Below are 115,343 nucleotides of genomic sequence, written 5' to 3' on the forward strand. Positions count from 1 at the left end.
GGGGAGCTCGGACGCGGACGGCTCGGTGGTCTCCTACGCGTGGGCGTTCGGCGACGGGGCGACGGCGACGGGCGTCGGGGCGTCGCACGAGTACGCGGCGGCGGGTTCGTACGAGGTGGGTCTGGTCGTGACCGACGACCGCGGGGCGACGGCGCGCTCGACGCGCGCGGTGGTCGTCACGGCGCCGGCCCCGGAGGAGACGCCGACGTCGTCGGACATCGCTCGCGACGCCTTCTCGCGCACGGTCCAGGGCGGGCTCGGGACCGCGGACGCCGGTGGCGCCTGGACCACGTCGGGGACGGCGAGCAGCTTCTCGGTGACGGGTGGTGCTGGGCGCATCTCCTCCGAGCGCGTCGGCGTCAACCGCAGCGCCGTGCTCGCGGGCGCGTCCTCGAGCAGCACGGACCTCCAGGCGACGCTGTCGCTCGACACGGCGCCGACCGGCGGCGGCACCTACGTCTCCGTCCTCGGCCGTCGGGTCTCCTCCTCGAGCGACTACCGCGCGAAGGTGCGGTACCTGGCGGACGGTCGCGTCATCGTCTACCTCGTGCGCGTGGTCGGCGGCGCGGAGACGACCCTGACGTCGACCGTGGTGCCGGGCGTCACCGCGGCCGCGGGCGAGAAGCTCGGCGTGCGCCTGCAGGTCGCGGGCACGGGGTCGACCGACCTCGCGGTCAAGGCCTGGGACGCCTCGGCGACCGAGCCGAGCGCCTGGCTCGCCCGGACGACGGACTCGACGTCCTCGCTCCAGGTGCCGGGCGCCGTGGGCCTGCTGCTCTACGTGTCGGGCTCCGGCACCCCGGCGTCCCTGCTCGTCGACGACCTCCTCGCGGTGCCGGTCGCCGGCTGAGGCGGTCGGACGAGCCGGCGACGCCCCCGCGGGACGTCGCCGGCTCGTCCGTCTCCCCTCCTCGCGCGCCGGACCGACGCCGTCGCGCCCGGTGAGGTGGCGGGGGAGCGTCCGGGAGGCCAGGATCCGGGGACAGAACCCCAGATCAGGGACTTCTCCCCTCGCGGCCGCACGTCGGCCGGCCGGGACGAGGACGTCCGACGTCGGCCGGGCGCCGCCGGTCACCCGCACGACCGGATCGGTCGTCGACTCCCGCGAGGTCACGACGCCATGCTGCGCAAGCCCCCTCCCTTCGCCCGTCGTGCCACCGCGCCGGCGGTCGCCCTCGCGGTCCTGACCGCGGCCGTCCTGCCCGTGGGACCCGCTCAGCGGGCGTCCGCGGCGTCCACCACCACCGCGACGACGGCCTCCGCGGCGCCCGGCGGGAGCACGTGCCGGGCGGCGCAGGACCAGGTCTTCGCGGGGGTGGACGAGCAGAGCGGAGACGCCTTCTACACGACCGACCGCGCAGCGGCGCAGTCGGAGAACCCGAGCGCTCGGGGGCCGGCCGTCGCCTTCCTCGCGTCGAGCACGCCGCGCCCCGGCAGCCGGCTGGTCCGGCAGATGACCGATCCGCGCACCGGGCTGCACGCCTACGCCATGTCGTGGCGGGAGCGGGCGGCGCTCGTCGCCCAGGGGTTCTCCAGGGCCGGCGGGGTCGCGTTCCACGCCGCGACGGCGCCCGCCGAGTGCCTCGCGCCCGTCCACCGGTGGGTGGGTCCGCAGGGGCAGCACCGCTTCGCCGCGAGCGAGGACGAGGGGGAGCGGCTGGCGTCGCAGGGCTGGCGCGACGCGGGCGCGGCCTTCTACGCCGCCCAGGACACCCGCTTCTCGATCGCCGTGCTCCCCGACACGCAGGAGGAGGTGATCGGCGCGACGGGGCGCTTCGAGCAGCGGACCCGCTGGCTCGTGGAGAACCGCGACCACTGGGACCTGCGCTACGTGACCCACGTCGGTGACGTGGTCAACTGGGACACGCCGGACCACCGCCAGTTCGAGGTGGCTGACGCCGCAGCGGACGAGCTCGACGCGGCGCGGATCCCCTTCTCGTTCGGCATCGGCAACCACGACACGCGGGCCACCTGCCCCGGTGGCAGCGCCTGCCCCGGTGACGTCGCGGCCAACCAGCGCGACACGAGGACCTTCAACGCCTACTTCCCGCCGAGCCGCTCGACGGCCGTCGCCGGCCTGCACGAGGCGGGGAAGGTCGACAACTCGTTCCACACCTTCGAGGCCGGCGGCCAGGAGTGGATGGTCCTCCACCTCGAGCTCTGGCCCCGGGCCGGTGCCGTCGACTGGGCGAGGAGCGTCGTCGCCGCCCACCCGCACCACAACGTGGTGGTCGTCACGCACTCCTACCTCAACGCCGACGGGAGCATCAAGCAGGACAACGGCGGGTACGGCTCGACGAGCCCGCAGCACCTCTACGACCGCCTCGTCAGCCAGTACGCCAACATCCGCCTCGTCTTCTCGGGCCACGTGGGCACCACCGCGCACCGCGTCGACACCGGGGTGCACGGGAACCGGGTCGACTCGGTCCTCACCGCCTACCACGACCGCCGGGGCAACCCGACGCGGCTGGTGGAGATCGACACCGCCGAGGGGTGGTTCAGCACGGGCGTCCACTCCCCGGGCGCCGGGGAGGCGAGGTCGGACGGCTCGAGCTTCACGGTGCGGGACGTCCGCTGGGTGCGCTGACCACCGCGTCCCGGGCGACCGGGTGCCGGCGGGCGTGGCGGGCGGGTGACAGCCCCAGCCGTCTGCCGCGCTGTCGCCTACCGTGAGGTGCTCGACGGGTGCACCTCCGGAGGATTCCTCAGGCGAGCGGGCGGGGCGCCTGCGCCTGCGGCGCGGACGACGGCGCCGTCAACCGTGCCGTCTCCCGGGCCGAGGGAACCGAGCGGGCGCCCTCGAGCAGGGCCATCCGTCGCAGGAGCTTGGCCGTCCGCAGCTGGACGCCGTAGAGGTGGACCGCCCCCAGCGCGGCCACGAGGGCGCTGAGCAGCCGCACGAGCGGCCGGCGCGCCGACGCGACCTGGGAGAGGCGGACGAGCGCCCGGGCCGGCCCAGGGAGGCCGGACAGCAGCGACCGCTCCGACCAGGGGCCCAGGACACCGGGGTGCAGGGCGTGCATGAGCACCCGGTCCGCCCCCTGGCGCCGGGACTGGTCGAGGAAGGCCTCGAGCGACCGCTCATGGATGTGGTCGGCGTGCAGCTCGCGGACGAAGACCCCGTGCAGACCGGCGTCGAGGGCGCAGATGCCCAGGTGCTTGTCCTGGTGGTAGCGCAGGGCGGGAGCGCTCTCGTGCGCCGCGAGCGCGAGGTAGTCCTCGCGCCGGAACGAGACGTTGCCCATCCAGAGGTCCTTCAGCACGCAGCGCCGGTCCCGCTCCCAGCGCGCCACCACGCCGGCGTACTCCTCGGCGTACAGGTGCGTGGTGAAGGTGCGCGGGCCCGGTCGGGCGGGCGGGGCGGTGGGCATGTGCCCGGCCACGACGCGGTGCGGGCCCTCGGCGTGGGCCCGCGCGTGGCCCTCGACCAGGCCGGGGTGCACGAGCACGTCGTCGTCGACGAAGAGGACGACGTCGCCGCGGGCCTGCTGGGCCCCGAACCACTGGGCTCGCGTCAGGCCGAGGTTCTCCAGGAAGAACAGCCTGACCCTGGGGTCGTCCCGGGTCAGGTCCTCGAGCAGCTCCGTCGACCCGTCGCGCGAGCCGTTCACGATCAGGACGTAGTCGTCCGCCGCCTGCGCGAGGAGGGGCGGGAGGACCCACTCCAGGTTGGCGCGGCGCCCGTACGTGCTGAGGACGACGGTCGTGCTGGGCAGGCCCAGCTCGGTCGTCGTCGATGACTCGGCGTGCACGATGTCCCCCGACGGTGCGTGGATGCTGACCCTGGAACGGTACACAGAGCGACCACTCACCGATGCTCCGTCCGTGGTCGACCACACCGTGGTGGCGTTGCTCCACCTGCTTGAGCGTCGTACGGGGTGGTCGGTCGCCTTCACTCGGCTGCTCGACCCGGGGGGGTGACGGGAGCCCCACGAGGCCGCGGCTCGCCGCTCGGATCTCCATGCGGAGCGGGTGCGTGACGAGAGACCGGCTACCAACCGACCCCTCGCAGAACGGCCTCTCACCATGCGCGTCCATCCCGTCCTCGGCGCTGCCGCCACCGCCCTCGTCGCGGCGGCGTGCCTGGCGCCCGCCGCCTCGGCGGCGAGCGATCCGGTCCCGGTCCTCGCCGTCAACGCCGGTGGCGCCGCCCTCACCTCCAGCGGCGTGGCCTACTCCGCCGACCGCTACTCGACGGGCGGCACGGCCTCGACGTCGAAGCTGACGAGCGGGCCCTACCAGTCGCTCCGGTTCGGCGTGAGCGCCTACGACCTGCCGGTCGCCAACGGCACCTACGAGGTGACCCTGCAGTTCGTCGAGAACTACTGGACGAGCGCGGGCAAGCGCGTCTTCGACGTCACCGCCGAGGGCAAGCGCGTGGTCACCGCCCTCGACCCCTACGCCGCCGCAGGAGGCAAGGACCGGGCCGTGACGCGCACCGTGCCCGTGACGGTGGCCGACGGCACGCTGGACCTCGGGTTCACGGCGAGCAAGGACAAGCCCTCGATCGCGGGGATCGTCGTCCGCCGCACGGCGACGGCGACCCCCACCCCGACGCCCACGCCCACGCCCACCCCGACGCCCACGCCCACCCCCACGCCCACGCCCACGCCGACGCCCACGCCGACGACGACGTCCCCGGCACCCGCCCTCCAGCGCGCCTCCTGGACGGCGCCCAAGCTCGTCGACCCGCTCGTCTGGGACGTCAGCGCCAGCAAGACGACCTTCACCGCGCCGGCGAACCGCGACGTGCTGATCAGGTGGCCCTCCGCGCCGCTCGACGTCGTGGGCGGCATCAAGCTGAACGGTGGCCGCAACGTCGTCAGCCAGGGCGGTGAGGTCAAGTTCTCCAAGCGGCACTTCCCGCTCCTGAAGGACGGCGGAGCCTCTGACCCGGGCTCGAACAACAACCGCTGCCTCTACATCACCGGCAACTCGGCCGCGCAGGCGCCCCGCACCGTCCACATCGAGGGCTTCCGCTGCGCCGGGCCGTACATCTGGGAGGGCATCAACGTCGACTCCCGCGGCGAGCGGGGCAACCTCACCGTCCAGCTCCGGGACATCAAGGTCGACGGCGTCAACGTCGACCTGCCCGGCGGCACCGGCAAGCACTACGGCGGCGACGCGCTCCAGGCCTGGAACGGCCCCCACCGTCTGCGCGTCGACGGCTTCACCGCCAAGAACCTCTCCTACCAGGGCTTCTTCCTGCAGCCCTACCAGTTCGGCACCGGCAAGCTCGGCGCCTGGGACATCCGCAACGTCAACCTCGAGGGCGCGGCCAAGGGCTCGGCCTACCTGCTCTGGCTCGCCGGCTCGCGCAACCCCGCGGCCTCCGACGGCGTGGACCTGACCGTCCAGGACGTCTACGTCCAGCCGGGCGGCACGCGCACCCGTGCGCAGACGCTCTGGGACGCCGCCAACGACTGGTCCGAGGTGAAGATCGGCAAGCCGGTCTGCGACTTCGTCCCCTGATCCGACAGCACGCGCTCGCCGGACCAGCAGCGCCCGTCGCCACCCCTCGCGGGGTGGGGACGGGCGCTCTCCGTCGGGCGGGGCGACCGGTCAGCGCGCCGAGGAGCTGGGCGCCGAGCGGTCAGGGCGCCGAGGCGTACCCGGGGGTGACGTACCCCACGCCGGGCTCCCCGGCGGGCATGCCCCCGGAGAGCTCGTCCACGACGTCGACGCCGTCCCACTCCTCCTCGGGCATGAAGGCCAGGCTCCGGCCGCGGTCGCGCTCGAGGGTCACCTCGCTGTCGCTGACCTCGAGGTAGTCGGCGTCCTCCGGCCCCCAGAGCATGTAGCCGTGGCGGTCCACGCCGGCGACGCGGAGGCGGCGCAGGTCGAACTCCTCCGGCTCCTCGTCGCTGAAGTCCATCGGGTCCAGGAAGACGCCCTGGTAGTCCGTGCTCCCGCTCAGGCCGTCGACCCGCAGCCGTTCGGGGCCCGCCCACGTCTGCAGCAGGTCCGCGTGGTGCCCGTCGCGCTCGCCCGTGACGTGCTCGACGACGATGTTCTGCAGCTGCACCGTCGCGCCGTCCGGCTGGCCCAGGTTGATGCCCTCGCTCAGGGGGCCCGACATCCGCACGCCCTCGACGTGCACCGTGCCCGTCTGCTCCTTGAGGTACAGGGCCCGCCGGTCGAGGCCGTCGTCGTAGCCGTCCGGGACGCGGATCTCGCCGCCCACGAGGACGACGTTCCTCCCGCCGTCGACGGTCAGGCCCCCCGCGACGACGAGGGGCTCGTCCTCCGGGAGCACCAGGAGGTAGTCCTGGTCGTCCTCGAGCGTCAGCGAGCTGTCGTCCTCGGTGATCCGGATGACCTCAGGGTCCTCCAGCTCGGGGGGCGCCCAGCTCAGGCGCTCCTCGGGCGAGACGCCCGGGAGCGTCGCCCTCGGCGTCGTCGCGCGAGGCGGCGCGTCCTCCGGCGGCCGGTCCTGGTCGGTCAGCGCGAGGACGCCCGCGCCCCCCGCCGCGACCACCCCGAGCGCCACGACGACGAGGACCGCCCCTCGCGACCGGCGCGAGCCCCGCGGGTGGGAGGAGGTCGGCGAGCTCACCGGCCACCCCCCGCGCCGTCGCGGACGCCGGCCGCCGCGGGCAGGTCCAGGAGCGCCCGGAGCCGGCCCACCTGCTCCTCCCACCGCTGCTGCTGCAGCACGAGGGCCTCGTCGCGCTCGGCGTCCGTGCGCTGCGAGGCCTCCACGACGGCGTCCGCCAGGGAGCGGGCCGTGTTGTCGCTGAAGGCCGCGCCGGGGAAGGTCTGGCGCAGGGCCGGCCAGTCGGAGACGACGAGGCTGCGGCTGGCGTAGACCGCCTCGTAGGCGGCCCGCATGATCGACGTCGGCTCGGTCGTGAGCGCGATGACGACGTCGCACCCGGCGAGGAGCTCGGCGTAGGCGTCCCCGCCGAGGAAGCCCACGAAGTCCACGTTCGACGTCGCCCGCTCGCGCAGGCCCTCGGGGCAGCGGGCCGGGTCGCCGGTCACGGCGACGTCCACCTCCGGCAGGAGGGCCGCGGCCTCGACGACCGCCTCGACGGGCTCGTCGTCGGAGAAGACGCAGACGAAGACGGCGCGGACGCGGGCCCCGGGCGGTGCGTCGGCCCGCGACGGCAGCGCCGCTCGCGTGGGCGGCGCCTCGTGGACGATGACGCCCCGCCCGCCCCAGGAGCCGACCACCTCGACCCACTCGTCGGTCGTCACCATCACGCCCGCGGCGCGGCGGGCCAGCCACCGGTGGAGGGGCAGCAGCCGGCGAGCCACCTCGTTCCCCTTCACGCCGAAGGACGACGTGTGGCTGTCGAGGACGAAGGGGCGGCGCGCGAGGGCGCTCCACGCCGCGGCCAGGAGGCCCGGCACCAGGGGCGGGTTGGTGACCACGACGGCCCGGGGCCTGCGGCGGGCGAGCGCCCACGCCGTCGTCGCGGTGCTCAGCGCGTAGCGGGTGAGCGCCGCGCGACGGCGGCTTCCCCGGGTGGCGGGGTGCACGTGCAGCGGCTCACCGCCGAGCGCGGCGCTGATCTCCGCGGCGCGGCCGCCGTGCCGCTGCCAGGTGACGTGGAGGACGGTCGGTCGTGCGCTCATCGTTCCCACTGCTCCTCGTCCGCCTCCCGGCGGGGGGCCGGCCGGCCGCGCGTCGAGCTCGCTCCGCTCGTCCGTGCTCGGCTGGTCGGTGCTCTGGTCGTCTGGTCCGGCGCGTCCCACGAGAGGGGGCAACGCCCCCCGGGGCCACCGCGTTCCGCGGCGACGTCCCGGCACCTCAGCTCGGAGCCCCCGCCGGAGCCGCGCGTCGGGTCGGTGCGCTCTGCGCCCCGCCGCTGCGCCCCGGTGGTGCGGACTCCCGCGCACGGCCCCCGAGGACGGCGCCCCCCGCGGCGAACAGCATCGCCGGCAGGCCCGCGTTCGACAGGTACGGCCACAGCATGGCGGTGGCGGGGAGGAAGGCGAGCACGCCGGCGATCGCGGCCGCCGCGAGCGCCTCGGGCCCTGCGCCCGACCGGGCGACGGCGAGCGATCGCACCAGCACCGCGACGACGGCCGCGATCGCGGCCGCGAGCAGGACCACCCCGCCCCGCAGGACGTAGGTGAGGTACTGGTTCTCCGTCGAGGGGAAGAAGACCGAGTCGGGGAGGTCGTTGCCCAGCCCGTAGGCGGCGCCCCGGGCGAGCAGGGGCAGGTAGTCCCGCTGCCAGACCAGGACGCGGTAGGCCACGGTCTGCGGGAGCAGGCCCTCGGACGTGCCCGAGGCCGCCGTCGACTGGTCCTCGATCCGGTCGACGAGGATCGACTGGAAGGCGAGCGCCGCGACGAGGACGAGACCGGCCAGGAGCAGCAGGGCTCGACCCGTGCGGTGCACGAGGACCGCCGCGACGAGGAAGGCGACGGGCACCCACACGATCACCGTCACGGTGACCGAGAGCACGACGGCGGCCAGGTCGAGCGCCACCACGACCCCCAGCGCCCACGGCCGCAGGACGGTCCGGTCGCCCACGAGGACGAGGATCATCGCGAGGACGGTCGGGATGAGCAGGTAGCCGCCCAGGGAGTGCCAGATGGGGAAGGGGCCCGTCACGCGGGAGAAGTCGCTGCCCGCGTCGGGCACCACGTCACCGGCGGTCACGGCGAGGACGAGGTCCCGGACCCCGAGGACGTCCAGGTACTGGAGGACCGCCAGCGCGGACGGCACGGCGCTCACGAGCAGGGTCCACCGGAGCACGACCACCAGGTCGGCCCGGTCGGCCACGCCTCGACGCGCCGTCCACCAGGTGAGCAGGAGGAGGGCGGGCTGCAGGCCGACGCGCAGGAGGCTGTCCACCGTGGACCCCGTCACGGCGGCGTGGTAGACGCTGAGCGCGGCGGCGGTCACCGCGAAGACGAGGAGCAGGTGCTCCCGCGAGGACCAACGCCCCCACGGCTGGGGGCTGCGGAGCACGAGGACGCCGGCGCAGAGCGCCAGCAGCAGCTCGGAGGCCTTGAGGCCGGGGGCGCCCACGCCGCGGTCCAGGCCGGCGACCGCGGGCACGACCGCGACGACGACGACGGCCGCGACCAGGGGCCTGCGCCAGACGGCGACCGCGAGCGCCGCGACGACCGCCACGCCGAGGGGCGCGAGGGGGGAGAGGGCGGACGACGCGCCGGCCGCGGCGGCCAGGGCGAGCAGGGCGGCGATCCCGCGGCGCACCCCCGGAGCGCGGAGCTGGGGCGTCGGGCGCGTCCGGGACCCGGGGGTGCGGCGCCGGTCGTCGACCGACGTGGTCACCGCTCGCCCGAGCGGGTCCCGTGGGGGGGCGTGGCGTCGGCGGTCGTGCTGGCGTGCGCACCGTGCCCCGGCGCACCGGTCGAGGGCTGCTCGACGTCGCTCTCCGCGCTCGTCGAGGCGGTGGCTGCGGTCACCGGGTCGTGCAGCAGGACGGCGACGTCCTGCACGCCCGTGTCCGCCACGCCGCGCAGCGCGTCCTCGACGAGGCGGGTGCGCGTCGACGAGGAGACGACGACCAGCGCCGCCCCGCTCTCGAGCACGGCCTGCTCGGCGTACCCGTCCGTCTGCAGCTGGCCGGAGGCGACCCACGCCGGCGCCGCGACGGCCCCGAAGGAGTCCCGCGGCATCTGCCGGAGGTGGTCGGCGACCGCGTCCGCGAGCGGACCGGGGGAGGAGGCGGGGGTGACGACCGCCACCGACCCGTGGCCGGAGCGGGCCAGGCGCAGCGCCGCCGTCTCCAGGCGGGAGTCGCCGCGGCGGTCCCGGACGTCGAAGACGGGCCAGGCGGTGAGGTCGCGGAGGTCGCCGGGTCCCTGGACCCGGCGGTCCGCCCGCTCGAGGAGCACGGCTCCGGCCAGCCCGACGAGCAGCCCGGTCAGCAGCGCCACGACCGGGGCGACCGGCGCCAGGCCGGCCTGCTCCTCGACCTGGCTCGGGGCCAGCGCCCGCAGGTTCCCCGCCGGGAGGCCCGTGGACCCCGTGGTGGTCACCACCGCGTCCAGCCCGCTGAAGTAGTCCCGGACCTCGGCCTCGGTGTCTCCCGAGTACGACACGCGGATGGCGGGGGTGCTCGGGACCTTCTCCGAGACCGCGCGGTCCCGCAGCTCCTCGACCGGCTGGCCGGTGACGTCGGAGAGGGCGCCGAGCAGCTCGGCGTCGTCCACGAGCAGCAGCGTGTAGGTCTGCGCGAGGCCCTCGGCCTCGTACGGGGACTCCGGCAGGGTGCTGCCCGCCAGCGTCTGGGCGGCCGAGGCGGTGGGGACGATGTAGAGGCCCGTCCCCGTGTACGCGGCGGAGGTGAGGTTGGTGGTCGCCCACCACGCGGCCAGGCCGGCGAGGAGCCCCGCGGCGATCGCGACAGCCCAGAACCGCCGCAGCGCTCGGGCGAGCACGCCCTTACGACCTTCCACCCGAACCGCCCCTCGCTCTGCTCTGCTGACTCCAGGAGTGTGGCACGGCGGCGCGCGCCGCCCCCTGCGTCGCTGGGCCGTCTCGGGGGTGCTCGGCCCGAGTTCCTCCGATCGAGGTGCCTGCGGGACCGCGCGGGGCCCGATCAGGTGGCGGCGGCGGGCAGCCGGCGCACGAGCGAGGCGGGGGAGAGGGGTCCAGCGCCTACGATCCCCGAGGTCCGGCGGCGGTCGGGCCGGACGCGGTGCCCTTCCCCACCACGAGAGAGCGAGGACGCGGTGCGCGCCCACTACTTCACCTGGTTCGACGAGGAGCGCACCCCCGAGCCCGAGCCGTGGGACGTGCAGAGCGGCGGCGGGCCCCTGGCCAACGGGGAGTACTTCGCCGCGGTCTTCCGGCACCTCGAGGAGCTCCTGGAGGCCCGCGGGCCACGGGTGGCCGCCGACCTGTCCCGCCTGCGGGTCGTCGCGACGCCGAACCACGGCTCGCTGCCGATGACCGGGCCGGACGTCGTCGCGCTCCTGGTCCTCGACAACTGGAGCAGGACCCCCCGCTGGTCCGACGACGTCGGGCTCGTCCTGGCCACCAACCGCGGGCGCCGCTGGCGCGAGGCGGCGACGATGCTGCCCCGGCCGCTCGGGCTGCTGGACGTCGTCGACGAGGCGCGGGTCCGCGTCGAGCGGTCGCTGTGGGCGCGGAAGGGGCGGCGGCCCGCGCACGCCCGCGTGGTCTCGGTGCCGCTGGGGTACGCCCACCAGGTGGAGCAGCCCCTCGTCCCCTGGGAGGAGCGGGACGTCGACGTCTTCTTCGCGGGCAGCACCTCGCACGCGCCGGGGCGCGGCGGCCCCGTCCGGCGGGCGGTGCGACGGTCCGTGGGCAACGTCAAGACGCTGCACCGCGAGCGGATGATGACGGCCGTCGAGGAGGTGCGGCGCCGGCGCCCCGACCTGGCCGTCGCCGTGGACGTCGTCGACGGGGCGGCCGTGGCGCAGCGGGCCGGCAGCTACAGCGAGGACCTCGCGCGCTCCCGCTTCGCCCTGGACCCGCGGGGCACCAGCCGCGAGACGTACCGCTACTACGAGTGCGTCCGCAGCGGCAGCGTCCCGGTCGTGACGTCCCTGCCGCGGCACGGGCTGTACGCCGGGGCCCCCGCCCTGCGCCTGCGCCACTGGTCGGACCTCCCGCAGGCGCTGGACCACTTCCGCGACCACCCCGAGGAGGCCCGCCGGCTCCACGAGGAGTGCCTCGCCTGGTACCGGGACGTGGGCAGCCCCGAGGCGACCGCCCGCCGCCTCGCCCCGCTCGTCGAGGCGACGCTGCGGTCCTCCGGCGGCGGTCCCGGCGCCTGAGCGCCCGCCGCACCGACGCACCCGGCGACCCGTCGCCCCTTCGAGAGAGAGAGGACCCGCCGTGCTGCGAGCGGCCCGACGAGCTGCCCACCTGCTGCGGCTGACGGCGACCTGCTGGGGGACGAACCTCGTCTCGCGCGAGCGCGTCACCGGCAGCGCCCCCGTGGTGGTCTCCCTGGCGTCCTTCGGGCGTCGCACGAAGACGGCGCACCTGGCGGTCGAGTCCGTCGCCGCCGGGTCGGCGAGGCCCTCGCGGATCGTCGTCTGGCTGGACGAGTCCGACGAGGGAGCGCCGCTGCCGCGGCCCCTGCGCCGCCTGGTCTCCCGCGGGCTGGAGGTGCGCTACGCGCCCGCCGCCTGGGGCCCGCACAAGAAGTACTACCCCCTGGCCGCCGAGCGGACGGGCGTCCCGGTGATCACGGCCGACGACGACATCTTCTACCCGCCCACGTGGCTCGCCGACCTCGAGAGGGCCACGTCCGGCTTCCGCAGCGCGGACGTGGTCGCCCACCGGGTGCACGTGCTGCAGCTCGAGCAGGGGCGGGTGGCGCCCTACGCGACGTGGCCCTCGTGCGCGACGACGGAGCCCTCGCTCCTCCACTTCCCCACGGGGACGTCCGGTCGCTACATCCCCGTCGCCCTCCTGGAGGAGCTGGCCGAGCGGGGGACGGCGTTCCTGGAGACGTGCCCCCGGGCCGACGACGTCTGGCTCCACGCGGTGTCGGTCCGGGCGTCCGTCGCGACGCGGCAGGTGGAGGCCCGCGGGCACCACTTCCCCCAGGTGCCCGGCAGCCAGCTGGAGGGCCTCTACCGGCACAACGTCGAGCGGTCGGGCAACGACGAGCAGGTCCGCGCCACCTACGAGCCGCAGGACCTGGCCGTCCTCGCCGCCGCTGCCGGGGCGGTCAGGACGTCGGAGCCCCGGCCCGGGACCGCCGACCCCTCAGACGGGCGCTGACCGGCGCCCACATCTGGCGCAGCAGGGGCCGCGACAGCAGCGCCACGCCGGCCGCGTACACGGCGAGGCCGGCCGCCCCGGCCAGCAGCGTCGCGACGAAGCCGTCGTCGTCGAGGAGCCACCACGCGCCGGCCGTCGTCGCCACGCCCAGCACCGCCGCGAGCAGGACCCGGCTCGTCGCGGCGTAGGTGGCGAGGGGCACGCCCGCCACCCTGCGCAGCACCAGCGCCTGGACGGGCCAGGAGAGCGCCGTCCACGCCGCCAGCCACCAGGCCAGGGCCACGAGGCCCTGCGACGTCACGAGCACGATGATCGTGGCCTGTCCCACGACCAGGGCGAGGGTGACGACGAGGTCGACGCCGGGGCGCCCCACGCCGAGGAACGCGGACCGCTGGAACTCGCTGAGCGAGGCCGCGATGCTCCGCAGCGCCAGCACCGAGGCGATCGCCGCCGCCGGCCCCCACTGGTCGCCGAACAGCAGCGGGACGGCGAAGGAGCTCACCAGGGCGACGCCGCCCAGGGCTGGCGCCAGCAGCAGCGCGGCCGCCGCCGAGCTGGTGCCGATGGCGCGGGCGAGCCGGGCCGGGTCGCCCTTGACGCGGGCGAAGACGGGGCGCGCGACGACGTTGATGACGGAGGAGAAGAGGTCGACGGCGACCCCGACGAAGCGCCGGGCGACCGCCCAGTAGCCGAGGGCGCTGACGCCGGCGAGCGCGCCGATGAGCATCCCCTCGGCCTGCTCCCGGACCTGGACCACGAGCTGGCCCAGCAGGGCGCTGCTCCCGAAGCTCGTCATCCGGCGCGCCTCGGGCCTCGAGAAGGCCAGGGCCGGCCGGAACGGCGTGCTGGACCAGAGCATCACGAGGGCGACGACGCTCCGGACCAGGTGCTGGGCGACCAGCGCCCAGACCCCGGCGCCGGCGAGGGCCAGGGCGATCGCCACCACGACGGACGACAGGGTCGCGACGAGCTGCCGGAGGGCGAGCTCGCGGAAGCGCAGCTCGCGGGACAGCAGCGCGGCCGGGACGCTCGAGAGCCCCGCGACGAAGACGGTGACGGCGACCGCCGGCAGCACCTGGGCCAGCGCCGGCGCGTCGAAGGCGCCCGCGAGCAGGCCCGCCGACAGCGCCAGCGAGCCGCTGATCAGCACGCCCAGGGCGACCGAGATGTAGAAGGCCGTGCTGGTGACGACGCGGTCGACCCGGTCCGCCTGCAGGAGGTAGGTCGTGAAGCCGGCGTCCACCACGACGGTGAGCAGCGTGATGAAGACCATCGCGAGCGCGACGACGCCGAACTCCTCGGGCCCCAGGAGGCGGCCGAGGATGACGAAGGCGGCGAAGGTCCCGAGGCGGACCGACCACTTCTCGAGGGAGGTCCACAGGACCCCGCGCATCGCCTGCTCGCGCAGGGTGGGAGGCGCGGCTCCGGCCGTGGGCTCGGCGGGCTCGGGGGGGCCGGCGGCCCCGCCCTGCGCCGCGGCGGAGGTCGCGAGCGTCCCCGCCTCCTGGTCCGGGGCGCCGGGACGCCGCGGAGCACGCATGGGTCCGACAGTACGGGGCGCCGCCGTCCTCGCCGGTGCGCACGGGTGACGTGCGCCACCGTCGGGGGCACGACCCCTCGTCAGGACGGGTGGGTCGGGAAGCGACGGGCATACTCGGCCGCGGGAGACGTCCGTCCCCGGAGTCGGATGAGGAGGCGCCGCCCATGCGGGTGCTGCACGTGGTCGAGGCGCACGGAGGCGGCGTCGTCAGCGCTCTGCGGGAGTACGTCTCCTCGACGTCGGACGAGGTCGAGCACCTGCTCGTGAGCCGGGACCGGGAGGCCCACGACACGGGGGAGGGGGTCGGGGCCACCCCGGTGGGCGAGCTCCCCTCGGTGGCCAAGCCCGTCGAGGTCGTGCGCCGCCTGCGGACCGCCTCGCGCAGGACCAAGGCCGACGTCCTGCACGCCCACTCCTCCTTCGCCGGTCTCTTCGCGCGCATCGGACCGGCCGCCGAGCTGCCGCCGGTCGTCTACACCCCGCACTGCTACGCCTTCGAGCGCACCGACATCGCCCGGCCCGTGCGGCGCGCGCTCTGGTCGGTCGAGAAGCGGCTCGCCCCGCGGACGGCGGTCGTCGCCGGCGTGAGCCCCCGGGAGGTCGAGCTCGCGCACCGCCTCGGCGTCCAGAGGGCGGTCCACGTGCCGCAGGTGGTCTCCCTCGGCCAGGTGGCGCCGGCCGAGCCCCGGGAGCCGGGCTCGCCGACGCACTACGTGACCGCGGGCCGGGTCTCCGCGCAGAAGGACCCCGGCTTCTTCTGCCGGGCGGTCGCCGACATCCTCGCCGCCGAGCCGGACGCCCGGGTCACGTGGCTCGGCGGTGGCGAGAGCGCGGACGAGGCGGCGCTCACCCGCCTCGGCGTCGAGATCACCGGGTGGCTCCCGCGGCACGAGCTCATCGCCCGGATGGCGCAGGCCGACGTCTACCTGCACACGGCAGCCTGGGAGGGCAGCCCCATGACGATCCTCGAGGCGCAGGCGCTGGGGCTGCCCGTGGTGGCCCGTCGCATCCCCGCCCTGGTGTCCCTGGGCCTGAAGGGCCTGGCCGGCACGCCGGCGGACATGGCCGTCGCGGCGCGGGTCGCGCGCGGTCGAGGGGGGCCACGGGCCTCGGCGTCCTCCGTCGAGGCCGAGGGGCGCGCGACCCAGCGCCACGCGCTCCTGAGCGCCTACGCCCTCGTCGAGCAGCGGGTCGGCCGGTGACCGCGCTCCTCGTCGCCAACAACGGCGGCCACGTCAAGCAGCTGCACTCGCTCGCCCCGCGACTCGGGCTGGACGAGGACAGGGTCTGGGTGACCGTGGCGTCGCCGCAGACGAAGGCGCTGCTCGAGGGCGAGGAGGTGCTGCTCGTCGACTACCCCGACTCCCGGGACACCCGGGCCCTGGTGCGCCACGCCCGGGAGGCGAGCGCGCTCTTCCGCCGCCGCCGGTTCTCCAAGGTCGTCAGCACCGGCTCCAGCCTGGCGCTGTCCGTGCTGCCCCAGGCCGCGCTGCGCGGCCTGGACACCGCCTTCATCGAGAGCGCGACGCGCTTCGAGGGCCCGTCCATGTCCGGTCGGCTCCTCGCCGCCCTCCCGGGCGTGGACGTGTACACCCAGTACGAGCGGCGCGTGACGCGCCGCTGGCGCTACGGCGGCTCGGTCTTCGACGGCTTCGAGGCGTCGGAGACCGAGCCCTGGGACGGCAGCAGGCCCCTGCGCGTGGTGGTGACGGTCGGCAGCACCGGCGCCTACGGGTTCCGCCGGCTCGTCGAGCGGATGATCGCGGTGCTCCCCGAGGACGCCGAGGTGCTGTGGCAGACCGGTTCCACCGACGTCTCGGGCCTGCCGATCACCGCCCGGCCGTCGGTCCCCGGGGACGAGCTCGACGCCGCGGTCCGGCGGGCCGACGCCGTCGTGGCGCACGCCGGCACGGGCACCGCCCTCGGCGCCGTGGAGGCGGGCAAGCTCCCGCTCATCGTGCCCAGGCGGCGCGCGCACGGCGAGCACGTCGACGACCACCAGAGCGAGATCGCCACCGCGCTGGGGAACCGGGGGATCGCCCTGGTCCGGGAGGCGGACGCCCTCGAGATGGCGGACGTCCTGCAGGTGGCGCGCACGGTGGTCGCGCGGCGCGACGACCCGCCCCCCTTCCGCTGGTAGCGCCGGTCCCGGCGCGCGGGCTCAGCCCTCGTGCCGGGCCGTCGCCCCGGCGAGGAAGTCCCGCTCCCCGCGCCGGGTCTCCAGGCGCCGCAGGAGGCGCGCCCCCGTGCTGAGCCCCCGGGCCGACCCGAGCGCGAGCGAGCTGCGGGAGAGCACGAGGAGCGCCGCCGAGAGGGGGCGCCGGACGACCTCGTGGTGGTCGAGGGAGACCACCAGGCGCAGGGGGGCCGGCAGGCCCCGCAGCGTCCCGCTCGGGTCGAGCTCTCCCACGAGGTCCGGGTGGTGGTGGTGGATCTGCGCGCGCCCGGCGCCCTGGCGGTAGGCGTCGCGCAGGAACTGGGGCAGGGGACGGGTGTGGACGTGCTGCGCGCGCAGCTCGCGCAGGAACACCCCGCGGGCCCCGCGCCGCAGGCACCGCAGGCCGAAGTCCCGGTCGGAGTGGTTGGTCGTGGTGAAGTCGGCCGACTCGTAGGGGACCTGCTCCAGGAGGTGGCGGGGCACGGAGATGTTGCCTCCCCACAGCTTCCGCAGGACCTCCGCCTCGTCGCGCTCGTAGGTGCGGCACATCGCCTCGTACTCCGCGGCGTACAGGTCGGTGGCGAAGCGCTCGAGGCCGCCCTCGCCGGTGGCGGTGGGCATGTAGCCGACGACGACGAGCTCCTCGCCCTCGGTGGCGCCCGCGTGCGCCGCCGCGTGGCCCGTGGCGAGCCCCGGCCCGGGGACGACGTCGTCGTCGAGGAAGAGCACGACGTCCCCGGTGCTGCACGAGGCGCCGTGCTGCCGGGCGGCGGCCCCGCCGCGGCGGGGGGAGGCGAGGCGCTGGAGCCGGCTGTCGCCGGCGGCCATGGCGTCCAGCACCTCGGCGGCCCCGTCGTCCTCGCCGTCCACGACGACGAGGACCTCCCGGACCGCCGGGTCCTCCAGCAGGGGCGTGATGACCTGCCGGAGCAGGTGGCTGCGCCGGTGGGTGGGCAGGACGACCGAGACGGGAGCGGCTGAGGACACGCCCGATGGTCTCACCGCCGCGTCCTGGACGGCTCGTCGTGGACGACCACCGGGGAGCGGACGGGGGCGCTCGCGAAAGACGCCCGACTCGAGGCCACCCGGAGCAACGCGTCGTGACTCTCAGTCACTAATGCCGTTGTGCCGTGAGTGCCGGTGTCGTGCGGGGCGACCGAGGGCTCCCGGTGCTGCTCTTCCGGGACAGGGCGCACGTCCCGCTGCTACGTTCCGTCGGCTACCGGTCGCGGGTGGTCGTGGCGGTGGCGAGAACGGGGGTTGTCGTGGGGGCGAGCGCGATCGCTGGGACGACGAGGGCGTCGTCGGTCATGACCGCCGGTGGGGACCGGCGGCCCTCCCGCGCGCACGTGGTCGTCGCGCACGACTACCTGACGCAGCGCGGCGGGGCGGAGCGCGTCGCCCTGGCGCTGCACGACGCCTTCCCCGGGGCGCCCCTGCGCACGAGCATCGTCAACGCCCGCACCACCTTCCACGAGGTCGCGGGCCGCCCGGTGCAGCAGACATGGCTCGGGCGGGTTCCCTTCTTCCGCGAGGACCCCCGCCGCGCGTTCCTCCTGCTCGCCCCCGTGCACTCGCTGGGTCAGCGGGTCAGGGCCGACGTCGTCGTGTGCTCGTCCTCGGGCTGGGCGCACGGGGTGCGCACGGACGCCCCGAAGGTCATCTACTGCCACAACCCCCCGCGCTGGCTCTACCAGCCCGACGACTACCTGCGGGGCGTGCCCTCCGCGATGCGCCCCGTGATCCGGGCGCTGTCCCCCGCGCTGCGGGCCTGGGACCGCCGCCAGGCGCGGTCCGCCGCGTGCTACCTGGCCAACTCCAGCGCCGTGCGCGAGCGCATCCGCGCCGCCTACGGCCTCGAGGCCACCGTCGTCCACCCGCCGCGCGGGCTGGACCCGGAGGGGCCCGACGAGCCGGTGCCGGGCGTGCAGCCCGGCTTCCTCCTCCACGTCGGCCGTCCGCGCCCCTACAAGAACGCTGACGCGGTGTGCCGGGCCGTCGCCGCGGTGCCGGGGGCCCGGCTCGTGTGCGTCGGCGGCACGCCCGACCCGCCGCGGGGGGAGCGGTGGCCGGAGCGGATCACCTCGCTCACCGACCTCACGGACGCCCAGCTGCGCTGGCTGTACCGCAGCTGCTCGGCGCTCGTGGCGCTCAGCCACGAGGACTTCGGGCTGACGCCGGTCGAGGCCTACGCCTTCGGCAAGCCCGCGCTGGTGCTGCGGGCGGGGGGCTACCTGGACAGCACCGTCGAGGGCGTCACGGGGGTCTTCGTCGACGACCTCGACGTGGCCACGGTCGTGGAGGGGCTGCACCGGCTGCAGCGGACCCGCTTCGACCCCGAGGTGATCCGCCGCCACGGCGAGCGGTTCAGCCCCCTCGCCTTCAAGGCAGCCGTCGAGGCGGTCGTGGCGGACGTGCTCGCACCGTCCTAGGCCACCCGTGGCCCGGGCGTCCGTGGCTCCGCGCCGACCCCTGCGCGGGCCCTCGAGCCCGCTCGCCAGCCCGACGCGCAGGCCCGCGCGAGCGCGGTGGCCGCCCGAACCCGGCTCGAGCCCGGCCACCCGGTCACCAGCACGCGCACCGGGCCGGGGGAGGCCCGGTGACCGACCATCAGCAGGTAGCCGAGCCGGACGGCCCGCTGCGTCGTCGCCGGCGTGTGCTTGGCGAGGACGAGGGCCACGTTGGAGGCGCGGTCCGCAGCACCCCGGAGGGCGGAGACCCCGCGCGTCGTCCCGTCCGCGTCCGAGCCGGGGCGGGGACTGACGAGGTGGTCGACGACGAGCGCGGGGTCGTAGCGGACGCGGCCGCGGAGGCCGGCGGCGAGGCACATGTCCGCCTCGTTGGCCGTGCCGTCGCCGCGGAGCCCTGCGTCCGGGAGCGGGGCGGGCGCGCGGAAGGCCATGTTGGCGCCGCGCAGGTGCGCGACGTCGGTGGGCTCGGGCCAGCTCTCCTCGTGCCTGCCCACCATCCGTCCCCACCAGCTGAGAGAGCCCACGTCGCCGCCGTGCCGGTAGGACGTCGGCGCCTGCGGCCGGGCGTCGCGCCCGCCGAGGGCGGCGAGGTCGGGGTCTTCCCGGAAGCCGGCCGCGATCCGGGCCAGCCAGTCCGGGCGGGGGCGGGCGTCGTCGTCGGTGCACGCGACGACGTCGGTCGTGGCCGCCGCGAGCCCCGCCCGCAGCGCGGGCACGAAGCCGGGCGCTGCGGGCGCGACCACGCGCAGCGGCAGGTCCCGACCGGCGCTCGCGGCGGCGCGGCGACCGGCGTCGTCGTCCTCGCGCAGGACGACGACCACCTCGTCGGCGGCGCGCTGCTGCGCGGCCAGGGTCGCCAGGCACGCGGCGAGGTCGTCGGGACGCCGGTAGCTGGGGACGACGACACCGACGCGCAGCGCGGCCGCGGAGGTCGTCACGGCCTCCCCGTCCGGGGCCGGGCTCGCGGCGCGCGCTCGCGCACGGTCGGCTCGCCCGCCGTCACGACCGCTCCCGCGGGCACGTCCCGGGTCACGACGGCGTTGGGCCCGATCTTCGCCCACGCACCGATGGTGACCGGACCGACGACGATCGCCCCGACCGCCAGCTCCACTCCGCGCTCGAGGACGGGGGCGACCCTGCTGCCGGGGTGGGCGTAGCCGTCCCGGGCGCCGAGGGTGACGTTGTGGCGCAGCACCACGTCGTCGCCGAGGACGACCTCCGGGTGGAGGACGAGCCCGTTCTGGTGGGCGATCACGACCCGGCGCCCCACCTCGACGGTGACGGGCAGCTCGATGCCGTAGACGTTGCGCACGACGAGCTGCAGGCTCTTGTGCACGACCGACAGCACGCCCCGCGCCGGTCGCGGCGCCGAGCGGGCCCAACGGCCGAAGCGGTGGACGGCGAGGGCGTGGAAGCCGGGGGCGAACCGGTGCCCGTGGTTGGTGCGCAGGTCCTCGGCGACGAGCTCGCGCAGGGAGAGCGCCGAGCTGACGGCGGACTCCTGGGCCGCCTCCTCGGCGGCGGTCTCGACCAGCTCGGACGCGAGCGGCTCTCCCCGCGCCGCGCGGCGGACGACGTCGAGGGTCTGCTCGGCGGCGCGGTCCACGTCGAGCTCCCGCCGCGCCCACGCGGCGCCGGCGGCTGCCGCCCGGCGCAGCGGCTCCGGGTCGCGCAGGTGGTCGGCGACGGCGTCGGCGAGCGCGTCGACGTCCTCGACGGGCACGAGGCGGCCGTGGGCGCCGTCGCGGAGCAGCTCCCGCGGGCCGGACACGCAGTCGGTGCTCACGACGGGGGTGCCGACGAGGAGGGACTCCGCGACGGTCTGGCTGAACCCCTCCCAGCGGGAGGACAGGACGTAGAGGTCCGCCGCCGCCAGCACGGGGAGCGGGCTCGCGGCGAAGCCGGGCAGGGAGGCGGTGGAGCGGACGCCGAGCTCGTCGACGAGGGCCTCGAGCTCCTCGCGCTGCTCGCCCTCGCCCAGCACGAGCAGCCGGTGGGGCAGGCCCCGGTCGAGCACCGCCCGGTGCGCGCGCAGGAGCACGTCGAAGCCCTTCTGCCGGCTCAGCCGGCCGAGCGCGACGACCAGGGGCCCCTCGCCGGCGGGCAGCAGCGAGGGGTCCGCCTCCTCGCGGGCGGCGGCGCGCACGGCGTCCACCTCGACACCTCCCAGGACCACCGCCACGCCGCGGGCGCGCGCTCCCGTGGCGAGGACGTCGGGGACCAGACCTCCGCTGATGCAGACGAGGGCGTCGGCCCCGCGCAGCGCTCGCCGTCCGACCGCACCCATCCAGGTGGGTCCGTGCGACCCGAGGGACCGGGTGGGGGAGGAGCGGACCATGACGACGAGCGGGACCCGGGCGAGCCGGGCCAGGCCCCAGGCGAGGACGAGGCCCAGCCCCATCTCGCGCCCCGCGACGACCACGTCGGCGGACCGGGCAGCGGGCAGGAGGCGTCGCAGGACCGGCAGGAGCGAGCGGCGCAGCGGGGCCTCGCCCGTGGTGGCGACCGTCCACGCCACGTCGTCCGGGATCTCCACGTGCCCCTCGGGCAGCACGGGCGAGCCGTCGAAGGCCAGCAGCAGCGTCGGGCACCCGGCGGCCGTCCACCGCTGCGCGAGGCGGACGTTCGAGCGCACGGCGCCGTTGTCACGGAGGCTCGGCTCGACGATCAGGACGCGCGTCCCGCGAGGCCCTGGCGTCATGGCTGTCTCCTTCCCAGGGCGGGGAGCGACCGCACCCCCGTAGGTTGCCCTCGGCGTCCCCGCGGCGCCGACCCCTCGGACCTCGACGGCGGGAGAGGCATGCGCCAGGACATCCGGTCCTTCGACGTGTTCGACACGGTGCTGACGCGCACTCTAGGGGAGCCCGAGGCCGTGATCGACGTGGTCGCGGGGAGGGCCCCCGACCAGGTGCCCGGCGCCTCCGAGGTGGCGCCCGCCGTGCTCGCTGGGTCGCGCGTCGCCGCGGAGCGGGCGCTGCTCGAGCTGCGGGGTAGGCAGCCCGCGCTCCACGAGATCTGGGACGAGGTCGTCGGCGCGCTGGCGCTCGAGGCCGCCGCCGCCGACGCCCTCGCGCGCCTCGAGCTGGACGTGGAGCGCGAGGTCAGCCGCGCCGTGCCGGGTGCGCGGGACCTCGTGCAGCGCGCCCGGCGGGAGGGTGACCGGGTCGTCTTCGTCTCCGACAGCCCGCTGGCGGGGGAGGACCTGGGGGGCCTCCTCGCCGAGGCCGGCCTGCGGCACCCCGACGACCTCGTCGTGACCTCCGCCGACCGGGGGGAGCGCAAGGGCGGCGACGGGGCGCTGTTCTCCCTCGTCGCGGCCGAGCTCGGCGTCGAGCCCGCGGCGATCACGCACACGGGGGACAACCTCGCCTCCGACGTCGCCGCGGCGCGCCAGCGCGGCTGGCGCGCGTCCCACCGCTCGGCCGGCCTGCTCAACCGCTACGAGCGCCTGCTCGGACGGCGCGCCGAGGCCGGCGGCGGGGTGCCGTCCCGCCTCGCCGGTGCGTCGCGGCTCGCGAGGCTGCGCGCCGTGGAGGACGGCGTCGACCCCGAGCGCGCCGCCGTCGCCACCGGCGTCGTCGCGCCCCTGCTGGTCGGGTACGCGCTGTGGCTCCTGCGCCAGGCGCAGCAGCGCGACCTGCGGCGCCTGTACTTCCTCTCGCGCGACGGCGAGGTCGTCCAGGAGGTCGTGCAGGCGCTCGCGAGCGCGCTCGGGCAGGAGGTCGAGTGCCGCTACCTCTACGGCTCGCGCGCGGCCTGGCGACCGGCGAGCCTGCACCACCGCGACCCCGAGGACCTCGCCGACTGGCTGGCGGGAGACCCCAGCTCGACCCCGAGGACCGTGCTGCACCGCGTCGGGCTGTCGCCGGAGCAGGCGGTGGGCCTCGTCCAGGACCCGCTGCTGCGGGCGCCCCGCTGCGACCAGCCCCTCGACGCGGCGGGGCTCGCCCGCCTCACCGCCCTGGTGGAGACCGGTCCGCTGCGCGAGGAGCTGCGGCGGGTCGCGGCGCGGGCCCAGGCGCTCGCCGCCGACTACCTGCGGCAGGAGGGGCTCGACGACGGGACCCGGTCGGCGGTCGTGGACGTCGGGTGGCTCGGCCGCACCGGCGGCGCCCTGGTGGACGTGCTCGACGGTGCCGGCATCCCGCTGCCGGAGGCCTTCTTCCTCATCGGCGTGCGCCGCGGTGCGCGCCGGTGGTCACCACCCCGGCTGGCGGAGCGGCAGGTCGCCTGGCTCTTCGACCACGAGGCCGGGCACGGGCTGCCCGGGGAGCCCAGCGGCAGGGTCACGCTGGTCGAGAGCTTCTGCAGCGGGCGCGAGGGCTCCACGCTGGGGTACGAGCGCCGCGACGGGCGGGTCGAGCCGGTGCTCGTGCGGCCCCGCAACGACGCCGCGCTGGACTGGGGGCTGGACCAGGTGCGGACGTCCGTGCGCCTCGTCGTGGAGGAGCTGGCCTCCGGGGACCCGGCGCCCCTGCGCCGCCCCGTCGACCTGCGCGGCGCCGTCGACGCGGTGCTCCGGGAGTTCTGGGAGCGCCCGACGCCGGCCGAGGTGGCGGTGTGGGGCTCCTTCCCGTTCGAGGCCGACGACGCGCACCGCAGGTCCATCCCCCTCGCGGCCCCGGTCCGGTGGGAGGACGTCGCCCGCGAGGCGCGCCTCGGCCGGCTCAAGCTGCGCCCCGCCGGCTCGTGGCGGGCGGGGACGGCGCAGGTGTCACCGCCGCCGTGGCGCCAGGTGATCGCCCTCGCCGCGGCGGCGCAGCGCCACCGGTCGCTGCCGGCGCGGCTGCGCCGACGCGCGCTGCGCGAGAGGGCGCTGCGCCGGGGCTGAGGGCCGGCGCCGCCCTCTCAGGAGAGGCGCTGCCCCTCGCCGGTCCGCCTCACGACGCCCACGGCGACGAGCGCCAGCACGAGGAGCAGGCTCATGGACGCCAGCTCGCCGACGGACTCCAGGGAGCCGAGCAGGAGCCCGACCACCGACCCGGGCGGGGCGAGGGCCGAGTGCAGCATGTCGAGCCCGGCGCCCGCCGCCCCGAGGGGGACGAACCCCGCCGCCAGCCACCACGAGGCCCGGCGCACCCGCGAAGGGCTGCGCAGGTGCAGCACGAGGACGACGAGCCCCAGCGGAAGGCCGTACGCGGCCCAGACCGCCATCTCCCCCAGGTCGTCGGGACGCAGGCCCAGGAGGGCGGGGAGGTCGAGGGCGTCGACGAGGGCGAGGCCCCCGCGCTCGTGGAGGCCCGCGGCGTCGTCGACGACCACGACGGCGAGCAGCGCAGCCCACCCGGCGAGCAGCGCGGCCCGGTGGCGCAGGGCCCCGACGAGCAGGACGAGAGCGGCAGCCCCCAGCTGCGCGTAGCCGAGGACCTCCGCGTACGAGCGGTCGGCCTGGCTGTTCCACCGCGCGGAGGCGAAGGCGGCGAAGCGCTCGTCGTCGTCGCCGAGGTGGAAGCCCACGTCGCCGGCCAGGACGAGGGCGTCGACGAGGAGCAGGACGGCGAGCAGCCCGAGGAGCCGGTACCCGCTCCACCCGTCGACGCCCCGTCGGCGGGTCGCAGCCGGAGAGGGCCCGTGGTGCGTCGTCTCGGGTGCGCTGCTCATCGCGGTGACCTCCAGCACGGCGCTCGGTTGCGGTGGCCGCGCTGGCCGGTCCGATGCTGCACGGCGAGTCACCGCGGTCGCGGACCGGTCACCCGGTCGTCACCGTCCGTTCACCGTAGCGGGGTGGGACCTCCCGAGGCGGCTGTCCGGAGCCGGCACGACGGCGAGCTCACTCCTGGGCGGAGGACTCGATCCGCACGAGGACGGGTTCACCGGCCACCTCGACGTCGAGCGCGCGGACGTCGACAGCGGTGCGCACCGGCTCGACGCCGTCGACCGGCTGGTGGACCGCTAGGTCTGCCTCGTCCTGGAGCACGACCTCGACGGGCAGGGCCTCCACCTCCAGGCGCCGCCGGTCCCGCTCCTCGTAGACGGGCACCTCGCGCCACAGCGCCAGCCAGAAGCCCTCGTCGTCGTTGAGCAGCAGCGTGCGCAGGTCGTCCGCCTCCCCCGACCGCACGGCGACGGCGAGGTCGCGGGTCTCGGTCGAGGGCCTGCTGCCCAGCAGGTCGAGCAGGCGCTGGACCGACCCGGCCGCCGGTTTCGGCGTCCAGTCCCGCCGGTACAGCCCGAAGGACGCCTGGTCGTCGTCGTCGTCGGGGAACTCGTCGACGAGCTCGTACAGGTACGTCCGGGTCACCCCGCGGGCGAAGGAGTCGAGGAGGAGGCGCGGGAGGTAGACCGCCTCGACGTCCTCGGGCACGCCGGGCTGCGAGGCGTCGTCGACCACGGCGTCGTGGTAGCCGGTCTCGGTCACGACGACGGGCGCGTCGGCCGCGGCGGCCTCACCGGCCCGGCGGTGCGGCGCGACGGCTCCCTCGGGCGCGCGGCCCCCCGGGTACGGGTGCAGGTTGGAGAGGTCGAGCAGCGCGGAGAGGTCGCCCAGCTCCGAGAAGGCGTCGGGTCGGCCGACGCTCGGGCCCGCCAGGGGGAGGCCGCGGAGGCGGACGTCCGCCAGCAGCGAGTCGTGCAGCAGCGTCTGCTGGGCCACGGCGAGGTCCGCCCAGTCGGGCAGGTCGGACAGGTCGAGCTCGTTGGGGCCCTCGACGCCGGTCACGACGCCCGGCACGGACTCGAGGACGCCCACGGCGTCGTCGACCTGGCCGAGCTCCACCCGGTCGCCTCCGACGATGAGCTGGGCGCAGCCGCCCTGCGCCTCCAGCCGATGCAGGAACTCGACCTGCTCGTCTTCCCGGCCGGGGATGAGCCCGTCCCGGATGTGCCGGATGCCCGTGGCGTCGAGAACCTCGAGCACCGCGTCGTGGTCCGCGTACGGCGTGTCCGTGTAGGTCATGTGCGTGTTGACGCCCACGGACCCGAGGAAGGCCCCGACCGTGCGGGCCGAGACCGGCGAGGGGGCCGCGTCCTCGCCGACCGCGACGGGCTCCGTCGCGACGGCCTCCTCGACAGCCCGCTGCAGGGAGGCCCGGCAGTCGAGCGAGCGGTGAGCGTCGTCGGCTGCCGCGTCTTCGCGCGCCTCGGCGAGCCCGGCCCCGTCGCGCACGGGCGCGGGGCCCGTGGTCGTCGGTGCCTCGACCTCCTCCGCCGGCCCCGTGCACGCCGCGAGCACGGCCGTCGCGGCCGCCGCGGCGGCCGTGCGTCGCTTCCACCGGGTCGAAGAGACCGCCATCTCGCTCCCGTCCCGTCGCGGACTGTCGAGGGCACCAACGTCCGTGGCAGCCCGTCCGTGCCCCGGTCGGTGACCGGCGCCCCCGTGCGGGCGGGCGCTCGGTCATCCTGCAGTGCTCGTCACCGTTTCAACCAGCTGGGGCGGTCTGCCCGGACGGAGCAGCAAGGTCGCGGCTGCGCCCGCCGAAGAGGGAGGACCAGCCGGCTGCGTCCGGCACCCGACGACGAGGAGCTCTTACGTGTCCGCACACACGACGACCAGGCGGTTGGCCCCAGCAGGCCGGCTGCATCGGGCCGCCGCAACTGCTGCGGCGGCGGCCGTGCTCGCCACCGGCCTGGTGGCCGCGCAGCCGGGCGCGGAGCGCGCCGAGGCGGCGACGACCTGGACGACGCTCACCGCGACGCCGGCAGACGCCTTCGTGGGCACGGTCGGCGTCAACGTCCACACCAACTACACCGACACGGTCTACAAGGACCAGGACCGGACACTCAGACTGCTGCGCGAGCTCGGTGCGCGGCACGTCCGCGACGCGGTCAAGCACGACAACAAGCCGATGCACACCGCGCTCCGCCGTCTGCGCGACCACGGCATCAAGACCTCGCTCATCGTCGACCCGGCGGGGCGGTACGGCGCGGGGACGCTGCAGCAGCAGATCGCCGCGCTCAAGGACCCGGCCAGGCTGGCCGGGGTGGCCGACCTCGTCGAGGGCCCGAACGAGCTCGACTGCGGCACCGGCTGGGAGACGAGGACGCGCGACCAGCAGAAGCAGCTCAGCGCCGCCCTGGAGAAGGAGCCGACGCTCCGGGACCTGCCCCTGCTCGGCCCCTCGTGGTGCCGCGGCGTGCGCTCGGTGAAGGCGTACGGCCCCGACGGCAGCGCCAGCGACGCGTGGAACCTGCACCCCTACCCCGGCGGCTGGATGCCCGAGGCGGAGGTCGGCGGCCAGCTCGGTCCTGAGCAGGGCATCCGTGGTCAGGTCGCCGTGGCGACGTCGGTGGAGAAGCAGCCCGTCTACGCGACGGAGACCGGGTACCACAACGCGGTCAAGGGCGACGGCCGCGGGCACAACCCCACGAGCGAGAAGGCCAGCGGTCCCTACGCCGCTCGCCTCGCGCTCGAGTACGCCCGGCTCGGCGTCAAGCGCGGCTACTTCTACGAGCTGAGCGACGAGCGCCCGGAGACGGCGCTCGTCGACCGCGAGCAGCACTTCGGGCTCGCCCGCTACGACGGCAGCCTCAAGCCGTCCTACACGCACCTGCAGTCCCTGCTGCGCACGCTCGCCGACCCGGGCGCCACCGTGCCGTCCCGCCAGGTCCAGGTGGGCCTCGAGGGGGCGCCGTCGGACGTGCGCACCATGGCCTTCGCCCGGCGCGACGGCTCGACGGACCTGGTCATGTGGCGCGCGAAGAGCCTCTGGGACGTCACGGCGAAGAAGGACCTGGTGGTACCCGCCGTGGACGTGCGCGTCTCGACGCGCTCCGCGACCACGGCGAGCGCCGTCCGCACCAGCACCGGCCTGGGCCGCACCTCGCTCGGAAGCGGCACGAGCTTCGGCGTCCGGGTGGACGGCAGCCCGGTCATCGTGCGCCTCGGCAGCGCGGGCACCGCCACGACCCCGGCCCCCACGCCCACCCCCACGCCCACCCCCACCCCCACCCCGACGCCCACCCCGGCCCCCGCGCCCGTGACCACGGCCGTGAGCTTCGGGGCGGGGACCCAGGTCGTGGACGGGGCCCTGTGCTGGTTCACCGACGCCGGCACCACCGGTGGTACGGCGGCGACGCCGCGCGTGGCCGTCGCGGGCGGCTCCGCGGCTCACCGGGAGGCCTACAAGACGCTGCGCTGGGGCATGACCTCGTACTCCAGGGCCCTGCCGTCCGGGACGTACGACATCACCGTCCTGACCTCGGAGGACACCTTCACCGCGAGCGGTAAGCGCGTCTTCAGCGTCACCGCGGAGGGGCGCCCCGTCGTCACCGACCTGGACGTCTTCGCCGCGGTCGGTCGGGGCAGGGCGCTGGAGCGCACCGCCCGGGTGACCGTCACCGACGGCCGCCTCGACCTCGGCTTCTCGGCGAAGGTCGACAACCCGGCGCTCAACGGTGTGACCATCACGCGCGTCGGCTGACCGCACCGGCCCCGCCCGCTCCTCGGAGTCGGGCGGGGCCCGGTGGTGCGCTCGTCCGGCCCTCGGCCGGAGGAGCTGCGGCTCCGCTACCGTGACGCAGGCTCGGCCCCCGCACCGCGTCCGCGGCCTCCACCGGTCCGGCTGCGCACGTCCCGGAGCTGGAGGTCCCGCGGTGTCCACCGGTCGCGCCATCTTCCGCAACGCCGCGGCCAACTTCGCGCTCCCGGCGGCTGCGCTGCTGACCGGGCCGCTCCTCGCCCGCGCCCTCGGGGTCGAGGACAGGGGCGCGGTCGCGGCCGTCCTCGCCGGCCTGACGCTCGCGACGTTCCTGGCCCCGCTGGGCATCCAGGAGGCGATCGTCTTCCACCTCGGCCGCCGCACGGTCGACGTCCGGCGAGCCCGCCGCGTCTCCTTCGAGGCCGCGCTCGTCCTCGGCACCGCGGGCGCTGCCGTCCTCGCCCTCCTGGCCCCGCTCATCCTCCGCGACGCGCCCGAGCACGTGGACCTGCTGCGCATGGTCGCCCTCACCATCCCGCCCGCCGTCCTCATCGCCTGCTGGCGGGGCATGGCGGCGGCGCAGCAGCGGTTCGACCTGACGGCGACGGAGAGGTGGCTCCTCGGGGCGGGGCGGATCCTGCTCATCCTCCCGCTGTTCCTCGCCGGTGCCCTGACCGTCGAGACGGCGGTGTGGGCGGGGGCGCTGCTGCCAGTGCTGGCGATGCTCGCGCTCGTGCCCGCGTTGCGGGCGCCGAAGGGGCGTTCGGACGTCGGCGTGCGGGAGTCGCGTCGACGTCTGCTGGCGTACAGCGCGCGCAGCGCGCCGGGGACGCTGCTGACCACCCTCAGCACGCGCCTGGACCAGATCCTCCTGGCGTCGCTGGCGGGCGTGGGCCCCCTCGGCCTCTACGCCGTGGCCGCCTCGCTGGCCGAGATCCCCCTCCAGGGCGCGAACGCGGTCCGGGACGTCGTCTTCGCGACGTCCTCCTCGCGCGACGACCCCACGCTCATCGCCCGCTCGGCCCGGCTCATGGTCGTCGTGGTCCTGCCGGTCGCCGGCGCCGGCATCCTCCTCGCCCCGGTCGTGCTGCCGCTGCTGTTCGGCGAGGACTTCGCCGGCGCCGTCCCCCTCGCGCAGGTGCTCCTCGTCGCGCTCGTGCCGCAGGTGCTGGGCTCCCTGTTCATCGTGGGGCTCCTGGGCCTCGGGCGGCCGGGGCTGCGCTCGTGGCTGCAGGTGGGGTCGAACCTCGTCCAGGTGGTGCTGCTCCTGGTGCTCATCGGCACCGGCGGCGCGCTCGGGGCGGCCGTGGCGGTCCTCGTGGCCAGGATCCTCACGACCTCCACGTTCGCGGTGGCCTTCGCCCTGAGCAGCCGCATCCGCCTCCGGGACTGCCTCGTCCCCCGGCCTGGCGACGTCCGTGCGCTCGTGCGCGCGGTGCTCCGCCGCGGGGGTGCCAGCGAGACGTGACGTCGTCGCGCGGTGCTCCCCTAGGGTGCTGCCGTGCCGTCCTCGCCCCCTCCGCCGTCCTCGCCGACGAGGGTGTGCCTGCTCGGGATGGGCTGGTTCTCCGTGCAGGCGGGCGGTCTGAACCGGTATCTCGAGGAGCTGCACAAGGCGCTGCGCGAGCAGGGGGTCGCGGCGACGGCGGTCGTCACGGGCCCCCTCCCCGAGCCCGTGCCGGGCGTGGTCGCCGCCGGCTCGGCGGCGGGCCCGCTCCTGCCGAGGCTCTGGGCGCTGCGACGCGCGACCGGGGGACTGGTGCGCCGCAGCGACGTCGTCGACGCGCACTTCGCCCTGCACGCCCTGCCGGCCCTGCTCGGACGTCCGCGGGGCGTCCCCGTCGTGGTGCACTTCCACGGCCCCTGGGCCGAGGAGAGCGCCACCGCGGGGGACTCCCGCCGAACTGTCCGCGCCAAGCGAGGGGTGGAGCGACTGGTCTACCGGCGCGCAGACCGCCTCGTCGTGCTCTCCGAGGCCTTCCGCCGCATCCTCGTCGACCGCTATGGCGTCCCGGCCGAGAAGGTCCGCCTCGTACGTCCGGGCGTGGACGTCGAGCGGTTCGCGGGCGTCCCCGACCGCGGCTCCGCCCGGCGGGCGCTCGGTCTGCCGGACGGGCCGCTGGTCCTCTGCGTGCGCCGTCTCGTCCCGCGCATGGGGCTGGACGTGCTCCTCGAGGCGTGGCGCCGGGCGGACACCGGCGCAGCCACGCTCGCCATCGCCGGGGACGGGCCGTCGCGCGCCGACCTGCACCGGCAGGTCGACGCCGCGGACCTCGGCGGGTCGGTGCGCCTGCTCGGCCGGGTGTCCGACGACGACCTGGTCGCGTTGTACGCGGCCGCCGACGTCTCGGTGGTCCCGAGCACGTCGCTCGAGGGCTTCGGACTCATCGTCCTGGAGTCGCTGGCCGCGGGGACCCCGGTCATCGCCTCCGACCTGGGGGGCATGGCCGAGGTGCTGCCCGCCCTCGACCCGAGCCTCGTCGTGCCCCCCGGTGACGTCGCCGCCCTCGCCGCCCGCCTCGAGCGCGCCCTGTCCGCCCCCGGAGGGCTCCCGGAGCGGGAGGACTGCCGCAGGCTCGCCGAGGAGCACACCTGGGCCCTGACCGCGCGGCAGGTGCGGGGCGTCTACGACGAGGCGGCAGCGGCTCGACGGTCTCCGTCCACCGCCTCGCCGACCGCGGTGGCGGGTCGTCGCGGCGGACGTCGCCCGCGCGTGGTCGTCGTCGGGCACAGCGCCGCCCTCTCCGGCGGGGAGCTCGCCCTGCTCACCCTCCTCCCGGCTCTGGAGGCGGTGGACGTCCACGTGGTCCTCGCCGAGGACGGACCGCTGGTCGGCCGCCTGGAGGCCGCCGGCGTCAGCGTCGAGGTCCTGGCGCTGCCCGAGCGCACCGCACGCCTGCGCAAGGGCGCCGTGCGGCCGGGGACCGTCCCGGTCGGCGCAATGTGGGACACGGCCGACTACGTGCGCCGGCTCGCGCGGCGTCTGCGCGAGCTGCAGGCGGACGTCGTCCACACCAACACGCTCAAGGCGCACCTCTACGGCGGCCTCGCCGCGCGGTGGGCCCGCACGCCCCAGGTCTGGCACGCGCGCGACCGCATCGCGGCCGACTACCTCCCTCGACCCGCCGTCGCGGTGGTGCGCGCCGCGGTCCGGCTGCTCCCCGCCGCAGTGGTGGCCAACTCGAGCTCCACGCTGGCGACGCTGGGGAGCACCGGGCGTCGCCCTGTGATCGTCCTCCCCAGCGCGGTCCCCGCCGATCCCGCGCCCGCCGGTCGGTCGCGGGGCGACGGCGACGAGCTCGTCATCGGCTGCGTCGGCCGCCTGACGCCGTGGAAGGGGCAGGACGTCCTGCTCCGTGCGGTCGCGGCGGCCTTCCCCGACGGCGGGGCGCGCGTCCGCGTGGTGGGGTCCGCCCTCTTCGGCGAGGACGACTACGCCGCCGAGCTCGAGCGCCTCGTCCGCGAGCTGGGCCTCGAGGGGAGGGTCGACATGACCGGCTTCGTGGACGACGTGCCGGCGCAGCTCGCCGAGATGGACGTCCTGGTCCACTGCTCGCGGACGCCGGAGCCCTTCGGTCAGGTGGTGGTGCAGGGGATGGCGGCGGGCCTGCCCGTGGTGGCGGCGGACGCCGGCGGCCCCGCGGAGGTGGTGGAGGCCGAGGTCACCGGACTGCTCACCCCGCCCGGGGACGAGGACGCGCTCTCGAGGGCGCTGCTGCGCCTCGCCGCGGAGCCCGACCTGCGGCGCCGCCTCGGCGAGGCCGGTCGGCGGGCGGCCGTCGCCTACGAGCCGCACCGCCTGGCGCCCCGGCTCGAGTCCCTCTACGACGAGGTCCTCGCCCGGCGCTGACCCGCGGGACCGCTCGTCCGGGGCGAGTCACTCGCGCGTCCGGTGCACGCCGCCCCGGACGGGGCCGGCCACGGGGGGTCGGCGTGCCAGGATCCGCGCGGACCGTCCGCAGAGAGCGAGAGAGGGGTCGCGGTGCGCGCCACGAGGTGGGTCCGAGACGTCCTGCGGGATCGTGAGCAGGGGATCGTCGTGACCGGCGCCGCCACCGCCGGCGCCTGCGTCGTCGGTGCGGCGCTCGTCGCCGCCGGTCCCCGGTGGGCCGTGGTGCTCGCCGTGGTGGGGGCCGCGCTGCTGGCGACCTGGGAGCGCGACACCGCCGCGCGCCTGGCGCTCGTGCTGGTGCCTCTCGTCGCGCTCGTGCGGCGCCTGACCGGGGGCCCGAACGCCTACGTCGAGAACGACCCCCTCGTCCTGCTCGTGCCGCTGCTGATCGCCCCGGCGCTCGCGGGCCTCCTGCGCCTGGAGGGTGACCGCCGGCTCGCGCGGGGGCGGTGGCTGTGGATCGGCCTGATCGGGTACTGGGCCGGCATCACGCTGGTCCAGCCCGGCGGCAGCCTGGTGGTGCGCCTCTTCGGCATCGTCAGCGTGCTGCTGCCCGCCGCCCTCGGCTACGCGGTCTTCGAGGGGCTGCACCAGCGCCTGCCCCGCTTCGCCCTGCTCTCGGTGCTCCTGCTGGCGCCCCTGGCCGCGATCTACGGCGTCCTCCAGTACTTCGTCAACCCCCCCTGGGACCTGGCCTGGCTGGCCGACCGCCAGGGGGACCTCATCAGCGTCGGGATGCCCGAGCCTGGCGCCTACCGCGTCTTCGGCAGCCTCGAGGCGCCGCTGCCCTTCGCGCTCTACCTCGGGCTGGGCCTCGTCGCCCTCGCCGCGTGGGCGCTGTGGGCGCGGCCGGGCGCCAGGGCGCTGCCGCTCGCCGTCCCGGCCGCGGTCGTCGTGGTGGTGGCGCTGGTGCTCACCGCTACCCGGTCCGTCCTTTTCGGACTGCCGCTGGTGGCCGCCCTGGCGGTCCTGGCCCTCCCCGGACGGCGCCGGGTCGCGGCCCTTGCGCTCACCGCCGTCGTCGCCGTGGCCACCCTCGTGGTCCCGGCCGTCGTCGCCGACCAGCTCTACGCGGGCGACGAGCGGCAGGCCGACCGGCTCCGCGTCGACCAGGTGGGGGAGGACACCTCCCTGCTGGCGCGCCTGGACCTGCTCGACGAGTTCACCGACGTCCTCGCCGCACCCCTCGGCTCCGGCCTGGGCACATCCGGGCAGGCGACGAGACTCGCGGGGGAGGAGGGCGCGGACAACGTCGACAACGGCTACCTGTCGATCGCGCAGGAGACCGGTGTCGTCGGCGCGGGGCTCTTCGTGGCCCTGGGGCTCACCGCGGCGGTGCGGGGGCGCCGGCTGCTGCAGGAGCGCATGACTCCCGCGCGGGGCTTCGCCACGGGCGGCAGCTACCTCGTCGTCGTGTACTTCCTGGTGCTGCTGCTCACGGGCGCCGTCCTCTCCAGCTCCTCGGCGGTGCTCTTCTGGGTGGCCCTGGGGCTGGTCACCCGCGAGACGTCCCTGCGCGCTGACGAGGCGTCGCAGACCGTGCGGCTGGCCGAAGCGCGGGCCACCGCCACGACGAGGCGCTCCGACGGCGGCCCCTCGCCCCGTCGCTGATCCCGCAGGCCGCACGGCCCCACCCGTCTCGCGGCGTCGGGGCCGGGCGATCGGGGGGGAGGGGCCGCGGAGCAGGGAGGACGCCAGCGGCCAGGCAGACGGGTGCGGCGTCGGGGCCCTCGGGCAGCAGCCCGTCGTGCGGGTGCCGCCCGACCAGAGCGAGGGCGACCGCCTCGTGGGGCCCTCGCCGCGGGCTGCCGGTCGTCCCGGACCCGGCGACCGGCCAACCCCTGACCAGAGCACGCGAGGCGGGGGGCGAGGGCCTCCGCGAGGGGCGGTCAGCGGCGGCCGCGCTCCGGTGCGCGCTCTCCGAACACCTGGTCGGCGGCGGAGGCGCCGCGCGCCGTCCTGGTCCGGTCCTCCTGACGAGGGGCGGAGGAGCCGTTCCCGTACCCGGAGGACAGGTCCGCCAGGTCGCGCTCCCCGACGCCGTTGACGACGACGCCGGCGATCGCCGCGCCAGCTCGCTCGAGCGTGTGGTGGAGGCGGTCGACGTGCTCCAGGCGAACCTGCCGCAAGCGGTGGACCACGACCGTGGTGTCCGTCATCGTCGCGAGCAGGGCAGGGTCGGCCACCGGGAGGGCTGCGGGGGAGTCGACCACGACGAGGTCGTACTCCTGGGTCAGGTGGTGCAGCAGGCGTTCCATCTCCGGGCTCCGGAGCACCCGCAGCGGGTTCTCCACGGCTCGTCCGGCGGTGAGCACCTCGAGGTTCTGCACGGCAGTGGGCTCGACGGCCGAGTCGAGCGGTGCGCCGTCGAGGACGACGTCGGACAGGCCCGCGCCCTCGGGCAGCGAGAGCAGGGCGGCGACGGACGGACGGCGCAGGTCCGCGCCGACCAGGAGGACGCGCTGGCCGCCCTGGGCGGCCGCCACCGCGAGGCCCGTCGCCACGGTCGTCTTGCCCTCCCCGATCAGGGCGCTGGTCACGAGCACCGACCGGGGGGAGGCCTCGTGGGCGTAGGAGAGGCGCCCGGCGATCGTGCCGAAGACGTCGTCCTCCCGGTGGACGACGTCGTCGCCCTTGCGCGCCCGACCCACCAGACCGAGGACGGCGGGCGGGGTGTGCGTGCGGGAGAGGTCGCCGACGCGTCGCACGACGCCGTCCTTGCGCGCCAGCAGCACCGCGCCTGCCACGCCCAGGAGCGCGCCCAGCAGGAGGCCACCCGCCAGCGACACCGCCGTCGAGGGACCGTCGGCGTCCACCGGCAGCACGGGCTGCTCGACGACGCGCATCTCGATCGGCGAGACGCCGCCCTGGATCGGCGGCGGGTCGAGCTGGACGACCAGCTCCTCGAGGAGGGCAGTGGTCACCCGCGCCGCTCGCAGGGCGCGCTGGGCGTCGGTGTCGCTGACCGTCGTGGTGAGCAGGACGGTGTCCTGGCGGACGGCGGCCTCGACGACCGGGTAGGTGCTGTCCGGCTCGACCGTCGGCAGCTGGTCCAGCACCTGGGAGCGGAAGGTGGAGCCGTTGACGATGGCGGCGTAGGACTCGGCGCGGGCGTCGACGTAGTCGCTCGCGCCCGTCGAGAAGCGGTTGGCCGCCTCTCCGGGGGCCACCAGGGCCAAGGAGTAGGTGGTGCTCGTCTCGTACACGCGGTCGCTGACGCTCACGAGAGCCAGCGCGCCGAGGAGACCGGCCACGGCCGCCAGCACGACCAGCCACCAGCGATCGCGCACCGCCGCCGTCGTCACAGTGGTGTCCAGCGTCTGCTCCCGTCCCTCCGGCGGTCCCCGGCCGCCGCCGCGGGACGGCGGCGGGGTGGGCGAGACCGGTTCCTGATGGCACAGCCTGGCACAGGGGCGGGTGCCCACGGCCGGGATCCGGGCCGGTCCGGCGCCTGGGACCGGCGAGCCACCCGAGCGGGGGAGAGGCGACGGGCCGTCGTGACCCGGAGGGGTCAGCCCCGGTCCCGTCGCTGCCACGGCCGGAGGGCGGGCACCCCCGGGGTGGCAGGCGGTACCCTCCGGCGGGCTCGAGCGGGGAGGGCTCGTGAGGCGTCCGGGCGCTGGGGTGCGCCGGTCCAGGACGCCCGCGTCCCGGCGAGCGCACGAATCCGACGAGCGGCATCGCGAGGGGGCGCACGTGGAGCACGGACCCCGGGTCAGCATGGGGCTGCCCGTCTACAACGGCGAGAACTTCCTCGAGCGGCAGCTCGAGTCGCTGCTGTCGCAGACCTTCACCGACTTCGAGCTCGTCATCTCGGACAACGCCTCCGAGGACCGCACGGAGGAGATCTGCCGCCGCTTCGCCGAGCGCGACCCGCGGATCCGCTACCACCGCAGCGACGTGAACCACGGTCTCGCGTGGAACTGGAACCGCGTCTTCGAGCTGTCCCGCGCGCCCTACTTCAAGTGGGTGGCCCACGACGACGAGCACGCCGAGACCTTCGTCGAGCGGTGCGTGGAGGTCCTCGACGCGGACCCCACGGTGGTGTGCTGCCACAGCGCGACGGTGGACGTCGACCCCGAGGGCCGGGAGATCCGGCAGTGGCCGGCCCGGACGCTGCCCGCGTCCGAGCGCCCCTCCGTGCGCCTGGCCGACATGCTCAAGCCCTACCCGGCCTTCCAGGTCTACGGGCTCATGCGGCGGTCGGTGCTCGCCGAGACCGGCCTGCACCGGCCCATCCCCGAGATCGACCACGCCCTCCTCGCCGAGGTGGCCCTCCGGGGGCGGATCGTGGAGCTGCCCGAACCCCTGTTCCGCCGGCGTGAGCACCCCGCCCGCTCGGTGCGGGCCTTCACGACGGCGCGGGCCCGACGTGAGCTCTACCGGGACCCGACGGCGGGGAGGGCCCGCGTGGCGGACTGGCCGGGCGTCCAGCTCAGCACCGAGATGGTGCGCGCCGTCCGTGAGGCCCCCGTCCGGGGCCGCGAGCGGGTCCTGTGCTGGCTCGCGCTGCGCCACTGGCTCGCCCGCGACGTCCGCAGGCTCGGGGCGCACCTCGTGCGGGAGGCGCTGGCGCGCGCCGGCCGTGAGGACCTGCTGGTGGACACGGGTCTCGCCGCCCACTTGCGCGCGCGGCTGCCGCGCCGCGGGCGCAGCGGCGGGGACAGCGCCTCCGCCTGAGCTCGAGCCGACGCGTCCCGACGTCACTCAGGGTGGTGTCGCTACGTCGTTCGGGGGGTCCTTCGGGCATGTGGGGGACGTTGCGCGAGATCTGGTGCGCCGGGGCTACGGCATCTCCTACCGTCTGTGACGGAAGAGGCCGCAGTACCGACGGAGGGACACCGATGCCAGGCGCGCAGCAGCAGCGCCCGCGCGGCGAGCGCGGGACGCCCGCCCGCCGTGCCGGGGGGACGTCGTGCTGAGGGTGCTGGAGGACCAGCGGGCTCGCGCGGTCGACGCTCTGCCGGAGGGCGTGGCGTACTACTACGCCTCCGGGTCCGGGGACGAGGTGGCGCTCGGGGAGGCCGAGGCGGCGTGGCGGTCCTTCCGCCTGCGCCCCCGCCCGCTGCGCGACGTCTCGACCGTCGACCTTTCCACGCGCCTGCTGGGCGCGCCGCTGGGGAGCCCGCTGGGCGTGGCCCCCTCGGCCTTCCACCGGCTGGCGCACGAGGACGCCGAGGCGGCCACCGCCCGTGCGACCGGCGACGCCGGCGGGCTGTTCGTCCTCTCGACGCGCAGCTCGCTGCCGCTGGAGGACGTCGCCGCGGCGGCCACCGGGCCGTGGTGGTTCCAGGTCTACGTGATGCGCGACCGCGACCTCACCGCCCGCGTGGTGGAGCGCGCCGTCGCGGCGGGCGCCGGCGCGCTCGTCCTGACCGGTGACACGCCCTACGTCGGGATCAAGAAGGGTCTGCAGGGCACCCGCATCGACCTGCCCGAGGACCACTTCCTCGTCAACCTGCGCCAGCACCTCGCGCCGGGGGCCGACAGCGCGCGGGCCGCCTCCCAGGACCCGTCGATCACGCTCGAGACCATCGCCTGGCTGCGGGAGATCAGCGGCCTGCCCGTCCTGGTCAAGGGGGTCCTGCGGGGGGACTCCGCCGTGGAGTGCCTGGACGCCGGCGCCGCCGGCGTCCTGGTCTCCACGCACGGCGGGCGCCAGCTCGACCGGGCCGTGCCCAGCGCGCTCGCGCTCGCCGAGGTCGTCGACGCCGTCGACGGCCGGGGGCTCGTCCTCGTCGACGGGGGGATCCGCTCCGGCGTCGACGTCCTGACCGCCCTGGCCCTCGGCGCCGACGCCGCGCTGCTGGGCCGCCCCGCGCTGTGGGCCCTGGCCGCGGGCGGCGAGGACGGCGTCCGCCGCTGCCTCGAGGCCGTCCGCGACGACCTGGCCCACGCCGCGGCGCTGGCGGGGTGCGCCGACCTGTCCGACGTGGACCGGTCCCTCGTCGCGCCTGCTCCGAACCCCTCGGGACGCCTGCCGTGAGCGCCCCGAGCTCCGACCACCCGGACGACCAGAAGACCAGCAGGGGGAACCCCATGACCGCCGCACCAGAGAGCCAGCACCGCCCGGAGACCGCCGACATCCCCGTCGTCATCCTGTGCGGCGGCATGGGCACCCGCCTGCGCGAGGCCAGCGAGAAGCTGCCGAAGCCGCTCGTCGACATCGGCGGCGTGCCGATCCTGTGGCACATCATGAAGATCTACAGCGAGCACGGGTACCGGAAGTTCGTGCTCGCCCTCGGCTACAAGAGCGAGCTCATCAAGCGCCACTTCCTCGACCTGCGCGAGCAGGCCAGCGACTTCACGCTCCACCTCGCGGGCGACCACGTGCCGCAGTTCCACGACGGCGACGGCACGCACGAGGACTGGGAGGTGACCTTCGTCGAGACCGGGCTCACCTCCGGCACCGGGGCGCGCATCGCCCGCCTCGCCGACCACCTGCAGGGGGAGACCTTCGCCCTCACCTACGGCGACGGCGTCAGCGACGTCGACCTCACCGCGCAGCTGGCCCACCACCGCGAGTCCGGCCGGGTGGCCACGGTGACCGGCGTCCACCCCACCAGCCGCTTCGGCGAGATGCGCCTGGACGAGAGCGGCTCCGCGGTCGAGGAGTTCAACGAGAAGCCCACCGTGGCCACCGGCTGGGTCAGCGGCGGGTTCTTCCTGTTCGAGCGCGCCTTCCTCACCGACTACCTCGGCGACGACCCGGACCTCATGCTGGAGAAGCAGCCCCTGCAGCGGCTCGCCCGCGACGGGCAGCTCGGCCTGTTCGCCCACGAGGGCTTCTGGGGCAGCATGGACACCTACCGGGACTGGCTCGACCTCAACGGTCGCTGGGACTCCGGCGAGGCCGCCTGGAAGACCTGGAAGGACTGACGGCCGCGCCGATACCCGCCCGGACCCCCGCACCACCCGCACCCCCACCTCAGGAGCACCAGTGCGCGTACTCGTCACCGGCAGCGAGGGCTACCTCGGCTGCCTGCTCGGCCCCGCGCTCGCGCAGCGCGGGCACGACGTCGTCGGTCTCGACACCGGCTTCTTCACGAACGGCTGGCTCTACAACGGCGTCGAGCGCACCACCTCGACGCTGCTCAAGGACGTCCGCGACGTCACGGTGGAGGACCTGCGCGGGTTCGACGCCGTCGTCCACATGGCCGAGCTGTCCAACGACCCGCTCGGGGACCTGCTGGGCGAGGTGACCTACGCGGTCAACCACCACGGCTCGGTGCGCCTGGCGACCCTGGCCAAGGAGGCCGGCGTCAGCCGCTTCGTGCACATGTCCTCGTGCAGCGTGTACGGCGTGGCCGACGGGGTCGTCGACGAGACGTCCCCGACGAACCCGCAGACCGCCTACGCGGTGTGCAAGGAGCTGGTGGAGAAGGACGTCTCGGCGCTGGCCGACGACACCTTCTCGCCGACCTTCCTGCGCAACGCCACGGCCTTCGGCGCCTCGCCGCGCATGCGCTTCGACATCGTCCTCAACAACCTCTCCGGGCTGGCGTGGACGACGGGCGAGATCGCGATGACGAGCGACGGCAGCCCGTGGCGCCCGCTCGTGCACGCCCTCGACATCGGCAAGGCCATCCGCTGCGTGCTCGAGGCGCCCCGCGAGGCCGTCCACGCCGAGGTGTTCAACGTCGGCAGCGACGAGCAGAACTACCGCGTGCGCGACATCGCGGAGAAGGTCGCCGCCGCCTTCCCCGGCTGCACCACGAGCTTCGGCGAGCCCGGGGCCGACAACCGCAGCTACCGGGTGAGCTTCGCCAAGATCCACTCCCAGCTCCCCGGCTTCTCCTGCGACTGGGACGCCGACAGCGGCGCCCGCCAGCTGCAGGAGGTGTTCTCCCGCACCGCGATGGACGCCTCCACCTTCACCGGCCGCGGGCACACCCGCCTCAAGCAGCTCGAGCACCTGCTGACGACCGAGCAGCTCGACCCCGAGCTCTTCTGGAGGACCCGATGAGGCTGACCCGCACCGCCCTCGACGGGCCGGTGGTCGTCGAGCTGGAGCACCGCGCCGACGACCGCGGCTTCTTCGCCCGCAGCTTCGACCGCGCCACCTTCGCCGAGGCCGGCCTGGAGGCGGTCGTCGAGCAGGCCAACGTCTCGTTCAACCACCGCGCGGGCACGCTGCGGGGCATGCACTACCAGCTGCCCCCGGCCACCGAGGCCAAGCTGGTGCGCTGCACCGCCGGCGCGATCCTCGACGTCGTCGTGGACGTGCGCCCGGGCTCCCCGACGCGCCTGCAGCACGTCGCGGTCGAGCTCACGGCGGATAACCGCCGCGCGCTCTACGTGCCGCCGATGTTCGCCCACGGCTACCTCACGCTCACCGACGGCGCGGAGGTCGTCTACCAGGTGAGCGAGGCCTACACCCCGGGCGTCGAGCGGGGCCTGCGCCACGACGACCCCGTGCTGGGCATCGACTGGCCGCTTCCGGTCGCCGTCATCAGCGACAAGGACGCCGCCTGGCCCCTCCTGGAGGCCGGCGCGTGATCCTCGTCGACACGGCGCTGGCGCGGCGCGAGGCCGAGGGTCGCCCGGTCCGCGTGGCGATGGTCGGCGCCGGGTTCATGGGGCGCGGCGTCGCCAACCAGATCATCGGCAGCACGCCGGGCATGCGCCTCGTCGGCGTCTCCAACCGCCACCTCGACGGCGCCGTGCGCGCCTACCGCGAGGCGGGCGTGGAGGACGTCGACGTCGTGCACGACGCCGCGTCGGCGTCCGCGTCGATCGCCGCGGGCCGGCCCGTCGTCACCGAGGACGCGCTCGCGCTGGTGACGGCCGACGGCGTCGACGTCGTCTGCGACGTCACCGGCGCGGTCGAGTTCGGCGCCGAGGTGACGCTGGCGGCCTTCGCGGCCGGCAAGCACGTCGTCACCATGAACGCCGAGCTTGACGGCACGGTGGGGCCGCTGCTGTCGGTCCTGGCCGAGCGCGCGGGGGTCGTGTTCTCCGGCGTGGACGGCGACCAGCCCGGCGTGGAGGTCAACCTCCACCGCTTCGTCACCGGCCGCGGGCTCACCCCGCTCGTCCTGGGCAACATCAAGGGACTGCAGGACACCCAGCGCACGCCCACCACGCAGGCCGGCTTCGCGGCCAAGTGGGGGCAGGACCCGGCCATGGTCACCAGCTTCGCCGACGGGACGAAGGTCTCCTTCGAGCAGGCGATCGTGGCCAACGCCACGGGCATGACCGTGGAGCGCCGGGGCATGGGCGGTCGCGACCACCGGGGCCACGTCGACGAGCTGACCGGCGCCTACGACGTCGAGCAGCTGCGCGCGCTCGGCGGCGTCGTGGACTACGTGGTCGGTGCCCAGCCGGGCCCGGGCGTCTTCTGCCTGGCGACCGTGGAGGACCCCAAGCAGCGCCACTACCTCGACCTCTACAAGCTGGGGCCGGGGCCGCTGTACAGCTTCTACACGCCCTACCACCTGTGCCACTTCGAGGTGCCGGCGTCGCTGGCCCGCGCGGTGCTGTTCGACGACGCCGTCATCCGGGCCTCCGGTGCCCCCCGCGTCGAGGTGGTCGCCACGGCCAAGCGCGACCTGGCGCCCGGCGAGGTGCTCGACGGCCTCGGGGGCTACGACACCTACGGCGAGGCGGAGACCGCGGCGGCGACGGCGGCCGATCGGCTGCTGCCGATGGGCGTCGCCGAGGGCTGCCGCGTCCTGCGCCCGGTGCGCCAGGGCGCCACGCTCACCGAGGACGACGTCGAGCTGCCCGCGGGGCGGCTGGTGGACGACCTGCGCCGCCAGCAGGCGGAGCTCTTCGCCGGGGACGCCGCTCCGCTCGGCTGACCGGCTCCCGCGCGCAGCGCGCCGCCGACCGGCCCGTCACGGGCCGGTCGGCGGCGCGCTCTCGTGCTCCAGGGCCAGCGCGGCCACGTGCCCGGGCACGGCCAGGCCCCACGTGCGCAGGCCCACGGGCGCCGGCTCCTCGCCCCGCACCGGGGCGCCCGCGCCCTCGGGGTCGACGACGAAGCTCGCCAGGTCCCGGGCGAGCCCCTCGCCGGTCGCCTTCACGACGGCCTCCTTGCGCACCCACACCGCCAGGAAGCGCCCGGGCAGGTGGTCGCCGCCGGCGAGGACCCAGTCCCGCTCGGCGGGCGGCAGCAGCGCGAGCGCCACGTCTCGGGCGTCGGGCGGGCCGGGGAGGCGCTCCAGGTCGACCCCGACGGGCCGCTCGGCCAGGGCCAGCAGGCCCTCCTCGCCGCTCGAGGCGGCGGAGGTGAAGAGCACCCGCCCGTCCGGGGCGGCCACCCGGCGCGGTCCCGCCCCCGGCAGCGGTCTCACCTCGGCGGGGTCCCCGCCGCACGCGGCGGCGACCGCGGCGCGCAGCAGCACCCTGCGCGCGACGAGCCGCCGTGCGGCGTCACCGGGCAGGTCCGCGAGGCGGCGGCGGTCGTCGGCGTCCAGCAGCGCGCCCGCGGCGTCCCCGGGCGCCGGGGCCAGGCGGGTGCGCCAGACCGCGGCGCCCCCCGCCCCCGGCAGCCGGACCAGCCGCTCGTCACCCGAGGGCGCCGGGGCAGGACCGGACGGGGCGCCCCCGCCCGGCCCTGGCGCGGTCACCACCTGGCGACCACCCCGGCCACCACCCGGGCGGTCTCGTCCACCAGCGGCGCCAGCAGCATCGCGTGGTGGTCGCCGGCGAGGGGCACCACCTCCAGGTCACGGCAGCGGGACGCCCACCCGAGGTCGTCCCCGCGCACGTCGCGGGCCTCCTCGGACGTGAGCACGACGACCGGGAAGTCCACGGACCGGACCCGCGTCCGCAGCACCGCCTGCCCGTCCTGGTGGTTGCGCACCCGGGAGCGCGTGCTCCCCGCGTCCGGGAGGTCGGCGCCCGGGGCCGGCCAGCTGCGCTCCTCCCGCCGCATCCGGGCCCGCCGCACGACGCCGCGCGCCACGTCCTCGGCCCGCGCGAGCGGCGTGTCCCAGGAGCTGGGCGCGATGGTGTCCAGGAGCACGGCGGCCCCGCGACGGTCCCCGAGCGCGCGCGCCACCTCGAGGGCCACGACGCCGGAGGCCGAGTGCCCGAGCACGTGCACCGGTCCCTCGGGCAGGCGCCCGGCGATGAGCTCGGCCGCGCGGCGGCCGTCCGCCACGAGGTCGGGGATCTCGGCGCCCTCGGCGGGCAGCGAGCGCATCAGGGTCCAGAGCGAGGTGTCGGGCAGGGCCCGCGCCAGCGCGTGCTGCAGGACCAGGGCCTCGGCGCCGTCCCGGGCCACGAGGACGACGGGCGGCCCGCTCGTGCCGCGCCGGACCGGGAGGAGCCTGGCCGGCACCGGTCCCGCGGGGGCCGTCGTCGCGTCCTCGGCCCCGAGCGCGGCGATGCCCCGGGCGCTCGGGGCGCGCACGAGCTCGTGGAGGGGGACCACGAGGTCCAGCTCCGCGCGCAGGCGCCCGACGAGGCGCGCGGCGAGCAGCGAGCTGCCGCCCGCGGCGAAGAAGTCGTCGTCGGTCCCGAGCCCGTCCTCGCTGAGCACCTCCCGCAGGACCCCCAGCACCGCGAGCTCGCGGGAGGACGCGGCCGTGCCGGCCCCGTCCGCCGGGTGCGCGCTGCCGGCGGAGCCGGGCGCGGCCGCGCGCACGTGCTCGGCCGCGCGGCGCCGCAGGGCGGCGCGGTCGAGCTTGCCGCTCGCCACCCGGGGGAGGGCGTCGAGCACGGCCACCGCGTCGGGCACCCAGGCGGGCGGCAGCACCCCGGCCAGCGCCTCCCGCAGGCCGGTGGCGTCGAGCTCCCGCGGCGCCACGAGGCCGACCAGGCGCGGGCGGCCCTCGTGGACCACCTCGACGGCGGCCTCCCGCACGCCCGGCAGGCGCCGCAGGGCGGTCTCGACCTCGCCGAGCTCGACCCGCTGGCCCCGCAGCTTGACCTGCCGGTCCCGGCGGCCGCGGTACTCCAGCTGGCCGTCGGGGCGCCAGCTGACGAGGTCGCCGGTGGCGTACCAGCGGACCTCCCGGCCCCCGGCCTCCTCGACCGAGAACGCGGCGGCGGCCGGGTCGCCGGCGGGCACCCCCTCGTACCCGGCGGCCACGCAGGGACCGCCGATGCGGAGCTCGCCGACCGCGCCGGGCGGCAGCCGGCGGCCGGCGGCGTCCACCACCCGCACGGTCGTCCCGGGGTGGGGCCGGCCGATGGGCAGGGGGCGCCCCGACGCGGCGTCGGCGGCCGTGACCTCCGAGGCCGTGGCCGTGACGACGGTCTCGGTGGGGCCGTAGGAGTCGAGCAGCCGCGTGCCCGGCAGGAGCCGGTGGTGAGCCGCGGCGAGCGCCGGCGGCACGACGTCGCCGCCGGCGAGCACGCGCCGCAGGGAGACCAGCGAGCCCGGCCCGGCGGCGCCCAGGAGCGCCTCCAGCACCCCGGGCACGACGAACACGTCCGTGACGTCGTGGTCGTGCACCAGGCGGGCGAGCGCGAGGGGGTCGGCCACCTCCTCGTCGCGCGGCAGCACCAGGCAGCCGCCCGTGGCGAGCACCCAGAACAGGTACACGGAGGCGTCGAAGGCGAGCGTCGACTGCAAGAGGAAGCGCACGTCGCGGGTCGCCAGCACCTCGCGGTAGGACAGCGAGCGGGCCACCACGGCGCCGTCGGGGACGCGCACCGCTTTCGGCTCGCCCGTCGAGCCCGACGTCGGCATGAGGTAGGCCAGGTCCTGCGGGGTGCGCGCCGGCCAGGAGGGCGGTGCGGGCGCCGGCCGGTGCGGGGCGCCGGCGTCGTCGACGGCCACGGCGGTGGCGCCCGTCGCGGCCGCGAGGGCGTCGGCCCACGCGGGGGCGCCCACGACGGCGGAGGCGCCGGCGCGGCGGGCGACCAGCGCCTGGCGCTCCGCGGGGTGCCCGACGTCGACCGGCACGAACGCCGCGCCGGCGCGCAGCACGGCCAGCAGGCTGACGAGCAGGCCCGGCACCCGGCGGCTGGGGACGGCCACGCGGTCGCCGGGGCGCACCCCCGCGCCCAGCAGCGCCGCCGCGAGGGCGTCGGCCCGCGCCACCAGCTCCTCGCCGGTGACCGCGCCGTCGTCGGTGACCAGCACGGGGAGCGCGCGCTCCATCCCCGCCAGCACGTGGGTGAGCAGGTCCTCGGCCGGCTCCGGCCCCGCCGCGCCCTCCCAGGCGGCGAGCCGCTCGCGCTCCTCCTCGTCGAGGACCTCGAGCTCGCCCAGGGGCGTCGCGGGCTCCGCCAGCGCCGCGTCGAGCAGCCGCAGCACCGTCTCCAGCAGCGCGTCGGCCGACGCGCGGTCGAGCACGGAGGGGTCGTGCTCCAGCCGCAGCCCGACCCGGTCGCCCCGCAGGCGCACCGTCCAGGACTGCTCGGCCTTGGGCGAGCCGAGCGGCAGGTCGACGTGCGCGACCGCCGGTCCACCGGTCCCCAGGGCGTCGCGCTCGTCGCCGGAGAGCAGGTTGACGTAGACGCGGGGCAGGACGGCGGCGGGGTCGGCCCCGCGGCGCCGCAGCTCCTCGACGACCTGGTCGAGCGGCGCCGGCACCGCGATGGCGGCGGCCACGGCGTCGCGCACCGCCCCGGCCGCCTCCAGCAGCGAGCGGTCGAGCACGTCGTCGACGACGAGCGCCGCGGTCTCCACGAGGAGGGCGACGACGTCCTCGCTGCCGGGGTCCTGCCAGCGCAGGTCCACCGGGGCGCCGAGGGCGGGGCTCCGCGGTCCGGCGAGCCCGTCGGGCCCGGAGCGGGACAGGGCCGCGGCGACCACCGCCGTCACCACGGCGAAGGGCGTGAGCCCGCGGGTGTCGGCGACGCGCGCGAGGCGGGAGGAGACCGCCCGCGGCAGCTCGCGCACGCGCACGTCCGTGCGGGCGGCGCTCGTCCGCGACGGCTCGGCGTCCTCGCCGGCGGCGCGCAGGAGCGCCTCGGCGCGCGCGACGGCGGCCTCGCGGGCGGCCGGCGAGGCGGCCGCCCCGCGCAGCGCGCGCGCCACGTCGCGGGGCGAGCGCGAGGTCGGCAGGACGGGCTCGCCGCCCGTCGTGGCCGCCTCGTAGCGCTCGCCCAGCTCGTCGAGCAGCACCGAGAGGGACGTGGCGTCGCACGCCACGTGGTGGACGACGAGCACTAGCACGTGGTCGTCCTCGGCCAGGCGGGCGAGGCCCGCGCGCCACAGCGGGCCCTCCAGCAGGTCCAGCGGCTCCTCGGCGAGGGCCGTGACCCACGCGGCGGCGGCGGCGGGCAGGCGTCGCCCGCCGGCCGCAGCGGGGGCGTCGCCGTCGAGCGCGGCCCGGCGCACGTCCGGGTCCGCGTCGTCGACCAGCACCTGCACGACGCCGTCGGCGTCGGCGCGCACCCGGCTGCGCAGCCACTCGTGGCGCTCGGGCAGCGCCCGCAGCGCCGCGAGCAGCGCGGTCTCGTCGAGGGCGCCCGCGAGGCGCAGCACGACCGCCTCGCTGTAGGCGGTCGAGCCCGGGTCCAGCAGCTGCAGGACGGCGAGGCGCTCGGCGTTCGGCGCCAGGCGGCCCGGTGCCCGTCGCCGGGCCCGCAGCGCCTCCGCGAGCCGGGCGCGGTTCAGGGCGGCGGCGTCCTGCGCGGGGCGCTCGTCCTGCCGCGGCCGCTCGTCCTGCTCGGTCGTGCCCGACGTGGTCATCGCTCCTCCACCTGCGCGAGGAGGCGCGCCACCTCGTCGTCGTCCAGCTCGTCCAGGCGGGCCAGCAGCGCCTCGACGTCCTCGACGCCGAGGTCGCCCGCCCCGTCCGGGGTGTTCGGCGCCGCCGGGACCCCGGATGGCACGGCCGGCTCGCCGTCCGTCGTCGTGCTGCCCGCGCCGTCGTCCTCCGCGGCCAGGCGGTCGAGCAGGCTCGCGACGTCACGCGCCCGGGGGGCCGCGAGCACGTCGCGCAGGTCCACGTCGAGCCCCGTCTCGGCGCGCAGCCGCACGACCATGCGCGCGGCCAGCAGGGACTGGCCCCCGAGCGCGGCGAAGGTGCGGTCGACCCCCACGGGCCGTCCGAGCAGCTCCTCCCACACCGCGGCCACGAGGTGCTCGGTGGGCGTCGCGGGTGGAGCCCCGCCCGAGGGCGGCGCGGGGCGGGGCAGGCGGGCGCGGTCGACCTTGCCGGCCGTGGTCTCGGGGAGGTCGTCGACGACGACGAGGACGCCGGGGACGGCCCACTCGGGGAGGCGGGCGAGCAGCACGTCGCGCAGGTGCTCGACGTCGGGCTCGCGCCCCGCGACCGGCTGCACCCACCCGACGAGCGCGGGCTCTCCCTGGACGAGCTCGAGCACGCCGGCGACGCCGCGCGCCACCGAGGGCAGAGCGGTGAGGGCGGCGTCCACCTCCTCCAGCTCGACGCGGAAGCCGCGCACCTTGACCTGCGCGTCGTCGCGGCCGAGGAAGTCCAGCTCCCCGTCCTCCCGGCTGCGCACCCGGTCACCCGTCCGGTACCACCGGCGGCCGTCGCGCTCGACGAACCGCTCGGCGGTGCGCGCGGGGTCGTCGAGGTAGCCCTCGGCGAGCAGCTGCCCGCCGAGGAGCAGCTCGCCCTCGGCGCCGGGCGGCCGCCGCCGGCCCCGCGCGTCGGCCACGCGGGCCACCACGCCCAGCACGGGCCGCCCCACCGGCACGCGCACGCCCTCGCCGTCCTCGGCCCGGCACGTGTGCGCGAGCGACCAGACGGTCGACTCCGTGGGCCCGTACTCGTTGACGAGCGCGGCGCCCGGCAGCACCGCCCGGTGGGCGCGCACGAGCGAGGGCGTGCACGCCTCGCCGCCGAGCGTCACGAGCTCGAGCGAGCGCAGGTCCTCGGGCGCGGCCAGGTCCAGCAGCAGCCGGTGGTGGGAGGGGACGACGTCGAGCTGGCCGACGCCGTGGCGGCGCACGAGCTCCGCGAGCCGCGCAGGGTCCAGCCGGTCGGTGCGCTCGGCCAGCACGAGCTCACCACCGGTCCACAGGTACCAGGCGATGATGCCGAGGGCGGCGTCGAAGGCCAGGTCGTGGGCCACCAGCGCGGTCGCCGGGCGCTGCGGGTAGGCGTGCAGCCGGGCCCGGGTGGAGGCGGCGAGCGCGGCGTGGCTCACCACCACGCCCTTGGGCTCGCCCGTGGTGCCCGAGGTGAACAGGACGTAGGCCGCCTCCTGCGGGGCGGGCGCCGCGTCGGGGGCGGCCGCGACGTCGCCGGTCTCGTCCAGCTCCTCCAGGGCGTCGCGGTCGAGCACCGCGACGGCGTCGCAGAGGGACACGAGGCGCCGCAGCCGCGCCGGCGGCTGCTCCTCCCCGACGGGGACGGCGACCGCGCCGGCCCGCCAGCAGCCGACCAGCGCGGCGACGGCGTCGGCGCACCCGTCCAGCGCGAGGACCACGCGGTCCCCGGGACGGGCGCCGCGCGCGGCCAGCAGCGCGGCGACCGCCCCGGCGCGCTCCCACAGCGCGGCGCGCGACCAGCCGGCGTCGCCGTCGCGGACCGCGACGGCGCGCGGGTCCTCCGCGAGCCGTGCCCGCACCTGATCGAGCAGCACGCCGGCGGCCGCCGGGGCGGGCTCGCGCTCGAGCTCGGCGAGCGCCCGGTCCTCCTCGGCGGTGGTGAGCGGCAGGTCGGCGGCGGGCGCCTGCGGGTCGGCGACGGCGCGGCGCAGCAGGCGCTCCCAGCGGTCGAGGAGCTGCTCGACGGTGCGCCCGGCCAGCCGGTCGAGGCGGTGCACCGCCGCGACGGCCAGCCCGCCGTCGCGGTGCTGCAGGTACAGGTCCAGCTCGGCGTAGGCCATCGCGCCCGGCCGGCTGAGCCGCTGCACGAGGCGCTCCGGGGCCGCGCCCGAGGAGATGCCGGGGGCCGCCCCCTGGGGCGCCTCGAGGAGGTTGAGGAGCACCGGGACGGCGGCGGCGCGCTCGCCCTCCGCCAGGGTGCGCAGCGGCACCTCCAGGGGCAGCCACGCGTGCTCGGCGGCGGCTGCGGCGCCCGCCGCCGTCCGGCGCACCACCTCGGCGAACGAGGGGTCGCCCGAGACGTCGACGGGCACGAGGCCGGTGCCGATGAGGCAGCCGACCAGGCGGTCGAGCTCGGCCGCCCCGCGCCCGGAGGTCGGCGTGCCGAGCAGCACCTCGGGCTGGTCGCCGGTGCCGGCCAGCAGGGCGCCCAGGGAGGCGGCGAGCACCGTGAACGTCGTGGTGCCCGCGGCGGCGGCGAGCTCGCGCGCGCCGTCGACGAGGTCGGCGGGCAGGTGCCGCACGACGACGCCGGGGTCGAGGACCTCCGTGCGGCCGGGACCGTCGAAGGGCAGCGCCCGCTCCCCGGTGCTCGCGCCGCGCCGCAGGACGTCCGCCAGGGCGGCGCTCGCGGCCTCGCGCTCGGCCGCCGGCCGGTCGGTCTCCGGGGCGGCGACGTCCACCGGCGTCAGGGGGGACGGCGCGGGCAGCGCGGACGCGTTCCCTCCGGAGCGCACGAGCGCGTCGACCTCCTCCACGAGCAGGTCCAGGCTCCAGCCGTCCGCGACGGCGTGGTGGACGGCGAGCACGAGCGCCGGGCCGTCGGGCGTCGGGGCCACGGCGGCCGCCAGGAGGGGGGCGCGGCCGAGGTCGAAGGGGCGCGCGCCCCACCGGTCGGCCGCGGCGAGCAGCGCCGGCCGGTCCTCGGCGGGGTCGAGGTCCTCCACCGCGAGCTCGACCCGCGGCTCCACGACCTGCCCCAGCCCCTCGGGTCCCAGCTCGAAGCGGGTGCGCAGGGCGGGGTGGCGGTCGACGAGGGCGCGGGCCGCCGCGCGCAGGACGTCGGGGGAGGTCCCGGGCGGGGGCAGGAGCACCTCGACGAGGTTGGAGCGGCCCGCGCCGCCCGGGGCGTGCTCGAGGAACCAGAACGACTCCTGGCGCGAGGAGGCCGGCCCGCGCTGCGCCCCCGCGCGGCGGGCGGGGGCCGCGACGGGCGCCCGGCCGCGCAGGCGCGCCGCGAGCTCGGCGGGCGTGCCGGCGCCCGCGAGGTCGCCGGGGGTGACCGGTCGACCGGTGGCGCTGCGCACCCGCGCCACCACCCGGGCGGCGGCGAGGCTCTGCCCGCCCGCCCGGTGGAAGTCGGTGCCGCGGTGCACGGGGACGCCGAGGACGTCGGCCATCGCGTCGGCGACGGCGCGCTCGAGGTCGTCGCGCGGCGCCTCGCCGGGCTCGTCCGCGCGGTCCGGCGCGGGCAGGGCGCGACGGTCGACCTTGCCGCCCGGCGTCAGGGGAAGGGCCTCGAGCACGACGACGGCGCCCGGGCGCAGGTGGGTCGGCAGGCGCTCGGCCAGGGCGGCGGCCACGGCGCCGGCCGTGAGCGCGGCGCCGGGCACGGGTGCGGCGTAGGCGACCAGCCGGGCGGCGTCCCCGGACCCGTCGACCTCGACGGCGGCCGTCGCGACCCCGGGCAGCCCGCCGAGCACGGCCTCCACCTCCTCGGGCTCCACGCGCTGCCCGCGGACCTTGACCTGCCGGTCGCGGCGCCCGCAGAAGGCGAGCTGGCCGTCCTCGCGCCAGCGCACGAGGTCCCCGGTGCGGTAGCGCGGGACGTCCGTGCCGGGGACCAGGCCGAACGCCGGGTCCCCGGGGCGGCCCAGGTAGCCCGCGGCCACGCACGGCCCGGCGACCCACAGCTCCCCGACCTCGCCGGGCGCCACGGGGCTGCCGGCGTCGTCCAGCACGGCGACGGCCGTCGCCGGGTGCGGGCGGCCGATGGGGAGGGCTCCGCCGTCCCAGGCCGGGGGGACGACGAAGGCGGTGGCGGCCACGGTGACCTCGGTGGGGCCGTAGTCGTCCACGAGCACCGCCTGCGGCAGCGCGCGCTGCGAGGTCGCCACGAGCTCGGGCGGCACCACCTCGCCGCCGAGCACGACGGCGCGCACCGAGTCCAGGTCGCCCGGCCCGGCGAGCTCCAGCAGCGCGGCGTACCAGGAGGGGACGGGCTCCAGGTGGGTGACGGCCTCCTCGCGGACGGCGACGGCGGCCAGCGCCGGGTCGCCCGCGACGGCGTCGGGCACGAGCACCAGGCACCCGCCGCGGGCGAGGGTCGAGTACATGCCGCCGACGGCGCCGTCGAAGGACAGCGAGCTGTGCAGCAGGTAGCGGCACGGGCCGCTCGTCAGCCCGAGGTAGGCGGGCAGGCGGTGGACGACGTTCGCGTGGGTGACGACGACGCCCTTCGGCTCGCCCGTGCTGCCGGAGGTGAACAGGACGTACGCCGTCGATCCCGGGTCGACCTCTGACTGCGCCACCGCACCGGCCCCGGCGTCGTCCCCGTCCTGGCCCCCGTCGAGCTGCGCGTCGACGTCCACGAGCACCGCGTCGTCGCCGAGGACGTCGAGGAGCTGCTCGGCCGCGCGCTCGCACGCCGCGGCCGGGCCGGCGAGGGCGCGGGCTCCCGTGAGGCGGGCGACCGTCCGCACGCGAGCCGGCGGGGCCGTCGGGTCCACGGGCACGTACGCGGCGCCGACCGAGAGGAGGGCGAGCACCGTCGGCACCAGCCCGGGGGTGCGCGCCGCGACGAGGACGACCGCGTCGCCGGCGCGCACGCCGGCCCGGCCCAGCGCGGCCGCGCGGCGGCGCACGTCGGCGTCCAGCTCCCGGTAGGTCCACCGCAGCGACTCGCCGTCCTCGCGCCGCACGACGAGGGCCGGTGCGTCGGGCGTGGCCCCCAGCGCTGCTCCGAGCACGTGACGCAGGGACGAGAACGGCGGTGCGGCGACCGCACCGGTGGTCCAATGCGCGGGGAGCAGCTCGGCGAGGTCGCGGGTCGTGGTCACGGGGGGCTCCTGGGTGGTGCGGTGCGGACTCTCCCGACGGTAGGAGATCCGCGCCTCCCGCCGCTCACTCTTCGTAGGTAGAGGACTCGAATGGACGCACCGACCATCACTGCTGGTGACGAACGCCCGCCCCAGGCCCCCAGCGTGTGGACGACCGCTCGCCGGATGCACCGCCTGTTCGGCCGGCAGCGCGGTCGGTGGGTGCTGCTGTCCGTGATCGTCGCGGCGACGAGCGCAGCCGAGGCCGGCGCCGCGGCGCTCGTCTTCGCCCTGGTCAGCATGCTGTCGACCGGCGGCGTCTCGCTGCCCGTCGTGGGGCTCCTGTCCGTCGAGGGCGGTGACCTCGGCGTCTTCGCCGCCGTCGTGATCAGCGTCTTCCTGCTGCGGGCGGGGCTCGTCGTGCTGCACGACACGGTGCTCTACCGGCTCTGCTACGGCGCCGGGGCGCGCCTGGAGGAGCAGCTGCTGCTGGGCTACCTGAGCCTCCCGCCCCGGGAGGTCCGGCGCCGCGGCCACGCCGTGCTCGTCCGCAACGTCCACGACACCGTGGTCACCGTCGTCGAGGAGAGCCTCGTCCCGTCGGTCCTCGCCGTCGGCGGCGTGCTGCGCACCGTGGCCGTCGTCGCCGTGATGGCCGCCGTCTCGCCCCTGGCCACGCTGCTCGCGGGCGCCGTGTTCGCGCCCGCGCTCTGGCTCGTGGCGCGCGCGGTGCGCCGCCCGGTGCGCCGGATGGGGCAGGAGGTCGACACCGCGCTCGCGGAGAGCCTGCGGGTGGCGGGGGAGGGCCTCGCCCTGTCCGGCGAGGTGGTGGGCGCCGGCCGCGCCCAGGCCTTCAGCCAGCGCTTCGGCGCGGTGCGGCGCCGCATCGCGCGCGCCGGCGGCGGCGAGGAGGTCCTCAAGGCCGTCCCCCGGCTCGTGGCCGAGACGATGCTCGTCCTGTTCGTCGTCGCCTACGTGGCCGTCGCCACCGTGCGGGGGGACGCCGGGGAGGCGCTGTCGACGCTGGGGCTCTTCGCCTACGCGGCCCTGCGGGTGCTGCCCTCGCTGATCGGGCTCGTCGGGCTCGTGCACTCGATCGCCTACTCCTCGCCCGCGGTCGAGATCGTGCTCGCCGACGCCCACCTGCTCCGCAGCAGCCCGCCGGTGGTGCCGGCGACGCAGCCGCCGTCGGAGGTCGTGCTCGACGACGTCGCCGTGGTCCTGCCCGAGACGGGGCGCACCGTGCTCTCCGGGGTGGACCTCGTGCTGCGGCGCGGCGACGTCGTGGCCGTCGTCGGCCCGAACGGCGCCGGGAAGTCCACGCTCCTGGACCTGCTGGCGGGGATGCTGCTGCCCTCGGCCGGCGAGGTCCGCGCGGACGGCCGCCGCCTGGAGGACTGGGGGACCGGCTGGTCGGCGCAGGTCGCCGTCGTCCCCCAGCACGTGCACCTGCTCGACGCCGACGTCGCGGCCAACGTCGCCCTCGACCCCTCCGGCGCCTCCTCGCAGGACCCCCGGGTGGCCGAGGTGGTGGAGCAGGTCGGGCTGCGCCACGTCGTCGAGCGCCTGGGCGGGCGCGCGGTGGGGGAGGACGGCCGTGCGCTCTCCGGCGGGGAGCGCCAGAAGGTCGCCGTCGCGCGCGCCCTCGTCCGGCGGGCCGGCGTGCTGCTCGTGGACGAGGGCACCTCCGCCCTCGACGCCGCGTCGCGCGCCTCGGTGGCCGACCTCGTCGCCGCGGGGGCGCCGGATCGCCTCACCGTCGTGGTCACCCACGACCCCGCGCTCGCGGAGGTCTGCACGCGGGTCGTGCGCGTCGAGGCCGGACGGGTGGTCGAGGAGACGGCCGCCGGCGCGCGAGCCGGCTGAACGGGCCCTCGACGGGGCGGCGCCTCTCGTGATGGACCGTCCCGTCGACCCTCACCGCGAGGACGGGGGTTGTGCGGCACTCTGCCGACGAGGTGCCCGGGGGAGCGGGGGCTGAGCGGCACTCTGCCGACGAAGTGCCGAGGAGAGGGAGGGCTCAGCGGCACTGTGGCGACGAAGTGCCGGGGTGGGCTAGGGCTGAGCGGCGCTGAGCCGACGGGGTGCGGAGGGGCGGGCGCGCCGCCGGCTCCTACGATGGTGACCGCCCGACCGCCGGGCGCCCCTCGCCCCTGGAGGCCCGCCCCCGTGGACGTCGACCCGCCGCGCGACCCCGGGGCCGGCCTGCTCGAGCTCGTGGCGGTGATGGACCGGCTGCGCTCGCCGGGCGGCTGCCCGTGGGACGCGGAGCAGACGCACGCCTCGCTCGCGCCCTACGCGCTGGAGGAGGCCTTCGAGGTCGTCGAGGCGATCGAGGACGGCACGGCAGCAGACGTGCGCGAGGAGCTCGGGGACCTCCTGCTCCAGGTCGTCTTCCACGCCCGGGTCGCCCAGGAGGCGCCCGAGGGCGAGCGCTTCGACGTCGACGACGTGGCCGCCGGCGTCATCGCCAAGCTGGTCTCCCGCCACCCCCACGTCTTCGGGCCCTCGTCGCCGAGAGCCGCCGCGGTGACGGCCGCGGACGTCGAGGCCGGGTGGGAGGAGCGCAAACGCCTCGAGAAGGGGCGCGCCAGCGCCCTGGACGGCGTCCCGGTGGCGCTGCCGGCGCTGGCCCGCGCGGCGAAGGTCCTGGGGCGCGCGCGCCGCGCCGGCCTGGACGCCTCCGCCCTGCTGGAGCCCGACGCCGACGCCGACGCCGACGCCGACGTTGGCGCGGGCGCGGGCGGTCCCGCGACGACGACCTCCGGGCCGGACCCGGCGCGGGAGCTGGGGGAGCGGCTGCTGGCCGTGGTCGCCGACGGGGCCCGCACGGCGCCCGGGGTCGACCCCGAGGGGGCGCTGCGGTCCGCGGTCCGGCACCTGGAGCAGCGGGCACGGGCGGCCGAGGCGCAGGGCCGCTCGTCCTCGGACGGCGCACCCCCCTCCGGACCCCTCGGGCAGGACTGATCAGCTCCTGCGCGAGCACCGGTCGAGGGGTTGGCCCGCCGCCCGGGGTGTCGTAGGTTCACGTCGACCGCACGGGGACGATTCGGGCGTGTGCGCTCGGCGACCAGGGAGGCCCGCTGTGCCACACGTCCCGGAGGGCGGCTCGACGGCGCCCGACCACGCCGTCCCGCTGCTGCGCGGCCAGCGGGCGTCCCGCCCGCTGCACGTGGCGATGGTGGGGCAGAAGGGGCTCCCCGCCACCTACGGGGGCGTCGAGCACCACGTCGAGGAGGTCGGCCGCCGGCTCGTCGAGCGCGGCCACCGGGTCACCGTCTACTGCCGCGAGGGCTACGGCGGGCTCTGCGACGACCGCACGACCCACCTCGGCATGGAGCTCGTCACCACCCCGGCCATCCGCTCGAAGCACCTGGACGCCATCACGCACAGCGCCACCTCGACGGCGAGCGCGCTGCGGGCCGGGGTCGACGTGGTGCACCTGCACGCCCTCGGGCCCGGGCTGCTCAGCCCCCTGGTGCGCCTGTCGCGGGGCGCCCGGGTCGTGCAGACGGTGCACGGACTCGACCACGAGCGCGCCAAGTGGGGTGGCCTGGCGCAGCGCGTGCTCGGGCTGGGGCACGAGATCTCCGGACGCGTCCCCGACGAGCTCGTCGTCGTCTCCCGCGCCCTGCAGGAGCACTACGCCCGGCGCTTCGGGCGCCGCGCGGTGCTGATCCCGAACGGCGCGCCCCCCGCCGCGGACGTCGGCAGCGGCGCCCCGCCCGAGGTGCCGACCGGTGACGGGCCGGAGCGCTGCGGGGCGGTGGGGGAGCTGGTGCACGAGCTGCTCGGGCCCCAGCCGCCGCGCTACCTGCTCTTCGTGGGGCGGCTGGTGCCCGAGAAGCGCCCCGACCTGCTCCTGCGCGCCTTCCGCGCCGTGCCGGGCGACGTCCGGCTCGTCGTGGTGGGCGACTCCTCCTTCTCCGACGAGTACACCGCCTCGCTGGTGCGCCAGGCCGCGGAGGACCCCCGCGTGGTGATGACGGGCTACCAGTACGGCGACGTCCTGCAGGCGCTGCACGCCCGCGCCCTCGCCTTCGTGCAGCCGTCGGCGCTGGAGGGCATGCCCCTGACGGTGCTCGAGGCCCTCTCGGCGGGTGCTCGCGTGGTGGCCAGCGACATCGCCCCGCACGTCGAGCTCCTCGGTCGCGCGCCCTCCCGGCACGCGCTCGTGCCGGTCGACGACGAGGCGGCGCTGGCGGCCGCGATGCGACGGGTGCTCGCCCAGGAGGGCCGCGAGGGCGACGGCGGGGCGGCCACCGACCCGGTGCGCGCGCGGGTGCTGCGCGAGCACTGCTGGGAGCGGTCCACGGACCTCCTCGAGCAGGTCTACCTCGACGTCGTCGCGCGCCGGTCGGGCGCGGTCCGGCGTCCTCCCGCCGCCGGTGCGCCGAGCCCGGCCCGCCGAGACCCGCGCGCGCGGCGCCGGGGCGGCTCGCCGTCCCCGGCCCTGCGCCCCGCGGCGCCGGCCGCGCTGCCGCCCAGCGGTGGACGCCCGACGCCCAGCCGCCCCGAGCCGTCCCGCCCGACCCCGGTGCGCGCCGCGCCCGCGCGCCCCGCCGCGGGCCGCACCCCCGCCGCGCGTCCGTGAGCGCCCCCGCGAGCCCGTCGACGAGCACTCCCGGCAGCACGTCCGAGGGCGCCCCGGTGGCCGGCGCCGGGAGGTCCCGGGCGGGCTGCGCCCGCCGCGCGGCCGCCGGAGCGGCGGCGGTGGCCCTCCTGGCGGCCGCGGCGGCGGCCAGCGGCCTCGCGGTCGCCGAGGGCGACCGGGTGGGGGCCGTGCTGCCGGTGGCCGTCTGCGGCGCCGTCGTCCTGGCGGCCCTGGCGCTCACCCGCGTCTTCGCCGTGGTGCTCGTGCTTCTGGCCGCGCGCACGGGCGTGGACCTGGTCCGGCTGTCCGACGGAGGGGGCGCGGCCCGCGCGCTCGACCCCTCCGTGCTCCTGTCGGTGCTCCTGCTCGGGATGAGCGCGGTGTGGTTCATCGCCCAGCGCCCGGGCGGGCGGCTGCGCGGCTCGCCGCTGCGCACCGCGCTGCTCGCGCTGGTCGCCGCGGCCGCGCTGAGCCTGCTCGGCGCCGAGCAGCCGGCGCGCGGCGCCGCCGAGCTGCTGCGCCTGTCCTCGGCCGTGGCCATGCTCGTCCTGCTCGAGCAGCTCGTGACCACGCGGCGCCGCCTGGTAGCCGTCCTCGGCGCCGTCGCCGCGGGCGCCGTGGTGCCGCTGCTGGTCGGCGTCGGGCAGGTCCTCGGCGTCCTCGACGGGGCGGGCAGCGGGGGGGACGGGCCCGCTGGGCTGGCCGGTCGCCTGACCGGGCCCTTCAACCACCCGACGACCTACGCCCGCTACCTCCTCGTCGCCGGCCTGACCGGGCTGGCGCTGCTGCCCGCCGTCCGCCGCCGCGCCGCACGGGCGGCCCTCGCCGGCGCCCTGGTCCTCGGGGCGGCCCTGATGCTGGCCACCCTCACCCGCGGCGCCCTGGTCGCCGGTCTCCTCGGCGCCCTGGTCCTGGTCGTGGTGCAGCGCCGCCCCGTCCTGCTGCTCGGCCTGGTGGCGGTCGCCACCGCGGGGGCCGTGGCCGTGCCGGGCCTGGTGGAGCGCTTCGCGGCGGCGCGGACCTCGAGCACCGACAGCCTGCGGTGGCGGCTGGACTACTGGACCGAGCTGCTGCCGCTGGCGCGGGAGAGGCCGCTCACCGGCATCGGCTTCGACGGCGTCCGCGGGCTCACCGAGGCGGCCAAGCTGCCCCACAACGACGTGCTGCGGATGCTCGTGGAGACGGGCGTCCTCGGCCTGCTCGCCTACCTCGCCGTCCTCCTGGCGCTCGTCGGCACCGGGCTGCGCGCCGTCCACCGGGCCCGCGCGGGGACCCTCGAGCACGCGGCGGCCAGCGCCGCGACGGCGGTCGCGGTCGCGGTCGTGGTGGCCAGCTCGGCCGCCAACCTGATCACCGGCGTGGTCGTGCTCTGGTACGTGATGGCGCTGGCGGCCTGCGCCGTCGCCGTCGGCCGCGGCCCGCTGCCGGAGGACGCCCCAGAAGACGCCCCGGAGGACGCCGCGGCGGCCGGCGACGCCCCTGGCGCGCGCCCGGTCCCGCGCGCCGTCGCCCTGCGGTGAGCGCCCCGCCGCCCGCGGCCCGAGCCGTCCAGGACGGGGCCCCCGCGCAGGCCCGCGCCGTCGCGCGGGCCGGCCGCGGCGGGGTCCTCGCCGTCCTCGGGGCGCTGTGCTCCCAGGCCTCGCTGCTGCTGGTCGTCCTGCTCCTCGCCCGGCAGGGCGCGCTGGAGGTCGGCCGCTACACGACGGCCGTGGCGACCCTGTCGCTCCTCGTGCTCGTGGCCCTCGGCGGCTTCCGCGCCGCGCTGACGCGCTTCGCGGCCGTCCACCTCGCCGACGGCGACGGCGCGCGCCTGCGCGGGGTCCTCGCGCTCGGGCTGGGCACGAGCGCCGCCGCCTCCGCGCTCGCCGCGCTGGCCCTGCTCGCGGGGGCCCCCGCGCTGGCCGGGGCGCTCGGGGACCCGGCACTGGTGCCGCTGCTGCGCCTGGTGGCGCTCGCCCTGCCCGGGGCGGTCCTGGCCGAGGCGCTGCTGGCCGCGAGCCAGGGCTGGCGCACGCAGCGGGTGCACGCCCTCGTCGGCCGCGTGCTGGAGCCGCTGCTGCGCCTGGCCCTCACCGGGGTCGCCCTCGCGGTCGGGGCGGGCACCACGGGCGCCGTCGGGGCCCTCGTCGTCTCCTCGTGGACGGCGGCCCTCGTCGCCGCCGTCGTCCTGCGCCGCTGGACGCGCCGCGCCGCGCCGGTCCGCGACGGCGAGCCGGCGCGGCGCGTGGTGGAGGTCCGCCGCGTGCTGTCGTTCTCGGCTGTCAGCTGGGTGGCCTCGATGGCGGCGAGCGGCCTGGTGTGGGCCGACGTCCTGCTGCTCGGCGCCCTCGTCGACCAGGAGGCGGTGGGCGCCTACGGCGTGGCGACCCGGCTGGCGGCGCTCGTGGTGCTCGCCGGCCCGCCCGTGGTGGGGGCCGCGACGCCGCACCTGGCGCACCTGCTGCACGTCGGCGACCTGGCGCAGGCCGCGCGCGTCTACGCCAGCGCGACCCGGTGGACGCTCGTGCTCGCGCTGCCGGCCGCGGTCGTCGTCGCCCGCCACCCGGCCGAGCTGCTCGGGGTCTTCGGCACGGCGTTCCCGGCGGCCGCCGCCGTGACGCTGGTCCTGCTGGTCGGCCACCTCGTCGGCGCTGCGGCCGGCCCGTGCACCGCGCTGCTGACGATGGCGGGGCGCGTGCACCTGTCGATGGCGGTCAACGTCGCCGTCCTCGTCGGGGACGTGGTCCTGGTCCTGCTCCTCGTGCCACGGCTCGGGGCCGTGGGCGCGGCGCTCGCGTGGGCCGCGGCCCTGGTGGTCGGCAACGTCGCCAAGCTGCTGCTCGCCCGCTCGGTGGTGGGCGTGCGCGCCCCGGCGGAGGGCCTCGGGCGCCTGGCGCTCGCCACGGCCGCCGCGGCGGCGACGGCGGCTCTCGCGGGGCTGGCCGTCGGCTCGTGGGTCGGGGTCGTGCTGCTCACCGCGCCGGCGGTGCTCGTCGTCTTCGCGGGGACGCTCCTCCTCCTGGGGCTGCCGCCGGACGACCGGGAGCTGGCGGACGCCGCGCTGGCGCGCCTGCGGCGCGGCAGCCGCCGTGCGAGGAGATCACCGGAGCAGCCGCCCGCGGCCACCGCGATGAGGCACGCTGCGCCCAGCGCCCGGACGACCGGCACGACGACCGGCACGACGGCGCCCAGCGCGACGCCGAGGACGAGAGCGAGCGAGCCCCCGGCCCGCCGCCAGGAGGAGGAGCAGGTCCGTGGAGATCGCTGAGTGGCTGCGGGCGCGGCGGTCGCGCCTGCTCGTGCTCGTGCTGGTGCCCGCGCTCGCGGCGACCGGTGCCAGTGCCGCGGCGCTGGTGCAGGACCCGGCGGCCCGGGCCACGGCGGTGGTGGAGATCCCCTCGCTGGTGGGCAGCGAGGGCTCGCCCTACACCGGCGGCACCGGCGTCGACCAGTACGCCGAGGCCCTGGTCTCGGCGGCCACCGGTCCGGCCGCCCGGCGCGCGGCGGCGGAGGCGGCGGGGCTCGACCCCGCGCGCGTCCGCGAGGGCCTGGAGGTCGGGCGGGAGGCCGGGTCGTCCCGGGTGGAGCTCGTCTACACGGCCGCCCCCGGTGAGGAGGGGACCGCCTCCGTCGTCGTCGAGGCCGTCGCCGACCGCGCGCGGTCGACGCTGTTCGGGGAGCCCGTCGAGATCGCCGAGGCGGCCGTGCAGTCCGCGCAGGACGCCTACGACGACGCCAGCAGCGGGATGAGCGCCGTCAGCACCGAGGCCGGTTACGCCGACGCGCGCTCGGCGTACTCCGCCCAGCTCTCGTTCGTCAACAGCCTGCGGACGCAGGTCGCCGCCGCGGAGGGGCGCGAGAACGCCGACGACGGCCCCCTGCGCGAGGCCGCCGAGGAGGCTGAGGCGGGGCTCGAGCGGTTCCGGCCGGTCCTGGCCCGGCTGGACGACCTCGAGGGGGAGCGCGACGCGGCCGAGGACCGGCTCGAGCGGGCGCAGGAGCGCCTGGACGACGCCCGCGCCCAGCTGGCCGCCGCCGACCCGGCGCGCACCACCACGACCACCACCGGCACGACCGCTCGCAGCGCGCGGGAGGTCGTCGTCGACGTGGCGCTGCCCGCCGCGGCCGTGGGGCTCGTCCTGGCCCTGCTCCTCGTCCTCCTGCTCGAGGTCGCCCGCGAGCGCCGGACGGCGCGGCGCCGGACCGGTCGAGGTGCGGCGGGCAGCGGCGCGGTGGACGGCGGCGCCGCGCACGAGGTCGGCTCCGCCGAGGTGGAGGAGCGGACCCCCGCGGGGGAGCGGGTCGGGCGCTGAGGCTCGACCGACGCGGCCCCGGCCGGGCCCTCGGGGGAGCGGGCCGGCCCGGGACCGGCTGGCGGGGACCCGCTCAGACGGACGGGTCGGGCGGCGCGGCCGCCCCCGCCAGCGCCCGGAGCTCGGGCGCCCACGGGCCGCGGGCGCCCAGGTCGTCGAGGCGGTACCCCCACCGAGCGGCCTCGGCCGCCCACCGGTCCTCGACGCGGCGGCGCTGGCGGTGCCCCGGGCGCCACCAGGAGGCCAGGTCCTCCCACCGGCGCTCGTAGCGGGTGCTGCGCGCGGCCGAGAGGCTGCCGGCGGGCACGGGGCCGTCCAGGCCGAGGAAGGCCTGCAGCCGGGCGAGCACCGGGGCCGGGTCACGCACGAGGTCCTCGTAGTGCAGGACGTGCACCCGGCGCAGGGAGGGCAGGTCGGCCAGCAGCGCGCGGTGGGCCAGCACCCAGTGCTCCACGAGGGCGGGCAGGCTCTCGTGGCGCCGCGGGTCGCGCGAGATCGCGCTGCGCCACTTCTTCGTCGACAGGGCCACCACGACCGGGTGGCGCACCACGACCACGAGCGCCGAGCCCGGCAGCACGTGCTGGAGGAAGCGGCCCATGACCATGTCCGGCGGCGACTTCTCCAGCAGCACGGGGCGCGTGGTGTCCCAGTGCGGCGCCCACGACGCCAGGAGCCGCGCGCCGGCGTCGGGGGTGGCGAGCGGGGAGCGCTCGGTCAGGTGCGCCGCGCCCGAGCGGGCGAAGCGCCCGCTGCCGCCGTGGACCTTCGCGCGCGGGTAGACGTCCTGCAGGTGCTGCCCCTCGTCGTGGGGCACCCCCGTGCCGGCGAACCCGCTGACCTGCGGGTGCGCCGCGAGCGCCCGCGCCAGCGGCGTCGTCCCGCTGCGGTGCAGGCCGCCCACGAGCACGACCCGGCTCGGGTCGAGGTCTGCGTGGGGGTCGCCGGGCGCCGCTGCTCCTGGGCCTGCTCCCGGACCTGCTGCGCCCGAGGCTGCTCCACCGACCGCGTCGCCCGGGGCCTCGTGGCCCGGACCCGGCCCGCCCCTCACCGGAGCGCCCGCGCGAGGTCGGCGATCGCGCCGTCCGTCTCGACGACGACCGGCTCGTCGCCGACCTCGCCGCCGGGCACGTCGACGTCGGCCAGGTCGAGCTCGGCGGGGGCGCCCTGGGACCACAGGACGGCGGTGGTGCGCCCGCCGGTCTCCAGGCCGACGCCGCGCACGTCGCCGGCGACGAAGGGCACGGCGCGCGCGCCCGCCCGGGCGGCGCGAGCCAGGGTGGCGTAGCCCTCGGCGGAGGCCCGTGGCTCGCCGTCGGGATCCAGGAGGCCCCACCGGGGCTCGTCGGCGTTGCGGCCGCCCGGGTCCACGGCCAGCGGGAGCCACACCACCAGGGAGGAGCCCTCGGCGAGCACGGACGCCGTCGAGCGCAGCAGCTCGCCGTCCCGCTCGGCGTCGGACACGTCCCCCGCCTCGCCCCCGCGGGAGAAGTCGCCCAGCTCCCACACCTCCAGCGGGACCTCGGCGGGCGTCGTCGCGCGCAGGTAGTCGAACAGCGGGGCCACCTGGCTGGAGGGCTCGTAGAAGTGCACCTGTCGGGCGTCCACGACCCCGTCGGCGGCGAGGTCCGCGGCGACGTCCAGCTGCGCCAGCGCACGCTGCGAGAGCTCGTCGCCGAGCACCTCCTCCAGCGCGGCGACGTCGTCCACGCGCGGCAGGACCTCCCCGCGCGTCCCGATGCGCCTCTCGTAGTAGGCGTTCCACGCCGCGACGGCCTCCTCCTTCGCCCCCGAGCGCAGCAGGCGGTCGGCGACGCCGCGGCCGTGCCCCACGCTGCTGATGCCGGAGTCGAGCACCCGCGCCTCCGGGTCCGCAGCGCGGACGGCGGCGGCCGCCGTCCGCGCGAGCTCGTCGTACTCCGCGGCCGTGCCCGCCCAGAAGGTGGGCGCGTCGACCTCGTTCTCCACCGCCCACGTCCGGACGCCGAGCACCGCCCCCCGGCCGACGAGGTCGGTGACGAAGTCCGTGTACGCCTCGACGTCCTGCGGCGGTGCCGACTCCGTCTTGCCGGCGCCGCGCCGGTGCTCGACCGACCCCGCCGTCGCCCAGCACCGCCCGACGCGGATCTTGACCATGACGTCGACGTCGGCCGCCCGCGCCCGGCCCAGGACGCGCTCGAGCCGGGTGAAGCTGCGGCGCCCCTCGACGGGCTCGACGTCGCACCAGACGACCTCGACGAAGCTGGGACCGCCTGCGGTCTCCTCCGCCCAGCTCTGGTACTGCTGCACGCGGTTCCACGCCCACTTGGCACCGAGGCCGGCCAGAGGCGGGCCCGGGCGCCCCACGGCGGAGGCGCCCGCCTCCTCGGCGAGGGCCGCCCAGGCGTCCTGCCCGTCGCCACCCCCTCGTGGCGCGCCCGCGGTCGTCCCCGGCGCCGCGGCGGTCCCGGTGGGGTCGAGGGCGGTCTGCGAGGGGGCGCCGGCCCGGGGCGCGGGATCCCCGGTGCAGGCGGTCAGCAGGAGCAGGGCCACGGCTGCGGCGGTCGCGCCCCGCGCCCGGCGCCCGGCGGCCGTCACGGCCTGCCCGCCAGCTGGTCCCGCCGGTCCCGCAGGTCCTCCAGCTGCCGGTGGACCTCCTGCGCCACCGCCAGCGCCGCCGGGTCGACGTCGAGCGCCGGCGGGTGCGTCGCGCGGGGCTCGACGTGCTCCCACAGGGCGGGACGCGGCTCCACGCCCACGTGCCGGCACAGCCGCGCCACCTCGGCCGCGGGGTCGGCGACGACGGCGTCGTAGGACACGAGCGCGACGTCGTCGCGGCGGTCGAGGCCGAGGTCGAGGACCAGCCGGTTGCGCACGGCCCAGAGGAGGACGGCGGCGCTCGCCGGCGTCATGGCGGCGAGGTCGAAGGAGCGCACCAGCTCGACCGACGCCGCCGGGAGCCTCTCGCCCTGCCAGACCTCCTCGCCGCGGCCGTCCGCGACCGCCCGCAGCGCGAGCAGGTTGGACGCCCCGAACTTGGCGACCTCCGAGCGGGCCCGGGCCAGGGGCTCGCGGTAGACCCACACCGCGCGCCCGCCGGGCAGGCGCGGGCAGTCCAGGAGGCGGTCGACGTGCTGGGAGTCGCACAGCGGCTTGAGCAGGACGACGCGGTGTCGGCTGCTCCGCACGGCCGCCACCAGCGGCTCCTCGCCCGAGAGCCGGTAGCGGCGCATGACGCGGCGGTCGCCCTCCCCGAGCACCTGGACCTCGGGGGCGGCGTCCACCCCGCGCAGCAGCATGTTCGTGCCCGAGCGCTGGAGGCCGACGACGTAGACGGGCCGAGCCGCACCGCGCGGGCCGCCGGACGCCGCGCGCCAGCGCGCCTTCCGCCAGGCGGTCGCGGCGCGCTCGCGGGGGTCCAGACGGTCCTCCTCGACGAGGCGGCCCAGCCCCTCGGTGCGCGCCCAGCGCACGTGGCGGGCGACCTTGCGGGTCGCGTGGCGCACGGCGCCGGGGACGCCGTCGCGGGCGTCGGGGTGCGGTGCCCGGGCCATCGTCCTCCCTCGCCGGTCGGCGGGGCCTGCGCCCGCCCGCGGCATCGTGGCACGGCTCCGGCCGCGCCCGGGGCCTCCTGGCGCAGGTGCTCGCGGCACGTCCGGGGCGCCTGGTCCGGGGAGCCGGCGAGGACGCCGCTCCACCACGCTCCGGCGGCCCCGCCGGGCGCCCCGGCGCGGGAGGGGCGGCGCGAGAGCGCCGGTGTGGTGGGGTGGGCGGCGGTCGCGCAGAGCGGGACCGACCGGGAGAGCCCAGGAGGTGTCCGCGCCCGTGCGCGTCCTGCACGTCAACAAGTTCCTGCACCGCCGCGGGGGCGCCGAGTCGCACGTCCTGGACCTCGCGGCCGCGCAGCGCCGGGCCGGGCACGACGTCGAGCTCTGGGGCACGGCCTCGCCGGAGGACCCGCCGGGGATGGCGCTCGCCGACGTGATGGCGCCGCACGTCGAGCTGGAGCCCCCTCCTCCGGGCGCGGCGGCGCGGGTGCGCGCCGCGGCGGGCACCGTGTGGTCGGTGCGGGCCGAGCGGGCGATGGGCGCTGCGCTGCAGCGGTTCTCGCCGGACGTCGTGCACTGCCACAACATCTACCACCAGCTGTCGCCGTCGGTCCTGCGCCCGGTGCGGCGCGCGGGCGTCCGCTGCGTCATGACGCTGCACGACTACAAGCTGGTCTGCCCCAGCTACCAGATGCTCGCCGGCGGGAGCCCCTGCCAGGGGTGCGTGCGCCCCGGCGTCGCCGGTCCGCTGCAGGCGCTGCGGCACCGGTGCAAGGGCGGATCGCTCGGCGCGAGCGCGGTCGTGGCGCTCGAGAGCGCGCTGCACCGGGCGCTGGGCGCGTACGACCCCGTGCACGCCTTCGTCAGCCCCAGCCGCTTCCTCGCGGACGTGCTCTCGCGCGCCGGCGTGGGCCGCGGCCGCGTCCACGTGGTGCGCAACCCGGCGCCCGTCGTGCCCCCGGACCGCCTCGTGGTGCCCGGCCGGCGGCGGGACGTCGTGGTGGCGTGCCGGCTCAGCCCCGAGAAGGGGGTCGACGTGCTGCTGCGGGCGCTGGCCGGCGTCCCCGCCGCGCACCGGCTGCACGTGGCGGGGGACGGGCCCGCGCGCGCCGAGCTGGAGTCCCTGGCGGCCCGCGTGGCGCCCGGCCGGGTCGTCTTCCACGGCCGGCTGCCCGGCGAGCACGTGCAGGCGCTGGTCGCCGGCGCCGTGGCCGCCGTCGTCCCGTCGCGCTGGTACGAGAACGCGCCGCTGAGCGTCACCGAGGCGCTCGCCGCCGGCGTGCCCGCCGTCGTCACCGACCTCGGGGGCGCCCCCGAGCTGGTGCGCGACGGCGTCGACGGGCTCGTCGTCGCGCCGGAGCGGCCCGAGGCGCTGGCCGGTGCGCTCTCGCGGCTGCTCGCCGACCCGCTCGCGGCGGGCCGCATGGGCGCGCTGGGGCGCGAGCGGGTGCTCGTCGAGCACGACCCGGCGCGCCACGTCCGCCTCCTGGACGCCGTGTACGCGGGCACCGCGCGCCCCGAGCCGGTGCTCGCCACGGCGGGGGGCCGTCGTGGCTGACGCGCGCGCGGGCTCGTCCGGCGCCCCCGCGGCGGGCGACGTGGTCGTGCTCCTCGTGGCGGGCAGCGGGCGCAGCGGCAGCACCCTCCTGGCCTCCGCGCTGGGGCAGCTGCCCGGGGCGTTCTGCGCGGGCGAGCTGCGCTTCCTGTGGCAGCGCGGCGTCGTGGAGGACCACCGGTGCGGCTGCGGGGACCCGTTCTCCCGGTGCCCGGTCTGGACGGCCGTGCTCGCCGACGTCCGGCGCGCGCACCCCGAGCTCGACCCGGCGGGCCTGGCGGAGCGCCTGCGGCGGCGGATGCGCGCGCGCCGCCTGCCCCGGCTGCTGGCGCGCCGAGCCCTCGGCCTGCCGCCGGTGCCGCCGTCGCCGGACGACGCCGTCCTGGCCGAGCTCTACGCGGCGATCGCCCGCACCACCGGGTGCCGGGTGGTCGTCGACCCCTCGAAGCTGCCCCTGTACGGCCTGCTGCTGCAGCAGCTCCCGGGGGTGGACCTGCGCGTGGTGCACCTGGTGCGCGACCCCCGCGCGACGGCGTGGTCCTGGCGCCGGCGCAAGCCCACGGGGGACCGGGCGGGCGCCGGTGCGCTGATGCCCCGTCCGGGGCTCGTGCGCAGCTCGGTGCTGTGGGTGCTGTGGAACGTGGTGGCGGCGCTCGCCTGGCCCCCCGCGCCGGGCGCGCCCGCGGGCGCGACCCCGCTCCCGCGCCCCCCGGGGCGCGCGTCGTCCACGCGGCGGCCGGCGGTGCGCGTGCGCTACGAGGACCTCGTCGCCGACCCCGCCGGTGCCCTGCGCGCGGCGGCCGGCGTCGCCGGCCTGCCCGCCGAGCACCTGCCGCTGCGCGGCGGCGGGGGCGCGCCGGTCGAGGCGGTCCTCGCGCCCACCCACACCGTGGCGGGCAACCCCGACCGCCACCGGTCGGGGCCGGTGGTGCTCCGCGAGGACGACGAGTGGCGCCGGGCGATGCCGCGCCGGGCGCGCGCGCTCGTCGGGGCGCTGACGGCGCCGGGGCGCCTCGTGCTGCGCACCCGCGGCGACCGCACCGCGCCCGCAGCCGCCGTGCGGTCGGCGGCGGCGGCGGACGGGGCGGCCTCGTGAGCGGGCCCGCGCCGACCACCCCGCCGTCGGCCGCCGCCCTGCCGGGCGCCCCGCGCCTGGCCGTCGTCACGGGGACCGGTCGCAGCGGCACGACGCTGGTGACCGAGGTCGTGGCCCGCCACCCCGCCACCGGCTTCGTCTCCGGGGTAGACGACAAGCTGTGGCGCCTGGGCTCGCGCGGGCGGTGGAACAGCCGGCTGTACCGGGCCGGCGCACCGCGGCCGTCGTCGATGCGCGCGCTGTCCGAGGCGACGGCGCTGCTGGAGCGCGGCCGCATGGGCGTGCGGCCGTCGGAGGCCTACGCCCTCTTCGACCGGCACGTCATGCCCGGCTTCTCCGCGCCGTGCCGCGACCTGCTCGCCGAGGACCTCACCCCGCACGTGCGCCGCCGGCTCGTCGCCTTCGTCGAGGAGCGCCGTCGGGCCCAGGGCGCCGAGGTCCTCCTCCAGCACCTCACCGGCTGGCCGCGCACGGGTCTGCTGCGCGAGGCGCTGCCCGAGCTGCGCACCGTCAACGTCGTGCGCGACGGCCGCGCCGTGGCGAGCTCGTGGCTGCAGATGGGCTGGTGGGACGGCCGGCGCGGGCCGGACCGGTGGATCTACGGGCCGCTGCCGCCGGAGCTGCACGAGGCGTGGGACCGATCAGGGCGAGACTTCGCCGTCCTGGCGGCCCTCGGCTGGCGGATGCTCCTGGACGCCGCCGAGCGCGCCCGCGCGCTGACGCCGCCGGGCCAGTGGCTCGACGTCCGCTACGAGGACCTGCTGGCCGACCCCCGCGCCGTCGTGGGGGAGGTCCTTCACTTCCTCGGCCTGCCGTGGACGCCGGCCTTCGAGGCGGGTCTGCAGCGCCACCGCCTCGAGGGCGGCCGCCGCGAGGCCTTCCGCGACGAGCTGACCGCGGCCCAGCTGGCCGCCGTGGAGCAGGTCCTCGCCGAGCCGCTGGCGCGCTGGGGCTACGCGGTCGGCTGAGCCCGCAGCGCCCGCGGGGCGGACCTCGTGCGCCTCCGCCTGGCGAATTTCGGAGGGCGGACTTCGTGCGCCTTCTCCGCCTGCTGGGGCTCACGGGGCGGACTTCGTGCGCTTCGTCCGTCGAGCCGCGGACGTGCGCCCCCACGACGGGCGAGCCGGTCACCAGGCGCGTGACCACCCGGTGGCGGCCAGCAGGCGCGGGGTGTCGCCGTCGAGCGTCCCGGCGAGCAGCTCGCGGGCGCGGGGCAGGGGGTCCGGCCCGGCCGTCGGCGGCCGTCGGGTGCGGCGCGCGGGGGCGAGCAGCGGCGCGGGGTCGAGGCAGAGGAAGTCCAGCAGGGTGGCGGGCCCGCGCCCTCCGCGCCGGCTCCGCGGCCGGGCTCCGGGCGCCCCCGCGGCGGTGCGGTCCGGCGTCCGCAGCACGCGGCGGAGTCCAGGAGCGCGGCCGTCCGAGGCGCGGAGACGCCGAGGCCGCCACCGGGGTGCGCCGCGGGCCGCGGGCTGCCAGCGTCGACCCGTGCCGGTGCCGCCCCCGTCGACGTCCCGCAGGCCTCCCAGCCGACCGGGCGGGCCCGGGGCCCGCACCCGCGCCTGGTGGCTGCTCCGGGCCTACCTCAACCTCGTCCCGAGCGCCGCGGCGCTCGCCTGGGGCGTCGCGCACGGCGGGCGGGTGGTCGTCGGGCGCGACCTCGTGGTCGAGTGCGGCGGGATGCGCGGCGGCTACGCCCGGGGCGGGACGACGGTGGGCAGCGTGTGGCTGCACGGCGACCTCGGCGGGGAGCGCCGCCGTCGCCACGAGGCCCGCCACGCCGACCAGTGGGCCCTGCTGGGGCCGGTCCTCATGCCGCTCCTCTACGGCCTGGAGGCCGCGCTCACGGGAGGGGACCCGCGGCGCAGCCGGTTCGAGCGGGGCGCCGGGCTGGCCGACGGGGGCTACGAGCCGCCGTCCGCGCACGCTGGTCCCACGCCGCGCGAGGTCCGCGTGGGCCGGGCCCGGCGCCGATAGGGTCGCCGTGATGGGCGGCCCCGGTCGCCCCGGCCCCCGAAGACGTCTGTCCGGAGGGGCCAGCCCGCCCGACCCCCGAGCCCCAAGGAGACCGTCGTGGCCAGCATCGAGGCCGTCGGAGCCCGCGAGATCCTCGACTCACGAGGCAACCCCACCGTGGAGGTGGAGGTCGCCCTCGACGACGGCGTCCTCGCCCGCGCCGCCGTCCCCTCGGGGGCGTCCACCGGCGCCTTCGAGGCCACCGAGCGCCGTGACGGCGACGACGCCCGCTACCTCGGCAAGGGCGTCCAGGGCGCCGTCGACGCCGTCCTCGACACCATCGGCCCCGAGCTCGTCGGCCTCGACGCGTCCGAGCAGCGCCTCGTCGACGCCGCGATGCTCGAGCTCGACGGAACGCCGAACAAGTCCTCCCTCGGCGCCAACGCCGTCCTGGGCGTCTCCCTCGCGGTGGCCCGCGCGGCCGCCGAGTCGGCCTCGCTGCCGCTGTTCCGCTACGTCGGCGGCCCCAACGCGCACGTGCTGCCCGTGCCGATGATGAACATCGTCAACGGCGGCGCCCACGCCGACTCGGGCGTCGACGTCCAGGAGTTCATGATCGCGCCGATCGGCGCGCCGACGTTCCGCGAGGCGCTGCGCTGGGGCGCGGAGGTCTACCACTCGCTGAAGTCGGTGCTGAAGGCCCGCGGGCTGGCCACCGGCCTCGGGGACGAGGGCGGCTTCGCCCCCGACCTGCCGAGCAACCGCGAGGCGCTCGACCTCATCGCCACCGCCGTCGAGAAGGCCGGGCTGTCGCTGGGCTCGGACATCGCGTTCGCGCTCGACGTCGCGGCCACCGAGTTCCACTCCGGCGGCGTCTACCGCTTCGAGGGCCAGGAGCGCACCGCCGAGCAGATGTCGGCCTACTACGCCGAGCTGGTCGACGCCTACCCGCTCGTGAGCATCGAGGACCCGCTGGACGAGGACGACTGGGAGGGCTGGGCGTCGCTGACCTCCCAGCTCGGCCAGCGCGTGCAGATCGTCGGCGACGACCTGTTCGTCACCAACCCCGAGCGCCTGCAGCGCGGCATCGACGGCGGCGCGGCCAACGCGCTGCTGGTCAAGGTGAACCAGATCGGGACGCTCACCGAGACCCTCGACGCCGTGGCCCTGGCCCACCGCAGCGGCTACCGGGCGATGATGAGCCACCGCTCGGGCGAGACCGAGGACACGACGATCGCCGACCTCGCCGTCGCCACCGACTGCGGGCAGATCAAGACGGGCGCCCCCGCGCGCTCGGAGCGCGTCGCGAAGTACAACCAGCTCCTGCGCATCGAGGAGGAGCTCGACGAGGCCGCGCGCTACGCCGGCCGCGGCGCCTTCCCGCGGTGGAAGGGCTGACACCTGCTCTCGGGGACGCAGGTCGCGCGCAGCGCGGCCTGCGTCCCGGTCAGCGGTGCCAGGGCGAGGAGCGGGGAGCAGCATGACGGCAGGACGGCGCCCGGTGGCGCCCCGGGCGGGCCGCGCGAGCGGTGCTCAGGAGGTCGGCGCGGGGAGCGGCCGCGAGCGCCACGTCGACGAGGAGCTCCCGCGCGTCGCCGGTGACGGCCCGCGGACCGGCTCCGCGCGCGCGGGCTCGACGTCGGCCCCCCGGCGCGGCGCCGGTGCCCCTGCGTCGCCGCCCGCCGGTGCCTCGCCCCGGCGCACGTCCCGCGGCGCCGCGGCGTCCCTCCCGGCTCCGCGGGGTCTCACCCGGCGCGCCGCCGCGCTCGCCGTCCTGCTCCTCGTGGTCGCCGCCGCGCTGGCCCCCTACCTGCACGCGAGCATCAGCCAGCGGGCCGAGATCGCCTCCGCGCGCGCGGAGCTGAGCGCGACCCGGGACGACGTCGAGGACCTCGAGCTCCAGCTGTCGCGCTGGGAGGACCCGGCGTTCGTCGAGCGGGAGGCCCGCGACCGGCTGGCCCTGGTGATGCCGGGCGACGAGCTCTACCGCGTCGTCGGCGTCTCCCCGAGCCAGCAGGCGGCCCTCGACCCGCGCGCCGCGGCGGCGGACGAGGTGCGCGGCGTCCAGCAGCGCCCGTGGTTCGGGGTGCTGTGGGACTCGGTGGGCTCGGCGGGGCTGGAGGCGTCCGGCCGATGAGCGAGAGAACCGACGCGTCGGTCGCCGAGGGCGCCGGGCTGGCTCCCGAGGACGAGGCCGCCGTCACGGCCCAGCTGGGGCGGACGCCGCGGGGCGCCGTCCGCGTCGCCCACCGCTGCCCCTGCGGGCAGCCGGACGTCGTGCAGACCGTGCCGCGCCTGCCCGACGGCACGCCCTTCCCCACGACCTTCTACCTGACCTGCCCGCGGGCGGCCTCGGCCATCGGGACGCTCGAGTCCGACGGCGTCATGCGGGAGATGACCGCGCGCCTCGGAGAGGACCCCGAGCTGGCGGCCGGGCACGCGCGCGCCCACGAGGACTACCTGCGCCGCCGGGCCGAGCTCGGCGACGTCGCGGAGATCGAGGGCGTGTCCGCCGGCGGCATGCCCACCCGCGTGAAGTGCCTGCACGTGCTCGTCGCCCATGCGCTGGCCGCCGGACCGGGCACCACGCCGCTCGGCGACGAGGCGCTGTCGATGCTCGAGCCGTGGGGGGAGCGCGGCCCCTGCGCGCAGGCCGCGACCGCTCCTGAGCCCGGCCCCTCCTGAGGTCGGGCGTCGGCGTCACGGCTCCACCGTGTTGGTGCCGGTGCCGGTGCCGGTGCCGGTGCCGGTGCCGTGCCGGTGCCGGTGCCGCCGCGTCGGGGCGGCGCCGGGCTGCCGGGTGCGCTCCGCGCAGGTCGAGGGCTGACGGCGTGAGCGACTCCTCCGGCGCCCGACCCGGTGGCCCCGCGGACACCGCGGACATCGCGAGGATCGGCCGCTCCGGGGCCCGGGCGCTGCTCGGCTGGGGGGGGGGGGGGGGCGCTCGTGCTGGGCGCCGTGCCCTTCCTGCTGCTGTGGCTCCTCGTGGAGCGCTCCTGGGCCCCGCTCTCCACCCTGGACGGCGGCGTCGCCGCGGACCTCAACGCCTCGGTCAGCGGCTCCCCGACCCTGGTCGCGGTGCTGCGCGCGGTCACCTCCCTCGGCGGCACGGTCACCGCCGCCCTCGTGCTCGTCCTGGTCACGGCCCTCCTGCTCGTCCGCGGGCGGCGGCGTCCCGCCGCCCTCACCGCGACCACCGGCGTCGGCCTGGCCGTGCTGGTGCCCCTGACCAAGGCGGTCGTCGACCGGGCGCGCCCGGTCGTCACGTCTCCCGTGGTCGAGGCGCCCGCCAGCGCCAGCTTCCCCAGCGGGCACGCCGCGGCCTCCCTCGTGACGTGGACGCTGGTGCTCCTCCTGGTGCTCCCCGTCGTGCGCCGCGGCCTGCGCCCCTGGCTCGTCGCCGCCACCGCGCTGGTCGTCGTCGCCGTCGCCCTCACCCGCCTCGCGCTCGGCGTCCACTTCGTCACCGACGTGCTGGCCGGCTGGGCGCTCGGAGCGGGCTGGCTCGCCGTCACCACCGCGGCCTTCCGCGGCGGGCAGCACGACCGCGGCGTGGTCACGCGCGAGCCCCTGGACCCCCTGGAGCTCGCCCCGGACCGAGCTCGTCGCAGTGCACCGGTCCGGGAGCGCGTCCTCCCGCGGGGACGGGCGACGGCGCGACTGCTCGTCGGGGCGGCGCTGCTGGCCGTGGTCGGCCTGGCGCTCCTGGTGACCGGCGTGCTGGGCGTCTAGGTCGCGGCGGCTCGCCGCGGAGCGCGCACCGCCGGGCGCCCGGGCCCGGTGCGCTGGTCGGGACCTCTCAGGCGGCGTCGCGGACGACGTCCAGCGGGTCGACCTTCCGGCCGAAGCGCTGGCGCAGGACTCGTCCGGCGGCGTGGACGCCGCCCATGCCGTGCACGGCCGGGCCCGGGGGCACCGACGCGGAGGCGAGGTAGACGCCGTTCAGCGGGGTCCGGTACGGGTCCCACGTCGGCACGGGCCGCATGACGAGCTGCCAGGGCGTCACCGCGCCGGTGGCGATGTCACCGCCGACGTTGTTCGGCTCGCGCCCCTGCTGCCCGGCTGCCGGGAGGACGTCCGTGGCGAGGACCAGGTCGCGGAAGCCGGGCGCGAAGCGCTCGATCTGCGCGGTGATCTGGTCGCTGATGTCCCGGGGGGAGTTGTTCGGGACGTGGGCGTAGGTCCAGAGCGTGTGCTTGCCCTCCGGCGCGCGGCTGTCGTCCACGACGCCGGGCTGGCAGGCCAGCACGACCGGCCGCTCGGCGTGGCGCCCGGCGACGACGTCGCGCTCGGCGGCCTGCATCTCCGGTCGCGAGCCGGCCAGGTGCACCGTCCCGGCGCGGTCGACGTGCTCGGCCGCCCAGGGCACCGGCCCCGACAGCGCGTAGTCGACCTTGCAGACGCCGCCGCCGTAGCGCCAGCGCTCGAGCCAGCGGCGGTAGCCGGGCGGGAGCTGGTCCCCGGCGACGTCGAGCAGGCCCTGGGGGGCGACGTCCATCATCACGGCGCGCGCACGCGGCAGCTGCCCGAGCGACTCCACCTTCTCGCCGGTGCGGATGACGCCGCCGCGGGCCCGGACGTCGTCGGCGAGCGCGTCCATCATCGACTGCGACCCGCCGCGGGGGATGGGCCAGCCCCGGGCGTGCGCCAGGCTCGCGAGCCACAGGCCGCCGGCGGCGGGCGCCAGGCGGCGCGGCGGGGCGATGGCGTGGCTGGAGACGCCGGTGAGCAGGGCCGGGGCGACGTCCTCGCGGAAGCGCAGGTCCCACGCGCGGGTGCCCTGCTCGAAGACCGCGGCGGCGAAGGACGCCGCCTGCAGGGGGTGGCGGGGCAGGGAGCGGAAGTCCGAGAGCGCGACGTCGGCGGTGCCCCGCCAGGTCTCGGCCAGGCGGCCGACGAGCGAGCGCCAGGCCGGTCCGTCGACCCCGAGGCCCTCGACCGTGCGCTCCAGGTCGCGGAAGGCGAGGCCCGCCCGGCCGCCGTCGAGGGGCTGGGCGTAGGGGATCTCCGGCTGGAGCATGTCGACGCCGTGCGCCGCGAGGTCGAAGGCCTCGAAGAAGGGGGACGCCACGGCCATGGGGTGCACGGCCGAGCACACGTCGTGCCGGAAGCCCGGCAGCGTCAGCTCCTGCGTGCGCGCACCACCCCCGATGGTGTCGGCCGCCTCCACCACCTCCACCGAGAGCCCCGCGCGAGCGCAGACCACGGCCGCCGCGAGGCCGTTCGGACCCGCGCCCACCACGACGACGTCGACGTCGTCGGTGCGCCGCTGCCGTGCCGGTCGTCCTGCCTGGGTCGTCACCCGCCCGAGCGTGCCACCCGCCGCACCCGGTCGCCCACCCGCCTCCCGCACCGCCGTGGTCGGCGCGGCGATCTGTCGACGAGGTGCCGCGGTGGGGCGCGACGGGCGGCGATCTGTCGACGACGTGCCGCGGTGGGGCCGCGACGGGCGGCGATCTGTCGACGAGGTGCGGCGGTGGGGCGCCACCGGCGGCGATCTGTCGACGAGGTGCGGGGGTGGGGCGCTCCGGGCGGCGTCCGTGTCGACGAGGTGGCAGGCGCCGGTCCGTCCGGGACGACGGCGCGCGAGCGGCTGCGGGGGGCTGGGAGGGTGGGGCCATGACGCGCGTGGCGGCCATCGACTGCGGCACCAACTCCATCCGGCTCCTCGTGGCCGACCTGCCCGAGCCCGGGGCGCCGGCGGTGGCGGGGCAGCCGCTCGTCGACGTCCACCGCGAGATGCGGGTGGTGCGGCTCGGCGAGGGCGTCGACGCGACGGGGCGCCTGTCGGACGCCGCCCTGGAGCGCACGCTCGCGGCGGTGCGCGACTACGCCGCCCTCGTGCGCGAGCTCGGCGTCGAGCGCACGCGCTTCGTGGCGACGTCGGCCAGCCGCGACGCCTCCAACGCGCAGGTCTTCGTCGACGGCGTGCGCGAGGCCCTCGGCGTCGAGCCCGAGGTCGTGCCCGGCGCCGAGGAGGCGGCCCTGTCCTTCCGCGGGGCGGCGACGGGCGTGCCGCCGCGGGGGCCCGACGGCGTCTCGCTCGTGTCGCCGTACTGCGTCGTCGACCTCGGCGGGGGCTCCACCGAGGTCGTCCTCGGCGACCCCGACGCGACCGCCTCGGGCGCTGCTCCGGCGGCGCTGTCGGTGGACGTCGGGTGCGTGCGCCTCACCGAGCGCCACCTGCACGACGACCCGCCGACGGCGGCGCAGATCGCGGCGGCGCGCGCCGACGTCGACGCCGCGCTGGACCGCGTGGCGCAGGCGGTGCCGCTGGAGGCCGCCGGGGCGCTCGTGGGCGTGGCGGGGTCGGTGACGACGATCACCGCCCACGCGCTCGGCCTGCCGCGCTACGACCCGGAGCGCCTGCACGGCGCCGTCCTGCCCGTCCCGGACGTGCTCGCGGCCTGCGAGGAGCTGCTGTCGATGACGCGCGAGCAGCGCGCGGCCCTGCCGTTCATGCACCCCGGGCGCGTCGACGTCATCGGGGCGGGGGCGCTCGTGTGGGCGCGCGTCGTCGAGCGGGTGGCCGACGTCGCCGACGTCCGCTCGGTCGTGACGAGCGAGCACGACATCCTCGACGGCATCGCCCTGTCGCTGGCCTGAGGTGGACGCCCCCGCAGCGGAGGAGCAGGCAGCGCACGACCCGGCAGCGGAGGACCAGGCGGCCGAGGTCCGGGCAGCGGGCGACGACGCGCCGGGGCCCTTCGCCCCCGGCCGGCTCCTCGGCGGCGTCCCCGCCGCGACGAGCGCCGCGGGCGTCCGGCGTCGGGCCGCCGCGGCCCCCGACGTCCCGGCCCTGGACGCGCGGGTCAGCGACTGCCGGGCCTGCCCGCGGCTGGTGGCCTGGCGCGAGGAGGTCGCACGCACGCGCCGGCGCGCCTACCGCGACCAGGAGTACTGGGGCCGGCCGATCCCCGGCTTCGGCGACGTCGCCTCGCGCCTGCTGGTGCTCGGCCTCGCGCCCGCCGCCCACGGCGGCAACCGGACGGGCCGCGTGTTCACCGGCGACCGCTCGGGGGACTGGATCTTCGCGGCGCTGCACCGCGCCGGGCTCGTCAACCAGCCCACGAGCACCGCGAGCGACGACGGCCTGGTGGCGCACGGCGCCCGCATCGCCGCCGCCGTCCGCTGCGCGCCGCCCGACAACGCGCCGCTGCCGGTCGAGCGCGACACCTGCGCCCCGTGGCTGGACCGCGAGGTGGTGCTCATGCCCGACCTCGCCGTCGTGCTGGCCCTCGGCGGCTTCGCCTGGCAGAGCGCCCTGGGGCTGGCGCGCCGCGCGGGGTGGTCGGTGCCGCGACCGGCGCCCGTCTTCGGGCACGGGGCCCGCGCTGACCTCGGCCGCCCCGGCGCGGCGCCCGTGGTGCTGCTCGGGAGCTACCACGTCAGCCAGCAGAACACCTCGACCGGCCGTCTCACCGAGCCGATGCTCGACGTCGTCGTCGGACGGGCGCGCGACCTCGCCGCGGCGGCACCGCGGTGATCGCCTCGCGGCCGCGCCGGCGCGGCTAGCGTGGTCGTCCGCCGGCCGCCGCGGGCGGACGTGGCAGGCCGGGCCCCCGTAGCCCAACGGCAGAGGCAGGCGCCTTAAAAGCGCTTCAGTGCGGGTTCGAGTCCCGTCGGGGGTGCTGCAGGAGTGCGGGCGGGTGACGGCGCCGCGCGCCCGCGCACCTGGACGCCGGCTGCGGAACTACTGCGAGCACGGGGGCGTTGCACACCCCGAGGGAGCGCGGCAGGAGCCGCGAGCCCCGACACCCCCGCTCTCGGAACAGGAGTCCCATGCAGAGCCACAACCCCGCCTTCCGGAACGACAGGGCGTTCTCGCAGGGCGGCTACGCCACCTTCGACGACACCGACCGCCGGGGCCGTGGCCAGGCGCCGACGCGGGGCGGCTACGGCGCCTCGCAGGACGTGACGCCGCAGCAGCTGCAGGACATGTACGCGCAGCCGTCGGCGGGCGGCGCCCAGACCGGGCGCATGACCTACGACGACGTCGTCGTCCGCACCGGCGCCCTCTTCGCGCTGCTCGTGGTCTCCGCGGGCGCGACGTGGACCCTCACGGAGCCGGGGACCGCGCTCGGTCTCGCGCTGCCCGCGATGCTCGTGGCCGCAGGCCTCGGGATCTGGGCGAACCTGAGCAAGAAGATCCGCCCGGGCGTCATGGTCGGGTACGCGGTGCTCATGGGCGCCGTGCTCGGCGCCATCAGCCAGGTCTTCGAGGCGCAGTACTCGGGCATCGTGTCCCAGGCCGTCCTCGGCACGCTCGGCGCGTTCGCCGCGATGCTCATCGCCTACAAGTCCAAGGTCATCCGGGCGACCGAGAAGTTCAAGAAGTTCATGTTCATCGCCGTGATGGGCTACGGCATCTTCCTGCTGGTGAACCTGGGCGTCTCGCTCTTCACCGGTGCCAGCGCCTTCGGCTCGTCGTTCGGGTGGCTGATCGGCCTCTTCGGCGTCTCGCTGGCCTCGCTGATGCTCATCCTGGACTTCGACTTCATCGAGCAGGGCGTCAAGAACGGCCTGCCGCAGCAGTTCGCGTGGCGCGCGGCCTTCGGCCTCGTGACGACGCTCGTGTGGCTGTACATCGAGATCCTGCGCCTGCTCGCGATCCTGCGCGGCAACGACTGATCTCTCCCGCATGACCAGCACCCCCTCCGGCGGGTCGGTCGAGGACGCGCAGCGCGAGCTGCGCCGCTGCCTCGACCGGCTCGCCGCCCTCGGGCCCGGCCGCGTGGTGCGGCCGGGCCCGAGGTCCGTCGGGGCCGAGGCGCTCGGCGCCGTGCAGGCGCGCCCGCCGGCGGACGTCGTCCGCGCCGCCCTGCAGCAGCTCGCCGACGTCGCCGCCGATCTCGGGGGCCGCCCGCGCCGCGCCGTCCCCGAGCTGGCCCCGCACGCCCTCGGCGACCAGCTCGCCGTCCTGGCCGCCGACGTCCTCGCCGCGGCCGACGCCCGCGACGACGCGGCCGTCGTCGTGGCCCTGCGCGAGCGCCTCGTGGCCCTGCGCCGCGCCCTCTGACCGCCGACCGCGGAGGGCGCCCTCAGCGCCCGCCGCGGCGCCGGAGGCGGGCCCAGCGGCCGGCGGGGCCGCGCTCGTCGCCGTCCCGAGAGGTGGCCTCGACCTCGGTGCCCGGCTCGTGGGCCGCGGCGGCGGCGGCCTCCGCGACGGGCAGGACGCGCTCGTCGCGACCCGAGCCGGGCAGCTCGGGCCACAGGCCCAGCGACGTGCAGACGGCGGGCAGCAGCGCGGCGGCGGCGCGGGCGTAGCCGGCGGGCGAGGGGTGGAAGCGGTCGGCGCTGAACAGCTCCTCCGGCGCCGCCGTGAACTCGGGGCCGAGCAGGTCGCCGAGCGAGACGGAGCGGCCGCCGGCCTCGACGACGGCGACGGTCTGGGCGGCCGCCAGGTCGCGCGCCCACCGCCGCGCGATGCTGCGCAGCGGCTGGGCCACCGGCTCGACGGCGCCCAGGTCGGGGCAGGTCCCGACGACGACCTCGGCGCCCGCGGCGCGCAGCCGCACGACCGCCTCCCCGAGCGTCCTCGCGGCGTCGGCGGGGCGGACGCGGCCCGTCACGTCGTTGGCGCCGACCATGACGACGACCACGTCGGGCCGGGGGACCGCCGCCAGGAGCCGGTCCACCTGGGCGTCCAGGTCGCGCGAGCCCGCGCCGACCACCGCGCGGTTCACCAGGCGCACGCGCCGTCCCGCGACGGCGGCCAGCCCGGTGGCGACGATGGCGCCGGGGGTCTGCTCCGGCGTCTGCGCGCCGAGGCCGTCGGCGCTGGAGTCCCCGATGACGCCGACCGCCAGCAGGCGGCCCGGCCCGGCGCCGTAGACGCCGTCCGCGTCGGGACCGGCGGTCCCGAACGGCTGGCCCACCGTCCGCCGGGCCAGCTGCGCCTCCACCACGACGACGCCGACGGCCAGCGCGCCGGCGGCCGCGAGCCCGGCGCCGTAGACGGCGCCCGCCGTCGCGGCGCGACGAGCCCAGGTGCTGCCGGCCATGCGCCCCTCCTCGTCGTCGTCCCGCGCCCGACCGGTGCCGGTGCCGCGGGGCTCCCCGACGAGGCTAGGTCGCCGGCGGCCGTGCCGCTGCGGGTCGCGCGCCCTCCCCTCGCTCGGCCCTCCCGGACAGCCCTCCCGGACGGCGCCCCCGGACGGCCCGGTGCCGACGCCGGTCCGTCCCCGCGGGCGCGGTCGCCGCCGGGTGGGAGGATCGGGTCGTGCGCTACGCAGAGTCCGTCGTCGACCTCGTGGGCGGCACGCCGCTCGTCCGCCTCTCCCGCGTCACCGAGGGGGTGTCGGCGACGGTCCTGGCCAAGGTGGAGTACCTCAACCCCGGCGGGTCGGTGAAGGACCGCATCGCGGTCCGCATGGTCGACGCCGCCGAGGCCTCCGGCGAGCTGCAGCCGGGCGGGACCATCGTGGAGCCGACGTCCGGCAACACCGGCGTCGGGCTGGCCCTGGTGGCGCAGCAGCGCGGCTACACGTGCGTGTTCGTGGTGCCCGACAAGGTCGGCGAGGAGAAGCGCGCGGTGCTGCGCGCCTACGGCGCCCAGGTCGTCGTCTGCCCCACGGCCGTGGCCCCCGACCACCCCGAGTCGTACTACTCGGTGAGCGACCGGCTGGCGCGCGAGCTGCCGGGCGGCTGGAAGCCCGACCAGTACTCCAACGTCAACGGTCCCCTGAGCCACTACGAGACGACGGGCCCGGAGGTCTGGTCCGACACCGACGGGCGGATCACCCACTTCGTCACCGGCGTGGGCACGGGCGGCACCATCACCGGCACCGGCCGCTTCCTCAAGGAGGTCTCGGCGGACCGGGGGAGCGGGCCGGTGACGGTCGTCGGCGTCGACCCCGTGGGGTCGGTGTACTCCGGCGGCAGCGGACGGCCGTACCTGGTCGAGGGCGTCGGCGAGGACATGTGGCCGCGCGCCTACGACCCCACCGTCCCGGACCGCATCGTCGCCGTCTCGGACGCCGAGGCGTTCGCCATGACCCGGCGCCTGGCGCGCGAGGAGGGCCTCCTCGTCGGCGGCTCCTGCGGCATGGCCGTCGTCGGAGCCCTCGAGGTCGCCCGCGAGCTCGGCCCGGACGACGTCCTGGTCGTCCTCCTGCCGGACTCCGGGCGCGGCTACCTGGGCAAGATCTTCGACGACCGCTGGATGGCGAGCTACGGCTTCTCCACCGCGGACGCGGGGGCCCCGAGGTCCCCCTCCGGCGCCACCACGGTCGCCGACGTCCTGCGCGGCAAGTCCACCGACCTGCCGTCGCTGGTGCACACCCACCCCGCCGAGACGGTGCGCGACGCCATCGAGATCCTCCACGAGTACGGCGTCTCGCAGATGCCCGTCGTGACGTCCGAGCCGCCCGTCGTCATCGGCGAGGTCGTCGGCGCGGTGAGCGAGCGCGCGCTGCTCGACGCCGTGTTCTCCGGGACGGCGCAGCTCACCGACCCGGTCTCGCGGCACATGTCCTCCGCGCTGCCGCGCATCGGCGGGACCGAGACGGCGTCCACGGCGCGCTCGGCGCTGCAGGAGTCCGACGCGCTGCTCGTGGTCGTCGACGGCAAGCCCGCGGGCGTCGTCACCCGCGCCGACCTGCTCACCCACGTCGCCGGCTGACCGCCGCGGCGGCCTCGGCGACGGGGCTCCTCGGTCGATCCTCCTCAGCCGGGGCGCCGCGCGAGGAGGACGGCGTCGTGGCGCGGCGAGCCGTCCTCGTGCGGGCGGGCCACGTCCTCCGCGCGCAGGACCTCCAGGCCGGCGGAGGCCGCCGCCCGCGCCAGCGCGTCGACGTCGTGCAGCAGGCGCGCGTCGCGCGGGACGCCGGGGAGCCCGGCGTCGCGCCGCGCGTGGCCCACGACGACGAGGTGGCCGCCCGCCGCCAGGCGCGCCGCCGCCGCGGGGACGACGCCCGGGAGCTGGGCGAAGGCGTCCAGCACGAGGTCCGCCCGGGCGCTGCTGTCCCGCCCCGAGCCGGTCAGCCAGCCGAGCGCCTCCGCGCGGTGCCACCGCACGGCGTCCCCGCCCGGCGCCGCGCGGCCGACGTCGAGCCCGCCCCGGGAGAGGTCGACGGCGTCGACCGACCACCCCGCCGAGGCCAGCAGCAGCGCGTGCCGGCCCGCACCGCAGGCCAGGTCGACGGCACGTCCGGGCCGCAGGCCGCCGACGACGGCGCGGACCACCGGGTGCGGGTCGCCCGGGGTTCCCGAGCGGGCGTGGCGGGCGTCCCAGACGTCGGCCCCGGCACCGGGCCCCGCGCTGCGGCTCCGTCCCGGGTCCCCCCGGGCGTCGTGCCTCCGGACCTCATCCCCGTGGGCCTGATCCATCTGGGCTCCCAACTCGCGCGTCCGGCTGCCCCGCGATCGTGCCGGTGCGCCGCCCGTCCCGCAGCAGCCCGACGCCCACCCGGCACGACGGAGCCCCGCTGACCGCGTGGTCACCGGGGCTCCGTCGTGCGAGGTCGTGCGGGTCAGCGAGCAGCCTCCGCGGGGGCGGCGTCACCGGTGGGCAGGACGCCGACCGGGCAGCTGACGCCGGTGCCGGCCAGGCCGCAGTAGCCGTTCGGCACCTTGTGCAGGTACTGCTGGTGGTAGTCCTCGGCGTAGTAGAACGGGCCGGCCTCGGCGGCGGGGCGCAGCTCGGTCGTGATCGGCCCGAGGCGGAAGCGCTCGAGCTCGGCGGCGAAGGCGTCGCGGGAGGCCCGCACGACCTCGCCCTGCTCCGGCGTCGTCCAGTAGACGGCCGAGCGGTACTGGGTGCCGACGTCGTTGCCCTGGCGGTTGGACTGGGTCGGGTCGTGCTCCTCCCAGAAGGTGCGCAGCAGGGTCTCGACGCTCGTCACCGAGGGGTCGAAGGCGACCATCACGGACTCGGTGTGCCCGGTGCGCGCCGTGCAGGTCTCCTCGTAGGTGGGGTGCGGCGTGAACCCGCCCATGTACCCCGCCGCCGTGGTGACGACGCCCGGCAGGCCCCAGAAGAGGCGCTCGGCGCCCCAGAAGCAGCCCATCCCGACGTAGAGGCGCTCGGTGCCCTCGGGCCAGGGGCCCTCGAGCGGCGTCCCGAGCACGGCGTGCGTGGTCGGCACGCCGTGCGGCCGGTGCTCGCGGCCGGGCAGGGCCTGGTCGCGCTCGACCATCGTCGTCTTCATGCGGGTCCCGAACAGGGCCACGGGTCCTCCTGGTGCTCGTCGCGGGGAGCGCGCCGCCCCGGTGGGGACGGCCGCTCCGGTCTGGTGGTGACAACGCCACGGGTGGTCGCGGCCTTCCCCCGGCGGTGTGCCGACGCAGTGCGCTGCACGGGCGCCCCAGCCGGCGATGTGCCGACAGAGTGCAGCTGAGGGGCGCCCTCCCTGGCGATGTGCCGACAGAGTGCGGCTGAGGGGCGCCCCTGCCGGCGATGTGCCGACAGAGTGCGGCTGAGGGGCGCCCTCCCTGGCGGTGTGCCGACAGAGTGCGGCTGGGGGGCGCTCTTCGTGGCGGTGTGTCGACAGGGTGCGGTTGGGGGGCGCCTTTCGTGGCGGTGTGTCGACAGGGTGCGGTTGGGGGGCGCCTTTCGTGGCGGTGTGCGACAGAGTGCGGCTGGGGGGCGCTCTTCGTGGCGGTGTGCCGACGGAGTGCGCTGGAGGGGCGCCGGCCCGCCGACGGGCCGACGAGGCGGGCCCGGCGGCGGGGCTGCGCGGCGCCGCGCCCGCCCGGGCCGCTCAGCCGAGCAGCGCCCCCGAGCGCGAGGTGGTGGGGGCGCCCCAGGCGCTGTCGGCGTCCGCGGCGGCGCGGACCAGGCGCTCGACGCCCTCCAGCAGCACGGGCACGGGCTGGGTGAAGGGCAGCCGCAGGTGGTCGTCGAAGGCGTGCCCGGTGCCGAAGCGCGAGCCCGTGGCCAGGTAGAGGCCGTGCCGCTCCGCGGCGTCGGCGACGACGGACGAGGACGTCCCGCTCGGCAGCCGGCACCACAGCGAGAGCCCGCCGGGGGGCCGCGGCACCTCCCACGAGGGCAGGCGCGCGCGCAGAGCGTCGACGAGCGCGTCCCGCTGCTCGCGCAGCCGCTCGCGGCGCCCGACGAGGCCGGCGTCGAGGCCGTCGAGCAGCACGCAGGCGGCCAGCTGGTCGAGCACGGGCAGCGCGCCGTGGTCGCGCGAGGCCCAGGAGGCCGCCTGGGCCAGCAGGGCGGGCTCGCCGCGCAGCCAGCCGACGCGGAGGCCCGCCCACACCGACTTGCTGAGCGACCCGGCGGTGAGCACGGCGCCGGGCGGCCCGCACGCGGCGAGCGGCGGGCGCTCGCCCGGGTCGTCGTCGGGGTCCAGGGCCAGGTCGGCGAGCGTCTCGTCGGACAGGACGACGACGCCGTGCTGCTGCAGGCTCGCCACCGCCCGCCCGCGCTCGTCGGGGGTCATGACGGCGCCGGTCGGGTTGGAGAAGTCGGGCATCAGGTAGGCCATGGCGGGCGCCGTCTCGCGCGCGGCGCGGTGCAGGGCCGCGGGGAAGCCCGTGGCGGCCGGTCCCGCCGGGTCGCGGGGCACGGGCACGGCGCGGGCGCCCAGCACGCCGAGCTTGTCGAGCGCGTTGGGCCACGTGGGGTGCTCGACGAGCACGCGGTCGCCGGGGGAGAGGACGGCGCGCAGCGCGGAGGAGATGGCGCCGCTGGCGCCCGTCGTCACCAGCACCTGCTCGGCCGTGGTCGCGAGCCCCCGCGCCGTCATGCGCTCGGCGACGCGGGCGCGCAGGTCGGCCAGGCCGCCGGCGACGTACCCGTGGCCGGGGAGCATCCGGGGCAGCGCCTCGAGGGCCGCGGCGTAGGCGTCGGCCACCTCGGGGGGCCCGGCGGGGGAGGCGTAGGTGAGGTCCACCGTGCCGTCGCGGGGGCTGCCCGGCACGAAGGCGGCGACGACGCCGCTGCGGTCGGGGACGCTCGTCCAGGTGCCGGCGCCCTGCCGCGAGGATGCCCACCCGGACTCGCGCAGGCGGCGGTAGGCGGAGGTCACGGTCACCCGGCTGACCCCGAGCGCGGCCGCCAGCTCGCGCTCGGCGGGCAGCCTCCCGCCGACCGGCAGCCGGCCGTCGGCGACGAGGGCGCGCAGGCCCAGCGCGAGGGACGCGGCGACCGGGGGGTGCAGCGTCCCGCGCCCGACGAGCGCGGCCACCCGCTCGGCGCAGCGGCGGGCCTCGGGGACGTCGTCGGGGGCGCTCACGCGGTCAGCGTCGCACGCCACGACATCCGTGGCCTCGGCAGAGCAGGCCAATCGAGGCCCGGTGGTCTGCACATCGCGTCGTCACCTCCTGGCCCCGGCGCTGTTGCTCCAGCTGGGTGACGGGTGAGCGCTCTGGTGCGGACCGCGAGCCGGGAACAGGTCCGCGACGACCCCATCAGTCCACGGGGAACGGATTGGACCGCTCCTGACGGGCCACGTCGGGTGCACCATGGACGCATGGTCTCTGTCGTCCTCACCGTCCTGTTCGTCGCCCTCGTCACCCTCGCCGTGGTGGCGGCCGTCCGCGACATCCGCGCCGACGGCTACGGCTCCTCGCACACCTCCGGCGAGGGCCTGGACTGGGTCCACCGCGCCGCCGCCGGGCGCACCTACGCCGGCCCCGGCCCCCGCTGAGGTGAGCCGCGCCGCTGCGGACGGGCGCCGTCCCGCAGCGGCGTGGTCGCTGCCCCACCGGCTGGCCCGCCTCGTCGTCGGCCAGCTGCTGTTCGGCCTCGCCCTGGCCATGATCCTGCGGGCGGGCCTGGGCGCCTCCCCGTGGGACGTGCTGCACCAGGGCGTGGTGCGCCAGAGCGGGCTCGGCTTCGGCCTGGTCGTGCTCCTGTCCGGACTCGTCGTCCTGCTCCTGTGGGTGCCGCTGCGCGTGCGCCCGGGGATCGGGACGCTCGGCAACGTCGTGCTCGTGGCCCTGTCGATCGAGGTGGGCCTGCGCCTGCTGCCCGCGGCGGCGTCGTGGCCCCTCGCGGTGCTGCTCCTGGTCGGCGGCGTCCTGCTCAACGGCGCGGCCACCGCGCTCTACGTCGGGGCCGCCCTCGGGCCGGGGCCGCGCGACGGGCTGATGACCGGGCTGTCCGCCCGCACCGGGCTGCCCGTCGGCCCCGTCCGCGCCGCGATCGAGGTCTCCGTCGTCGCCGGCGGCTGGGCCCTGGGCGGCACGGTCGGCGTCGGCACGCTCGTCTACGCCCTCGGGATCGGCCCTGTCGTCGGGCTGCTGCTGCCGCGCCTGGCCATGCCCGGCGCCGGAGCGGCCGTCGGCGCCCGTCGGAGACCGGCCGCGCCAGGCGCCGACCCGCCCCCCGTCGGGGCGTAGGGCGCCGGCGCAGCCGGACCGGGGCCGACGTCGGGCCCAGCGGGTAGCGTCCGGGACGTGACGCAGCCGCAGGACGACCCGCAGGACGGCCCGCGCGCGACGGGCGACGAGACGGCGGAGCCGGGCCACGCCCCGCCCGCCGCCGGGCCCACCGACTGGTCGGCCTCGGGGTTCTCCACCCGCGCCATCCACGCCGGCTCCGAGCCCGACCCCCAGACCGGTGCCGTCGTGCCGTCGGTCCACGTGGCCACGACCTTCGCCCAGGACGGCGTGGGCGGGCTGCGCGCCGGGTACGAGTACTCGCGCTCGGCCAACCCCACCCGGGACGCGCTCCAGGAGTGCCTCGCCGCGCTCGAGGGCGGCAGGGCCGGGTTCGCCTTCGCCTCCGGCCTCGCTGCCGAGGACGCCCTCCTGCGCGCCGTGCTGGTGCCGGGCGACCACGTGGTCATCCCCGACGACGCCTACGGCGGCACGTTCCGGCTGATCTCGAAGGTCCTGGCGCGCTGGGGCGTCGAGCACACCGCGGTGGACCTCTCCGACCCCTCGGCGGTCGCCGCGGCGACGACCGACCGGACCCGCCTCGTGTGGTGCGAGACGCCCACCAACCCCCTGCTCGGCATCGCCGACGTGAGCGCCCTCGCCCGGGTGGCCCACGGCGCCGGCGCGCTGCTGGCCGTGGACAGCACCTTCGCCACGCCCTACCTGCAGCAGGCGCTCTCGCTCGGCGCCGACGTCGTCGTCCACTCGACGACCAAGTACTGCGGCGGGCACTCCGACGTCGTGGGCGGCGCCCTCGTGGTCGGCGACGCCGTCGCACCCGGCGGCGAGCCGCTCGCCGAGCTGCTGGCCTTCCACCAGAACGCCATGGGCGCCGTCGCCGGGCCGTTCGACGCCTGGCTCGTGCTGCGCGGGCTCAAGACGCTGGCCGTGCGCATGGAGCGCCACTGCGACAGCGCCGAGCGCGTCGCGGCGCACCTGGAGGCCCACCCCGCCGTGCGCGAGGTGCTCTACCCGGGCCTGCCCGGGCACCCGGGCCACGACGTCGCGGCCCGCCAGATGCGCAGGTTCGGCGGCATGGTCTCGGTGCGCCTGGCCGACGAGGCCGCCGCCCTCGAGCTGTGCTCGAGCACGCGGGTCTTCACCCTCGCCGAGTCCCTCGGCGGCGTGGAGTCCCTCGTCGAGCACCCGGCGCGGATGACGCACGCCAGCGCCGCCGGCTCCCCGCTCGAGGTCCCCGCCGACCTCGTGCGCCTGTCGGTGGGGCTCGAGGAGGTCGAGGACCTGCTCGCCGACCTCGACCAGGCGCTCGAGGGCGCCGCGCCCGCGTGAGCCCGGGCGCACGGGGCCCGGAGGAGCACGTGCGGGCCGAGCAGGTGCCGGCCGTGGCGCTCGAGGACGTCCGGGCCGCGGCGCAGCTGCTCGAGGGGGTCGTGCGCACCACGCCGCTGGAGCCCAGCGCCGCCCTCGCCGAGCTGCTCGGCGGCCCCGTGCTCCTCAAGTGCGAGAACCTCCAGCACGCCGGGTCCTTCAAGATCCGCGGGGCGTACACGCGGATGTCGCGGCTGTCGGCGGCCGAGCGCGAGCGGGGCGTCGTCGCCGCCAGCGCGGGCAACCACGCCCAGGGCGTGGCCCTGGCCGCCCGGCTGCTCGGCATCCGCTCGACGATCTGGATGCCGGTCGGCGCCCCCATCCCCAAGGTCGAGGCGACCCGTCGCTACGGCGCCGAGGTGCACCAGGCCGGCTCGACGGTCGACGAGGCGCTCGTGCACGCCCTGGCGCACGAGCGCGAGACCGGCGCCGTGCTGATCCACCCCTTCGACCACCCCGACATCGTCGCCGGGCAGGGCACCGTGGGGCTGGAGGTCCTGGCGCAGGCCCCTGACGTGCGCACCGTCGTCGTGTGCACGGGCGGCGGCGGGCTCGTCGCCGGCATCGCGACGTCGGTCAAGGCCCTGGCGCCGCACGTGCGCGTCGTCGCCGCGCAGGCCGAGGGCGCCGCGGCCTGGCCGCCCTCGCTCGACGCGGGCGAGCCGCGGGCGCTCGCCTCGATGGCGACGATGGCCGACGGCATCGCGGTCGGGCGCCCCGGCGACGTCCCCTTCGGGCTCGTGCGCGACCTCGTCGACGACGTGGTGACGGTGGCGGAGGAGTCGCTGTCGCGGGCGCTGCTCGTGATGCTCGAGCGCAGCAAGCTCGTCGTCGAGCCGGCGGGCGCGGCCGCCGTGGCCGCGCTCCTCGAGGCGCCGGAGGCCTTCGAGCCGCCCGTCGTCGTCGTGCTGTCCGGCGGCAACATCGACCCGCTGCTGCTCATGCGCGTCATCCGCCACGGCATGGCCGCCGCCGGGCGCTACCTGGGTTGCCGGGTCAGGGTCGCCGACCGTCCCGGAGCGCTGTCGGGGGTGCTGGCGGTGCTGGCCGGGGCCGACGCCAACGTGCTCGAGGTCTTCCACACGCGCACCACGGCGGCGCTGGCGGTCGACGAGGTGGAGATCGGCCTGCAGCTGGAGACCACGGGGCACGACCACGCCGAGGCGGTCCTCGCCGCGCTCGCCGGGGCGGGCATCCGCGTCGTCGGCTGAGCCCCGCACGGCCGATGATCCCGGCGGCCGCCGGCGGTCCACCCCCTCGAGCGCCCCGGCACCCCGCCGCGGCGCGCAGGAGGGCGGTCCCGTGCGCGCACCCCGGCTCGAGCAGGTGCAGGGCGAGGTCTCGGCGGAGCACCCCGCCGTCGGTGGTGCTCGCTACGGTCCGGGCATGACCCCAACGACGTCCCCGCGCTCGCGCGAGGACCACCCCGTCGTGGCCGAGGGCCTCGTCAAGCGGTACGGAGCGGTGACGGCGCTCGACGGCCTCGACCTCGCCGTGCCGCGCGGCAGCGTCCTCGGCGTCCTCGGCCCCAACGGCGCGGGCAAGACCACGGCCGTGCGCGTGCTGACGACCCTGCTGCGCCCCGACGCCGGCAGGGCCGTCGTCGCCGGCGTCGACGTGCTCGCCGACCCCGCGGGCGTGCGACGGCGCATCGGCGTCTCGGGCCAGTACGCCGCCGTCGACGAGCAGCTCACCGGCACCGAGAACCTGCGGATGGTGGGGGACCTGTACCACCTCGGGCGCGGCCCCTCGCGCGCCCGGGCGCGCGAGCTGCTCGAGCGCTTCTCCCTCACCGAGGCGGCCGACCGGCCCGTGAAGACGTACTCGGGCGGCATGCGCCGCCGGCTCGACCTGGCGGGCGCGCTCGTCGCCGAGCCGGAGGTCCTCTTCCTCGACGAGCCGACCACGGGGCTCGACCCGCGGAGCCGGCTCGGGATGTGGGAGGTCATCTCCGAGCTGGTCTCGGGCGGCACGACGCTGCTGCTGACGACGCAGTACCTGGAGGAGGCCGACCGGCTGGCCGACAGCATCGCCGTCATCGACACCGGGCGGGTCATCGCCGAGGGGACGGCCGACCAGCTGAAGGCGCAGATCGGCGGGGAGCGCGTCGAGCTCACCGTGGGCCGTGACGCGGACGTCGCCACGGCGCGCGAGGCCCTGCACCGGGCCGGCGCGGAGGACGTGTCGGTGGACGAGCGCGCCCGCTCGCTGTCGGCGCCGGTCACCGGCGGGACGGCGGCGCTCGTCGCCGTGCTCGGCGCGCTGCGCGAGACCGACGCCGAGGTGCTCGACGCGGGCGTGCGGCGTCCCACCCTCGACGACGTCTTCCTCACCCTGACCGGGCGCGCCGCCGAGGACGACGCCCCGGACGACGGGGGGACCGGCGGGGAGGCCGGCGGGGAGACGAGCGACGCCGGCGGGCGCGGCCGACGAGGACGGCACCGACGAGAGGGGGAGGCCCGATGAGCAGCAGCACGAGCGCGAGCCGCACGACCGCGGAGGCGGACGGCCGGCGGTCGTCCGGTCGTCCGTCGCCGTCCCCCGGCGGAGGCCTGGGCCAGGCGCTGGGCGACGGGTGGACCATCGCGAAGCGGAACCTCATCCGGATCAAGCGCGTGCCCGACCTGCTGGTCGGGTCGATCGTCTCGCCGATCATGTTCGTGCTGCTGTTCGCCTACGTCTTCGGCGGGGCCATCACCCTGCCCGGGGCGGACGGGAGCATCCCCGACCCGCGGGCCTACCGGGAGTTCCTCATCGCGGGGATCTTCGCGCAGACGGTGATCTTCGGGGCCACCATCACGGGCTCCGGCATGGCGCAGGACCTCAAGACCGGGATCATCGACCGCTTCCGGTCCCTGCCGATGGCGCCGTCGGCGGTGCTCGTCGGGCGCACCACGGCCGACGTCGTCAACAACGTCCTCACCGTGGTGATCATGACGCTCACCGGCCTGCTCGTCGGCTGGCGCATCACGACGTCGGTGGGGGAGGCGGTGCTGGGCTACCTGGTCCTGCTCTTCTTCGCCTACTGCGTCAGCTGGATCATGGCCTACCTCGGGCTGCTGGTGCGCACGCCCGAGGTGTTCAACAACGTGACGTTCATCGTCATCTTCCCGCTGACCTTCATCGCCAACACCTTCGTGCCGCTCGAGACCTTCCCGACGGTGCTGCGCGTCTTCGCGGAGTGGAACCCCGTCTCCAGCGTCACGCAGGCGGCGCGCGAGCTCTTCGGCAACCTGCAGCCGGGCGCACCGGACCCCACGGCCTGGCCCCTGCAGAACCCGGTGCTCTACAGCGTGCTGTGGGGCGTCGTGATGCTGGTGGTCTTCGTGCCGCTGACCGTGCGCCAGTACCAGCGCGCCGCGGCGCGCTGAGTCCCGGCGACCGCGCCGGCTGCGCCGCACCGGCGACGACGACGGCCCGGCACCCCCGCGGGGGTGCCGGGCCGTCGTCGGTCGCAGCGCTGCTCAGCCGGTGAAGGGCGTCGCGGAGACGACCTTGACGGGGATCGAGCGGCCGTTCGGCGCGACGTAGGACGCCTCCTCGCCGGCCGACAGGCCGGAGATGGACTCGCCCAGGGGGGACGTGGGGCTGTAGACGTCGAGGTCGGTGCCCTCGGCGACCTCGCGCGAGCCGAAGAGGAAGCGCATCTCGCGCCCGGCGACCTCGGCGACGACGACCATCCCGGGCTCGACGCGGCCCGAGTCGGTCGGGGCCTCGCCGACCTTCGCGTCGCGCAGCAGCTGGGTCAGCTGGCGGATGCGGCCCTCCTGCTTGCCCTGCTCCTCCTTGGCGGCGTGGTACCCGCCGTTCTCCTTGAGGTCGCCCTCGTCGCGGGCGGCCTCGATGCGCTGGGCGATGTCCTGGCGGGCGGGGCCGGTCAGGTGGTCGAGCTCGCCCTTGAGGCGGTCGTAGGCCTCCTGCGTGAGCCAGGCGGGTCCGCGCTGACCGCTCGTGGGCGTCTGGGTGGGCGTCTGCGTGGTGTCGGTCACGGGGACCTCCTCGGGTGCGCCGCCCGCGGTGGCGGACGGGGTGCGGACGACGCGCGCTCGGCGCGGCGCCCCGGGTCGTCGTGCGGATGTCAGGGGTGCGGGTGGTTCGGTGCTGGTCGTCGTCAGGACTGCGGTGCTCGCCGTCCGTGGCGGGCCGGGGGCGGGGGACGCCCCTCGGGTGGCCACCCGCTGCAGCACCGGAGCGGTGCGCGGGTCCTCCCGGCGCAGCACGCCCCGCAGCGCTGCGAAGCGGCGATGCTAGCCGACATCCCCGGCGGGGGCCGGTGAGACGCCCGCGGGGAGGAGGTGCCCGCGGAGCTGCCCCCGGCCGGCGAGCGCGTGGCGCGGCGGCGACCGGGGCCGGGCTCAGGTCTCGAGCAGGTCGCAGCCCATGATCTCCGCGCTCACCGCGCGCTGCTGGGTCCGGATCTCCACCTCGCGCCGCACGACGTCGCCCTCGGCCGGGCCGATGTCGACCGTCAGCCAGCCGACGGTCGTGTAGTCCTCGGCCAGGGCGCGCACGTCGCAGCGGGCGGTGGAGCCGGGGTCCTTGGTCACCTGGAAGGACAGGTCCACGGCGGTGTCGGTCGGCGCGGAGAAGCCGATGACCTGGTGGGTGACCGGCTCGCGCAGGCCCGTGCTCGCCCACGCCACCCAGGCGAGGCCGGCGGTGGCCGCCACGGCGACCGCGGCGACCGCGGCGCGCCGACGACGGGGGGAGGTGGACCGGCGCCCGTAGCGCTCGTCCAGCCGGGCGTCGCGCTCCGCCGCCTCCTCCGCGGTCCCGGGCGCGGGGCGCCCGCCCGCTCGCGTGCTCGCCGGTTCGGCCACGTCGTCCCTCCACCGCTCGGCGGTCCACCGCCGTCGTCTGCCGGGGGCTGCACCGCAGCGCCACCGGCGTCGTCCATCATGGCTGTCGTCCACACCCGCGGCGCACACCCAGTGTCGCCGACGGCTGCGACGAGGAGGAGTCCAGGTGTCAGAGAACGGCCTCGCCACCCGCGAGGGGCAGTCGCCCGCGTCCGCACAGCCGACGGCGCGGCCCGCCGACCTGGCGCTCGCCGACGGCGCGGCCGCGGCGCTGCGGGGCGACGACGGCCCCCTGCGGCTGCTGGCTGTCCACGCCCACCCCGACGACGAGTCGAGCAAGGGCGCGGCGACGTCGGCCAAGTACGTCGCCGAGGGCGCCGAGGTGCTCGTCGTCAGCTGCACCGGCGGCGAGCGCGGCGACATCCTCAACCCGAACCTCGCCGGGGACCCGCACGTGCTGCGCGACCTGACGGAGGTCCGCCGCGGGGAGATGGCCGCTGCGGCCGCCGCCCTCGGCGTCCAGCACCGCTGGCTCGGCTTCGTCGACTCGGGCCTCCCGGAGGGCGACCCCCTGCCGCCGCTGCCCGAGGGCTGCTTCGCCCTCGAGGAGGTCGACACCGCCGCCGCCGCGCTCGTGCGCGTGATCCGGGAGTTCCGCCCGCACGTCGTGACGACGTACGACGAGAACGGCGGGTACCCCCACCCCGACCACATCATGTGCCACAAGGTCTCCGTGGCCGCCTTCGAGGGCGCCGCGGACCTCGCGCGCTTCCCGGGCGGCGAGCCGTGGCAGCCGCTGAAGCTGTACTACAACGGCGGCTTCAGCCGGGAGCGCCTCGAGATCTTCCACCGCGCGATCCTGGCGGAGGGGGGCGAGTCGCCCTTCGGGGAGTGGCTGGCCAACCGGTCCGAGCGCGCGGAGCGGCGCGTGGACGCGCGGGTGCGCTGCGAGGAGCACTTCGAGGCCCGCGACCGCGCGCTGCTGTCCCACGCCACGCAGATCGACCCGGCCGGCTTCTTCTTCCGCGTCCCGCGCCAGCAGCAGGCCGAGCTCTGGCCGACCGAGGAGTTCGAGCTGGCGCGCTCGGCCGTCGAGACCTCCGTGCCCGAGACGGACCTGTTCGCCGGCGTCCGCGAGCTCCTGGGCGGGACCGGCGCGTGATCCTCGGCGCGCCCGTCCTCGCGACCGGCCTGGTGGCCGTCGGCGCCGTGCTGGCGGCCACCCCCGCCCCCGGGGCGCCCGTGCAGGCGCCGGAGCCGACGTCGGTCGGCCCGGGCACCGAGGGCTTCATCTGGACCTTCCTCGTGGTGATCGCGGTGGTCCTGCTGATGCTCAACATGGTGGCCCGGCTGCGGCGGATGGAGCGCCGCCGGGTGCAGGACGAGCGCGCCGAGGACGAGCGCCGACGTGCCACGGGTCCCCGCGGTCCGGGTGGCGACGAGGGTGCCGGCGGCGGAGGGGCGCCGTGAGCGGCGCGGCGTCCTCGGCGCTGCCGGACGGACCCGAGCGCGGCCCGCTCCGGGACGGCGTCGAGCCCCGGGCCGGCGTCGAGCGCGGCGCGCTGCCCGAGGGGGCGGCCACGCCGGCGACCTCGGACTCGCCCGGCGCGCCCGCGGGCGGTCGCACCGCCCCGGTGCGCCCCGCCGGTCGCACCGGCCTGCGCACCCGCGCCGCGCGGGTGGCCGGGGCGGCGGCCGGGACGGCGTCGCGGCTGCTGGGCCGGGGCGCCGGCGAGGTCGTGGCCGGGAAGGTCGTGCTGCGCCTGGCGCCGCGGGCCGTCCACGAGCTCGCGGGCGAGCGCGTGGCCGCGGTCGTCTCGGCCACCAACGGCAAGACCACGACCACGCGGCTGCTCACCGCCGCGCTGGCCGCCCGCCCCGCGGGGCGGGGCGTCGTGAGCAACGGCGGCGGGGCCAACATGCGCGCGGGCATCGTCACGGCGCTGACGAGCGGGCCGGGCGACGCCGTCCTCGAGGTCGACGAGATGCACCTGTCCGGGCTGCTGCCCGAGCTGGCGCCCCGCGTCGTGGTGCTCATGAACCTCTCGCGCGACCAGCTGGACCGCACCGCCGAGACGCGCCAGCTGGCGGCCGGGTGGCGCACCGCCCTCGCCGGGCTGGACGCGTCGGCGGAGCAGGGGCGCGGCGTCGTCGTGGCCAATGCCGACGACCCCCTCGTGGTCTGGGCCGCCTCGTCGGCCCCCCGCGTCGTGTGGGTCTCCGTCGGCGCCTCGTGGACCGCGGACGCGCGCAGCTGCCCGCGCTGCGAGCAGCTGCTGACCCTGCCGGGCGACCCCGAGGACGACCGCGACGCCACGGCCGCGGCGGAGGCGGCGCCGGCGGGCGCCGTGCCGGGGGACCCCTCGCCGGCCGGCGGCTGGCGCTGCCCGAGCTGCTCCCTGTCGCGCCCGACGCCCTCGGTGGTCCTGGAGGGCGACGTCGCGCGCGAGCTCGACGCCGGGACGGCGGGCGAGCAGCAGCGGACCGCCGCGGGGCACCCGGTGCGCCTCGCGCTGCCGGGGCAGGCCAACCGGCGCAACGCGGTCATGGCGGCCGCCGCGGCGCGAGAGCTCGGGCTCGACCTCGGCAGCGCCCTGGCGGCCATGGTGGACGTCGGCGACGTCGCGGGCCGCTACGCCTGGCTGCGGGCTGAGGGCGTGCGCTTCTGGCTCCTGCTGGCGAAGAACCCGGCCGGCTGGGTGGAGAACTTCGACGTCATGGGCGCCAGCGACCGCCCGCTCCTGCTCGCGATCAACGCCCAGGGGGCGGACGGGCGCGACACGTCCTGGATCTACGACGTCCCCTTCGAGCGGCTGGTGGGCCGGCGCGTCGTCGTCGCCGGCGAGCGCGCGGCGGACCTGTCCCTGCGCCTGGCCGTGGCGGGGGTGGAGCACCAGCGCGTGCCCGGGCTGCGGGAGGCGCTGCGCGCCGCCCGCGCGCTGGGTGCGCCCGGCAGCGGCCCGGAGCCCGGGGGGCCCCCGGCGGAGGAGGTCGACGTGGTCGGCAACTACACGGCGTTCCAGCAGCTGCGCGTCCTCGCGGCGCAGGAGGGGGCCCGATGACCGGCAGCACGACGACCGGCAGCCCGATGACCGGCAGCCCGATGTCCGGCAGCACGGGCAGCGGCGGGCCGTCGGCCGTGCGCGTCGCCGTGCTCTACCCCGAGCTGCTCGGCACCTACGGCGACGGCGGCAACGCGGCGGTCCTCGCGGCCCGCGCCCGCGCCCGCGGCCTGGCGGCGGAGGTCGTCGAGGTCGTGGGCAGCGAGGCGCTGCCGGCGGCCGACGTCTACCTGCTCGGCGGAGGGGAGGACGGGCCCCAGCGGCACGTCGCCCGCCTGCTCGCGCAGGAGGACCGGATGGCCCGCGCCGTCGAGGCGGGCGGCGCCGTCCTCGCCGTCTGCGCCGGCATGCAGATCCTCGGCAGCGCCTTCCGCGACGTCGACGGCTCGGTGCCGGGGCTCTCGCTCCTGCCGTGCCGGACGGTGGAGCCGCTGCCCGCCGAGCGCCGCGCGGTGGGGGAGGTCGTCGCCGAGGCCGACCCGAGCCTGGGCCTGCCGCCCCTGCTCGGCTTCGAGAACCACGGGGGCCGCACGGCGCTGGACGACGGCGCCGTCCCGCTGGGGCGGGTCCTGCGCGGGACCGGCAACGGCGTGGGCGAGGCGTCGGTCGACGGCGTCGTGGCCGGCCGCGTGGTGGGCACCTACCTGCACGGCCCCGTGCTCGCGCTCAACCCGGCGCTGGCCGACCAGCTCCTGGCGTGGGCCACCGGCACGGACCGGGCGGGCCTGCCGGCCGGTGACGAGCGGCTGGCCGTCCTGGACGAGGCGGCGGCGCAGGCGCGCGCGGTGCGCCTGCGGATGGCGGGGCTGCCCGCCGCCTGACGGCGCCGACGGGATGTCGCGGATCCCCCGGGAAGGGTTGTCGGCGGGCCCGCGCGGGGGCCAGGGTGTGCGCACCCGCCGGGACCACCCGGCGCAGCCGGTCCCCGGCCCGGTCCTCGCGAGGGAGGCGCCATGTCCCCCGACGTCGTCGGGCTCAGCCTACTGGTGCTCGGCGTCGTGCTCCTGGTCGCCAAGCTCGTCCGCATCAGGTCGCGGACGGCCCAGAAGCTCTTCCTCCCCAGCTCGATCATCGGCGGCTTCCTCGCCCTGCTGGTCGGCCCGGAGGTCGTCGGCTCGATCGCCGAGGCGATCGGCGGGCCGGACGCCCCGCTGACCGGCGGTCTGTGGCCGGCGGAGTTCCTCGAGGTCTGGTCGTCGCTGCCCGGCCTGCTCATCTCGGTGGTGTTCGCGACGCTGTTCCTCGGCGAGCGGATCCCGAAGGTGCGCACCGCCGCCGAGCTGGCGGGCCCGCAGCTCGCCCTCGGGGTGACGATGGCCTCCGGCCAGTACGTCATCGGCCTGCTGCTCGCCGTCCTCGTCCTCGTCCCCTTCCTGGGGCAGGACCCCATGGTCGGGGCGCTGATCGAGGTGGGCTTCGAGGGCGGGCACGGCACCGCGGCCGGGCTGGGCGACACCTTCGCCGAGCTCGGCTTCCCCGAGGGGCAGGACCTGGCGCTCGCCCTGGCCACGGTGGGCGTCGTCTCCGGCGTCGTCGTCGGCATCGCGCTGGTCAACTGGGGGGTGCGCACGGGGCGCGCCGAGGTGCTGGAGAGCGACGCGAAGACCTCGCTGGCCGAGCAGCGCGGGCTCTACGAGAAGGACGAGCAGGAGCCGGCCGCGATGCTGACGGTGCGCACCGCCTCGGTCGAGCCGCTCGCCATCCACTTCGCGGTCGTCGCCGTGGCGATCCTGCTCGGGCTCGCCCTGCTGGAGGGGCTGCAGGCGCTGGAGCGCGCGCTCTGGGCCGACACCGTGGAGATCTTCGCGTTCGTGCCGCTGTTCCCGCTGGCGATGATCGGCGGTGTCGCGGTGCAGAAGCTGGTCGACCGGTTCGACACCACCGGCATCGTGGACCGGCAGATGATGCTGCGCATCCAGGGCATCGCGCTGGACCTGCTGATCGTCAGCGCCCTGGCCACGCTGTCCCTCCAGGCGATCGCGAGCAGCTGGGTGACGTTCCTGGTGCTGGCCGTCGCGGGGCTCGCCTGGAACATCGGGGTCTTCGCGTTCCTGGCGCGCCGGATGATCCCGCGCTTCTGGTTCGAGCGCGGCATCGGCGACCTCGGGCAGTCCCTGGGGGTCACGGCCACCGGGCTGATCCTGATCCGGGTGGCCGACCCCCACGCGGCGACCCCCGCGATGGAGGCCTTCGGCTACAAGCAGCTGGCCTTCGAGCCGTTCTTCGGCGGCGGGCTGGTCACCGCGGCGGCGCTGCCGCTGATCTTCCAGTTCGGCCCGGTCCCGCTGCTGGTCTTCATGTCCGTGCTGCTCGTCGTGTCCGTGGGGGTCGGCGTCCTCGTCTTCGGCCGGCGCTCGCCGGCCGAGGAGCGGGCCCGCGTCGCGGACGCCTGAGCAGCCCCGCGCGCTGCCGCGACGGTCGGGTCGGCCGGCTCAGACGTGCGGGCACCGCCCGACGTCGTCGAGCGGAGGTCAGAGGACCGGGACCGCCGCGGCCGCGCGGGCGTCGGTGTCGGGGCCGTCGAGGGCGAAGCGCGCCCAGACGTGCTTGACGCCGGTGTCGGCGTACCAGCCGACGCCGTCGGCGAGGCGGGACGTGAGGTGCATGCCGAAGCCGCCCTCGCCGAGCGCCCGCGCCACGGCGAGCTCGGGGGAGGTGTCCGCGGCCGCGTCGGTCACGTCGACGACGAAGGCCCGGGCGTCGTCGACGAGGAGCCGGACGGTGCTCGGGGGCGCGCCGTGCCGCAGCGCGTTCGTCGCGAGCTCGCTGACCACCAGGACGACGCGGTCCTTGAGGTCGGCCAGGCCCGGGGACTCGACCTCTCCGCGCTGCAGGAGCTCGGAGTGCAGCGAGCGGCGGATGCGGGCCAGGTCGTCGGACGTGGCCAGGTCCCAGGTGGTGACCTCGGCGAAGCCGGCGGGCGGGCGCGCGCTCGCACTCAGCGCCTCTGCCACGAGCACCTCCAGCACGTCTGGGTGGGCGGGACGGACCCCGGCCTGCGGGAGCCCGCACGACCCGGCGACCGGAAGGGCCGTCCGGGTCCGACGGGGGAGACGCTACGACCCCTGGTGCCCGTGCGCGCGACCGGAGCCGCGACGCGCCGAGGACGCCTCCCGGTGGTGGGCGTCCCGAGCGCCGCCCGGAGCCGCCGTCACCCGGCGAGGTGGTGGGCGAGGACGGCGGCGGCGAGCGCGACGTGCACGACCGCCGCGAGGGCGACCACGGGGTCGGGGCGCAGCCCGGGGCCGGCGGGAGCATCTCGGGCGTCACGTCGCCAGCGCTCGGCGAGGCCCGCGGCGCGGGCCGCCCCGAGGCCCGCGGGCGGTCGGCCGCCGACGGCCTCGAGGTCCCCGTCGGCGTCGACGCCGAGGGCCAGGACGACCTCCCCGTCCACGACCCGGGCGCCGACGACGTCGGACCAGGCCAGGCGCCGCACGAGCCCGGCGTCCCGCACGAGCACGCCCTCCTGCTCGCAGCGCACCCGGGCGCGGGAGGCCGCCAGGCCGCCCAGGGCCGGCACGCCGAGGGCGAGGAAGGGCCACAGGACGTCGAGGACGCCCGCGCCGCCCTCCTCCACCAGCGGGTCCAGGGCGAGCCAGACCGCCACGGGCACCAGCAGCAGGGACAGGGCCAGGAGGCGCCGGCGGCGGGGGAGCGACAGGTCGAGGCGGTCGAGGGGCCCCGCCGCGGTGAGCAGCGGACCGCTGCCGGGCAGCGGGGCGACGGGGCGACCCGGGAGGCCGTGCCGGTCGAGCCCCTCGCCGTCGGCGAGGACCGCGCCGTCGGGGGAGGCGGCGAACCCCTCGGCCCACTCCCGGTCGGAGGGGGACATCGGTGCGAGGGCGCCGCACGGCACGAGCACGAGGTCCGCCGTGACGGCGAGCGCCACCCCGCCCAGGTGCGGGTCGCCGACCAGGACGGTGGGCTCGGCCGCCTCGAGGTCGTCGGCGGCCTCGTCGTCGAGGAGGTCGGGGTCCGCGTCGCCGCGCCACGCGGCCGCGAAGCCCCTCTGCTCGGCCGCGCCGAGCGGGTCGTCGTCCTCGTCGGGGGCGACCGCCTCCCGGAGCCGCGTGTCGGCCCAGGCGCCGTGCCGGGCGAGGCCCACGCCGTCGAGCACCTCGTCCACCGGGGTGGTCCGCGCGACGGGCAGGCGCAGCCCCAGCTCCGGGAGGAGGACGGCGGCGCCGCTCTCGGCGGGCACGGACGTGGTGCGCCACAGCCGGCCGCCGTCGCGCAGCAGCGCACGTCGCCGTCGCAGCACCCGGGCCCGCGACGCCGCGAGGGGGAGCCCGAGCGCCAGGGCGGCCGCGGCCAGGAGCAGCCAGCCGCTCTCCTCCTCCGGCTCGCCGTCCAGGCTCACCCAGGGCTCGGGCCCGCTCAGGTCGACGAGGGCGGGCAGGCGGTCGCCGGGGGAGTGGTCGAGGGGCTCGTAGGTGTCGTCGAGGACGACGGTCTGCCCCCCGGGGAGCTCGACCTCGACCAGCCAGTCCCAGTCGTCGACGGCCACGACCTCGACGACGGCGGGCTCCGCCACGGCGAGGTGCTCCGCGAGGCGCGCCTGCTGGGCGGTCCACCAGCCGCCGAGGGCGACGGCGGCGAGAAGGGCCGCGACCGCCAGCAGGTCGGTGACCACGAGCCCGCGGACGGCGAGCACCTCGCGTCCGCGCACCGGCAGGACGCCCGTGGCGGCCCTCGTCGGGAGGGCTGCCCCGAGCCCGCGCCGCGCGGCCCGCGAGCGGACGGCCAGGACCGCGCCGGCGAGCCCCGCGGCGACCTGCACGGCGGGGGCCAGCAGCACCAGCAGCAGCGGGTCGCCGACCTCGTAGGAGACCAGGGCGTAGGCGGCGCCGGAGGCCGCGGCGAGCGGCAGGCCGACGACGGGGACGACCCAGGCGAGCGCCGTCGAGGCCAGGAGGAGCCCCTCCAGCACGGCGACCGGCCCGGGCCACGTGCACGGGTCCGCCGGGGAGCACGGCGCGGACACCTCGGTCCAGATGACGGCGTCGGCGACCACCGCGGCGGTGAGCAGCGCCGGCAGGACCACGCGCAGCACCCACCAGGTGGACGCGTCCGCCGCCGCACCCGCCGGTGCCCGCGACGCCGAGGCGAGGAGGGCCTCGTGGTCGGCGAAGGGCCCTGGGCCCGCCTCGTGCACCGCTGCGGACACGTCGCCTCCTCCTGCGCGACCCCGCGGCGGCGCAGTCGCAGCATCGGCACGGCGGGGCCCCGCCGTCGCCCGTCCGCGCGGCGTCACCCGATCGGGTGATGAGGGCGCAGGGGCGGCGTGCGGCCCGGACCGCGCCCGGGCGCCGCCGGCGGCACCATGACCCCATGCCGAACCGCCTCGCGGCCTCGACCAGCCCCTACCTCCTGCAGCACGCGGACAACTCCGTCGACTGGTGGGAGTGGGGGCCGCAGGCCTTCGCCGAGGCGCGCCGGCGCGACGTCCCGGTGCTCGTCTCGGTCGGGTACGCGGCCTGCCACTGGTGCCACGTGATGGCGCACGAGTCGTTCGAGGACGCCGACGTCGCGCGGCAGCTGGACGAGGGCTTCGTCGCCGTGAAGGTCGACCGCGAGGAGCGCCCCGACGTCGACGCCGCGCTCATGCGCGCCACGACGGCGCTGACGGGCCAGGGCGGCTGGCCGATGACCGTCCTGTGCACCCCGGACGGCGAGCCCTTCCACGCCGGCACCTACTACCCGCCCGTGCCGCACCCGCAGCGGCCGAGCTTCCGCCAGCTGCTCACCGCGGTGAGCGAGGCGTGGACGACGCGCCGCGAGGAGGTCGTCGGGCAGAGCGCCCGCATCACCGCGGCCCTGGCCGAGCGCGCCTCGGCCGCCGTCGGCCCCGCCGGCGACGGGGGGCCGCCCGACGCGGACGCGCTCCCGGGCGCGGTCCGGGCGCTGCTCGCCGAGGAGGACGAGGTGCACGGCGGTCTGGGCGCAGCACCCAAGTTCCCGCCGTCGGCGGTGTGCCTGTGGCTGCTGCGCCACGCCGCGACGGACGCGCCGACGGCCCAGGACGCCCTCGGTCTGGCGAGCCGCACGCTCGCGGCGATGGCCCGCTCCGGCACCTACGACCAGGTCGCCGGGGGCTTCGCGCGCTACGCGACCGACGCCGCGTGGGTGGTGCCCCACTTCGAGAAGATGCTCTACGACAACGCCCAGCTCGCCCGGGCCTACCTGCACTGGTGGCGCCTGACGGGCGAGGCGACCGGCGCCCGCGTCGCGGAGGAGACCTGCGACTGGGTGCTCGCCGCGCTGCGCACGCCCGAGGGCGGCCTCGCGTCCTCCCTGGACGCCGACACCGAGGTCCAGGGGCGCGGCGTCGAGGGCGCCACCTCCGTGTGGACGCCGGCGCAGCTCACCGAGGTGCTCGGGCCCGACGACGGCGCGTGGGCCGCCGAGCTGCTGGGCGTCACCGAGGCGGGGACGTTCGAGCACGGCTCCTCGACGGCGCAGCTCACCCGCGACGTCTGGCGCGACGCCGGCGAGGCGGCGCGCTGGACCGACGTCCGGGGGCGCCTGCGCGCCGCCCGGGCGCAGCGGCCCCAGCCCGGCCGCGACGACAAGGTCGTGCTCGCGTGGAACGGCCTCGCCCTGGCGGCGCTCGCGGAGGCCGGCGTCCTGCTCGAGCGGCCCGACCTGCTCGCCGCGGCCGTGCGGTGCGCGGACCTGCTGCTGGCCGTGCACCTCGACGACGACGGCCGCTGGCGGCGCACGTCCCGCGACGGCCGCGCGGGGCCCTCCTACGCGGTGCTCGAGGACCTCGGCGACCTCGCCGAGGGGCTGCTCGCGCTGCACGCCGCCACGGGCGACCCCGCGTGGGCCGAGACCGCCGAGGCGCTGTGCGCCGAGGTGCTCGCCGAGCACGTGGACGAGGGCGGTGGGCTGGCGGACGTGCCGGCGTCCTCCGACGACGAGGTCCTCGCGCGCCTCGGCCGCGCCGCCGACCCCACCGACGGCGCCGCGCCCTCCGGCACGAGCGCCGCGGCGGGCGCGCTCCTGTCGGTCTCCGCGCTGACCGGGTCGGAGCAGCTGCGGGCGGCGGCCGAGCGCGCTCTCGCGCCGGCCGGGGCGCTCGCGCGCACCGCGCCGCGGTTCGCGGGTTGGGGGCTGGCCGTGGCGGAGGCGCTCCTGGACGGGCCGCGCGAGGTCGCGGTCGTCGGCACCGGGGCCGCCGACGACCCGAGGGGGCGGGCGGCGGCGGACGCGATGCACCGGACCGCGCTGGCGGGCACCGCTCCCGGGCTCGTGGTCAGCCGGGGGCGCCCGGGTGCCGACCAGCCGCCGCTGCTGCGCGGCCGGGGCCTCGTGGACGGCCGGGCCACCGCCTACGTGTGCCACGGGCACGTCTGCGACGCGCCCACCACCGACGAGGAGGTGCTCGCGGCGGCCGTCGGCGCCCGCCGCTGAGGCGCCGGCCCGCCGGGGCCCGCGACCGGCGGGCCCCGGCGCCGGTCGCCGCCGGAGGGGTCAGGCCCCCGGCAGCTGCCCGCTGTGCAGGGCGAGGGAGACGGCGACGTAGTGGCAGGTGAAGGCCACGACGGTCAGGGCGTGGAAGATCTCGTGGAAGCCGAAGTAGCGCGGGCTCGGGTCCGGGCGCTTGAGGCCGTAGACCACGGCCCCGGCGGTGTACAGCAGGCCGCCGACGGCGATGAGCACGAGCACCGCCGTGCCGCCGCCCTCGAGGAACTGGGGCAGGAAGGCCACGGCCACCCAGCCCATGGCCAGGTACGCCGGCACGTACAGCCAGCGCGGGGCCCCGACCCAGAAGATCCGGAAGGCGATGCCGGCGAGCGCGGACAGCCACGCCACGAGCAGCAGCAGGCGCTGGGGGCCGGGCTCCAGGAGCAGCACGGCGAAGGGCGTGTACGTGCCCGCGATGATCAGGAAGATGTTCGAGTGGTCGAACCGCTTGAGCACGCCCTGCGCGCGGGGCGACCACGAGCCCCGGTGGTAGAGCGCGCTGATGCCGAAGAGCATCGCGGCCGTCAGGCCGAAGACCGCCATCGCCCACCGGCTCGCGGTGGTCGGCGCCAGCGCCACCCCCACGACGCCGGCGGCCAGCACGAGCGGGAACATCCCCAGGTGCAGCCATCCGCGCAGGAGGGGCTTGACCACCCGGACGCCGCCGCCGGTCCGCTCGCCGTCGTGGTCGACGTCGCCGGGCCCCTCGCCGCGGGTAGACGGGTCCGCCGACCGCACGTCCTCGCTCCCGGGCGCCACCGAGGAGCCCGTCCGCGTCCTGCCTGAGCGCGCCTCGTCCACGTCGTCCTCCTGAGCCCGTCTGCTGGAGCCCCCGCCGCACCGGCGCGGGCGCCCGTCGTGCTCCGAGGAGACGACCCGTCGAGCGTAGACGTGACGGGGACGCCGTCGCCGCGCGAGCGGCGGGCGGCGGGCGGCGGGCGGGCCCGGCGCCGATCGGCGCCCCGGCGCGGAGGTCTGGGGCGAGGAGCCGGGTGGAGGGGCCGGGCGGGGTGGCCGGGTGAGGGAGTGGTGCGCGTCCGTCGTCACAGCCGGTGAGGAGTAGCGTGCCCGCCGTGGCCCTGCGCGACCTCCTGTACCGGGCCTACGAGCGGCGGCTGGTCACCGCTGTCGGCCGCAGCCCCGAGACCCCCCACCACGTCGGCGTGATCCTCGACGGCAACCGGCGGTGGGCGCGGCAGTCCGGGCTGGCGGCGCACGCGGGACACCGCCGCGGGGCCGACAAGATCATCGACTTCCTCGGCTGGTGCGAGGACGCCGGCGTGGGCGTCGTCACCCTCTACCTGCTCTCGACCGACAACCTGCGCCGGGACCCCGACGAGGTCGCCGAGCTCCTCGGCATCATCGAGGACGCCGTGCTGGGCCTCGTCGGCACGGGACGCTGGCGCGTGCACCCCATCGGAGCCCTGCACCTCCTCCCGCCGGGCAGCGCGGAGCGGCTGGCGGCCGCCGCGGCGACCACGCGCGACGAGGGCGGCCTGCACGTCAACGTCGCCATCGGCTATGGCGGCCGCCAGGAGATCGCCGACGCCGTGCGCTCCCTGCTCCACGAGGGCGCGGCCGCCGGGCGCACGCTCGAGGAGCTCGTGGACGACGTCACGGTCGACTCCATCGCCGAGCACCTCTACACCAAGGGCCAGCCGGACCCGGACCTCGTCATCCGCACCTCGGGCGAGCAGCGGCTCTCCGGCTTCCTGCTCTGGCAGAGCGCGCACAGCGAGTTCTACTTCTGCGAGGCGCTGTGGCCGGACTTCCGCCGCGTGGACCTGCTCCGCGCCCTGCGGGCCTACGCCGCCCGCGAGCGCCGCTACGGCTCCTGACGCCCTCCCGCCACCTCGCCGTCCCCCAGCCGCTCGAGCGCGGCGTCCTGCTCGCCGCGCCCTCCCGGGACCGGGAGGGGCGGCCGTGCGGTGCGGACCCACGACGTCGCCCCGCGCGACCTGCGCGTCGGCCGCCGCGACGCCGTCGTCCAGGCGCTGGAGGGCCGGTCGCGGTCTCGTCGGCTGCAGTTCCGCGCCTTCCCGGGAGGTCACGGAGGGTCAGCACGCGAGGGATGCCGCGACGTGGCCGGCGTCGACGTGGCTCGCTCGCAGCGGCTTCTGCTCACGCTGCGTGGCTCCGCCGACGGCGCAGAGGGCGCGTGCGCACGCACCGCGTTTTGACCCGTGACCGTTTCGTGATGCACGGTGGCCTCCGCGGCGCCACCAGGGCGCCTCCGAGGGAGAGCAGCTCAGCCCGTGGGACGTCACCGCCAGACCGACACCGCACCGGGGCAGCGACGCCACCGACCGACCTCCTCCCGCGCACGCCACGCCGCGGCGCACGCGGTGGGCCGCACCCGCGGGGTGCTGCCGGGCCGCACCGGGCGGGTGGCGACCGCCGTCCTGCTGAGCGCCGGCGTCGTCGCGGCGGCCACGGGCGCCGTGACGGCGTCGAGCCCGGCGGTGAGCGCGGGCGGGTCGACAACCGCGCTCGTCCGGGCGGCGGAGCCGGTCCCCGTGGACGCGGCGGACCTGCCCTCGGACACCACGGCCGACCTGCGCTCCGAGCGGGCCCGGGCGAGCGCCCACCACGAGCAGGTCCGGGCCGAGCGGGCTGCCGAGGCCGCTCGGCTGGTCGCCGAGCGGGAGGCCGCCGAGCGCGCCGCCGCGGAGGAGGCCCAGCGCCGCGCCGACGAGGAGGCCGCGGCTCGGGCTGCGGAGGAGGCGCAGGCCGAGCGCGCGGCGGAGGCCGAGGCGGTCAGCCGCAGCGCCCAGCGCGACCCCCGCTCCGTCGCCGCGGCCATGGTCGCCGACCGCGGCTGGAGCTCGGAGCAGATGTCCTGCCTCGACTCGCTGTGGACCAAGGAGAGCGGGTGGCAGTGGGACGCCGACAACCCCACCTCCAGCGCCTACGGCATCCCCCAGTCCCTGCCGGGGGACAAGATGGCCAGCGCCGGCGCCGACTGGGAGACCAACCCCGCCACCCAGATCCGCTGGGGCCTCGGCTACATCGAGGACGTCTACGGCACCCCCTGCGGGGCCTGGAGCCACAGCCAGGCGAACGACTGGTACTGAGCCCGCTCCAGCGCGGAGCCCGCACCCGCATCCCTCGCCCGCACCTCGTCGGCACTTCGCCGTCGGGGACGGCTCTCGCGCGCACCTCGTCGGCACTTCGCCGTCGGGGACGGCTCTCGCGCGCACCTCGTCGGCACTTCGCCGTCGACGCGCGGTCCGTCGCGGCACGATGGCGACGACGTGCGGGACAGCTGACCCGGGGAGCACGCGACGGAGCCCGCCACCCCGGGTCGGGGGTGGCGGGCTCCGTCGTGCGGCCGAGCGGCGTCAGCGCTGGGCCGAGCGGCGTCAGCGCTGGGGCGGGCGCGTCATCGCCAGGACGTCGAGGGCGCTGTCCAGCTGGTCCTCGGTGAGCTCGCCGCGCTCCACGAAGCCGAGGGCGACGACGGCCTCGCGCACCGTGACGCTGTGCGCGACAGCGTGCTTGGCGACCTTCGCGGCCGCCTCGTAGCCGATGACCCGGTTGAGCGGGGTGACGATGGACGGCGAGGACTCGGCCAGCGCGCGAGCCCGCTCCTCGTCGGCCTCCAGGCCCTCCACCGTCCTGTCGGCGAGCAGGCGGGACCCGTTGGCCAGCAGCGTGATCGACTCCAGCACGTTGCGCGCCATCACGGGGATGCCGACGTTCAGCTCGAAGGAGCCGCTGGCCCCCGCCCACGCTGTGGCGGCGTCGTTGCCGACGACCTGCGCGCACACCATGAGCACGGCCTCCGGGACGACCGGGTTCACCTTGCCCGGCATGATCGAGCTGCCCGGCTGCAGGTCGGGGATGCGCAGCTCGCCCAGGCCGGTGTTGGGGCCGGAGCCCATCCAGCGCAGGTCGTTGCAGATCTTCGTGAGGCTCACGGCGACCGAGCGCAGCGCGCCGGAGAGCTCGACGAGGCCGTCGCGCGCGCCCTGCGCCTCGAAGTGGTCGGGGGCCTCGGTGACCGGCAGCCCGGTGTCCTGCGCGAGCAGCTCGATGACGCGCTGCGGGAACCCGGCCGGGGTGTTGATGCCCGTGCCCGTGGCCGTGCCGCCGAGGGGGACCTCCGCGGTGCGGGGCAGGGCGGCCCGCACGCGATCGGCGCCGTAGCGGACCTGCTGGGCGTAGCCGCCGAACTCCTGGCCGAGCGTGACCGGCGTGGCGTCCATGAGGTGGGTGCGCCCGGCCTTGACGACACCGGCCCACAGCTCGGCCTTGCGCCGCAGCGCGGCCTCGAGGTGCTCGAGCGCCGGCAGGAGCTGGTGCACGACACCGGTCGTGGCGGCCACGTGCACCGAGGTGGGGAAGACGTCGTTGGAGGACTGCGAGGCGTTGACGTGGTCGTTCGGGTGGACGTCGCGCCCGAGGCGCCGGGTCGCCAGCGTCGCCAGCACCTCGTTGGTGTTCATGTTCGACGACGTCCCGGAGCCGGTCTGGAAGACGTCGACGGGGAACTGGTCGTCGTGGGCGCCGGAGGCGACCTCGTCGGCCGCCGAGGCGATCGCGTCGGCGACGTCGCGGTCCAGCACGCCGAGCTCGGCGTTGGCCAGGGCGGCGGCCTTCTTGATGCGCGCCAGCGCCTCGACGTGGGTGCGCGAGAGCGTCGTCCCGCTGAGGGGGAAGTTCTCCACCGCCCGCTGGGTCTGGGCGCGGTAGAGCGCGGCGGCGGGGACGAGGACCTCGCCCATCGTGTCGTGCTCGACCCGGAACTCGGAGGAGGAGCCCTCGGGCGCACCGCTGCTGGTCGTGGGGGTGTCCGTCATGGCCGACATGGTGCCGTGCGCGCCGGGCGGCGCGCAGCCGCGCCGCGCGGAGGCGCCGACCGGGCGGGGTCCCGGGCGCGGCGAGGCCTTGCCGCGCCGGGGGAGGAGGTCCAGAGTGAGCGCCCGAGCCTCGCTTCGACGACGAAGGAGCCCGCCGTGCACCCACGCGCGCCCGCACCACCACCGTGCCGGAGGAGGTCGAGCCGCGTCGCCGCGGCCTCGCTCGCCGCGCTGCTGTCCGGGACGCTGCTCGCGTCCTGCGGCTCCGAGGGCGGCGAGACCACCGAGGCCGGGGTGCCCGTCCTCAACTGGTACATCAACCCGGACTCGGGCGGGCAGCAGGAGATCGCGCGCCGCTGCAGCGAGGAGAACGCCGACCGCTACGTGCTCGACGTGCAGATCCTCCCCAGCACCCCTCAGGGGCAGCGCGAGCAGCTGGTCCGCCGGCTCGTCGCCGGGGACTCGGCCGTGGACCTCATGAGCCTCGACCCGCCCTTCATCCCCGAGTTCAGCGAGGCCGGCTTCTTCGCCCCGATCCCGCCCGAGGTGGAGGAGGCGGTCACGGAGGGGGTCCTCGACGGCGCCCTGCAGGGGGCGACGTACGGCGGCGAGCTCGTCACGGTGCCGTTCTGGGCCAACACCCAGCTCCTCTGGTACCGGAAGTCGGTCGCCGAGGAGGCCGGGCTCGACATGAGCCGCCCCGTGACCTGGGACCAGCTCATCGACGCCGCCGAGCAGACCGGCACCACGCTCGCCGTGCAGGGACGGGCCGCGGAGTCGATGACCGTCTGGGTCAACGCCCTCGTGGTCTCCCAGGGCGGCGAGGTCCTCGCGAACCCCGAGGCCCCGGCCAGCGAGATCGACGTGGAGCTCGCCAGCCCGGAGGGCCGGGAGGCCGCCGCGATCATGCAGCGGATCGCCGACGCCGGCATCGGGGGCCCGCAGCTGTCCACCGCCGACGAGGACGCCTCGGCCGCGCTCTTCGAGTCCGACGCCGGCGGCTTCATGGTCAACTGGCCGTACGTCTGGGCGCGCGGCCAGACGCTCGTCGAGGGCGGGGGCCTGGACCAGTCGGTGGTCGACGACTACGGGTGGACGCTGTACCCGCGCGTGGACCCGGACCTCGAGCCCGCGACGCCGTACGGGGGCGTCAACCTCGGCGTGGGCGCCTTCGCGGACGACCCCGACCTCGCCTACGAGGCCGCGCAGTGCATCGCCTCCGTGGAGAACCAGACCTACTACTTCCTCACGAACGGCAACCCGCCCTCGAACGCCGCGGCCTTCGACGACGAGAGCCTGCTGGAGGACTACCCGATGGCGCCCACCATCCAGGAGTCGACGCAGCTGGCCGCGCCCCGGCCGCAGACGCCGTTCTACGACGTCGTCTCGACCGGCATCCAGCGCACCTGGCGCCCGCAGTCCGCTGACCCCGAGACGACGCCGGAGACCTCGACCGAGCTCATCACCGAGGTGCTGCGCGGGGAGGCCCTGCTGTGAGCGCGACGCGGGAGGAGCGGGCGGCCGTCGACCCCCGCCCGGAGGGCACCGGCGACCGCCGGCCCCGCCGGGCGGGGAAGAAGGCCCTGAGCGACCGCGCGAGGGGCGAGCGCAACCTCGGGTGGATCCTCGTCGCCCCGGCCTTCCTCGTGATGCTGGGCGTCGTCGCCTACCCGATGGTGCTGGCCGCGTACGACTCCCTCTTCAGCTACCGGCTCACGGCGCCGGACGACCGGACGTTCGTCGGGCTGCAGAACTACGTCACCATCCTCGGCGACCCGCTGTGGTGGCGCGCCTTCTCCACGACGGCCCTCATCACGGTCATCACCGTGGCGGTCGAGCTGGTCATCGGCTTCGCCCTCGCGATGGTCATGCACCGGGCGCTGAAGACGCTGCGACCGGTGCTCCGCACCGCGATCCTCATCCCGTACGCGGTCATCACCGTCGTCTCCGCCTTCGCGTGGTTCTACGCGTTCGACCTCAACGGCGGCTTCGTCAACCAGTGGCTGCCCTTCGTCGAGGACGACTTCAACTGGTTCGCCAGCCGCGGCAGCTCCCTCGTCGTCATCATGCTCTCGGAGATCTGGAAGACGACGCCGTTCATCTCCCTGCTGCTGCTCGCGGGCCTGGCGCAGGTCCCCGAGGACCTGCAGGAGGCGGCGCGCGTCGACGGCGCGACGTTCTGGGAGCGCCTGCGCAGGGTCACCATCCCGAACATGAAGGCCGCCATCATGGTGGCGCTGCTGTTCCGGACCCTCGACGCGGTGCGCATCTTCGACAACGTCTTCATCATGACGGCCGGCACGAACGGCACCGAGACGCTGGCCTTCCTGGCCTACCGGCAGACCATCCAGCGGCAGGAGGTCGGGCTCGGCTCGGCCATCTCCGTGCTCCTGTTCCTGCTGGTGGTGCTCATCGCCGTGACCTTCGTCAAGGTGTTCAAGGTCGACCTGTCCCGGCAGAGGGGTGACTGACCGTGGGTGTCCGCATGTCGACCGGCGAGAAGGTGCTGTGGTGGGTGGCCGGGCTGGCCATCGTCGTCTACGCGCTCTTCCCCGTGGTCTGGATCCTGTCGCTGAGCCTGAAGAGCAACGCCGGCCTCACGGAGAACCGGTTCTGGCCCTCGGAGGTGACGTGGAGCAACTACCAGCTCATCCTGACCGGGGACGCCTCGGACCTCTTCCTGCCGGCCCTGCGCAACTCCATCGGCATCGCGCTCATCGCCACGCTGATCGCGGTGGTCCTGGCGACGCTGACGGCCTACGCCGTCTCGCGCCTGCAGTTCCCCGGCAAGAAGCTGCTCCTGACGACGGCGCTCGCGGTGGCCATCTTCCCGGTCATCTCGATCGTCACGCCGCTGTTCAACATCTGGCGGACGATCGGGCTCTACGACACCTGGCCGGGGCTGATCATCCCCTACCTCGCGGTGACGCTCCCGCTGGCGATCTGGACGCTGTCGGCCTTCTTCCGCGAGATCCCGTGGGACATGGAGCAGGCCGCGCAGGTGGACGGGGCCACCACCTGGCAGGCCTTCACCAAGGTCATCGTCCCGCTGGCGGTGCCGGGCGTCTTCACCACGGCGATCATCGCCTTCTTCCTCGCCTGGAACGACTTCGTGTTCGGCATCTCGCTCACCTCGACGGACGCCTCGCGCCCGGTGCCGGCGGCGCTCGCCTTCTTCACCGGCGCCTCGCAGTTCGAGGAGCCCACCGGGGCGACCTCGGCGGCGGCCGTCGTCGTCACCATCCCCGTCGTCATCATCGTCCTCGTCTTCCAGCGGCGGATCGTCGCCGGGCTGACGAACGGCGCCGTCAAGGGCTGACGCCCGCACCGCCAGCCCAGACCGAAGGAGAGCGCCATGGCCGCCATCACCCTCGACCGCATCGTCAAGAAGTACGGGGACGGCTTCCCGGCCGTCAACGACGTGAGCCTCGACATCAAGGACGGGGAGTTCGTCATCCTCGTCGGCCCCTCTGGCTGCGGGAAGTCCACGCTGCTGCGGATGATCGTCGGGCTGGAGGACATCACCGACGGCGACCTGAGCATCGGCGGGACGCGGGTCAACGACAAGGCGCCGCGCGACCGCAACCTGGCGATGGTCTTCCAGAACTACGCCCTCTACCCGCACCTGTCCGTCTTCGAGAACATCGCCTTCCCCCTGCGCCTGGCCAAGGGCAAGCACTCCGACGACGAGGTGCGACGGCGCGTCGACGAGGCCGCGGACCTGCTCGAGCTGCGCGACCACCTCGAGCGCAAGCCGGCCAACCTCTCCGGCGGCCAGCGCCAGCGCGTGGCGATGGGGAGGGCGATCGTGCGCCAGGCGGACGCCTTCCTCTTCGACGAGCCGCTGTCCAACCTCGACGCCAAGCTGCGCGGCCAGATGCGCACCGAGATCGCCCGCATGCAGCGGCGCCTGGGGACGACGACGGTCTACGTCACCCACGACCAGACGGAGGCCATGACGCTCGGCGACCGCGTGGCGGTGCTGCGCAAGGGCGAGCTGCAGCAGGTGGCCAGCCCGCGCGAGCTCTACGAGGAGCCGGTCAACCTCTTCGTCGCCGGGTTCATCGGCTCCCCGCCGATGAACTTCCTGCCCGCGCAGCTGGAGGGGACGACCCTGTCGCTGCCCTTCGGGGCGGTGGAGATCACCCCGGACGTCGCCGAGCGGGCGCGCGGCGCGGAGTTCCTCATCGCGGGCCTGCGACCGGAGCACGTGGAGGACTCCGAGACGCTGGAGGGGCCGCGCCGCGACCGCGGGGTCACCTTCGACGTCGACGTCGACGTCACCGAGTGGCTGGGCAACGAGCTGTACGCCTACGTCCCCTTCAGCCCCGACGAGCGGGTGGCCGCCAAGCTCGCCGAGCTCGACAAGGAGCTGGACGGGGAGAGCATGCGCCACCAGATGGTGGTCACGCTCGACGCGCGCAGCCGGGTCCGCGACGGCGACCGCGCGCGCCTGTGGTTCGACCCGGCGAGCCTGCACCTGTTCGACCCGTCGTCGGGCCTGAGCCTCACCCGCGACGAGGACAGGGCGCGGGAGATCCAGGTCGACTCCGAGGCGATGCGGCAGCAGGCCCTCGAGCGCTCCCGGGCGCACGCCGAGGCCGTCGGCCAGGGCGCGCCGGCCTGAGGCCGGGCCGCGGCGAGCGGGTCGGGTGACCGGCCCGCTCGCCGCCGCCGGCCGGCGGGCCGGGTCAGCCGCGACCGAGCTCCTCGCGGGTCGGGGGGTCGGCGCCGGGGCGCGACACCGTGACGGCGGCCACCTCCGCGGCGGCGGCGACGCAGGCGGTCAGCACCTCGGTGCCCACCCGGGCGAGCGCCTCCCGGCGGTCCGCGCCCAGCAGGTCGGCCGACCAGAGCGCGTCGACGAGCCCGCCGGTGAAGGAGTCGCCGGCCCCGACGGTGTCGGCGACGTCGACGGCGAGCCCCGGCTGGTCGACCTCGCCGGCGGCGCACAGGGCGAGGGAGCCCTCCCCGCCGCGGGTGAGGACCACGAGGGCCGGGCCGAGGCCCAGCCACGAGCGGGCCGTCTCCTCCGGCGCCCGGTCGGGGAAGAGCCACTCGGCGTCCTCGGCGCTCATCTTGACGACGTCGGCGGTGCCGACGAGCGCCTCGACGCCGGCGCGCACCTCCTCCGCGGGGCCGATGATCGTCGGCCGGAGGTTGGGGTCGTACACGACGGTCGTCGTGGGGCGCAGCGCCTCGAGCAGCCGGGCCACCTGGGCGCCGCCGGGCTCCAGGGCCGTGCCGAGGGAGCCGGTGGCGACCACGAGCGGCCGGCGGCCGTCCAGCGGGGCGAGCACCTCGTCGACGACGTCCACCGGCAGGGACCACTCCAGGTCGAACTCGTACCGGGCGCCCCCGTCGGCGCCCACGTGCGCCTGCGCCGTGGACGTGCGGACGCCCTCGGCGGCCGGCAGCAGCGGGGCGGCGAGCTCGACGCCGGAGGCGCGCAGGTGCTCGAGCACGCGGCGGCCGCGCTCGTCGTCCACGAGGCGCGTCAGCAGCCGCGCGGGCCGCCCCAGCCGGCCGAGGCCGAGCGCGACGTTCGCGGGGCTGCCGCCCGGGTGCTCCCGCGTGGTGCCGCCCGCATGGACGACGTCCACGAGGGCCTCGCCGACCACCAGGGCCGCGGCCCCGCCCCCGGCGCGCCCGGGCGCCGTCGGTGCTGCCGCGCTCACGACGCGGGGGCCCGGCGGACGACGTCGGCGGCGTAGGCCTGGAGCTTGGCGACCTTGTGCTCGCTCTCGACGACGCGGACGGTGCCGGACTTCGAGCGCATGACCAGGCTCTGGGTGCGCACGACGCCGGGCTCGTAGCGCACCCCCCGGACCAGCTCGCCGTCGGTGATGCCCGTGGCGACGAAGTAGCAGTTGTCGCCGCGCACCAGGTCGTCGGTGCCCAGGACCCGGTCCAGGTCGTGCCCGGCGTCGAGGGCGCGCTGGCGCTCGTCGTCGTCGGTCGGCCACAGCCGCCCCTGCAGGGAGCCGCCCAGCGCCTTGAGCGCGCAGGCGGCGATGATGCCCTCCGGCGTCCCCCCGATGCCGAGCATGAGGTCGATGCCCGTCCCGGACCGCGCCGCCATGATCGCGCCGGCCACGTCGCCGTCGGTGATGATCTTGGCGCGCGCCCCGGCCTCGCGGACGTCGTCGAGCAGCTGGGCGTGCCGCGGCCGGTCGAGGACGACGACGGTGACGTCCTCCGGCCTCAGCCCCTTGGCCTTCGCGACGAGCCGGACGTTCTCCTTCACGGGCAGCCGGATGTCGACCACGTCGGCGGCCTCGGGCCCCGTCGCCAGCTTGTCCATGTAGAAGACCGCGCTGGGGTCGTACATGGCCCCGCGCTCGGCGACGGCGAGCACGGCCACGGCGTTCGGCATGCCCTGGGCCGTCAGCCGGGTCCCGTCGACGGGGTCGACCGCGACGTCGCACTCGGCGCCCGTCCCGTCGCCGACCTCCTCGCCGTTGAAGAGCATGGGCGCCTCGTCCTTCTCGCCCTCGCCGATCACCACCGTGCCCTGCATGGCCACCGTGCTGATGAACCGGCGCATGGCGTTGACGGCGGCGCCGTCCGCGCTCTCCTTGTCGCCGCGGCCCACCCACCGGCCGGCGGCCATGGCCGCGGCCTCGGTCACCCGGACCAGCTCCAGGCCGAGGTTCCGGTCGGGGGAGTGCTGGTCGACGACCAGCGAGGCGGGCAGGGAGCTCTGCGTCATCGGTGGTCTCCGTCGTCGCGCGGTGGACCGGCGGCGGGCAGCGCCACCGGGCGCGGCGAGCGTAGCGGCGAGGGGGGTGGTGGGCGGCTGGCGCGACCGGCTGCCGGACGAGGGGTGCGTCACGTCACCGGGGCGGGAGCGCCGCGCCCGGCGGAGCGGGGGCACCCCGCACGAGCGCTCGCCGAGGAGCGGCGATGATGGGCGCGTGAGCACGCCTGCGCCCGAGCCCGGCCGGTCAGCCGGGTCTCCCGCCGGGTCCCCCGTCGGGGCGCCGCCCGACCGCGCGCGAGGCACCTCCGGGGAGCGCCCGCCCCAGCCCCCGCCGCGGCGCCCGCGCCCGCGGCAGGCGGCGCGCGACATGGTCATCTCCCTCGCGGTCGTCATCGGCTGCGTCGCCGTCGTCCTGCTGTTCCTGCCGCGCCCCGGCGCGGTCGAGCAGCCCCCGACCGACGTGGCGGGGGCTGCGGCCGGTGCCCGCGAGCGCGTCGACTTCCCCGTGCCCGTCCCGGCGGTCCCGGACGGGTGGACGCCCAACGCGGCCCGCCTGGACCCGGGGCCGGACGGGGTGCCCACCTGGGACGTCGGCTGGGTGACGCCCTCGGACCAGTACGCGGGGCTGCGGGTGGCCGGGGACGCGACCGACCGCTGGCTGCGCGACGTCACGCGGAGCGGTGAGCTCGAGGGCGTCCAGGACGTCGGCGGGCAGGAGTGGGACGTCTACTCGCGGGAGCCCCAGCGCCGCTCCGAGCCGCCGTTCCGGGCGCTCGTCCGCGAGCAGGACGGCGTGACGACCGCCGTCCTCGGCACCGCGGACGTCCCCGAGCTCATCGAGCTGGCCGACGCGGCGCAGAGCCCCGCGGCGCTCGAGCCGCCCGCCTGAGGAGCGCCGCCTCCGCCCGTCTCCGTCGGGCGTCCTGGCGGTGTCGCCGTCAGCCGACGGCGGCGCGCACGGCGTCCACCGCGGCGAGCAGGCGGTCGTCGTCCAGCGCGGGGGCGGTCGACGGCGCCGCGGCCAGCTCGGGTCCGAGGTCCAGCTCCACCCAGCTCGAGCACCCGCGGTGCTCGGGCCGCCGGGGCACCACCTGCGGCTCGGGCAGCGCGCGGGCGCGCACGACGACGGCGGTCAGGCGGTGGCGCGGGCGGAAGTCGAGCCGGCCCCGGACCGACTCCTGCGTCCACACGTGCAGCGGGCTGAGCGCGGACAGGCCCTCGGGGCGCGCCACGGGCAGGGCCTCGACCACCTCCAGCGCGCAGCGCACGACCACGCGCTCGTCCGTGGAGTCCTCCGCGCCGCCGGCGAGCAGGTCCCGGTGCTCGGGGCGCACGGCCTCGGCGTGGCTGTGGGCCACCGTCGGGAACAGCAGGAAGCGGGGGGCGCCGACCGTGAACCGGCGCTCGTGGACGCCGCCCCCGCGCAGCAGCAGGCACTGGCGCCCGGCCAGCAGCGCTCGGCCGACGGCGCCCCACTCCTTCAGCGCGGTCGCGCCCGGGGCGGTGGGGTCCACCTCAGCGCTCGTCCCCGCGCTCGGCGACGACCTCGTCGAGGCGGCGGCGGGCGCCGTCGAGGTGCTCCTCGCACCGCGTGGCCAGCGCCTCGCCGCGCTCCCAGAGCGCGAGCGAGCGCTCCAGCGGCGCGCCGCCCGCCTCCAGCGCCGCGACGACCCGCACGAGCTCGTCGCGGGCCTGCTCGTAGCCGAGGGCCGACGGGGCGGGGCCCAGGTCGCCCGCGGCGCCGGGCGTCGAGGAGGAGTCGTCACCAGCCATGCGGCGAGCCTAGGCGCGCCCGCCGGTGGGCCGTCGCCCCCGCGGCGGGGGCGAGGTGCGGCCCCGTCGGCCGAGGGGCCCTCAGGCGAAGGGGTCCAGGACCCGCCCGTCGGCGTCGACCTGGGCCTCGACGCCGACGACGAGCTCGCCGGACGCGAGGCGCACGCGCAGCTGGTCGCCCGGGTCGGCCTCCAGGGCGTCGCGCAGGACGTGGCCGTCCGCGTCCTGCACCACGGCGTAGCCGCGCTCCAGCGTCGACGCC

General features: G+C 77.1%; 92 protein-coding genes and 1 tRNA gene (1 of these 93 running past the window's edge). 58 read left to right on the plus strand and 35 right to left on the minus strand.

The window, feature by feature from the left end; genetic code table 11:
* Both Q0848_RS00005 and Q0848_RS00010 read left to right on the plus strand, forming a co-directional pair.
* Nucleotides 1-850: PKD domain-containing protein (locus tag Q0848_RS00005; RefSeq protein ID WP_299032996.1), on the plus strand; the 850-nt coding region annotated here is incomplete at its 5' end.
* Between the two features lie 270 nt (nucleotides 851-1,120).
* Nucleotides 1,121-2,587 carry a metallophosphoesterase gene (locus tag Q0848_RS00010; RefSeq protein WP_299032998.1) on the plus strand — a complete coding sequence of 489 codons (1,467 nt, stop codon included), beginning with the start codon at nucleotides 1,121-1,123 and terminating at the stop codon, nucleotides 2,585-2,587.
* 118 nt (nucleotides 2,588-2,705) lie between these two features.
* On the opposite strand, the gene Q0848_RS00015 is transcribed toward Q0848_RS00010, so the two are convergent.
* Entirely contained in the window at nucleotides 2,706-3,752 is a 1,047-nt protein-coding gene (locus tag Q0848_RS00015) for a glycosyltransferase (protein WP_299032999.1), read from the minus strand.
* A 274-nt stretch (nucleotides 3,753-4,026) separates the two neighbouring features.
* On the opposite strand from Q0848_RS00015, the gene Q0848_RS00020 reads away from it, so the two are divergent.
* On the plus strand, nucleotides 4,027-5,472 hold the full coding sequence (locus Q0848_RS00020) for a malectin (protein ID WP_299033001.1): 1,446 nt from the start codon (nucleotides 4,027-4,029) through the stop codon (nucleotides 5,470-5,472).
* 121 nt (nucleotides 5,473-5,593) lie between these two features.
* On the opposite strand, the gene Q0848_RS00025 is transcribed toward Q0848_RS00020, so the two are convergent.
* The 4 genes from Q0848_RS00025 to Q0848_RS00040 all read right to left on the minus strand — a co-directional run bounded on the left by Q0848_RS00025 (nucleotide 5,594) and on the right by Q0848_RS00040 (nucleotide 10,386).
* Entirely contained in the window at nucleotides 5,594-6,556 is a 963-nt protein-coding gene (locus Q0848_RS00025) for a hypothetical protein (protein ID WP_299033003.1), read from the minus strand.
* Nucleotides 6,553-7,581 carry a glycosyltransferase gene (locus Q0848_RS00030; protein ID WP_299033005.1) on the minus strand — a complete coding sequence of 343 codons (1,029 nt, stop codon included), beginning with the start codon at nucleotides 7,579-7,581 and terminating at the stop codon, nucleotides 6,553-6,555. Before Q0848_RS00030 ends, Q0848_RS00025 begins: the two co-directional genes overlap by 4 nt.
* A 175-nt stretch (nucleotides 7,582-7,756) precedes the next feature.
* Nucleotides 7,757-9,256, minus strand: a complete 1,500-nt coding sequence (locus tag Q0848_RS00035) for a hypothetical protein (protein ID WP_299033007.1) — start codon at nucleotides 9,254-9,256, stop codon at nucleotides 7,757-7,759.
* Nucleotides 9,253-10,386, minus strand: a complete 1,134-nt coding sequence (locus tag Q0848_RS00040; RefSeq protein ID WP_299033009.1) for a hypothetical protein — start codon at nucleotides 10,384-10,386, stop codon at nucleotides 9,253-9,255. Before Q0848_RS00040 ends, Q0848_RS00035 begins: the two co-directional genes overlap by 4 nt.
* Before the next feature lie 276 nt (nucleotides 10,387-10,662).
* Here Q0848_RS00040 and Q0848_RS00045 point away from each other — a divergent pair, with 276 nt between their 5' ends.
* Entirely contained in the window at nucleotides 10,663-11,733 is a 1,071-nt protein-coding gene (locus Q0848_RS00045) for a hypothetical protein (RefSeq protein ID WP_299033010.1), read from the plus strand.
* 61 nt (nucleotides 11,734-11,794) lie between these two features.
* Complete coding sequence (locus Q0848_RS00050; protein WP_299033012.1) at nucleotides 11,795-12,691, plus strand: hypothetical protein; 897 nt, start codon at nucleotides 11,795-11,797, stop codon at nucleotides 12,689-12,691.
* Here Q0848_RS00050 and Q0848_RS00055 read toward each other — a convergent pair.
* On the minus strand, nucleotides 12,639-14,231 hold the full coding sequence (locus Q0848_RS00055; protein WP_299033014.1) for a lipopolysaccharide biosynthesis protein: 1,593 nt from the start codon (nucleotides 14,229-14,231) through the stop codon (nucleotides 12,639-12,641). The genes Q0848_RS00050 and Q0848_RS00055 overlap by 53 nt on opposite strands.
* A gap of 164 nt (nucleotides 14,232-14,395) precedes the next feature.
* Between Q0848_RS00055 and Q0848_RS00060 the strand changes: the two genes are divergently transcribed.
* Nucleotides 14,396-15,433, plus strand: a complete 1,038-nt coding sequence (locus tag Q0848_RS00060) for a glycosyltransferase family 4 protein (RefSeq protein ID WP_299033016.1) — start codon at nucleotides 14,396-14,398, stop codon at nucleotides 15,431-15,433.
* Entirely contained in the window at nucleotides 15,430-16,371 is a 942-nt protein-coding gene (locus tag Q0848_RS00065) for a glycosyltransferase (RefSeq protein WP_299033018.1), read from the plus strand. The genes Q0848_RS00060 and Q0848_RS00065 overlap by 4 nt, the downstream gene beginning before the upstream one ends.
* 21 nt (nucleotides 16,372-16,392) lie before the next feature.
* On the opposite strand, the gene Q0848_RS00070 is transcribed toward Q0848_RS00065, so the two are convergent.
* The gene (locus Q0848_RS00070; RefSeq protein ID WP_299033020.1) at nucleotides 16,393-17,376 is read right to left on the minus strand and encodes a glycosyltransferase family 2 protein; all 984 of its coding nucleotides are present in this window, start codon (nucleotides 17,374-17,376) and stop codon (nucleotides 16,393-16,395) included.
* Nucleotides 17,377-17,699: 323 nt separating this feature from the next.
* Between Q0848_RS00070 and Q0848_RS00075 the strand changes: the two genes are divergently transcribed.
* A complete protein-coding gene (locus tag Q0848_RS00075; RefSeq protein WP_299033021.1) occupies nucleotides 17,700-18,821 on the plus strand; it encodes a glycosyltransferase in 1,122 nt (373 codons plus the stop codon).
* Here the strand turns inward: Q0848_RS00075 and Q0848_RS00080 are convergent.
* Together Q0848_RS00080 and Q0848_RS00085 are read right to left on the minus strand one after the other, a co-directional pair.
* Complete coding sequence (locus Q0848_RS00080) at nucleotides 18,818-19,798, minus strand: glycosyltransferase (RefSeq protein WP_299033024.1); 981 nt, start codon at nucleotides 19,796-19,798, stop codon at nucleotides 18,818-18,820. The two genes, Q0848_RS00075 and Q0848_RS00080, sit on opposite strands and share 4 nt — an antisense overlap.
* A complete protein-coding gene (locus Q0848_RS00085; protein ID WP_299033027.1) occupies nucleotides 19,795-21,561 on the minus strand; it encodes a glycosyltransferase in 1,767 nt (588 codons plus the stop codon). Before Q0848_RS00085 ends, Q0848_RS00080 begins: the two co-directional genes overlap by 4 nt.
* Before the next feature lie 99 nt (nucleotides 21,562-21,660).
* On the opposite strand from Q0848_RS00085, the gene Q0848_RS00090 reads away from it, so the two are divergent.
* A complete protein-coding gene (locus Q0848_RS00090) occupies nucleotides 21,661-23,691 on the plus strand; it encodes an HAD family hydrolase (protein ID WP_299033029.1) in 2,031 nt (676 codons plus the stop codon).
* A 17-nt stretch (nucleotides 23,692-23,708) separates the two neighbouring features.
* On the opposite strand, the gene Q0848_RS00095 is transcribed toward Q0848_RS00090, so the two are convergent.
* Both Q0848_RS00095 and Q0848_RS00100 read right to left on the minus strand, forming a co-directional pair.
* Nucleotides 23,709-24,461, minus strand: a complete 753-nt coding sequence (locus Q0848_RS00095) for a hypothetical protein (RefSeq protein WP_299033031.1) — start codon at nucleotides 24,459-24,461, stop codon at nucleotides 23,709-23,711.
* A gap of 169 nt (nucleotides 24,462-24,630) precedes the next feature.
* Nucleotides 24,631-26,091, minus strand: coding sequence for a hypothetical protein (locus Q0848_RS00100; protein ID WP_299033034.1), 1,461 nt, complete (start codon nucleotides 26,089-26,091; stop codon nucleotides 24,631-24,633).
* 238 nt (nucleotides 26,092-26,329) lie between these two features.
* On the opposite strand from Q0848_RS00100, the gene Q0848_RS00105 reads away from it, so the two are divergent.
* From Q0848_RS00105 to Q0848_RS00120, 4 genes are all read left to right on the plus strand, one after another.
* Nucleotides 26,330-28,219 carry a malectin domain-containing carbohydrate-binding protein gene (locus Q0848_RS00105; protein ID WP_299033037.1) on the plus strand — a complete coding sequence of 630 codons (1,890 nt, stop codon included), beginning with the start codon at nucleotides 26,330-26,332 and terminating at the stop codon, nucleotides 28,217-28,219.
* A gap of 172 nt (nucleotides 28,220-28,391) precedes the next feature.
* Nucleotides 28,392-29,684, plus strand: a complete 1,293-nt coding sequence (locus tag Q0848_RS00110; RefSeq protein ID WP_299033040.1) for an oligosaccharide flippase family protein — start codon at nucleotides 28,392-28,394, stop codon at nucleotides 29,682-29,684.
* Between the two features lie 33 nt (nucleotides 29,685-29,717).
* Nucleotides 29,718-32,066 carry a glycosyltransferase family 4 protein gene (locus Q0848_RS00115; RefSeq protein ID WP_299033043.1) on the plus strand — a complete coding sequence of 783 codons (2,349 nt, stop codon included), beginning with the start codon at nucleotides 29,718-29,720 and terminating at the stop codon, nucleotides 32,064-32,066.
* A gap of 189 nt (nucleotides 32,067-32,255) precedes the next feature.
* Nucleotides 32,256-33,719: an O-antigen ligase family protein gene (locus Q0848_RS00120; protein WP_299033046.1), complete on the plus strand. Its 1,464-nt coding sequence runs from the start codon at nucleotides 32,256-32,258 to the stop codon at nucleotides 33,717-33,719.
* Nucleotides 33,720-33,997: 278 nt separating this feature from the next.
* On the opposite strand, the gene Q0848_RS00125 is transcribed toward Q0848_RS00120, so the two are convergent.
* A complete protein-coding gene (locus Q0848_RS00125) occupies nucleotides 33,998-35,413 on the minus strand; it encodes a CpsD/CapB family tyrosine-protein kinase (RefSeq protein WP_299033049.1) in 1,416 nt (471 codons plus the stop codon).
* A 391-nt stretch (nucleotides 35,414-35,804) separates the two neighbouring features.
* Here Q0848_RS00125 and Q0848_RS00130 point away from each other — a divergent pair, with 391 nt between their 5' ends.
* The 6 genes from Q0848_RS00130 to Q0848_RS00155 all read left to right on the plus strand — a co-directional run bounded on the left by Q0848_RS00130 (nucleotide 35,805) and on the right by Q0848_RS00155 (nucleotide 41,911).
* Nucleotides 35,805-36,788 carry a glycosyltransferase gene (locus Q0848_RS00130; protein ID WP_299033052.1) on the plus strand — a complete coding sequence of 328 codons (984 nt, stop codon included), beginning with the start codon at nucleotides 35,805-35,807 and terminating at the stop codon, nucleotides 36,786-36,788.
* Between the two features lie 235 nt (nucleotides 36,789-37,023).
* Entirely contained in the window at nucleotides 37,024-38,094 is a 1,071-nt protein-coding gene (locus Q0848_RS00135; protein WP_299033055.1) for an alpha-hydroxy acid oxidase, read from the plus strand.
* A gap of 53 nt (nucleotides 38,095-38,147) precedes the next feature.
* Nucleotides 38,148-38,987 (plus strand): glucose-1-phosphate cytidylyltransferase, encoded by an 840-nt coding sequence (locus Q0848_RS00140; RefSeq protein ID WP_366146350.1) that lies wholly within the window; start codon nucleotides 38,148-38,150, stop codon nucleotides 38,985-38,987.
* 61 nt (nucleotides 38,988-39,048) lie between these two features.
* Nucleotides 39,049-40,074, plus strand: a complete 1,026-nt coding sequence (locus Q0848_RS00145) for an NAD(P)-dependent oxidoreductase (protein ID WP_299033061.1) — start codon at nucleotides 39,049-39,051, stop codon at nucleotides 40,072-40,074.
* Nucleotides 40,071-40,607 carry a dTDP-4-dehydrorhamnose 3,5-epimerase gene (gene rfbC, locus Q0848_RS00150; protein WP_299033063.1) on the plus strand — a complete coding sequence of 179 codons (537 nt, stop codon included), beginning with the start codon at nucleotides 40,071-40,073 and terminating at the stop codon, nucleotides 40,605-40,607. Before Q0848_RS00145 ends, rfbC begins: the two co-directional genes overlap by 4 nt.
* Nucleotides 40,604-41,911: an NAD(P)H-dependent oxidoreductase gene (locus Q0848_RS00155; RefSeq protein ID WP_299033066.1), complete on the plus strand. Its 1,308-nt coding sequence runs from the start codon at nucleotides 40,604-40,606 to the stop codon at nucleotides 41,909-41,911. Before rfbC ends, Q0848_RS00155 begins: the two co-directional genes overlap by 4 nt.
* Nucleotides 41,912-41,947: 36 nt before the next feature.
* Here Q0848_RS00155 and Q0848_RS00160 read toward each other — a convergent pair whose 3' ends face one another.
* The 3 genes from Q0848_RS00160 to Q0848_RS00170 are packed head-to-tail and all read right to left on the minus strand — an operon-like array spanning nucleotide 41,948 to nucleotide 51,818.
* A complete protein-coding gene (locus Q0848_RS00160; protein WP_299033069.1) occupies nucleotides 41,948-42,685 on the minus strand; it encodes a 4'-phosphopantetheinyl transferase superfamily protein in 738 nt (245 codons plus the stop codon).
* Complete coding sequence (locus tag Q0848_RS00165) at nucleotides 42,679-46,707, minus strand: amino acid adenylation domain-containing protein (RefSeq protein ID WP_299033072.1); 4,029 nt, start codon at nucleotides 46,705-46,707, stop codon at nucleotides 42,679-42,681. The genes Q0848_RS00160 and Q0848_RS00165 overlap by 7 nt, the downstream gene beginning before the upstream one ends.
* Nucleotides 46,704-51,818: a non-ribosomal peptide synthetase gene (locus Q0848_RS00170; protein ID WP_299033075.1), complete on the minus strand. Its 5,115-nt coding sequence runs from the start codon at nucleotides 51,816-51,818 to the stop codon at nucleotides 46,704-46,706. Before Q0848_RS00170 ends, Q0848_RS00165 begins: the two co-directional genes overlap by 4 nt.
* A gap of 90 nt (nucleotides 51,819-51,908) precedes the next feature.
* Between Q0848_RS00170 and Q0848_RS00175 the strand changes: the two genes are divergently transcribed.
* The 6 genes from Q0848_RS00175 (at nucleotide 51,909) to Q0848_RS00200 (ending at nucleotide 60,683) form a co-directional block, all read left to right on the plus strand.
* The gene (locus tag Q0848_RS00175; RefSeq protein ID WP_299033078.1) at nucleotides 51,909-53,663 is read left to right on the plus strand and encodes an ABC transporter ATP-binding protein; all 1,755 of its coding nucleotides are present in this window, start codon (nucleotides 51,909-51,911) and stop codon (nucleotides 53,661-53,663) included.
* 303 nt (nucleotides 53,664-53,966) lie between these two features.
* Nucleotides 53,967-54,764, plus strand: coding sequence for a MazG family protein (locus Q0848_RS00180; RefSeq protein WP_299033081.1), 798 nt, complete (start codon nucleotides 53,967-53,969; stop codon nucleotides 54,762-54,764).
* A gap of 118 nt (nucleotides 54,765-54,882) precedes the next feature.
* A complete protein-coding gene (locus tag Q0848_RS00185) occupies nucleotides 54,883-56,391 on the plus strand; it encodes a glycosyltransferase family 4 protein (RefSeq protein WP_299033084.1) in 1,509 nt (502 codons plus the stop codon).
* On the plus strand, nucleotides 56,388-57,911 hold the full coding sequence (locus tag Q0848_RS00190) for an O-antigen ligase family protein (protein ID WP_299033087.1): 1,524 nt from the start codon (nucleotides 56,388-56,390) through the stop codon (nucleotides 57,909-57,911). The genes Q0848_RS00185 and Q0848_RS00190 overlap by 4 nt, the downstream gene beginning before the upstream one ends.
* Nucleotides 57,908-59,638 (plus strand): oligosaccharide flippase family protein, encoded by a 1,731-nt coding sequence (locus Q0848_RS00195; RefSeq protein ID WP_299033090.1) that lies wholly within the window; start codon nucleotides 57,908-57,910, stop codon nucleotides 59,636-59,638. The genes Q0848_RS00190 and Q0848_RS00195 overlap by 4 nt, the downstream gene beginning before the upstream one ends.
* Complete coding sequence (locus Q0848_RS00200) at nucleotides 59,625-60,683, plus strand: hypothetical protein (protein ID WP_299033093.1); 1,059 nt, start codon at nucleotides 59,625-59,627, stop codon at nucleotides 60,681-60,683. The genes Q0848_RS00195 and Q0848_RS00200 overlap by 14 nt, the downstream gene beginning before the upstream one ends.
* A gap of 73 nt (nucleotides 60,684-60,756) precedes the next feature.
* Here the strand turns inward: Q0848_RS00200 and Q0848_RS00205 are convergent, their stop codons facing one another.
* The 3 genes from Q0848_RS00205 to Q0848_RS00215 all read right to left on the minus strand — a co-directional run bounded on the left by Q0848_RS00205 (nucleotide 60,757) and on the right by Q0848_RS00215 (nucleotide 64,213).
* Nucleotides 60,757-61,590, minus strand: coding sequence for a sulfotransferase (locus Q0848_RS00205; protein WP_299033096.1), 834 nt, complete (start codon nucleotides 61,588-61,590; stop codon nucleotides 60,757-60,759).
* 137 nt (nucleotides 61,591-61,727) lie between these two features.
* Nucleotides 61,728-63,212, minus strand: a complete 1,485-nt coding sequence (locus Q0848_RS00210) for a hypothetical protein (protein ID WP_299033099.1) — start codon at nucleotides 63,210-63,212, stop codon at nucleotides 61,728-61,730.
* A 41-nt stretch (nucleotides 63,213-63,253) separates the two neighbouring features.
* Nucleotides 63,254-64,213 carry a hypothetical protein gene (locus Q0848_RS00215; RefSeq protein WP_299033102.1) on the minus strand — a complete coding sequence of 320 codons (960 nt, stop codon included), beginning with the start codon at nucleotides 64,211-64,213 and terminating at the stop codon, nucleotides 63,254-63,256.
* Nucleotides 64,214-64,484: 271 nt separating this feature from the next.
* Between Q0848_RS00215 and Q0848_RS00220 the strand changes: the two genes are divergently transcribed.
* From Q0848_RS00220 to Q0848_RS00230, 3 genes are read left to right on the plus strand one after another with little or no spacing between them, the layout of a single operon-like run.
* Nucleotides 64,485-65,765 (plus strand): glycosyltransferase, encoded by a 1,281-nt coding sequence (locus Q0848_RS00220; protein ID WP_299033105.1) that lies wholly within the window; start codon nucleotides 64,485-64,487, stop codon nucleotides 65,763-65,765.
* On the plus strand, nucleotides 65,758-66,858 hold the full coding sequence (locus tag Q0848_RS00225) for a hypothetical protein (protein WP_299033108.1): 1,101 nt from the start codon (nucleotides 65,758-65,760) through the stop codon (nucleotides 66,856-66,858). The genes Q0848_RS00220 and Q0848_RS00225 overlap by 8 nt, the downstream gene beginning before the upstream one ends.
* Nucleotides 66,855-67,826 (plus strand): sulfotransferase, encoded by a 972-nt coding sequence (locus Q0848_RS00230; RefSeq protein WP_299033109.1) that lies wholly within the window; start codon nucleotides 66,855-66,857, stop codon nucleotides 67,824-67,826. The genes Q0848_RS00225 and Q0848_RS00230 overlap by 4 nt, the downstream gene beginning before the upstream one ends.
* 159 nt (nucleotides 67,827-67,985) lie before the next feature.
* Here Q0848_RS00230 and Q0848_RS00235 read toward each other — a convergent pair whose 3' ends face one another.
* A complete protein-coding gene (locus Q0848_RS00235; protein WP_299033112.1) occupies nucleotides 67,986-68,246 on the minus strand; it encodes a hypothetical protein in 261 nt (86 codons plus the stop codon).
* Nucleotides 68,247-68,340: 94 nt separating this feature from the next.
* Here Q0848_RS00235 and Q0848_RS00240 point away from each other — a divergent pair, with 94 nt between their 5' ends.
* The 5 genes from Q0848_RS00240 to Q0848_RS00260 all read left to right on the plus strand — a co-directional run bounded on the left by Q0848_RS00240 (nucleotide 68,341) and on the right by Q0848_RS00260 (nucleotide 72,540).
* Nucleotides 68,341-68,829, plus strand: coding sequence for a hypothetical protein (locus Q0848_RS00240; protein WP_299033114.1), 489 nt, complete (start codon nucleotides 68,341-68,343; stop codon nucleotides 68,827-68,829).
* Between the two features lie 96 nt (nucleotides 68,830-68,925).
* The gene (gene eno, locus Q0848_RS00245) at nucleotides 68,926-70,206 is read left to right on the plus strand and encodes a phosphopyruvate hydratase (protein ID WP_299033116.1); all 1,281 of its coding nucleotides are present in this window, start codon (nucleotides 68,926-68,928) and stop codon (nucleotides 70,204-70,206) included.
* A gap of 82 nt (nucleotides 70,207-70,288) precedes the next feature.
* On the plus strand, nucleotides 70,289-70,945 hold the full coding sequence (locus tag Q0848_RS00250) for a septum formation initiator family protein (protein WP_299033118.1): 657 nt from the start codon (nucleotides 70,289-70,291) through the stop codon (nucleotides 70,943-70,945).
* A complete protein-coding gene (locus tag Q0848_RS00255; protein ID WP_299033120.1) occupies nucleotides 70,942-71,493 on the plus strand; it encodes a DUF501 domain-containing protein in 552 nt (183 codons plus the stop codon). Before Q0848_RS00250 ends, Q0848_RS00255 begins: the two co-directional genes overlap by 4 nt.
* Before the next feature lie 261 nt (nucleotides 71,494-71,754).
* Nucleotides 71,755-72,540, plus strand: a complete 786-nt coding sequence (locus tag Q0848_RS00260; protein WP_299033122.1) for a phosphatase PAP2 family protein — start codon at nucleotides 71,755-71,757, stop codon at nucleotides 72,538-72,540.
* Between the two features lie 67 nt (nucleotides 72,541-72,607).
* Here the strand turns inward: Q0848_RS00260 and Q0848_RS00265 are convergent, their stop codons facing one another.
* Nucleotides 72,608-74,110, minus strand: a complete 1,503-nt coding sequence (locus tag Q0848_RS00265) for an NAD(P)/FAD-dependent oxidoreductase (protein ID WP_299033125.1) — start codon at nucleotides 74,108-74,110, stop codon at nucleotides 72,608-72,610.
* Nucleotides 74,111-74,427: 317 nt separating this feature from the next.
* Between Q0848_RS00265 and Q0848_RS00270 the strand changes: the two genes are divergently transcribed.
* The 5 genes from Q0848_RS00270 to Q0848_RS00290 all read left to right on the plus strand — a co-directional run bounded on the left by Q0848_RS00270 (nucleotide 74,428) and on the right by Q0848_RS00290 (nucleotide 77,827).
* Nucleotides 74,428-75,414, plus strand: coding sequence for a Ppx/GppA phosphatase family protein (locus Q0848_RS00270; protein WP_299033128.1), 987 nt, complete (start codon nucleotides 74,428-74,430; stop codon nucleotides 75,412-75,414).
* A 1-nt stretch (nucleotide 75,415) separates the two neighbouring features.
* Entirely contained in the window at nucleotides 75,416-76,294 is an 879-nt protein-coding gene (locus Q0848_RS00275) for a uracil-DNA glycosylase (protein WP_299033131.1), read from the plus strand.
* Nucleotides 76,295-76,366: 72 nt separating this feature from the next.
* Nucleotides 76,367-76,439, plus strand: a tRNA-Leu gene (locus tag Q0848_RS00280).
* A gap of 151 nt (nucleotides 76,440-76,590) precedes the next feature.
* A complete protein-coding gene (locus Q0848_RS00285) occupies nucleotides 76,591-77,439 on the plus strand; it encodes a Bax inhibitor-1/YccA family protein (protein ID WP_299033134.1) in 849 nt (282 codons plus the stop codon).
* Nucleotides 77,440-77,449: 10 nt separating this feature from the next.
* Nucleotides 77,450-77,827, plus strand: a complete 378-nt coding sequence (locus Q0848_RS00290) for a hypothetical protein (RefSeq protein ID WP_299033137.1) — start codon at nucleotides 77,450-77,452, stop codon at nucleotides 77,825-77,827.
* A gap of 22 nt (nucleotides 77,828-77,849) precedes the next feature.
* Here Q0848_RS00290 and Q0848_RS00295 read toward each other — a convergent pair whose 3' ends face one another.
* A complete protein-coding gene (locus tag Q0848_RS00295) occupies nucleotides 77,850-78,812 on the minus strand; it encodes an SGNH/GDSL hydrolase family protein (RefSeq protein WP_299033141.1) in 963 nt (320 codons plus the stop codon).
* Between the two features lie 218 nt (nucleotides 78,813-79,030).
* On the opposite strand from Q0848_RS00295, the gene Q0848_RS00300 reads away from it, so the two are divergent.
* The gene (locus Q0848_RS00300) at nucleotides 79,031-80,431 is read left to right on the plus strand and encodes a cystathionine beta-synthase (RefSeq protein WP_299033144.1); all 1,401 of its coding nucleotides are present in this window, start codon (nucleotides 79,031-79,033) and stop codon (nucleotides 80,429-80,431) included.
* A 44-nt stretch (nucleotides 80,432-80,475) separates the two neighbouring features.
* On the opposite strand, the gene Q0848_RS00305 is transcribed toward Q0848_RS00300, so the two are convergent.
* The 3 genes from Q0848_RS00305 to Q0848_RS00315 form a co-directional block, all read right to left on the minus strand.
* On the minus strand, nucleotides 80,476-81,138 hold the full coding sequence (locus Q0848_RS00305; protein WP_299033147.1) for a bifunctional 2-polyprenyl-6-hydroxyphenol methylase/3-demethylubiquinol 3-O-methyltransferase UbiG: 663 nt from the start codon (nucleotides 81,136-81,138) through the stop codon (nucleotides 80,476-80,478).
* A gap of 143 nt (nucleotides 81,139-81,281) precedes the next feature.
* Complete coding sequence (gene msrA, locus Q0848_RS00310) at nucleotides 81,282-81,947, minus strand: peptide-methionine (S)-S-oxide reductase MsrA (RefSeq protein WP_366146351.1); 666 nt, start codon at nucleotides 81,945-81,947, stop codon at nucleotides 81,282-81,284.
* 564 nt (nucleotides 81,948-82,511) lie between these two features.
* Nucleotides 82,512-83,996 (minus strand): PLP-dependent aminotransferase family protein, encoded by a 1,485-nt coding sequence (locus tag Q0848_RS00315; protein ID WP_299033153.1) that lies wholly within the window; start codon nucleotides 83,994-83,996, stop codon nucleotides 82,512-82,514.
* Nucleotides 83,997-84,233: 237 nt separating this feature from the next.
* Here Q0848_RS00315 and Q0848_RS00320 point away from each other — a divergent pair, with 237 nt between their 5' ends.
* The 6 genes from Q0848_RS00320 to Q0848_RS00345 all read left to right on the plus strand — a co-directional run bounded on the left by Q0848_RS00320 (nucleotide 84,234) and on the right by Q0848_RS00345 (nucleotide 89,843).
* Nucleotides 84,234-84,410, plus strand: a complete 177-nt coding sequence (locus Q0848_RS00320; protein ID WP_299033155.1) for a hypothetical protein — start codon at nucleotides 84,234-84,236, stop codon at nucleotides 84,408-84,410.
* Between the two features lies 1 nt (nucleotide 84,411).
* Entirely contained in the window at nucleotides 84,412-85,104 is a 693-nt protein-coding gene (locus Q0848_RS00325) for a YitT family protein (protein ID WP_299033157.1), read from the plus strand.
* 57 nt (nucleotides 85,105-85,161) lie between these two features.
* Entirely contained in the window at nucleotides 85,162-86,433 is a 1,272-nt protein-coding gene (locus Q0848_RS00330) for a cystathionine gamma-synthase (protein WP_299033160.1), read from the plus strand.
* On the plus strand, nucleotides 86,430-87,683 hold the full coding sequence (ilvA, locus tag Q0848_RS00335) for a threonine ammonia-lyase (protein WP_299033163.1): 1,254 nt from the start codon (nucleotides 86,430-86,432) through the stop codon (nucleotides 87,681-87,683). The genes Q0848_RS00330 and ilvA overlap by 4 nt, the downstream gene beginning before the upstream one ends.
* Nucleotides 87,684-87,858: 175 nt before the next feature.
* Nucleotides 87,859-88,938, plus strand: a complete 1,080-nt coding sequence (locus Q0848_RS00340; protein ID WP_366146352.1) for an ATP-binding cassette domain-containing protein — start codon at nucleotides 87,859-87,861, stop codon at nucleotides 88,936-88,938.
* The gene (locus tag Q0848_RS00345) at nucleotides 88,935-89,843 is read left to right on the plus strand and encodes an ABC transporter permease (protein ID WP_299033169.1); all 909 of its coding nucleotides are present in this window, start codon (nucleotides 88,935-88,937) and stop codon (nucleotides 89,841-89,843) included. Before Q0848_RS00340 ends, Q0848_RS00345 begins: the two co-directional genes overlap by 4 nt.
* A gap of 93 nt (nucleotides 89,844-89,936) precedes the next feature.
* Here Q0848_RS00345 and greA read toward each other — a convergent pair whose 3' ends face one another.
* Both greA and Q0848_RS00355 read right to left on the minus strand, forming a co-directional pair.
* The gene (gene greA / locus Q0848_RS00350; protein WP_299033171.1) at nucleotides 89,937-90,461 is read right to left on the minus strand and encodes a transcription elongation factor GreA; all 525 of its coding nucleotides are present in this window, start codon (nucleotides 90,459-90,461) and stop codon (nucleotides 89,937-89,939) included.
* Nucleotides 90,462-90,827: 366 nt separating this feature from the next.
* Nucleotides 90,828-91,292, minus strand: coding sequence for a DUF4307 domain-containing protein (locus Q0848_RS00355; protein WP_299033174.1), 465 nt, complete (start codon nucleotides 91,290-91,292; stop codon nucleotides 90,828-90,830).
* A 280-nt stretch (nucleotides 91,293-91,572) separates the two neighbouring features.
* Here Q0848_RS00355 and mca point away from each other — a divergent pair, with 280 nt between their 5' ends.
* The 5 genes from mca to Q0848_RS00380 all read left to right on the plus strand — a co-directional run bounded on the left by mca (nucleotide 91,573) and on the right by Q0848_RS00380 (nucleotide 96,726).
* Nucleotides 91,573-92,433, plus strand: a complete 861-nt coding sequence (gene mca / locus Q0848_RS00360; protein WP_366146353.1) for a mycothiol conjugate amidase Mca — start codon at nucleotides 91,573-91,575, stop codon at nucleotides 92,431-92,433.
* The gene (locus Q0848_RS00365) at nucleotides 92,430-92,741 is read left to right on the plus strand and encodes a hypothetical protein (protein ID WP_299033179.1); all 312 of its coding nucleotides are present in this window, start codon (nucleotides 92,430-92,432) and stop codon (nucleotides 92,739-92,741) included. The genes mca and Q0848_RS00365 overlap by 4 nt, the downstream gene beginning before the upstream one ends.
* The gene (locus tag Q0848_RS00370; protein WP_299033182.1) at nucleotides 92,738-94,333 is read left to right on the plus strand and encodes a Mur ligase family protein; all 1,596 of its coding nucleotides are present in this window, start codon (nucleotides 92,738-92,740) and stop codon (nucleotides 94,331-94,333) included. The genes Q0848_RS00365 and Q0848_RS00370 overlap by 4 nt, the downstream gene beginning before the upstream one ends.
* A complete protein-coding gene (locus Q0848_RS00375) occupies nucleotides 94,330-95,154 on the plus strand; it encodes a type 1 glutamine amidotransferase (protein WP_299033184.1) in 825 nt (274 codons plus the stop codon). The genes Q0848_RS00370 and Q0848_RS00375 overlap by 4 nt, the downstream gene beginning before the upstream one ends.
* A gap of 132 nt (nucleotides 95,155-95,286) precedes the next feature.
* Nucleotides 95,287-96,726, plus strand: a complete 1,440-nt coding sequence (locus Q0848_RS00380; protein WP_299033186.1) for a sodium/glutamate symporter — start codon at nucleotides 95,287-95,289, stop codon at nucleotides 96,724-96,726.
* A 78-nt stretch (nucleotides 96,727-96,804) separates the two neighbouring features.
* On the opposite strand, the gene Q0848_RS00385 is transcribed toward Q0848_RS00380, so the two are convergent.
* Together Q0848_RS00385 and Q0848_RS00390 are read right to left on the minus strand one after the other, a co-directional pair.
* The gene (locus Q0848_RS00385; protein ID WP_299033189.1) at nucleotides 96,805-97,287 is read right to left on the minus strand and encodes an ATP-binding protein; all 483 of its coding nucleotides are present in this window, start codon (nucleotides 97,285-97,287) and stop codon (nucleotides 96,805-96,807) included.
* Between the two features lie 197 nt (nucleotides 97,288-97,484).
* Nucleotides 97,485-99,500, minus strand: coding sequence for a hypothetical protein (locus tag Q0848_RS00390; protein ID WP_299033192.1), 2,016 nt, complete (start codon nucleotides 99,498-99,500; stop codon nucleotides 97,485-97,487).
* Between the two features lie 164 nt (nucleotides 99,501-99,664).
* Between Q0848_RS00390 and Q0848_RS00395 the strand changes: the two genes are divergently transcribed.
* Nucleotides 99,665-101,749: a thioredoxin domain-containing protein gene (locus tag Q0848_RS00395; RefSeq protein WP_299033195.1), complete on the plus strand. Its 2,085-nt coding sequence runs from the start codon at nucleotides 99,665-99,667 to the stop codon at nucleotides 101,747-101,749.
* 60 nt (nucleotides 101,750-101,809) lie between these two features.
* Here the strand turns inward: Q0848_RS00395 and Q0848_RS00400 are convergent, their stop codons facing one another.
* Nucleotides 101,810-102,457: a hemolysin III family protein gene (locus tag Q0848_RS00400; protein WP_366146354.1), complete on the minus strand. Its 648-nt coding sequence runs from the start codon at nucleotides 102,455-102,457 to the stop codon at nucleotides 101,810-101,812.
* Between the two features lie 419 nt (nucleotides 102,458-102,876).
* On the opposite strand from Q0848_RS00400, the gene Q0848_RS00405 reads away from it, so the two are divergent.
* The gene (locus Q0848_RS00405) at nucleotides 102,877-103,641 is read left to right on the plus strand and encodes an isoprenyl transferase (protein ID WP_299033200.1); all 765 of its coding nucleotides are present in this window, start codon (nucleotides 102,877-102,879) and stop codon (nucleotides 103,639-103,641) included.
* A gap of 507 nt (nucleotides 103,642-104,148) precedes the next feature.
* Complete coding sequence (locus Q0848_RS00410; RefSeq protein WP_299033203.1) at nucleotides 104,149-104,877, plus strand: hypothetical protein; 729 nt, start codon at nucleotides 104,149-104,151, stop codon at nucleotides 104,875-104,877.
* Nucleotides 104,878-105,165: 288 nt separating this feature from the next.
* On the opposite strand, the gene Q0848_RS00415 is transcribed toward Q0848_RS00410, so the two are convergent.
* A complete protein-coding gene (locus Q0848_RS00415; protein ID WP_299033206.1) occupies nucleotides 105,166-106,605 on the minus strand; it encodes an aspartate ammonia-lyase in 1,440 nt (479 codons plus the stop codon).
* A 156-nt stretch (nucleotides 106,606-106,761) separates the two neighbouring features.
* Between Q0848_RS00415 and Q0848_RS00420 the strand changes: the two genes are divergently transcribed.
* From Q0848_RS00420 to ugpC, 4 genes are all read left to right on the plus strand, one after another.
* On the plus strand, nucleotides 106,762-108,102 hold the full coding sequence (locus Q0848_RS00420; RefSeq protein ID WP_299033209.1) for an extracellular solute-binding protein: 1,341 nt from the start codon (nucleotides 106,762-106,764) through the stop codon (nucleotides 108,100-108,102).
* Between the two features lie 86 nt (nucleotides 108,103-108,188).
* Entirely contained in the window at nucleotides 108,189-109,076 is an 888-nt protein-coding gene (locus Q0848_RS00425) for a sugar ABC transporter permease (protein ID WP_366146355.1), read from the plus strand.
* Nucleotides 109,077-109,090: 14 nt separating this feature from the next.
* Entirely contained in the window at nucleotides 109,091-109,924 is an 834-nt protein-coding gene (locus Q0848_RS00430) for a carbohydrate ABC transporter permease (protein WP_299033215.1), read from the plus strand.
* Nucleotides 109,925-109,960: 36 nt separating this feature from the next.
* Nucleotides 109,961-111,232, plus strand: coding sequence for an ABC transporter ATP-binding protein (gene ugpC, locus Q0848_RS00435; protein WP_299033217.1), 1,272 nt, complete (start codon nucleotides 109,961-109,963; stop codon nucleotides 111,230-111,232).
* 64 nt (nucleotides 111,233-111,296) lie between these two features.
* Here the strand turns inward: ugpC and Q0848_RS00440 are convergent, their stop codons facing one another.
* Together Q0848_RS00440 and glpX are read right to left on the minus strand one after the other, a co-directional pair.
* Entirely contained in the window at nucleotides 111,297-112,283 is a 987-nt protein-coding gene (locus Q0848_RS00440) for a carbohydrate kinase (protein WP_299033220.1), read from the minus strand.
* Nucleotides 112,280-113,317: a class II fructose-bisphosphatase gene (glpX, locus tag Q0848_RS00445; protein WP_299033225.1), complete on the minus strand. Its 1,038-nt coding sequence runs from the start codon at nucleotides 113,315-113,317 to the stop codon at nucleotides 112,280-112,282. Before glpX ends, Q0848_RS00440 begins: the two co-directional genes overlap by 4 nt.
* On the opposite strand from glpX, the gene Q0848_RS00450 reads away from it, so the two are divergent.
* Nucleotides 113,217-114,197, plus strand: a complete 981-nt coding sequence (locus tag Q0848_RS00450) for a DUF4245 domain-containing protein (protein WP_299033228.1) — start codon at nucleotides 113,217-113,219, stop codon at nucleotides 114,195-114,197. The two genes, glpX and Q0848_RS00450, sit on opposite strands and share 101 nt — an antisense overlap.
* A 49-nt stretch (nucleotides 114,198-114,246) precedes the next feature.
* Here the strand turns inward: Q0848_RS00450 and Q0848_RS00455 are convergent, their stop codons facing one another.
* The 3 genes from Q0848_RS00455 to xseA form a co-directional block, all read right to left on the minus strand.
* Nucleotides 114,247-114,822 (minus strand): DUF1802 family protein, encoded by a 576-nt coding sequence (locus tag Q0848_RS00455; RefSeq protein WP_299033232.1) that lies wholly within the window; start codon nucleotides 114,820-114,822, stop codon nucleotides 114,247-114,249.
* A gap of 1 nt (nucleotide 114,823) precedes the next feature.
* Nucleotides 114,824-115,081: an exodeoxyribonuclease VII small subunit gene (locus tag Q0848_RS00460; protein ID WP_299033235.1), complete on the minus strand. Its 258-nt coding sequence runs from the start codon at nucleotides 115,079-115,081 to the stop codon at nucleotides 114,824-114,826.
* 81 nt (nucleotides 115,082-115,162) lie between these two features.
* Nucleotides 115,163-115,343 carry the 3' end of an exodeoxyribonuclease VII large subunit gene (xseA, locus tag Q0848_RS00465; RefSeq protein WP_366146356.1) on the minus strand. Its footprint extends 1,076 nt past the window's final position, so only the last 181 of its 1,257 coding nucleotides appear in the window; its start codon lies beyond the right edge, outside the window; its stop codon occupies nucleotides 115,163-115,165.

This window comes from uncultured Pseudokineococcus sp., assembly GCF_947495735.1.
Taxonomy (GTDB): domain Bacteria; phylum Actinomycetota; class Actinomycetes; order Actinomycetales; family Quadrisphaeraceae; genus Pseudokineococcus.

What these genes read in the sequence shown, in the direction of transcription:
- Q0848_RS00010 (WP_299032998.1), top strand. Translation starts at nt 1,121, where the DNA reads ATGCTGCGCAAGCCCCCTCCCTTCGCCCGTCGTGCCACCGCGCCGGCG.
- Q0848_RS00020 (WP_299033001.1), top strand. Translation starts at nt 4,027, where the DNA reads ATGCGCGTCCATCCCGTCCTCGGCGCTGCCGCCACCGCCCTCGTCGCG.
- Q0848_RS00030 (WP_299033005.1), bottom strand. Translation starts at nt 7,581, where the DNA reads ATGAGCGCACGACCGACCGTCCTCCACGTCACCTGGCAGCGGCACGGC.
- Q0848_RS00055 (WP_299033014.1), bottom strand. Translation starts at nt 14,231, where the DNA reads ATGCGTGCTCCGCGGCGTCCCGGCGCCCCGGACCAGGAGGCGGGGACG.
- Q0848_RS00060 (WP_299033016.1), top strand. Translation starts at nt 14,396, where the DNA reads ATGCGGGTGCTGCACGTGGTCGAGGCGCACGGAGGCGGCGTCGTCAGC.
- Q0848_RS00075 (WP_299033021.1), top strand. Translation starts at nt 17,700, where the DNA reads ATGACCGCCGGTGGGGACCGGCGGCCCTCCCGCGCGCACGTGGTCGTC.
- Q0848_RS00085 (WP_299033027.1), bottom strand. Translation starts at nt 21,561, where the DNA reads ATGACGCCAGGGCCTCGCGGGACGCGCGTCCTGATCGTCGAGCCGAGC.
- Q0848_RS00090 (WP_299033029.1), top strand. Translation starts at nt 21,661, where the DNA reads ATGCGCCAGGACATCCGGTCCTTCGACGTGTTCGACACGGTGCTGACG.
- Q0848_RS00095 (WP_299033031.1), bottom strand. Translation starts at nt 24,461, where the DNA reads ATGAGCAGCGCACCCGAGACGACGCACCACGGGCCCTCTCCGGCTGCG.
- Q0848_RS00100 (WP_299033034.1), bottom strand. Translation starts at nt 26,091, where the DNA reads ATGGCGGTCTCTTCGACCCGGTGGAAGCGACGCACGGCCGCCGCGGCG.
- Q0848_RS00140 (WP_366146350.1), top strand. Translation starts at nt 38,148, where the DNA reads ATGACCGCCGCACCAGAGAGCCAGCACCGCCCGGAGACCGCCGACATC.
- rfbC (WP_299033063.1), top strand. Translation starts at nt 40,071, where the DNA reads ATGAGGCTGACCCGCACCGCCCTCGACGGGCCGGTGGTCGTCGAGCTG.
- Q0848_RS00165 (WP_299033072.1), bottom strand. Translation starts at nt 46,707, where the DNA reads ATGACCACGTCGGGCACGACCGAGCAGGACGAGCGGCCGCGGCAGGAC.
- Q0848_RS00175 (WP_299033078.1), top strand. Translation starts at nt 51,909, where the DNA reads ATGGACGCACCGACCATCACTGCTGGTGACGAACGCCCGCCCCAGGCC.
- Q0848_RS00215 (WP_299033102.1), bottom strand. Translation starts at nt 64,213, where the DNA reads ATGGCCCGGGCACCGCACCCCGACGCCCGCGACGGCGTCCCCGGCGCC.
- Q0848_RS00250 (WP_299033118.1), top strand. Translation starts at nt 70,289, where the DNA reads ATGACGGCAGGACGGCGCCCGGTGGCGCCCCGGGCGGGCCGCGCGAGC.
- Q0848_RS00255 (WP_299033120.1), top strand. Translation starts at nt 70,942, where the DNA reads ATGAGCGAGAGAACCGACGCGTCGGTCGCCGAGGGCGCCGGGCTGGCT.
- Q0848_RS00270 (WP_299033128.1), top strand. Translation starts at nt 74,428, where the DNA reads ATGACGCGCGTGGCGGCCATCGACTGCGGCACCAACTCCATCCGGCTC.
- Q0848_RS00285 (WP_299033134.1), top strand. Translation starts at nt 76,591, where the DNA reads ATGCAGAGCCACAACCCCGCCTTCCGGAACGACAGGGCGTTCTCGCAG.
- Q0848_RS00290 (WP_299033137.1), top strand. Translation starts at nt 77,450, where the DNA reads ATGACCAGCACCCCCTCCGGCGGGTCGGTCGAGGACGCGCAGCGCGAG.
- Q0848_RS00295 (WP_299033141.1), bottom strand. Translation starts at nt 78,812, where the DNA reads ATGGCCGGCAGCACCTGGGCTCGTCGCGCCGCGACGGCGGGCGCCGTC.
- Q0848_RS00305 (WP_299033147.1), bottom strand. Translation starts at nt 81,138, where the DNA reads ATGGATCAGGCCCACGGGGATGAGGTCCGGAGGCACGACGCCCGGGGG.
- msrA (WP_366146351.1), bottom strand. Translation starts at nt 81,947, where the DNA reads ATGGTCGAGCGCGACCAGGCCCTGCCCGGCCGCGAGCACCGGCCGCAC.
- Q0848_RS00320 (WP_299033155.1), top strand. Translation starts at nt 84,234, where the DNA reads ATGGTCTCTGTCGTCCTCACCGTCCTGTTCGTCGCCCTCGTCACCCTC.
- Q0848_RS00340 (WP_366146352.1), top strand. Translation starts at nt 87,859, where the DNA reads ATGACCCCAACGACGTCCCCGCGCTCGCGCGAGGACCACCCCGTCGTG.
- Q0848_RS00345 (WP_299033169.1), top strand. Translation starts at nt 88,935, where the DNA reads ATGAGCAGCAGCACGAGCGCGAGCCGCACGACCGCGGAGGCGGACGGC.
- Q0848_RS00375 (WP_299033184.1), top strand. Translation starts at nt 94,330, where the DNA reads ATGACCGGCAGCACGACGACCGGCAGCCCGATGACCGGCAGCCCGATG.
- Q0848_RS00380 (WP_299033186.1), top strand. Translation starts at nt 95,287, where the DNA reads ATGTCCCCCGACGTCGTCGGGCTCAGCCTACTGGTGCTCGGCGTCGTG.
- Q0848_RS00395 (WP_299033195.1), top strand. Translation starts at nt 99,665, where the DNA reads ATGCCGAACCGCCTCGCGGCCTCGACCAGCCCCTACCTCCTGCAGCAC.
- Q0848_RS00415 (WP_299033206.1), bottom strand. Translation starts at nt 106,605, where the DNA reads ATGACGGACACCCCCACGACCAGCAGCGGTGCGCCCGAGGGCTCCTCC.
- Q0848_RS00430 (WP_299033215.1), top strand. Translation starts at nt 109,091, where the DNA reads ATGTCGACCGGCGAGAAGGTGCTGTGGTGGGTGGCCGGGCTGGCCATC.
- ugpC (WP_299033217.1), top strand. Translation starts at nt 109,961, where the DNA reads ATGGCCGCCATCACCCTCGACCGCATCGTCAAGAAGTACGGGGACGGC.
- Q0848_RS00450 (WP_299033228.1), top strand. Translation starts at nt 113,217, where the DNA reads ATGGCCGCGGCCTCGGTCACCCGGACCAGCTCCAGGCCGAGGTTCCGG.
- glpX (WP_299033225.1), bottom strand. Translation starts at nt 113,317, where the DNA reads ATGACGCAGAGCTCCCTGCCCGCCTCGCTGGTCGTCGACCAGCACTCC.
- Q0848_RS00460 (WP_299033235.1), bottom strand. Translation starts at nt 115,081, where the DNA reads ATGGCTGGTGACGACTCCTCCTCGACGCCCGGCGCCGCGGGCGACCTG.